Annotated in this window: 108 protein-coding genes and 4 tRNA genes (2 of these 112 running past the window's edge); 66 read left to right on the forward strand and 46 right to left on the reverse strand. The window is 71.3% G+C overall.

Features of this window, described 5'->3' with window-relative positions:
• Window positions 1-203: the end of a glycoside hydrolase family 3 N-terminal domain-containing protein gene (locus tag OG379_RS14140; protein WP_405662646.1), read on the forward strand. Its footprint begins 2,131 nt before the window's first position; 203 of the gene's 2,334 nt are visible here — the last part of the coding sequence; its start codon lies off the left edge, out of view; it ends in the stop codon at window positions 201-203.
• 41 nt (window positions 204-244) lie between these two features.
• Here OG379_RS14140 and OG379_RS14145 read toward each other — a convergent pair whose 3' ends face one another.
• The 3 genes from OG379_RS14145 to OG379_RS14155 form a co-directional block, all read right to left on the reverse strand.
• Window positions 245-1,579, reverse strand: coding sequence for an MFS transporter (locus OG379_RS14145; RefSeq protein ID WP_405668499.1), 1,335 nt, complete (start codon window positions 1,577-1,579; stop codon window positions 245-247).
• 171 nt (window positions 1,580-1,750) lie between these two features.
• Window positions 1,751-3,058: a glucarate dehydratase family protein gene (locus OG379_RS14150; protein WP_405662649.1), complete on the reverse strand. Its 1,308-nt coding sequence runs from the start codon at window positions 3,056-3,058 to the stop codon at window positions 1,751-1,753.
• Complete coding sequence (locus tag OG379_RS14155) at window positions 3,055-4,035, reverse strand: 5-dehydro-4-deoxyglucarate dehydratase (protein ID WP_405662651.1); 981 nt, start codon at window positions 4,033-4,035, stop codon at window positions 3,055-3,057. The genes OG379_RS14150 and OG379_RS14155 overlap by 4 nt, the downstream gene beginning before the upstream one ends.
• 89 nt (window positions 4,036-4,124) lie before the next feature.
• On the opposite strand from OG379_RS14155, the gene OG379_RS14160 reads away from it, so the two are divergent.
• Window positions 4,125-4,919, forward strand: a complete 795-nt coding sequence (locus tag OG379_RS14160; RefSeq protein ID WP_405662653.1) for an IclR family transcriptional regulator — start codon at window positions 4,125-4,127, stop codon at window positions 4,917-4,919.
• Between the two features lie 25 nt (window positions 4,920-4,944).
• On the opposite strand, the gene OG379_RS14165 is transcribed toward OG379_RS14160, so the two are convergent.
• Window positions 4,945-5,508: a TetR/AcrR family transcriptional regulator gene (locus OG379_RS14165; RefSeq protein ID WP_405662655.1), complete on the reverse strand. Its 564-nt coding sequence runs from the start codon at window positions 5,506-5,508 to the stop codon at window positions 4,945-4,947.
• A 125-nt stretch (window positions 5,509-5,633) separates the two neighbouring features.
• Between OG379_RS14165 and OG379_RS14170 the strand changes: the two genes are divergently transcribed.
• Window positions 5,634-6,371, forward strand: a complete 738-nt coding sequence (locus OG379_RS14170; protein ID WP_405662657.1) for an SDR family oxidoreductase — start codon at window positions 5,634-5,636, stop codon at window positions 6,369-6,371.
• Between the two features lie 10 nt (window positions 6,372-6,381).
• On the opposite strand, the gene OG379_RS14175 is transcribed toward OG379_RS14170, so the two are convergent.
• From OG379_RS14175 to OG379_RS14185, 3 genes are all read right to left on the reverse strand, one after another.
• Window positions 6,382-7,386 (reverse strand): MerR family transcriptional regulator, encoded by a 1,005-nt coding sequence (locus OG379_RS14175; RefSeq protein ID WP_405662659.1) that lies wholly within the window; start codon window positions 7,384-7,386, stop codon window positions 6,382-6,384.
• Window positions 7,380-8,099 (reverse strand): HEAT repeat domain-containing protein, encoded by a 720-nt coding sequence (locus tag OG379_RS14180; protein WP_405662661.1) that lies wholly within the window; start codon window positions 8,097-8,099, stop codon window positions 7,380-7,382. The genes OG379_RS14175 and OG379_RS14180 overlap by 7 nt, the downstream gene beginning before the upstream one ends.
• Window positions 8,100-8,405: 306 nt before the next feature.
• Window positions 8,406-8,864 (reverse strand): Asp23/Gls24 family envelope stress response protein, encoded by a 459-nt coding sequence (locus OG379_RS14185; RefSeq protein ID WP_405662664.1) that lies wholly within the window; start codon window positions 8,862-8,864, stop codon window positions 8,406-8,408.
• Window positions 8,865-9,130: 266 nt separating this feature from the next.
• On the opposite strand from OG379_RS14185, the gene OG379_RS14190 reads away from it, so the two are divergent.
• From OG379_RS14190 to OG379_RS14230, 9 genes are all read left to right on the forward strand, one after another.
• Window positions 9,131-10,288 (forward strand): acyl-CoA dehydrogenase family protein, encoded by a 1,158-nt coding sequence (locus tag OG379_RS14190; protein WP_361571669.1) that lies wholly within the window; start codon window positions 9,131-9,133, stop codon window positions 10,286-10,288.
• Window positions 10,289-10,309: 21 nt separating this feature from the next.
• A complete protein-coding gene (locus tag OG379_RS14195) occupies window positions 10,310-11,185 on the forward strand; it encodes an acyl-CoA thioesterase (protein ID WP_405662667.1) in 876 nt (291 codons plus the stop codon).
• 29 nt (window positions 11,186-11,214) lie between these two features.
• Complete coding sequence (locus OG379_RS14200; RefSeq protein ID WP_405662669.1) at window positions 11,215-12,174, forward strand: cation diffusion facilitator family transporter; 960 nt, start codon at window positions 11,215-11,217, stop codon at window positions 12,172-12,174.
• 503 nt (window positions 12,175-12,677) lie between these two features.
• Window positions 12,678-14,144 carry an ATP-binding protein gene (locus OG379_RS14205; protein WP_405662671.1) on the forward strand — a complete coding sequence of 489 codons (1,467 nt, stop codon included), beginning with the start codon at window positions 12,678-12,680 and terminating at the stop codon, window positions 14,142-14,144.
• Window positions 14,141-14,563, forward strand: a complete 423-nt coding sequence (locus OG379_RS14210) for a roadblock/LC7 domain-containing protein (protein ID WP_103514904.1) — start codon at window positions 14,141-14,143, stop codon at window positions 14,561-14,563. The genes OG379_RS14205 and OG379_RS14210 overlap by 4 nt, the downstream gene beginning before the upstream one ends.
• The gene (locus OG379_RS14215; protein ID WP_356708304.1) at window positions 14,560-14,910 is read left to right on the forward strand and encodes a DUF742 domain-containing protein; all 351 of its coding nucleotides are present in this window, start codon (window positions 14,560-14,562) and stop codon (window positions 14,908-14,910) included. The genes OG379_RS14210 and OG379_RS14215 overlap by 4 nt, the downstream gene beginning before the upstream one ends.
• A complete protein-coding gene (locus OG379_RS14220) occupies window positions 14,888-15,487 on the forward strand; it encodes an ATP/GTP-binding protein (RefSeq protein WP_393759079.1) in 600 nt (199 codons plus the stop codon). The genes OG379_RS14215 and OG379_RS14220 overlap by 23 nt, the downstream gene beginning before the upstream one ends.
• On the forward strand, window positions 15,484-16,803 hold the full coding sequence (locus tag OG379_RS14225; RefSeq protein WP_405662676.1) for a cytochrome P450: 1,320 nt from the start codon (window positions 15,484-15,486) through the stop codon (window positions 16,801-16,803). Before OG379_RS14220 ends, OG379_RS14225 begins: the two co-directional genes overlap by 4 nt.
• A complete protein-coding gene (locus tag OG379_RS14230) occupies window positions 16,695-17,915 on the forward strand; it encodes a cytochrome P450 (RefSeq protein WP_405662678.1) in 1,221 nt (406 codons plus the stop codon). The genes OG379_RS14225 and OG379_RS14230 overlap by 109 nt, the downstream gene beginning before the upstream one ends.
• Before the next feature lie 76 nt (window positions 17,916-17,991).
• On the opposite strand, the gene OG379_RS14235 is transcribed toward OG379_RS14230, so the two are convergent.
• Window positions 17,992-18,789: a phosphatase gene (locus OG379_RS14235; RefSeq protein WP_405662681.1), complete on the reverse strand. Its 798-nt coding sequence runs from the start codon at window positions 18,787-18,789 to the stop codon at window positions 17,992-17,994.
• A gap of 37 nt (window positions 18,790-18,826) precedes the next feature.
• Here OG379_RS14235 and OG379_RS14240 point away from each other — a divergent pair, with 37 nt between their 5' ends.
• Entirely contained in the window at window positions 18,827-19,201 is a 375-nt protein-coding gene (locus tag OG379_RS14240; protein ID WP_405662683.1) for a hypothetical protein, read from the forward strand.
• Window positions 19,202-19,214: 13 nt separating this feature from the next.
• Here OG379_RS14240 and OG379_RS14245 read toward each other — a convergent pair whose 3' ends face one another.
• The gene (locus tag OG379_RS14245; RefSeq protein ID WP_393759070.1) at window positions 19,215-19,829 is read right to left on the reverse strand and encodes a TetR/AcrR family transcriptional regulator; all 615 of its coding nucleotides are present in this window, start codon (window positions 19,827-19,829) and stop codon (window positions 19,215-19,217) included.
• A gap of 109 nt (window positions 19,830-19,938) precedes the next feature.
• On the opposite strand from OG379_RS14245, the gene OG379_RS14250 reads away from it, so the two are divergent.
• The 12 genes from OG379_RS14250 (at window position 19,939) to glmS (ending at window position 35,416) form a co-directional block, all read left to right on the forward strand.
• A complete protein-coding gene (locus tag OG379_RS14250; protein WP_393759068.1) occupies window positions 19,939-21,555 on the forward strand; it encodes a carboxyl transferase domain-containing protein in 1,617 nt (538 codons plus the stop codon).
• Between the two features lie 13 nt (window positions 21,556-21,568).
• Window positions 21,569-23,617 carry an acetyl-CoA carboxylase biotin carboxylase subunit gene (locus OG379_RS14255; RefSeq protein WP_405662686.1) on the forward strand — a complete coding sequence of 683 codons (2,049 nt, stop codon included), beginning with the start codon at window positions 21,569-21,571 and terminating at the stop codon, window positions 23,615-23,617.
• Window positions 23,618-23,634: 17 nt separating this feature from the next.
• Window positions 23,635-24,564 carry a hydroxymethylglutaryl-CoA lyase gene (locus OG379_RS14260; RefSeq protein WP_405668501.1) on the forward strand — a complete coding sequence of 310 codons (930 nt, stop codon included), beginning with the start codon at window positions 23,635-23,637 and terminating at the stop codon, window positions 24,562-24,564.
• A 7-nt stretch (window positions 24,565-24,571) separates the two neighbouring features.
• Complete coding sequence (locus OG379_RS14265) at window positions 24,572-25,738, forward strand: acyl-CoA dehydrogenase family protein (protein WP_362926742.1); 1,167 nt, start codon at window positions 24,572-24,574, stop codon at window positions 25,736-25,738.
• Between the two features lie 218 nt (window positions 25,739-25,956).
• The gene (locus tag OG379_RS14270; RefSeq protein WP_405662689.1) at window positions 25,957-26,985 is read left to right on the forward strand and encodes an ABC transporter substrate-binding protein; all 1,029 of its coding nucleotides are present in this window, start codon (window positions 25,957-25,959) and stop codon (window positions 26,983-26,985) included.
• A 70-nt stretch (window positions 26,986-27,055) separates the two neighbouring features.
• A complete protein-coding gene (locus tag OG379_RS14275) occupies window positions 27,056-27,907 on the forward strand; it encodes a siderophore-interacting protein (protein ID WP_405662692.1) in 852 nt (283 codons plus the stop codon).
• 160 nt (window positions 27,908-28,067) lie between these two features.
• On the forward strand, window positions 28,068-29,516 hold the full coding sequence (locus OG379_RS14280; protein WP_405662694.1) for a pyridoxal phosphate-dependent decarboxylase family protein: 1,449 nt from the start codon (window positions 28,068-28,070) through the stop codon (window positions 29,514-29,516).
• Window positions 29,500-30,786 carry a lysine N(6)-hydroxylase/L-ornithine N(5)-oxygenase family protein gene (locus OG379_RS14285; RefSeq protein ID WP_393759057.1) on the forward strand — a complete coding sequence of 429 codons (1,287 nt, stop codon included), beginning with the start codon at window positions 29,500-29,502 and terminating at the stop codon, window positions 30,784-30,786. The genes OG379_RS14280 and OG379_RS14285 overlap by 17 nt, the downstream gene beginning before the upstream one ends.
• Window positions 30,783-31,358 carry a GNAT family N-acetyltransferase gene (locus OG379_RS14290; protein WP_405662696.1) on the forward strand — a complete coding sequence of 192 codons (576 nt, stop codon included), beginning with the start codon at window positions 30,783-30,785 and terminating at the stop codon, window positions 31,356-31,358. The genes OG379_RS14285 and OG379_RS14290 overlap by 4 nt, the downstream gene beginning before the upstream one ends.
• On the forward strand, window positions 31,355-33,139 hold the full coding sequence (locus tag OG379_RS14295) for an IucA/IucC family protein (protein ID WP_405662698.1): 1,785 nt from the start codon (window positions 31,355-31,357) through the stop codon (window positions 33,137-33,139). The genes OG379_RS14290 and OG379_RS14295 overlap by 4 nt, the downstream gene beginning before the upstream one ends.
• 118 nt (window positions 33,140-33,257) lie before the next feature.
• Window positions 33,258-33,533, forward strand: a complete 276-nt coding sequence (locus OG379_RS14300) for a hypothetical protein (protein WP_362926760.1) — start codon at window positions 33,258-33,260, stop codon at window positions 33,531-33,533.
• A gap of 53 nt (window positions 33,534-33,586) precedes the next feature.
• Window positions 33,587-35,416: a glutamine--fructose-6-phosphate transaminase (isomerizing) gene (gene glmS, locus OG379_RS14305; RefSeq protein ID WP_393759050.1), complete on the forward strand. Its 1,830-nt coding sequence runs from the start codon at window positions 33,587-33,589 to the stop codon at window positions 35,414-35,416.
• A gap of 72 nt (window positions 35,417-35,488) precedes the next feature.
• Here glmS and OG379_RS14310 read toward each other — a convergent pair whose 3' ends face one another.
• Entirely contained in the window at window positions 35,489-36,010 is a 522-nt protein-coding gene (locus OG379_RS14310; protein ID WP_393759048.1) for a universal stress protein, read from the reverse strand.
• An 825-nt stretch (window positions 36,011-36,835) separates the two neighbouring features.
• Between OG379_RS14310 and OG379_RS14315 the strand changes: the two genes are divergently transcribed.
• From OG379_RS14315 to OG379_RS14380, 14 genes are all read left to right on the forward strand, one after another.
• Window positions 36,836-38,068, forward strand: a complete 1,233-nt coding sequence (locus OG379_RS14315) for a helix-turn-helix domain-containing protein (RefSeq protein ID WP_405662701.1) — start codon at window positions 36,836-36,838, stop codon at window positions 38,066-38,068.
• Window positions 38,069-38,078: 10 nt separating this feature from the next.
• Entirely contained in the window at window positions 38,079-38,684 is a 606-nt protein-coding gene (gene orn, locus OG379_RS14320) for an oligoribonuclease (RefSeq protein ID WP_104786026.1), read from the forward strand.
• Between the two features lie 123 nt (window positions 38,685-38,807).
• A tRNA-His gene (locus tag OG379_RS14325) sits at window positions 38,808-38,880 on the forward strand.
• A 495-nt stretch (window positions 38,881-39,375) separates the two neighbouring features.
• Window positions 39,376-39,684, forward strand: coding sequence for a gas vesicle protein (locus OG379_RS14330; RefSeq protein WP_393759043.1), 309 nt, complete (start codon window positions 39,376-39,378; stop codon window positions 39,682-39,684).
• Between the two features lie 60 nt (window positions 39,685-39,744).
• Window positions 39,745-40,194 (forward strand): gas vesicle structural protein GvpA, encoded by a 450-nt coding sequence (locus OG379_RS14335; RefSeq protein ID WP_405662703.1) that lies wholly within the window; start codon window positions 39,745-39,747, stop codon window positions 40,192-40,194.
• A gap of 3 nt (window positions 40,195-40,197) precedes the next feature.
• Window positions 40,198-40,911, forward strand: a complete 714-nt coding sequence (locus tag OG379_RS14340; RefSeq protein ID WP_393759039.1) for a GvpL/GvpF family gas vesicle protein — start codon at window positions 40,198-40,200, stop codon at window positions 40,909-40,911.
• A 33-nt stretch (window positions 40,912-40,944) separates the two neighbouring features.
• Window positions 40,945-41,202: a gas vesicle protein GvpG gene (locus OG379_RS14345; RefSeq protein WP_104786030.1), complete on the forward strand. Its 258-nt coding sequence runs from the start codon at window positions 40,945-40,947 to the stop codon at window positions 41,200-41,202.
• 26 nt (window positions 41,203-41,228) lie between these two features.
• On the forward strand, window positions 41,229-41,816 hold the full coding sequence (locus tag OG379_RS14350) for a hypothetical protein (RefSeq protein WP_393759037.1): 588 nt from the start codon (window positions 41,229-41,231) through the stop codon (window positions 41,814-41,816).
• The gene (locus OG379_RS14355) at window positions 41,809-42,978 is read left to right on the forward strand and encodes an SRPBCC family protein (RefSeq protein ID WP_405662707.1); all 1,170 of its coding nucleotides are present in this window, start codon (window positions 41,809-41,811) and stop codon (window positions 42,976-42,978) included. The genes OG379_RS14350 and OG379_RS14355 overlap by 8 nt, the downstream gene beginning before the upstream one ends.
• A 37-nt stretch (window positions 42,979-43,015) precedes the next feature.
• Window positions 43,016-43,477 (forward strand): gas vesicle protein, encoded by a 462-nt coding sequence (locus OG379_RS14360; RefSeq protein ID WP_393759033.1) that lies wholly within the window; start codon window positions 43,016-43,018, stop codon window positions 43,475-43,477.
• Window positions 43,474-44,292 (forward strand): GvpL/GvpF family gas vesicle protein, encoded by an 819-nt coding sequence (locus OG379_RS14365; RefSeq protein ID WP_405662709.1) that lies wholly within the window; start codon window positions 43,474-43,476, stop codon window positions 44,290-44,292. The genes OG379_RS14360 and OG379_RS14365 overlap by 4 nt, the downstream gene beginning before the upstream one ends.
• A complete protein-coding gene (locus tag OG379_RS14370) occupies window positions 44,289-44,549 on the forward strand; it encodes a gas vesicle protein (RefSeq protein WP_393759029.1) in 261 nt (86 codons plus the stop codon). The genes OG379_RS14365 and OG379_RS14370 overlap by 4 nt, the downstream gene beginning before the upstream one ends.
• Window positions 44,550-44,581: 32 nt before the next feature.
• Window positions 44,582-44,986, forward strand: a complete 405-nt coding sequence (locus OG379_RS14375; RefSeq protein WP_405668503.1) for a gas vesicle protein K — start codon at window positions 44,582-44,584, stop codon at window positions 44,984-44,986.
• A 48-nt stretch (window positions 44,987-45,034) separates the two neighbouring features.
• Complete coding sequence (locus OG379_RS14380; RefSeq protein WP_405662711.1) at window positions 45,035-45,508, forward strand: hypothetical protein; 474 nt, start codon at window positions 45,035-45,037, stop codon at window positions 45,506-45,508.
• A 77-nt stretch (window positions 45,509-45,585) separates the two neighbouring features.
• Here OG379_RS14380 and OG379_RS14385 read toward each other — a convergent pair whose 3' ends face one another.
• The 8 genes from OG379_RS14385 to OG379_RS14420 all read right to left on the reverse strand — a co-directional run bounded on the left by OG379_RS14385 (window position 45,586) and on the right by OG379_RS14420 (window position 56,352).
• Window positions 45,586-46,632, reverse strand: coding sequence for a LacI family DNA-binding transcriptional regulator (locus tag OG379_RS14385; RefSeq protein ID WP_393759023.1), 1,047 nt, complete (start codon window positions 46,630-46,632; stop codon window positions 45,586-45,588).
• A gap of 229 nt (window positions 46,633-46,861) precedes the next feature.
• The gene (locus OG379_RS14390; protein WP_405662714.1) at window positions 46,862-48,319 is read right to left on the reverse strand and encodes a GH1 family beta-glucosidase; all 1,458 of its coding nucleotides are present in this window, start codon (window positions 48,317-48,319) and stop codon (window positions 46,862-46,864) included.
• Between the two features lie 124 nt (window positions 48,320-48,443).
• Window positions 48,444-49,367 carry a carbohydrate ABC transporter permease gene (locus OG379_RS14395; protein ID WP_405662716.1) on the reverse strand — a complete coding sequence of 308 codons (924 nt, stop codon included), beginning with the start codon at window positions 49,365-49,367 and terminating at the stop codon, window positions 48,444-48,446.
• Between the two features lie 14 nt (window positions 49,368-49,381).
• Window positions 49,382-50,380, reverse strand: a complete 999-nt coding sequence (locus tag OG379_RS14400) for a carbohydrate ABC transporter permease (RefSeq protein ID WP_405662718.1) — start codon at window positions 50,378-50,380, stop codon at window positions 49,382-49,384.
• A 170-nt stretch (window positions 50,381-50,550) separates the two neighbouring features.
• On the reverse strand, window positions 50,551-51,873 hold the full coding sequence (locus OG379_RS14405) for an ABC transporter substrate-binding protein (RefSeq protein ID WP_405662721.1): 1,323 nt from the start codon (window positions 51,871-51,873) through the stop codon (window positions 50,551-50,553).
• 690 nt (window positions 51,874-52,563) lie between these two features.
• Window positions 52,564-54,045 (reverse strand): cellulose binding domain-containing protein, encoded by a 1,482-nt coding sequence (locus OG379_RS14410; RefSeq protein WP_405662723.1) that lies wholly within the window; start codon window positions 54,043-54,045, stop codon window positions 52,564-52,566.
• A gap of 127 nt (window positions 54,046-54,172) precedes the next feature.
• Entirely contained in the window at window positions 54,173-55,651 is a 1,479-nt protein-coding gene (locus OG379_RS14415; RefSeq protein WP_405662726.1) for a sensor histidine kinase, read from the reverse strand.
• Window positions 55,648-56,352 carry a response regulator transcription factor gene (locus OG379_RS14420; protein WP_393765813.1) on the reverse strand — a complete coding sequence of 235 codons (705 nt, stop codon included), beginning with the start codon at window positions 56,350-56,352 and terminating at the stop codon, window positions 55,648-55,650. Before OG379_RS14420 ends, OG379_RS14415 begins: the two co-directional genes overlap by 4 nt.
• 78 nt (window positions 56,353-56,430) lie before the next feature.
• On the opposite strand from OG379_RS14420, the gene OG379_RS14425 reads away from it, so the two are divergent.
• A complete protein-coding gene (locus tag OG379_RS14425) occupies window positions 56,431-56,985 on the forward strand; it encodes a hypothetical protein (protein WP_405662729.1) in 555 nt (184 codons plus the stop codon).
• Window positions 56,986-56,990: 5 nt separating this feature from the next.
• Here the strand turns inward: OG379_RS14425 and OG379_RS14430 are convergent, their stop codons facing one another.
• Window positions 56,991-57,884, reverse strand: a complete 894-nt coding sequence (locus tag OG379_RS14430; protein ID WP_405662732.1) for a spermidine synthase — start codon at window positions 57,882-57,884, stop codon at window positions 56,991-56,993.
• Window positions 57,885-57,973: 89 nt separating this feature from the next.
• Complete coding sequence (locus OG379_RS14435; protein WP_405668505.1) at window positions 57,974-58,342, reverse strand: hypothetical protein; 369 nt, start codon at window positions 58,340-58,342, stop codon at window positions 57,974-57,976.
• Window positions 58,343-58,595: 253 nt separating this feature from the next.
• On the opposite strand from OG379_RS14435, the gene OG379_RS14440 reads away from it, so the two are divergent.
• Window positions 58,596-59,951: a tetratricopeptide repeat protein gene (locus tag OG379_RS14440; RefSeq protein ID WP_405662734.1), complete on the forward strand. Its 1,356-nt coding sequence runs from the start codon at window positions 58,596-58,598 to the stop codon at window positions 59,949-59,951.
• A gap of 261 nt (window positions 59,952-60,212) precedes the next feature.
• Here the strand turns inward: OG379_RS14440 and OG379_RS14445 are convergent, their stop codons facing one another.
• The gene (locus tag OG379_RS14445; protein ID WP_405662736.1) at window positions 60,213-60,809 is read right to left on the reverse strand and encodes a histidine phosphatase family protein; all 597 of its coding nucleotides are present in this window, start codon (window positions 60,807-60,809) and stop codon (window positions 60,213-60,215) included.
• A gap of 316 nt (window positions 60,810-61,125) precedes the next feature.
• On the opposite strand from OG379_RS14445, the gene OG379_RS14450 reads away from it, so the two are divergent.
• The 7 genes from OG379_RS14450 (at window position 61,126) to OG379_RS14480 (ending at window position 67,463) form a co-directional block, all read left to right on the forward strand.
• The gene (locus OG379_RS14450; protein ID WP_405668507.1) at window positions 61,126-62,073 is read left to right on the forward strand and encodes a phosphatase PAP2 family protein; all 948 of its coding nucleotides are present in this window, start codon (window positions 61,126-61,128) and stop codon (window positions 62,071-62,073) included.
• Complete coding sequence (locus tag OG379_RS14455) at window positions 61,970-63,154, forward strand: hypothetical protein (RefSeq protein ID WP_405662738.1); 1,185 nt, start codon at window positions 61,970-61,972, stop codon at window positions 63,152-63,154. The genes OG379_RS14450 and OG379_RS14455 overlap by 104 nt, the downstream gene beginning before the upstream one ends.
• Entirely contained in the window at window positions 63,145-64,764 is a 1,620-nt protein-coding gene (locus OG379_RS14460) for a hypothetical protein (protein ID WP_405662740.1), read from the forward strand. The genes OG379_RS14455 and OG379_RS14460 overlap by 10 nt, the downstream gene beginning before the upstream one ends.
• Complete coding sequence (locus OG379_RS14465; RefSeq protein ID WP_399229507.1) at window positions 64,761-66,095, forward strand: AAA domain-containing protein; 1,335 nt, start codon at window positions 64,761-64,763, stop codon at window positions 66,093-66,095. The genes OG379_RS14460 and OG379_RS14465 overlap by 4 nt, the downstream gene beginning before the upstream one ends.
• 72 nt (window positions 66,096-66,167) lie before the next feature.
• Window positions 66,168-66,509, forward strand: coding sequence for a hypothetical protein (locus OG379_RS14470; protein ID WP_393765821.1), 342 nt, complete (start codon window positions 66,168-66,170; stop codon window positions 66,507-66,509).
• 194 nt (window positions 66,510-66,703) lie between these two features.
• On the forward strand, window positions 66,704-67,399 hold the full coding sequence (locus OG379_RS14475; RefSeq protein ID WP_405662743.1) for a hypothetical protein: 696 nt from the start codon (window positions 66,704-66,706) through the stop codon (window positions 67,397-67,399).
• Window positions 67,390-67,463, forward strand: a tRNA-Lys gene (locus tag OG379_RS14480). The genes OG379_RS14475 and OG379_RS14480 overlap by 10 nt, the downstream gene beginning before the upstream one ends.
• Window positions 67,464-67,520: 57 nt before the next feature.
• On the opposite strand, the gene OG379_RS14485 is transcribed toward OG379_RS14480, so the two are convergent.
• Window positions 67,521-68,762 (reverse strand): M6 family metalloprotease domain-containing protein, encoded by a 1,242-nt coding sequence (locus OG379_RS14485; RefSeq protein WP_405662745.1) that lies wholly within the window; start codon window positions 68,760-68,762, stop codon window positions 67,521-67,523.
• Between the two features lie 423 nt (window positions 68,763-69,185).
• Here OG379_RS14485 and OG379_RS14490 point away from each other — a divergent pair, with 423 nt between their 5' ends.
• A complete protein-coding gene (locus tag OG379_RS14490; protein WP_405662748.1) occupies window positions 69,186-71,027 on the forward strand; it encodes a putative bifunctional diguanylate cyclase/phosphodiesterase in 1,842 nt (613 codons plus the stop codon).
• Window positions 71,028-71,058: 31 nt separating this feature from the next.
• On the opposite strand, the gene OG379_RS14495 is transcribed toward OG379_RS14490, so the two are convergent.
• Window positions 71,059-72,615, reverse strand: a complete 1,557-nt coding sequence (locus tag OG379_RS14495) for a glycoside hydrolase family 32 protein (protein WP_405662750.1) — start codon at window positions 72,613-72,615, stop codon at window positions 71,059-71,061.
• Between the two features lie 240 nt (window positions 72,616-72,855).
• Entirely contained in the window at window positions 72,856-73,920 is a 1,065-nt protein-coding gene (locus OG379_RS14500) for a LacI family DNA-binding transcriptional regulator (RefSeq protein ID WP_405662752.1), read from the reverse strand.
• A gap of 133 nt (window positions 73,921-74,053) precedes the next feature.
• Between OG379_RS14500 and OG379_RS14505 the strand changes: the two genes are divergently transcribed.
• Entirely contained in the window at window positions 74,054-75,085 is a 1,032-nt protein-coding gene (locus tag OG379_RS14505) for a LacI family DNA-binding transcriptional regulator (RefSeq protein WP_405662754.1), read from the forward strand.
• On the opposite strand, the gene OG379_RS14510 is transcribed toward OG379_RS14505, so the two are convergent.
• Window positions 75,048-76,427, reverse strand: coding sequence for a glycoside hydrolase family 32 protein (locus OG379_RS14510; RefSeq protein WP_405662756.1), 1,380 nt, complete (start codon window positions 76,425-76,427; stop codon window positions 75,048-75,050). The genes OG379_RS14505 and OG379_RS14510 overlap by 38 nt on opposite strands.
• Window positions 76,428-76,591: 164 nt before the next feature.
• Between OG379_RS14510 and OG379_RS14515 the strand changes: the two genes are divergently transcribed.
• Together OG379_RS14515 and OG379_RS14520 are read left to right on the forward strand one after the other, a co-directional pair.
• A complete protein-coding gene (locus OG379_RS14515; protein WP_405662758.1) occupies window positions 76,592-77,908 on the forward strand; it encodes an oligosaccharide MFS transporter in 1,317 nt (438 codons plus the stop codon).
• Window positions 77,909-77,965: 57 nt separating this feature from the next.
• Entirely contained in the window at window positions 77,966-78,871 is a 906-nt protein-coding gene (locus OG379_RS14520) for a carbohydrate kinase (protein WP_405662760.1), read from the forward strand.
• A gap of 50 nt (window positions 78,872-78,921) precedes the next feature.
• Here the strand turns inward: OG379_RS14520 and OG379_RS14525 are convergent, their stop codons facing one another.
• Together OG379_RS14525 and OG379_RS14530 are read right to left on the reverse strand one after the other, a co-directional pair.
• Window positions 78,922-80,037 carry an LLM class flavin-dependent oxidoreductase gene (locus tag OG379_RS14525; RefSeq protein ID WP_405662763.1) on the reverse strand — a complete coding sequence of 372 codons (1,116 nt, stop codon included), beginning with the start codon at window positions 80,035-80,037 and terminating at the stop codon, window positions 78,922-78,924.
• Window positions 80,038-80,136: 99 nt separating this feature from the next.
• Window positions 80,137-80,901, reverse strand: a complete 765-nt coding sequence (locus tag OG379_RS14530; RefSeq protein ID WP_405662766.1) for a decarboxylase — start codon at window positions 80,899-80,901, stop codon at window positions 80,137-80,139.
• A gap of 184 nt (window positions 80,902-81,085) precedes the next feature.
• Between OG379_RS14530 and OG379_RS14535 the strand changes: the two genes are divergently transcribed.
• The 7 genes from OG379_RS14535 to OG379_RS14565 all read left to right on the forward strand — a co-directional run bounded on the left by OG379_RS14535 (window position 81,086) and on the right by OG379_RS14565 (window position 86,598).
• Window positions 81,086-82,045 carry a D-2-hydroxyacid dehydrogenase gene (locus tag OG379_RS14535; protein WP_405662768.1) on the forward strand — a complete coding sequence of 320 codons (960 nt, stop codon included), beginning with the start codon at window positions 81,086-81,088 and terminating at the stop codon, window positions 82,043-82,045.
• 218 nt (window positions 82,046-82,263) lie between these two features.
• Window positions 82,264-83,166 (forward strand): ectoine/hydroxyectoine ABC transporter substrate-binding protein EhuB, encoded by a 903-nt coding sequence (ehuB, locus tag OG379_RS14540; RefSeq protein WP_405662771.1) that lies wholly within the window; start codon window positions 82,264-82,266, stop codon window positions 83,164-83,166.
• 19 nt (window positions 83,167-83,185) lie between these two features.
• Window positions 83,186-83,920: an ectoine/hydroxyectoine ABC transporter permease subunit EhuC gene (gene ehuC / locus OG379_RS14545; RefSeq protein ID WP_393765834.1), complete on the forward strand. Its 735-nt coding sequence runs from the start codon at window positions 83,186-83,188 to the stop codon at window positions 83,918-83,920.
• Window positions 83,917-84,561 (forward strand): ectoine/hydroxyectoine ABC transporter permease subunit EhuD, encoded by a 645-nt coding sequence (gene ehuD / locus OG379_RS14550; protein ID WP_405662774.1) that lies wholly within the window; start codon window positions 83,917-83,919, stop codon window positions 84,559-84,561. Before ehuC ends, ehuD begins: the two co-directional genes overlap by 4 nt.
• A complete protein-coding gene (ehuA, locus tag OG379_RS14555; RefSeq protein WP_405662778.1) occupies window positions 84,551-85,393 on the forward strand; it encodes an ectoine/hydroxyectoine ABC transporter ATP-binding protein EhuA in 843 nt (280 codons plus the stop codon). Before ehuD ends, ehuA begins: the two co-directional genes overlap by 11 nt.
• 176 nt (window positions 85,394-85,569) lie before the next feature.
• The gene (locus tag OG379_RS14560) at window positions 85,570-86,328 is read left to right on the forward strand and encodes an IclR family transcriptional regulator (protein WP_405662781.1); all 759 of its coding nucleotides are present in this window, start codon (window positions 85,570-85,572) and stop codon (window positions 86,326-86,328) included.
• 196 nt (window positions 86,329-86,524) lie between these two features.
• Window positions 86,525-86,598, forward strand: a tRNA-Lys gene (locus OG379_RS14565).
• Between the two features lie 64 nt (window positions 86,599-86,662).
• Here OG379_RS14565 and OG379_RS14570 read toward each other — a convergent pair.
• The 3 genes from OG379_RS14570 to OG379_RS14580 all read right to left on the reverse strand — a co-directional run bounded on the left by OG379_RS14570 (window position 86,663) and on the right by OG379_RS14580 (window position 90,524).
• Window positions 86,663-87,253: a lytic polysaccharide monooxygenase gene (locus tag OG379_RS14570; RefSeq protein WP_405662783.1), complete on the reverse strand. Its 591-nt coding sequence runs from the start codon at window positions 87,251-87,253 to the stop codon at window positions 86,663-86,665.
• 167 nt (window positions 87,254-87,420) lie between these two features.
• Window positions 87,421-89,202: an SPFH domain-containing protein gene (locus OG379_RS14575; protein ID WP_405662785.1), complete on the reverse strand. Its 1,782-nt coding sequence runs from the start codon at window positions 89,200-89,202 to the stop codon at window positions 87,421-87,423.
• A gap of 35 nt (window positions 89,203-89,237) precedes the next feature.
• Window positions 89,238-90,524, reverse strand: coding sequence for a peptidoglycan-binding protein (locus OG379_RS14580; protein WP_405662787.1), 1,287 nt, complete (start codon window positions 90,522-90,524; stop codon window positions 89,238-89,240).
• A gap of 169 nt (window positions 90,525-90,693) precedes the next feature.
• On the opposite strand from OG379_RS14580, the gene OG379_RS14585 reads away from it, so the two are divergent.
• Window positions 90,694-90,767 (forward strand) — tRNA-Lys (locus OG379_RS14585).
• Window positions 90,768-90,918: 151 nt separating this feature from the next.
• On the opposite strand, the gene OG379_RS14590 is transcribed toward OG379_RS14585, so the two are convergent.
• The 3 genes from OG379_RS14590 to OG379_RS14600 all read right to left on the reverse strand — a co-directional run bounded on the left by OG379_RS14590 (window position 90,919) and on the right by OG379_RS14600 (window position 93,170).
• Window positions 90,919-91,701 carry an ABC transporter permease gene (locus OG379_RS14590; protein WP_405662789.1) on the reverse strand — a complete coding sequence of 261 codons (783 nt, stop codon included), beginning with the start codon at window positions 91,699-91,701 and terminating at the stop codon, window positions 90,919-90,921.
• Window positions 91,698-92,702 (reverse strand): ATP-binding cassette domain-containing protein, encoded by a 1,005-nt coding sequence (locus tag OG379_RS14595; protein WP_405662792.1) that lies wholly within the window; start codon window positions 92,700-92,702, stop codon window positions 91,698-91,700. The genes OG379_RS14590 and OG379_RS14595 overlap by 4 nt, the downstream gene beginning before the upstream one ends.
• Before the next feature lie 78 nt (window positions 92,703-92,780).
• The gene (locus OG379_RS14600; protein ID WP_405662795.1) at window positions 92,781-93,170 is read right to left on the reverse strand and encodes a VOC family protein; all 390 of its coding nucleotides are present in this window, start codon (window positions 93,168-93,170) and stop codon (window positions 92,781-92,783) included.
• Window positions 93,171-93,295: 125 nt separating this feature from the next.
• Here OG379_RS14600 and OG379_RS14605 point away from each other — a divergent pair, with 125 nt between their 5' ends.
• Window positions 93,296-94,180 carry a LysR family transcriptional regulator gene (locus OG379_RS14605; protein ID WP_405662797.1) on the forward strand — a complete coding sequence of 295 codons (885 nt, stop codon included), beginning with the start codon at window positions 93,296-93,298 and terminating at the stop codon, window positions 94,178-94,180.
• 415 nt (window positions 94,181-94,595) lie between these two features.
• On the opposite strand, the gene OG379_RS14610 is transcribed toward OG379_RS14605, so the two are convergent.
• The 5 genes from OG379_RS14610 to OG379_RS14630 form a co-directional block, all read right to left on the reverse strand.
• Entirely contained in the window at window positions 94,596-95,282 is a 687-nt protein-coding gene (locus OG379_RS14610; RefSeq protein ID WP_405662799.1) for a class F sortase, read from the reverse strand.
• Window position 95,283: 1 nt separating this feature from the next.
• Window positions 95,284-95,844 (reverse strand): hypothetical protein, encoded by a 561-nt coding sequence (locus OG379_RS14615; RefSeq protein ID WP_405662802.1) that lies wholly within the window; start codon window positions 95,842-95,844, stop codon window positions 95,284-95,286.
• A gap of 66 nt (window positions 95,845-95,910) precedes the next feature.
• Complete coding sequence (locus OG379_RS14620; RefSeq protein ID WP_362926866.1) at window positions 95,911-96,705, reverse strand: HAD-IIA family hydrolase; 795 nt, start codon at window positions 96,703-96,705, stop codon at window positions 95,911-95,913.
• A 184-nt stretch (window positions 96,706-96,889) separates the two neighbouring features.
• Entirely contained in the window at window positions 96,890-97,759 is an 870-nt protein-coding gene (locus tag OG379_RS14625) for a hypothetical protein (protein ID WP_405662805.1), read from the reverse strand.
• A 136-nt stretch (window positions 97,760-97,895) separates the two neighbouring features.
• Window positions 97,896-99,032: an ROK family protein gene (locus tag OG379_RS14630; RefSeq protein WP_405662807.1), complete on the reverse strand. Its 1,137-nt coding sequence runs from the start codon at window positions 99,030-99,032 to the stop codon at window positions 97,896-97,898.
• A 56-nt stretch (window positions 99,033-99,088) separates the two neighbouring features.
• On the opposite strand from OG379_RS14630, the gene OG379_RS14635 reads away from it, so the two are divergent.
• Window positions 99,089-100,195, forward strand: coding sequence for a Gfo/Idh/MocA family oxidoreductase (locus OG379_RS14635; RefSeq protein ID WP_405662810.1), 1,107 nt, complete (start codon window positions 99,089-99,091; stop codon window positions 100,193-100,195).
• Window positions 100,192-100,671, forward strand: a complete 480-nt coding sequence (locus OG379_RS14640; RefSeq protein ID WP_393765846.1) for a heme-degrading domain-containing protein — start codon at window positions 100,192-100,194, stop codon at window positions 100,669-100,671. Before OG379_RS14635 ends, OG379_RS14640 begins: the two co-directional genes overlap by 4 nt.
• Window positions 100,672-100,741: 70 nt before the next feature.
• Here the strand turns inward: OG379_RS14640 and OG379_RS14645 are convergent, their stop codons facing one another.
• The 4 genes from OG379_RS14645 to OG379_RS14660 form a co-directional block, all read right to left on the reverse strand.
• A complete protein-coding gene (locus OG379_RS14645; protein ID WP_362926874.1) occupies window positions 100,742-101,602 on the reverse strand; it encodes a fumarylacetoacetate hydrolase family protein in 861 nt (286 codons plus the stop codon).
• 125 nt (window positions 101,603-101,727) lie between these two features.
• Window positions 101,728-102,498 carry a YidC/Oxa1 family membrane protein insertase gene (locus tag OG379_RS14650; RefSeq protein WP_405662813.1) on the reverse strand — a complete coding sequence of 257 codons (771 nt, stop codon included), beginning with the start codon at window positions 102,496-102,498 and terminating at the stop codon, window positions 101,728-101,730.
• Between the two features lie 85 nt (window positions 102,499-102,583).
• Window positions 102,584-102,916 carry a DUF6412 domain-containing protein gene (locus OG379_RS14655; protein ID WP_405662815.1) on the reverse strand — a complete coding sequence of 111 codons (333 nt, stop codon included), beginning with the start codon at window positions 102,914-102,916 and terminating at the stop codon, window positions 102,584-102,586.
• A 44-nt stretch (window positions 102,917-102,960) separates the two neighbouring features.
• Entirely contained in the window at window positions 102,961-103,494 is a 534-nt protein-coding gene (locus tag OG379_RS14660) for a winged helix-turn-helix transcriptional regulator (RefSeq protein ID WP_405662817.1), read from the reverse strand.
• Between the two features lie 128 nt (window positions 103,495-103,622).
• Here OG379_RS14660 and OG379_RS14665 point away from each other — a divergent pair, with 128 nt between their 5' ends.
• On the forward strand, window positions 103,623-105,029 hold the full coding sequence (locus OG379_RS14665; RefSeq protein ID WP_405662819.1) for an MFS transporter: 1,407 nt from the start codon (window positions 103,623-103,625) through the stop codon (window positions 105,027-105,029).
• Window positions 105,030-105,184: 155 nt separating this feature from the next.
• Window positions 105,185-106,192, forward strand: coding sequence for an SEC-C domain-containing protein (locus OG379_RS14670; RefSeq protein WP_393765850.1), 1,008 nt, complete (start codon window positions 105,185-105,187; stop codon window positions 106,190-106,192).
• A gap of 22 nt (window positions 106,193-106,214) precedes the next feature.
• On the opposite strand, the gene OG379_RS14675 is transcribed toward OG379_RS14670, so the two are convergent.
• Genes OG379_RS14675 through OG379_RS14685 form a run of 3 tightly spaced genes read right to left on the reverse strand, consistent with a single transcriptional unit; the run spans window position 106,215 to window position 110,880 of the window.
• Window positions 106,215-107,654, reverse strand: a complete 1,440-nt coding sequence (locus tag OG379_RS14675; RefSeq protein ID WP_405662821.1) for an extracellular solute-binding protein — start codon at window positions 107,652-107,654, stop codon at window positions 106,215-106,217.
• Window positions 107,651-110,368, reverse strand: coding sequence for a substrate-binding domain-containing protein (locus tag OG379_RS14680; protein WP_405662823.1), 2,718 nt, complete (start codon window positions 110,366-110,368; stop codon window positions 107,651-107,653). The genes OG379_RS14675 and OG379_RS14680 overlap by 4 nt, the downstream gene beginning before the upstream one ends.
• 5 nt (window positions 110,369-110,373) lie before the next feature.
• On the reverse strand, window positions 110,374-110,880 hold the full coding sequence (locus OG379_RS14685) for a hypothetical protein (protein ID WP_405662825.1): 507 nt from the start codon (window positions 110,878-110,880) through the stop codon (window positions 110,374-110,376).
• 218 nt (window positions 110,881-111,098) lie between these two features.
• Between OG379_RS14685 and OG379_RS14690 the strand changes: the two genes are divergently transcribed.
• On the forward strand, window positions 111,099-111,305 hold the full coding sequence (locus tag OG379_RS14690) for a DUF4287 domain-containing protein (protein ID WP_405662828.1): 207 nt from the start codon (window positions 111,099-111,101) through the stop codon (window positions 111,303-111,305).
• Between the two features lie 18 nt (window positions 111,306-111,323).
• Here OG379_RS14690 and OG379_RS14695 read toward each other — a convergent pair whose 3' ends face one another.
• Window positions 111,324-111,814: the 3' end of a SpoIIE family protein phosphatase gene (locus OG379_RS14695; RefSeq protein WP_405662831.1), read on the reverse strand. Its footprint extends 1,879 nt past the window's final position; only the last 491 of its 2,370 coding nucleotides appear in the window; its start codon lies beyond the right edge, outside the window — the gene reads right to left on this strand; it ends in the stop codon at window positions 111,324-111,326.

The following is a 111,814-nucleotide window of genomic DNA, read 5'->3' on the forward strand; positions in this document are numbered from 1 at the left end:
GGGTGGAGCTGGCGCCGGGCGAGAGCACCGAGGCCGGCTTCCCGGTGGACGCGGCGGTCCTCGCCTCGTTCACGTACGCGGGGGAATGGGCCGTGGAGCCGGGCGAGTTCTTGATCGAGACGGGGCCGTCCTCACGGCTCACCCAGGGCGCCCGGCTCACGGTGACGGCGGCGCCCACCGGGCGGGGCACGGGGCCCCGGTGACGGCGCACGCGCCACAGGGACCGGCGGCCCTCCCCGTCCTGTCAGGCCGTCCCGGGCCCCGCCTGCACGGCCATCGCGGTGCCCGGCGCCGCCTCCGGTGAGGGGGCCGCGGCTCCCTTCGCCGTACGGACACGAGCGCGGTCGTTGCGCCCGCCGCCCCGCACCAGCAGCACGCTCACCGCGGCCAGGAAGCCGACGACGGTGAGGCCGACCAGGCCGCCCTTCGTCGAACCGGTCGTGTCCTCGATGATCCCGAAGGCGGTGGGGGCGACGAACCCTCCGAGGTTGCCGATGGAGTTGATCAGGGCGATGCCGGGGGCGGCGGCCCGGGCGTCGAGGTAGCTCTGCGGGATCGTCCAGAAGACCGGCGATGCGGGCTTGAAGCCCACTGCCGCCAGGCAGAGCGCACCCAGGCCCACCCAGGGTGAGACGAAGACCGCGAGCAGTGTGCCGCAGCCGCCGACGAGGAGAAGGACCACCAGGACCGGCCGCCGTTTGCCGATACGGTCCGAGATCCGCCCGCTGACGTACACGGCGAGGATCGCGCAGATCCAGGGCACGGACGTCAGAAGTCCGACCTGGAGGTCGTTCAGACCGCCGATGTCGTCGACGATCGACGGCAGCCAGAACGTCACCGCGTACAGGGCGACGTTGATCGCGAAGTAGATCCACAGGAAGAGCAGCATCTGGGGGTCGGCGAGCAGCTTCCAGCGGGAGACCCGGGCCCTGGAGCCGCGCTGTGCGTCCCGCGCGTCCTGTTCGGCGTCGATGGTGGCGACGAGGCCGGCCTTCTCCTCGTCCGTCAGCCAGGTCGCCTTCTCGATGCTGGAGTCGAGGTAGCGGTAGACGACGAAGCCGAGGACCACGGAGAAGACGCCCTCGACGAAGAACATCCACTGCCACCCGGAGTGGCCCCAGAGTCCGTGCATCTCCAGCAGCGCCCCGGAGACGGGACCGACGATGACGGTCGCCGTGCCGGAGCCCATCAGGAACACGGAGGTGGCCCGGCCGCGGTGGGAGTCGGGCAGCCAGCGGCTGAAGTAGTAGATGACGGCCGGGAAGAAGCCGGCCTCGGCGACGCCGAGCAGGAAGCGCAGGGCGTAGAACATGCCCGGGCTGTTGACGAAGGCCATCGCGGTGGCCACGACGCCCCAGCTGATCATGATGCGGGTGAGCCACACCTTGGCCCCGAACCGCTCCATCATCATGTTCGAGGGCACCTCGAAGATGGCGTACGCGATGAAGAAGATCCCCGCGCCGAGTCCGAACGCGGCGGCGGACAGCCCTACGTCGGCGCGGAGCTGGTCCTGGGCGAAGCCGAGGTTGACGCGGTCCATGTAGTTCGCGACGAACATCACGAAGAAGAGGGGGATCACGCGGCGGAAGATCTTGCGGATCGCGGACCGGACGACGGCCGGGTGCTGGACTTCGGGGGTGGGGGGAACTGCGGACACGAGCGGCACTCCTTCGTGCGGCCGGACCACCGCCGCACCCGCGGCGGTGGCTGCTCGCCGTCGGTGCGGTGGGGACGAGGAGGCGGGAGACGGTTACCAGCGCGGGACGGACGGGGCGACCCACTGCGGGTCGGTGACGCGCATCGCGGCCGCGTCGTCCCGGTCCTTGTATGTGCCGTCGTCGTCGAGCCACCGCTGGTGGAGGAACGCGAGCTTGTCTCGGTCGAGTTCTACGCCGAGGCCGGGTGCGTCGGAGACGGCGACCTTCCCGGCGTCGAAGGTGAGACGCTCGGTGAGGACGTCCTCGGACTGCCAGGGGTAGTGGGAGTCGCAGGCGTGGTGGAGGCCGGGGACGGTGGCGGCCACATGGGTCATGGCGGCGAGGCTGATGCCGAGGTGGGTGTTGGAGTGCATGGACACTCCGACGCCGAACGCGCTGCAGATGGCGGCCAGTTGCTGGGTGTTGCGCAGGCCGCCCCAGTAGTGGTGGTCGGAGAGGACGACCTGGACGGCGCCCTGGGTGAAGGCCTCCTTGATCTCGTCGAACGTCGTCACGCACATGTTGGTGGCGAGCGGCACGCCGGACTTCGCGGCGACCTCGGCCATGGCGGGGACGCCGGTCGCCGGGTCCTCCAGGTACTCCAGGACGTCCCGTAGCTCCTCGGCCACCTCCAGGGAGGTCTCCACGGACCAGGCCCCGTTGGGGTCCAGCCGCAGCGGGTGGCCGGGGAAGGCGGCGGCGAGGGCCTTGACCGCGGCGATCTCCTCGGCCGGGGGGAAGACGCCGCCCTTGAGCTTGAAGGAGGTGAAGCCGTACCGCTCGGTGAAGGTGCGGGCCTGCTGGACGATTCCGGCGGGATCGACGGCGGCGCCCCACCCGTCCTCCTCGCCGGACCGCTCGCCGGACGGGCCTGCCGGGTGAGCGGCGTACTTGTAGAAGAGGTACGCGCTGTACTCGACGGCGTCCCGCACCTTGCCGCCGAGCAGCGCGTGCACGGGCAGGGCGAGCGCCTTGCCGAGGGCGTCGAGGCAGGCGACCTCGAAGGCGGAGACCACGGAGAGGCGCAGTTTGTCGGCGGTCTGGACGCCGCGCAGTCCGCCGACGTCGACCTGGCCGGTGACCCGGGCGGCGTCGACGGCGACCTCGTCGGCCACGCCGAACAGGCCGTTGAGGTCGCTGACCTGGTGGCCGATCAGCTGCTCGGCGAGGGGCCGGGCCAGCTCCAGGTATTTGGTGTCGCCGTACGTCTCGCCGAGGCCCGTGGTCCCGTCGGCCGTGACCACCTCCACGATCAGGCGCGGGGTGTACGGCTGGTGGACGCCCGCGGTGTTCAGCAGCGGCGGGTCGGCGACCAGGATCGGGGTCAGCGTCACGTCCGTGATGGTGAGGTCTCGGGTCACAGGGAGGCTCCTACGAGGTCGAGTCCGGTGGAGAGCAGCGTCTTGAGCTCGGCCAGGTCGGCGGCCGAGGGGTCGGTGAGCGGGGCGCGCACGGGTCCGACCGCCCGGCCGCGCAGCCGGGCACCGGCCTTCACCAGCGACACGGCGTATCCGGGGACTCGGTCACGGAGCTCGACGAGCGGGACGTAGAAGTCGCGCAGCAGCTTGTCGACGGTGCCGGAGTCGCCGTCGCGCAGGGCGGCGAAGAAGGCGTTCGCGATCTCGGGCGCGAAGGCGTGGACGGCGGAGGAGTAGGCGGGGACGCCGACGGTGGCGTAGGCGCGGGCCTGGATCTCGGCGGTGGCGGCGCCGTTGAAGAACAGGAAGCCGTCAGGGGCGGCGAGGGTCAGGCGCTGGAGGCGGTCGAGGTCGCTGTGGCCGTCCTTGACACCGATGACGCCCGGGATGCGGGCGATGCGGCGGAGCGAGTCGGCGGTGTAGGTGACCTGGCCGCGCTGGTAGGCGATGAGCGGGAGCCGGGTGCGGGCGGCGATGTGCTGGAGCTGGGCGGCCAGCCCGTCCTGCGGGGCGGCGGTGAGGTAGTGCGGCAGGACGAGGAGCGCGTCGGCTCCGGCTTCCTCGGCGATGCGGGCGAACCGGGCGGCCTGCGCCCAGCCGTAGCCGGTGCCGGCGACGACCGGGAGGCGGCCGGCCGCCTCCTCGACGGTGATCGTGACGGCCTGCCGGTACTCGTTCTCGTCCAGTGAGAAGAACTCGCCGGTGCCGCAGGCGGGGAAGACGGCCCCCGGGGCGGTGGCGAGCTGCTCTGCCACGTAGTCGCGGTAGCCGTCCGGGTCGAAGGATCCGTCCTGGTGGAAGCTGGTCAGCGGGAAGGAGAGCACACCGCCCGCCATCCCCTTCCGCAGCCGTCGTGCCACGGCCTCCGCGGCCTCCGTGCCGGTGTCGAAACTCACGCCATCTCCCCATGTAGACGTCATCCACGTATGAGGATGGAGATTAGGGAGGTGAACCGCAGGGCGTCAATGGGTGTGCATCACCCTTCTCCGAGCCCGATTACGATCGGCGCATGCCTGACACAAGGGGAGAGGCGGGCGGCGTCCGCGAGGTGAAGTCCGCGGCACGCACGGTCGACTTGCTGGAGGTCCTGGCGGCACGCGGCGACCGTCCGGCGCGGCTCCAGGAGCTGGCGGACGAGCTGGGAGTGCCGCGCAGCTCGATGTACGCGCTCCTCCAGACGCTGATCTCACGCGGCTGGGTCCGCACGGACCTGACCGGCTCCCTGTACGGCATCGGCATCCACGCCCTGCTCACCGGCACCAGCTACCTGGATTCCGATCCCCGGCTGAGGGCGGTTCGGCCGTATCTCGACGAGGCCTCCGAGGCGCTGGGCGAGACGATCCACATGGGACGGCTGGACGGCCGGGACGTGGCTTATCTCGCGACCCGGGAGTCGCACGAGTACCTGCGGACGATCAGCCGCGTCGGACGGCGGCTGCCGGCGCACGTGGGCGCACTGGGCAAGGCGCTGCTGGCCGAGCGACCGGACGGGGAACTGCCCGAGGGGCCCTACGAGGCGCTGACGCCGAACACCCACACCGACCGGGGCACCCTGCTGGCCGACCTCGCGGAGATCCGGGCGCGTGGTTACGCGGTGGACCGGGAAGAGGGTGTGTCCGGGCTCGTCGGCTTCGGGTTCGCCCTGCGGTACGACAACCCGCCGCAGGACGCCGTCAGTTGCTCGGTACCCGTGGCCCGGCTGACACCGGAGCACGAGGAGCGGATCGTGGCGGTGATGCGGGAGATCCGGGCGAAGACGGAAGCGGCGGTTCCCACCGGGAGCGGAGCGGCGCACTGGCGCTGAAGCCCGCCACCCCGGCGACGTACCGCTACGACCGCCCGGCGCGCAGACCGTCGATGACGATGGCGAGCATGCGCTCGCCGCGTTCCTGCCAGTCGGGCCCGTCGGCCTTCCACAGGAACGACACCAGCAGCAGGACCTCGTCGGCGTCGGCGTCGGGGCGCAGCTCCCCCGCCTCCTTGCAGGCGGTCAGCAGCCGGTCCAGTGCGGCGATGACCGGCGCGTAGTACTCGCTGCCCAGGTCGGCGCGGGTGGCGGCCTCGACGGCCAGGGACGCGCCGTGCTTGATCCGGCCGTAGGCGGCGAGGCGGCCGAACCAGAGGCGGAGCGCGTCCAGCGGCTCGCGCTCCGCGAGCAGGGCCGGGGCGGCGTCGACGAGGGCCTCGACGTCCTCCCGGTAGACGGCGACGAGCAGGGCCTCACGGTTGGGGAAGTGCCGGTACATGGTGCCCTGGCCGATGCCGACCGCCTTGGCGATCGACTGGAGGGTCGCGTCCGGGGTTTCGGTGAACGCGGTGCGCGCGGTGTCGATGATGCGCGCTCTGTTGTCCTGCGCGTCCGACCGCGTGGCGCGGCGGCGTGGCTCCGTCATCGGCTCTCCCTGGTTCCGGGCGTACGGGCACCGATTGCCTATCCGGACACATGTCCGCTACCGTGGATTCCGTACTGGACACGTGTCCGCTTAACAGTCTAGAGCGTCTTGGACGGAGATTCGGCATGCCTGGAACCGAAGGCAAGGTCGTGGCGATCACGGGAGCGAGCAGCGGGATCGGCGCCGCCACAGCGCGCCTGCTGGCGGAGGGCGGGGCGAAGCTCGTACTCGGCGCCCGCCGGGAGGAACGGCTCGCGGCCCTGGCCGACGAGCTGCGGGGCAAAGGGGCCGAGGTGGCGTTCATCGCGGTCGACGTCACCCGCCGCGAGGACCCCGCACGCCTGGTGGAGCTGGCCCGTGAACGCTTCGACCGGCTGGACGTCCTCGTCGGCAACGCGGGGATCGGCCCGGTGTCACCCCTCGACGACCTGCGGGTGGACGACTGGGACGCGATGATCGACGTGAACGTCAAGGGACTGCTGTACGGCATCGCGGCCGCCCTCCCCGTCTTCCGGAGTCAGGGACACGGCCACTTCGTGCACACCCTGTCGACCGCGGCCTACCGGACGGTGCCCACCATGGCCGTCTACTCGGCCTCCAAGGTCGCCGCACGCACCCTCACCGAGGGCCTGCGGCAGGAGGCCGGGCCGTCGATCCGGGTCTCCGCGGTCTCGCCGGGATTCGTGGCCACCGACTTCATCGACTCGGTGCCGGACGCTGATCTGCGTGCGCGGATGAACGAGTCGAAGGAGGAGACGGCCATCCCGCCGGCCGCGGTCGCGCGTGCCATCCGGTTCGCGATCGAGCAGCCCGACGACGTCGACGTCACCGAGATCGTCGTGCGGCCGACCGCCCAGGCCTGAGCCGGCCGCCTCACCGCGTGTCGCGCAGCCGGAGGAGGTACGTCGCGGTCAGCGCGACGGGACGGTCCTCGTCGTGCGACAGCTCCACGAGGGCGTCCGACGCCTTCGCCCCGGGGACGGCGGCGAGCGCCTGGGTCAGCCGTCCGCGTCCGGGCACGTCGGTGGCCTCGTGGGCGAGACGGTCGACGAGCATGGTCGTGATCCGGTCGGCCGTGGCGGTGTCGCCCGCCAGTGTGCTCAGCGCGTCGGCCGCGTCGATGTCGTTCCTTCCGTCCACGATCATGTCGACGAGCGCCGGGACCGCGTCGGTCACCCCTCTCGCCCCGAGCGCCAGTGCCGCATACCCGCGGACCACGGCGTCGGGGGCGGCGAGGGCCTGCCGCAGCCGTTCCGTGGCCTCGGCGCCGGGCATCTCGGCGAGGGACCGGACGGCGCGTTCCCGCACGGCGGCCACCGGTGAGCCGAGGCCCTCCGCCAGCAGCGCCGGGGCGCCGTCCCCCGATCTCGCCAGGGCCCACCGAAGGGCTCCCGCGACGTTCGGCTCCGTCTCGCTCAGCGCCGCCTCGGCCAGGGCCTCCACCGGCACCGGGACCTCGTCATTCGAGGAGAGGGCCGCGCTCTGGCGCACGCCGGCGCTCTTCGATCCCAGCGCCTGGAGGAGCGCGACGACCTGGAGGACGTCCTCCCAGACCGCGGGATCCACGGCGTCGATCCGGCGCAGCCGTGTGAGCAGCTCGGTCTCGGCCGCGATGCGTTCGCGTGTCCGGGTGATGAGGTCGTCGACGAGTGCCGCGGGCGTGAAGCCGGGATCGTCGAGCGCGCGCCCGATCTCTCGGAGCGAAAGACCCAGCGACCGCAGGCTCTCGATCTGGAAGATCCGCCGGATGTCCTCCCCGGAGTACTCCCGATAGCCGGAGCCCGTCCGGCCGGCGGGCCGGACCAGGCCGAGCGACTCGTAATGCCGGAGCATGCGGGCGCTGACCCCGGACCGTCGCGCCACCTCACCGATCAGCACGCTCCGTCGTCCCCCTGGCCGGACCCGCCGAGGGCCACGGCGCGCTTCGCCTCCTCGATCGCGTACCCGAATCCGGCGTCCGGGTCGCGCAGCAGCCGTTGCGTGGCGAGCGCGTGCGCGCGCACGTGCGGCTCCGGGGCCGCTGTCGCCGCGCGCACGGGCGGCGCGATCACCTCACCCAGCGCGACCAGTGCCCGGCTGAGGCTCAGCTGCGTCTCCCGCCCACCGCGCCCGAGCTGCGTGGCCAGCGCCGCGGCCAGGGCGGGCTCCTCGCCATCCGGCACCAGCACCACCGCGGCCCGCCAGGCGCTCCGCGCCACCTCGTCGTCGGCGTCGGCCAGCAGCGCCCGTGTGATCACCGGCCACGCCTGCCGGTCCCCGATCTTCGACAGCGTGTGCAGTGCCTGGCTCCGCGCCTGCGAACGCTCCGAGCCGACCTCGCGGATCAGCCGGGGGAGCGTCGTCGCCACCGGGTGGCGGGTGAGCGCCCAGGTCAGCATGTCGCGGACGAAGAACTCGGGCTCGATCGCGCAGCGCTCGACGAGCGTGCCGACGAAGCGCGGGTCGGGCGCCGTGCCGACCGCCAGAGCGGCCCGCAGCCGCACGGACGAGCGGCCGTCCTCCAGCGCCCGGAGCGCTCGGATCGCATCCGTGTCCTGTCCCGTGATCGTCATCGTGACCACCTCCTCGCCCTGGATTGAAGTCCTTGTCATCGTGTCAAGGTCAACCCGGGCCGGCTGCCGCGCCGGGACGGCGAAAGGCCTCCGCGCGCACATGGCGGCGGAGGCCCGGGAGGCGGCGGCTGGGCATGGAGGGTCGTGACGGCACTGCGGGAGCGCCGCACGGGGTGTCCCGGCAGACGGCAGGAGGCCCGGGACCACCTCAGGGCGCCGGGCCGAAAGGCGGCGCCGGGGTCAGACCGGCCGGAGATCCACGCGCCTTCGGCCGGCCGAAGGCGCGGTGCGGCCGCAGCGCGCGCCAGTGGGGGTTCCCGGGCGGGCGCCGTCCTCGCGGTGCTCTCACTGCACGCGCGCGGAGGCCCGGCCCGAGCGGTCGCCCTCGTCCTCCTCGTCCTCGTCCGGCACGTGGACGTCGAAGACGTAGATGTTGATCTCGACGACCTCCAGACCGGTCATCGACTCCACCGCGTCCGTCACCTGGGTCCTGATCCGGTCGGCCAGCTTGTGTATCTGGACGCCGTACTCCACCTCCACGTCCACGTCGATCGCGGCCTGCTTCTCGCCCACTTCCACCTTGACGGCACGCCCCACCCCGGAGGACCCCGACCTCCGTCCGGTGACCGCGCCTATGGCCTTCGAAGCCCCGCGGCCTACCGAGTACACGCCGTCGGTCTCGCGGATGGCGATTCCGGCGATGGTGGCGACGACGCCGTCGGCGATGGTCGTCGTGCCACGCCCGGCCTGTCCCGTGCTCCTGTCCGCGGTTGAACTCCCGCCCTGGGTCCCGACATCAGCCATGACTGCCTCACAGAGAGTTGATGCGACGAGGCTGCTCGCGTCCCCGTCGGCTCCTCATTTCACTGTGCGCCTGCCCGCCGCCGCCCGCCATCGAGGCGTACACAGCGCTCGCCCCGGCCACGCTCCGCAACCGGGCGCTCAGGGGAGCCGGGCGTGCTCAGCATCACCCTGGACAGCCACCGTGACCGCCGGGTAACTTTTGACCAGGACTGAGCAAGCGCTTAGCCACCGCGACCGACGCTGAAGCTGACACCAGGAGGCATCCCGTGCGCCGTACGGTTTACAACGAGGACCACGAGGCGTTCCGGGAGACCATCCGCGCCTTCATCGAGTCCGAGGTCGTCCCCGTCTACGACGAGTGGTTCGCGGCGGGCCAAGCGCCCCGAGACTTCTACTACAAGCTCGCCGAGCTGGGCATCTTCGGCATCGAGGTGCCCGAGGAGTACGGCGGCGCGGGCGTGGAGTCCTTCAAGTTCGAGGCGATCCTGTACGAGGAGACCGCCCGCGCGGGCATCTCCTTCGGCGGCTCCGGGGTGCACGTCCTGCTCTGCCTGCCTTACCTCAAGGCGTACGCCACTGAGGAGCAGAAGAAGCGCTGGCTGCCGGACTTCGTCTCCGGCAAGTCCATGTACGCGATAGCCATGACGGAGCCGGGCACCGGTTCGGACCTGGCCGGCATGAAGACGACCGCCAAGCTCTCCGAGGACGGCACGCACTACGTCCTCAACGGCGCCAAGACCTTCATCACCGGTGGCGTGCACGCCGACAAGGTCATCGTCTGCGCCCGCACGGACGCCCCCAAGGCCGACGACCGCCGCCACGGCATCTCGCTCCTGGTGGTCGACACCAAGTCCGAGGGCTACTCGGTCGGCCGCAAGCTCGACAAGCTGGGCCTGAAGGTCTCCGACACCGCCGAGCTGGCCTTCGTGGACGTCAAGGTCCCCGTCGAGGACCTGCTGGGCGAGGAGAACAAGGGCTTCTCCTACCTCGGCCAGAACCTCCCGCAGGAGCGCCTGGGCATCGCCGTCGGCGCCTACGCGCAGGCGAAGGCCGCCGTGCGGTTCGCCCAGCAGTACACGCAGGACCGCACCGTCTTCGGCAAGACCGTCGCGTCCTTCCAGAACACCAAGTTCGAGCTGGCCGCCTGCAAGGCCGAGGTCGACGCGGCCGAGGCCGTCTGCGACCGCGCGATCGAGGCCCTGGACGCCGGTGAGCTCACCCCCGCCGAGGCCGCCTCGGCGAAGCTGTTCTGCACCGAGGTCGCGCACCGCGTGATCGACCGCTGCCTCCAGCTGCACGGCGGCTACGGCTTCATGAACGAGTACCCGATCGCCCGCCTCTACACCGACAACCGGGTCAACCGCATCTACGGCGGCACCAGCGAGGTCATGAAGTCGATCATCGCCAAGTCCATGGGCCTCTGAGAACGGCTACGTTTCTCCTTCATGAGCGCAGCACTTGAATCCCTGCTCGATCTGCTCGACCTGGAGCAGATCGAGCAGGACATCTTCCGGGGCATGAGCCGTTCCGCGGTCGTGCCCCGCGTCTTCGGCGGCCAGGTCGCGGCCCAGGCCCTGGTCGCCGCCGGGCGTACGGTCCCCGAGGACCGGGGAGCCCACTCCCTGCACGCGTACTTCCTGCGCCCCGGGGACCCCGGCGCCCCGATCGTCTACAGCGTGGACCGGATCCGCGACGGACGGTCCTTCACCACCCGCCGGGTCGTCGCCGTCCAGCACGGCAAGCCGATCTTCCACCTCTCGGCGTCGTTCCAGGTGCACGAGGAGGGCATGGACCACCAGGCGGTCATGCCCCCGGCCCCGGACCCGGGGACCCTGCCGACCGCGGCGGAGATGCTGCCCCGGTACGCGCACCGCTTCACGGACCCGAGCATGGCGGACCGGCTGCTGGAGGCCCGGGCCGCGGTCGACCTGCGGTATGTGGACGCCCCGCCGTTCGCCACCGCCGGTGAGCCGCGCGAGCCGCGCTCCCAGGTCTGGTTCCGGACGCACGGCAAGCTGGCGGACGACCCGCTGCTGCACGTCTGCATGGCGACGTACGTCTCCGACATGACGCTGCTCGACTCGGTGCTGCTCGCCCACGGGCGCGGCGGCTGGTCCGTCGGTGACGTGGTGGGCGCCAGCCTGGACCACGCGATGTGGTTCCACCGCCCCTTCCGGGCGGACGAGTGGCTGCTGTACGACCAGGAGTCGCCCTCCGCTTCCGGCGGGCGCGGTCTCGGCCAGGCCAGGATCTGGACGGCGGACGGGAAGCTGGCCATCACGGTCATCCAGGAGGGCCTGGTCCGCGTCCCGAGGGACTGAAGCCCGCACATTCGGACATACTGCCCCCCATGAGTGACGACCGGTCCGGCGGCAGCGAGTCCACGTTCACCGTCGTCGTCGCAGCGGTCGCCAATCTCGGCATCGCCGTGGCGAAGCTGGTGGCGGGGCTGATCAGCGGTTCGAGCGCGATGCTGTCGGAGGCCGCGCACTCGGTCGCCGACACCGTCACCGAGGTCATGCTCCTCACCGCGCTGAAGCGCAGCGAGAAGCCCGCGGACGAGGACCATCCGCTGGGCTACGGCCCCGAGCGGTACATCTGGGCGATGCTCGCAGCCGTCGCGACGTTCGTGGGCGGCGCGGTGTTCTCCCTCTACGACGGGATCCACACCCTGCTGCGGGGCGAGGAGCTCGGCGATCCGCTCGTGTCGTACCTCGTGCTCGCGGTCGCCTTCCTGCTGGAGGGCTTCTCACTGCGTACGGGCGTCCGGCAGGTGCGCGGTGAGGCCGCGCGGCTCCGGATGCCCGCGCCGCGCTATCTGCGCCGGACCCCCGACACGGCGGTCAAGGCCGTGGTGATGGAGGACTCGGCGGCCTTGGCCGGGCTGCTGCTGGCGGCCGGCGGCCTGCTCGGCGGGCAGCTCACGGGCTCCGGGGTGTGGGACGGCATCGCCTCCGTCCTCATCGGCGTACTGCTCGTGTACGTGGCATGGGTGCTCTGCCGGTCCAACGCCCAGTTGCTGATCGGCCGGCCGCTCCCGGCCGGGATGCGGGACGGGGTGCGCGAGGAGCTGCTGTCCGTGCCGCACATCGTCGAGGTGGTGGAGCTGACCACGCTCATCCAGGGGCCGTCGGAGATGCTGATCGCGGCGAAGATCGACTTCCGGGACGCGTCGACGGCCGCGCAGATCGAGTGGGCGTGCGAGGAGGCGGAGCAGCAGCTGCGGGAGCGCTACCCGTCGATCCAGCGGGTGTACCTGGATCCGACACCGGGGCGCGCGCAGCGCCTGGCGGCGCGCGCCGACGGCTGAGAGGGAAGCGGGCGGCGCCTCACCTCCCGGACCACTGTCTGCTACGGGCCAGATCCAGCCAGAGGCGTGTCCGACACAGCATTCGGCGGCGAGATCGACCAGGACACGACAAAATCCGGCCCGTCTGCCGCCACCACCGGTGATCGACGTTACTCACTGCCACGCAGGAGAGCGTCCGACGTGAGATCTGCACACCTCTCTGCCGTACTCGTGGCCACACACCGCAGCCGTCCCTGCAGGCCACAGCGGGTCAAATGGTGATGTTTCAGTTGAGTGCGAGCAACCGGCGCACCCACATTCTGCCCATTTACCTTTTTACCTTTCATGTCAATTTTTGAAATACCTCGGTGCTGATTGAAATTGTCCGAGGGCTCGAATTCGAGCCATGATCAGCGGATTTATTGCATCTGCGACCAGGAACCGATGTCCTTCTCAGGGTTGCCTCAACTAGCCCTGGCCGCGCGCGGGCAGGCGCATCCCCCCATCCACCGAGGACCTTTGTGATGACGCACATATCGGAGGCCGGCCCCTGGGTGCTGGCGCTGGCCATGACGGCCGTCGCCCTCGCCCTGGCGCTCCTCCACCTCCGCACGCGCCGTTCGAACGCGGCACTGCGTGCTGAGGCTCGCACCGAAGCACGGGCCGCGGCCGGCAGGTACCAGGCGCTGGAGACCGATGCGCGGTCCAGCGCACAGGCGGCGGCGCAGGCCTCGGAGGCCCGCTACCGGTCGATGGAAGCGACCCTCCTCGCCGAGGCGCAGGAAGCCGAGCGCGCCAGGCTCGCCGCCGAGCAGCAGAGCGGCCGGATCGGCGGGGAGCTGGCGTACTTCGTCGACACCCGGCTGCCGGCCCTCGTCACGCACCTGAGACACCGTCATGTGCCGGTCCCCGGAACGCAGGACCCGGCGCTCACCCACACCGACATCGGGGCCCTCCTGGAACGGGCCCTGAACCAGGTCGCCCAGGTCATCGTCGACACCGAGCAGCGGGTCGACGCCGGCGCCCAGGCCGTGCTGCGGGCCACCACCGCCGAGATCCAGGCCAAGTCCTACCGCCTCCAGGAGATGATCGAGGAAGCGCAGTTCACCTTCGACGATCCGGAGATCGCGAAACGGCTCGTGTCGATGGACCGCACGAACGAGGAGAATCTCCGGCAGATCCAGTCGACCGGAGTGCTCTGCGGGGCATGGCCGGGGCTGACGCGGAACGACTCCCACCTGGGTGACATCGTTGCCGGAGCTCAGTCCCGCATCGCGGGCTACCAGCGCGTCCAGATCACCAGCCAGCTCTCCGACCCGGTCGGGGTGGTGGCCCGGGCGGTGGAGCCGCTCGCCGTGATCGTCGCCGAGCTGCTCTCCAACGCGGTGCACCACACTCCTCAGGGCACGCGGCCCGTGGACGTCAGCCTGCATCAGGTGCAGGCAGGGGCGTGCGTCGTGATCGACGACCCCGGCGTGGGCATGACGGACGAGGAGCGCGAGTTCGCCGCGCGCATGCTGTCCGGTCAGGAGGGTGTCCTGCTGACCCATCTGGGAGATCCGCCGCGCGCGGGGTTCGCCACGATCGGCCGCCTCGTACAGCAGTTCGGTTTCACCGTCACGGTGGACAAGCCCTCGTCGTACGGCGGCGTGCGAGCCGTGGCGTTCATTCCCGATCACCTGCTGATGCTGATGGATGAGGTGGCCCAGCCCATGTCGGCCATGTCCCCCGCCCTGCGCAAGCCGGAGCCGCCCAGGCAGGAGAGCCCCGCGCCGTCACCGGCCGCCGCACCCGCCGGTGCGATCGACCTGCCGCGGCGGCGACGCCAGCGGGCCGCTCAGGACACGGACCGGCCCGCTCAGCAGGGCCCGGACCCGGCGCCTGTGATCAGCCCGGACGAAGCGGCCCGGACGTGGGGCGCCTGGCAGACCGGCACCATGCGCGGATTCGAGGACGCGCACACCGACCAGGAAGAAGGCACGCAGTCATGACCGTCGTTCCCAAGCGCCCCCTTCTCAGGGACATGTCCTGGGTGCTCACCCCGCTTCTGGAGGTGCCGGGGGTCGTGCACGCTTTGGTCCTCTCCGGAGACGGGATGATCCAGGGCGCCACCCAGGCCCTCACCCGGGAGGCCGGGGAGGGCGCCTCCGCCATGGCGTCGGCCGTACAGGGGGCCTGCAAGGAGCTGGTGAGGAAACTGGCGGGGCAGGAGGAGAGCCCCGTACTGCACCAGGTGGTGGTCAGCACGAACTACGGGTTCGCCTTTCTGATCCCCGCGGGCGACAACACGGTCATGGCGGTCTTCGCACAGCCGACCGTGGACATGGGCGTCATCGCCCACGCGATGCAGGTGCAGGTCTCGAAGCTGGGCGACAAGGTGATGAACTCGCCTGCCCGGGCCCGGGGATGACGCCGGCGCCCCGCCGGCGGCTCGTGCCGTCGTTCCTGGCCACCGACAGCGTCCAGCCGACGCGCAACACGCTGGACCGCCTGACCCTGCTGTCGTCCACCGGCGTCACCGCCGTGGACGACCTGACGCACGCCCAGCGCCGGCTGGTCGAACTCCTCCGGGGCGGCCCGCTGGCGCTGGTCGAGGTCGCCGCACGCCTCGTGCTGCCGGTGAGCCTGGTGCGCGTCCTCGTCGCGGATCTCGTCGACAGTTCGCACCTGCACGCCCGCGCCCCCATCCCCGAAGCGAAGGCACACGATCCCCAGCTGCTAGAGAAGGTGCTCGATGGACTCCGCAGTATCCGATAACACCTTCCTCGACAGCGACGAGCAGACGCTGGTGAAGATCGTGGTGACCGGACCCTTCGGCGTCGGGAAGACGACGCTGATCAACACGCTCTCCGAGACCGCGCCGCTGCACACCGAGGAGGTCATGACCCAGGCCGGTGCGGCGGCCGACGATCTCGCCGGTGTGCGGGACAAGGCCACCACCACGGTCGCCATCGACTTCGGCCGCAGGACGCTCCCGGGTGACCTCGTCCTCTATCTGTTCGGCACTCCGGGCCAGAAGAGGTTCAAGCCCCTCTGGGAGGACATCGCGCGCGGCGCCCTGGGCGCGGTGGTCCTGGTCGACACCCGACGTCTCGACGACTCCTTCGACGTCATCGACATGATCGAACAGCAGGGGCTGTCCTACGCCGTGGCCGTCAACCACTTCCCCGACTCGCCCGACTACCCGCCCGAGGTGCTCCGCGACCACCTGGACCTGGAGCCGCACACCCCGCTGGTCGTCTGCGACGCCCGCGAGACGTCGTCGGCCGTGGACGTGCTGATCGCGCTGGTGACCCACCTGCTCGCCGCCCACCCCGTCCTGGAAGCCTCATGAGCACCTACCTGCCCCTGGCCGTCCCCCTGCACAGCCCGGACTTCGCCGCGGATCCCGGGCGCGTCTACGCCCGCCTGCGCGCGTTCGGGCCGGTGGCCCCTGTCGAGGTGTCCCCGGGCGTCAGCGGCTATCTCGTCACCGACCGCGACGCCGCTCTCGCCATACTCAACGACCCCGACGTCTGGTCGAAGGACCCGCGGGCCTGGGAGAGCGGGCTCCCGGCCGACTCGCCGGTGAAGCCGATGATGGGGTGGCGGCCCAACGCCCTGTTCAACGACGGCGCCGAGCACCGCCGCTACCGCTCCGTCATCACCGACAGCTTCAGCCGGATCGAGCCGCACGACCTGCGCCGGCAGGTCGCCGAGATCGCGGACGGTCTGATCCAGGACTTCGCCGGCACCGGTGAGGTCGACCTGGTCGGCCAGTACGCACGCCCGTTGCCGCTGGTGCTGTTCAACGCGATGTTCGGCATGCCGCCCGAGGACGGGCCCCGCCTGGTGGCCGCCATGGGCGGCCTGTTCGAATCCGAACCCGAGCACGCGATCAAGGCGAACGAGGACTTCGGCCGGTACATGGAGGAACTCATCGCGCTCAAGGTGCAGCAGCGCGGCGAGGACCTGACGAGCTGGTTCATGGACCACCCCGCCGGTCTGGCACCGGAGGAACTCGCCCACCAGGTGATCCTCACGATGGCTGCCGGGCAGGAGCCGACCACGAACCTGATCTCGAACGCGCTGTCGCGCATGCTGTCCAATCCGGACTACTACAGCAGCCTCTCCAACGGCGCCCGCACCGCCCGCGACGCCATCAACGACGTGCTGCGCCACGAGCCGCCGATGGCGAACTACAGCGCGCACTACCCGCGGCGCAACATGCAGATCGGCAGCACCTGGATCCCCGCCGACAGCCTCGTACTCATCTCGTACCACGCGGCGAACACCACCCCGGACGGCCACGACGGCGGCGAGCGTACCGACGGCGGCGCGCACCTCGCCTGGTCCTCCGGTCCGCACGCCTGCCCCGTCAAGCAGCCCGCCCTGCTCATCGCGATCACCGCGATCGAGAGGCTCACCAGCCACCTCGGGGACCTCGAACTCGCCGTGCCCCGCGAGAACCTGAAATGGCGCCCCGGTCCCTTCCACCGCGCACTGGCACACCTCCCGGCCCGCTTCGGTCCCATCACGCCGCAGAAAACTGGAGTCACCCCATGGAGCAGCCCCTCGTCCTCGACCCCGCCGGTCGCGACGTCCACGGAGAGTCCGCTCTCCTCCGCGAGCGCGGGCCCGCGACCCGGGTCGTACTCCCCGGCGCCATAGACGCCTGGGCCGTCACCAGCCACTCGCTCCTCAAGGAGCTCCTGACCGACGACCGCGTGACCAAGGACCCCCGCGCCTGGGACGTGTGGCAGCGCGGCGAGATCACCCCGGACATGTGGGTCTACACCTGGGTGGCGGTCTCCAACATGTTCACCGCCGCGGGCCAGGACCACCGCCGCCTGCGCAAACTCGTCACCCCCGCGTTCACCGGGCGCCGCATCGAGGCGCTGAGGCCCGTCATCCAGGAGATCGCCGACCGGCTGCTGGACGACGTGGCGCCCGCCCCCGACGGCACGGTGGACCTGCGCAGCGCGTACGCCCACCCGTTGCCCATGCAGGTCATCTGTCATCTCTTCGGGCTGCCGGAGGAACTCCGGCCGCGCATGGCCCACTTGGTCGAGAAGGTCTTCGACACGACCATCGAGGACGCCGCGTCGAACTTCGCGGAGCTCCAGCAGATGCTGACCGACCTCATCGCGAGCAAGCGGCAGAACCCCGGGGACGACATGACCAGCGTCCTGATCGCCACCCGTGACGAGGACGGTGCCCGCCTGAGCGAAGCCGAGCTGACCGACACGCTGCTGCTCATCATCAGCGCCGGCTTCGAGACCACCGTCAACCTCATCGGCAACGCCGTCCGCGCCCTGCTGGAACACCCCGAGCAGCGCCGGCAGGTCACCGGCGCCGGGGCGAAGCGCTGGAACGACGTCGTCGAGGAGACCCTGCGCTGGGAGCCGAGCGTGGCCCATCTGCCCCTGCGCTACGCCGTCGAGGACATCGACCTCCCTGACGGTCAGCGCATCGCCCGGGGTGAAGCGATCCTCGCGTCCTACGCCGCGGCGGGCCGGGAGCCGGCCCAGCACGGCCCGGACGCCGACCGGTTCGACATCGACCGGTTCGGCCGGGAGCACCTTGCGTTCGGCTACGGCGTCCACTTCTGCCTCGGGGCCCCGCTCGCGCGCCTGGAAGCCGACGTGGCCCTGACCACCCTGTTCGCCCGGTATCCGGAGCTCTCCCTGGCGTCCCCCGCCGCGGAGCTGCCCTCCGTCGAGTCGTTCATCGTCAACGGCGCTCAGCGCATCGACGTCACGCTGGGCAGTCCCACGGCCTGAGAACCCGGAGAGTCGAGCAGTCCGAGTCCGGCCGGCCCGGTCGTCCACCGGCCGGCCGGACTCACTCCCGCTGTCGTTACTCCCGGCCCTCGGCAGGGAGCAGCCCGGCCGCGTCCAGCAGGTAGTCGGTCATCGGGTCGTAGTAGCGCGGGTCGGTGACGTGGTCGTCGAGCGGCACGGTGACCTGGAGGGTGCCCTCCGCCTCCCCCAGGAAGAGCGCGGGGTCGTTGCAGTCCGCGTAACCGATCGAGTCGATCCCGCGCTGCCCCGCGCACCCGGCCCACCCGTGGTCGGCGACGACCAGGTCCGGCTGCGGCCGGCCCTCGCGCTCCAGGCCGTCCAGGATGGCGGCCATCGGCACCGGTGAGTGCGTGTGCCACAGCGTCGCGCCGCGCTCCAGGACGGCGACGTCGGCGAACTGGAAGACCATGCCCTCGTCCGCCATCAGGCCACCGGGGATCCGTACGATCTCGCATCCGGCGGCCCGCAGTGCGTCCGCGGTCTGCCGGTGCACGTCGAGCAGCCCGCCCGGGTGGCCGGTGGCGAGCAGCACCCGTTCCCCGTCGGCCGCCGCCTTCCGCAGCCGTGCGGCCATTCGGTCGAGGGCGTCGACCGTCAGCTCGGGGTCGATGGTGTCCTGGCCCTGGCGGTGCTCCGGGTCGTCGTTGACCCCGCATCTCTCGGCCATCACGGCGAGGACGTCCTGCTCGTCGATCCACCGGTCGCCGAGCTCCAGCCCCAGCCAGAAATGGCGGTTGCCGTTGGCGAGCTGGCGGTAGTGGGAGAGGTTGTTGTCGCGGGGAGTGGCGACGTCGCCCGCGATACGTGTGCGGACGAGGTGCTCGACGAGTTCGGCGCGGCTGGGTATCGGCATGCACCCATTGTGCCGTCGGCGACGCACTGTGTGCCTGGTGTCTCGTACGGCGGAATTCTCCGCGGCACTGCGCGCCGGGCGCCTACGCGGATCCCGCCCGCATCCGCGCCCCGGGCAGGGACCTGCCGCCGCGCGGCGGAACGGGTCCTGGGCGGACCCGGCGGCGGGGAGCCCGCCCCTCACGCCTGCCGTCGCCGTCGACGTACGCCGGGTGCAGGTGGTGATGGGGGAATCGGCGCAGGCGCGCGTCCTCGAGGTCTACGGGCCGTTCCACGCCCGCCCGGGCAGCCTCTTCGCCGACTACGGTCCGGACGAGATCGCCGTACTGACGGACCGGTTCACCCGCGCGCGGTCGGCCATGCGGGAGTCGTTCGACGAGATCAGGGGCGGGACGGACGGGAGCGGCACCTGACCGCTCCCCCGGGTCACGAGGCCGCCGCCTCGAAGGCCCCGCGCGCCAGCCGGTGCAGCAGGGCGGCCGTGGCGGCCCGGCCGGGGAGCGCTTCGGGGCGGGTCAGGTGGGGGGTGGAGTTCAACAGGCCGAACACCGCGTGGACGGTGACCCGGGCCTCGTTCTCCGCAAGGTCCGGGTAGAGGGCGCGTACGGCCTCGACCCAGACCTCGACGTACTGCCGCTGGAGCTGGCGCACGCGCTTGCGGTCGGTGTCCCGCAGGCGGTCCAGCTCGCGGTCGTGGAGGGTGATCAGGGGCCGGTCGTCCAGGGCGAAGTCGATGTGGCCCTCGATGAGGGCGTCCAGCAGCGCGTCCGGGGAGCCGCCCCGGGAGGCGCCGCCCTCGGTGACGCGCAGCTTTCCGCCGGCCAGCAGGCGCTCACTGATACCGACGAGCAGCTCGGCGAGCATCGCGTCCTTGCCGGGGAAGTGACGGTAGAGACCGGGGCCGCTGATGCCGACCGCCGCCCCTATCTCGTCGACCCCGACACCGTGGAAGCCGCGCTCGGCGAAGAGGCGGGCGGCCTCCCGGAGGATCTGCTCGCGGCGGGTGGGAGCCGCGACACGGGCGGCGGCATGAGTGCTCATGGGGATTCATTCTAGACAGGCGGGTTAGCGCTCGTTAACCTGAGCGCAACGCGTTAACGCTCATTAACTCTGATCGACTACTGCGGTACGGGCAAGGGGGCTCGACAGGATGCAGCAGGCACCGGTCCTGGTGAGCGCGGCCGATCCCGCCTCGGAGGCCTGGCAGGCCAACGAGGCGGCGCATCACGCGCTCGCCGAGGAGCTGCGCACGCGGCTCGCCACTGCGCGGCTCGGCGGGGGTGAGAAGGCCCGCGCCCGGCATGTGGCGCGCGGCAAGCTGCTGCCCCGGGAGCGGGTGGACACGCTGCTCGACCCGGGCTCCCCCTTCCTGGAGCTGGCACCGCTCGCGGCCGAGGGGCTGTACGGGGGCGCGGCGCCTGCCGCCGGGGTGATCGCCGGAATCGGGCGGGTCAGCGGCCGGGAGTGCGTGATCGTCGCCAACGACGCGACCGTCAAGGGCGGCACGTACTACCCGATGACGGTGAAGAAGCACCTCCGCGCCCAGGAGGTGGCCCTGGAGAACCGGCTGCCCTGCCTGTACCTGGTGGACTCGGGAGGCGCGTTCCTCCCGATGCAGGACGAGGTCTTCCCCGACCGGGACCACTTCGGGCGGATCTTCTACAACCAGGCCCGGATGTCGGGCGCCGGCATCCCGCAGATCGCGGCGGTGCTCGGCTCGTGCACGGCGGGCGGGGCATACGTCCCGGCCATGAGCGACGAGGCCGTCATCGTCCGGAACCAGGGCACGATCTTCCTGGGCGGCCCCCCGCTCGTGAAGGCGGCCACGGGTGAGGTCGTCACGGCGGAGGAGCTGGGCGGCGGCGAGGTCCACTCCCGGACGTCCGGGGTCACCGACCATCTCGCCGAGGACGACGCGCACGCGCTGCGGATCGTGCGGAACATCGTCGCGACCCTCCCCGGCCGCGGGCCGCTCCCCTGGTCCGTGGAGCCCGCCGAGGAGCCGAAGGCGGATCCGGCGGGCCTGTACGGGGCGGTGCCCGTCGATTCCCGTACGCCCTACGACGTGCGGGAGGTCATCGCCCGGGTGGTGGACGGCTCCCGCTTCCAGGAGTTCAAGGCGGAGTACGGCCAGACGCTGATCACCGGCTTCGCCCGGATCCACGGCCATCCCGTCGGCATCGTCGCCAACAACGGGATCCTGTTCTCGGAGTCCGCCCAGAAGGGCGCCCACTTCATCGAGCTGTGCGACCAGCGGGGCATCCCGCTGGTCTTCCTCCAGAACATCTCGGGCTTCATGGTCGGCCGGGACTACGAGGCCGGGGGCATCGCCAAGCACGGCGCCAAGATGGTCACGGCCGTGGCGTGCACGCGGGTGCCGAAGCTGACGGTCGTGGTCGGCGGGTCGTACGGAGCGGGGAACTACTCCATGTGCGGCCGGGCCTACGGGCCGCGCTTCCTGTGGATGTGGCCGAACGCCAAGATCTCGGTCATGGGCGGCGAGCAGGCCGCCTCGGTGCTGGCCACCGTCAAGCGCGACCAGATCGAGGGGCGCGGCGAGGAGTGGCCCGCCGAGGAGGAAGAGGCCTTCAAGGACCCGGTCCGCGCGCAGTACGAACAGCAGGGCAACGCCTACTACGCCACCGCCCGGCTGTGGGACGACGGTGTGATCGACCCTGTGGAGACCCGGCAGGTGCTGGGGCTCGCCCTGACCGCGTGTGCCAACGCCCCGCTGGGCGAGCCCAGTTTCGGCGTCTTCCGGATGTGATGTGAGGACTTCCATGTTCAGCACTGTTCTGGTCGCCAACCGTGGCGAGATCGCGGTCCGGGTCATCCGGACCCTGCGCGAGCTCGGCGTGCGGTCGGTCGCCGTCTTCAGCGACGCGGACGCGGACGCCCGGCACGTCCGGGAGGCGGATACGGCGGTACGGATCGGGCCGGCCCCGGCCGCCGAGAGCTATCTGTCGGTGGAGCGGCTGCTGGACGCCGCCCGCCGCACGGGCGCCGAGGCGGTCCACCCGGGTTACGGCTTCCTCGCGGAGAACGCGGGCTTCGCCCAGGCGTGCGCGGAGGCGGGACTGGTCTTCATCGGCCCGCCCGCCCCCGCGATCTCGCTGATGGGCGACAAGATCCGCGCCAAGGAGACCGTCGCCACGGCCGGGGTGCCGGTCGTGCCCGGCTCCTCCGGGAGCGGGCTCACCGACGCCCAATTGGGCGCGGCCGCCCGGGAGATCGGGATGCCCGTGCTGCTGAAGCCGTCGGCGGGCGGCGGCGGCAAGGGCATGCGGCTGGTGCGCGAGGAGGCGCTGCTGGCCGACGAGATCGCGGCTGCCCGGCGCGAGGCGCGCGCCTCGTTCGGTGACGACACGCTCCTCGTCGAGCGGTGGATCGACCGGCCGCGCCACATCGAGATCCAGGTCCTGGCCGACGGCCACGGCAACGTGGTGCACCTCGGCGAGCGCGAGTGCTCGCTCCAGCGCCGCCACCAGAAGATCATCGAGGAGGCTCCCTCGGTCCTGCTCGACGAGGCGACCCGGGCCGCGATGGGTGAGGCGGCCGTGCAGGCGGCCAGGTCCTGCGGATACGTGGGCGCGGGCACGGTCGAGTTCATCGTCCCGGGCAGCGACCCCTCCTCGTACTACTTCATGGAGATGAACACCCGTCTCCAGGTCGAGCACCCGGTCACCGAGCTGATCACCGGGCTCGACCTGGTGGAATGGCAGCTCCGGGTCGCCTCCGGCGAGCGGCTGCCGTACGCGCAGGCGGACATCACGCTCACGGGGCACGCCGTCGAGGCCCGGGTCTGCGCCGAGGACCCGGCGCGCGGCTTCCTGCCGTCCGGCGGCACGGTGCTCGCGCTGCACGAGCCGGCGGGCGGCGGGGTGCGGACGGACTCGGGGCTCAGCGAGGGCGTGCCGGTCGGCAGCACGTACGACCCGATGCTGTCGAAGGTCATCGCGTACGGCGCCGACCGGGCGACCGCCCTGCGCCGGCTGCGGGCGGCGCTCGCGGACACGGTGGTGCTGGGCGTCCCGACGAACGCCGGGTTCCTGCGGCGGCTGCTGGCCCATCCGGCGGTGGCGGCGGGCGATCTGGACACCGGCCTCGTGGAGCGGGAGGCGGACGGCCTGGTGCCGGACGGGGTGCCGGAGGAGGTGTACGCGGCGGCGGCGCTGCTGCGGCAGCCCTCCCCCGCTCCCGTCGGCGGCTGGGTCGATCCCTTCTCGGTGCCCGGCGGCTGGCGGCTGGGCGGCACCCCCGCGGAAACCTTCCACCACTTCCGCGTCCCTGGCCATGAGCCGGTGCGCGTGGGCCTGCGTGCGGGCGCGGAGTCCACGGCGGCGCTGACGTTCGGCCACGCCGGGGACCGGCGGGAGCCCGCGGACGCGTGCGGTCCGGTGCCCTCGCTGCCCGGCGCGGAGAGGTCCCGGCTGGTCGAGGCGACCGGGCGGCGTGTCGTCGTCGAACTCGACGGCCTGACCCACACGTTCAGCCTGGCGTCGTCCCCGGAGGGGGTCTGGCTCGGCCGGGACGGGGACGCCTGGCACGTCCAGGACCACGACCCGGTGGAGGCGTCCCTCAGCGGCGCCGCCCGTTCGGGCGCCGACACGCTCGCCGCGCCCATGCCCGGGACCGTCACGGTGGTGAAGGTGGCGGTCGGGGACGAGGTCGTGGCCGGGCAGAGCCTGCTGGTCGTCGAGGCGATGAAGATGGAGCACGTCATCTCCGCCCCGCACGCCGGGACCGTCACCGAGCTCGACGTCACCGCCGGTGCCACGGTCGCCATGGACCAGATCCTGGCCGTGGTGGCCCCGAGGGAGGAATCGTGACCGACACCGGACTGCCCATGACGGTGCCCGCGCCGGGGCTGCCCGTCCGGGTCCGCATCCACGAGGTCGGAGCCCGTGACGGACTGCAGAACGAGAAGTCCGTCGTACCGACCGGGGTGAAGGCGGAGTTCATCCGCCGTCTCGCGGAGGCCGGGCTCTCCACGATCGAGGCGACCAGCTTCGTCCACCCGAAGTGGGTGCCCCAACTGGCGGACGCGGAACAGCTGTTCCCGCTCATCGGCGACATCGCGGATGTAGGGGACGTGGCCCTGCCCGTCCTGGTGCCCAACGAGCGCGGTCTGGACCGGGCGCTCGCGCTCGGTGCACGCCGGATCGCCGTGTTCGGCTCGGCGACGGAGACGTTCGCGGCCCGCAACCTCAACCGCACGGTGGACGAGTCGCTCGCCATGTTCGAGCCGGTGGTCGCCCGGGCGAAGGCGGCCGGTGTGCATGTGCGCGGCTATCTGTCGATGTGCTTCGGGGACCCCTGGGAAGGGGCCGTGCCCGTCGCGCAGGTCGTGCGGGTCGCGAAGGCGCTGATGGACCTCGGCTGCGACGAGCTCTCCCTCGGCGACACGATCGGCGTGGCCACCCCGGGTCATGTGACGGCACTGCTGACCGCGCTGAACGAGGCGGGGGTCCCCACCGGCACGATCGGGGTGCACTTCCACGACACGTACGGCCAGGCGCTCTCCAACACCCTGGCCGCGCTCCAGCACGGTGTGACGACGGTGGACGCCTCGGCCGGCGGCCTCGGCGGCTGCCCGTACGCGAAGAGCGCGACCGGAAATCTCGCCACCGAGGATCTCGTGTGGATGCTCGACGGCCTCGGTGTCGAAACCGGGGTCGACCTCGGCGCACTCACCGCCACAAGCGTGTGGATGGCCGAACAGCTGGGCCGCCCGAGCCCTTCCCGTACCGTCCGCGCGCTGTCCCACAAGGAGTGAACGACCCATGTCCCTTGACCACCGGCTGACCGCCGAGCACGAGGAACTGCGCCGCACCGTCGAGGAGTTCGCACACGATGTGATCGCCCCGAAGATCGGCGACTTCTACGAGCGCCACGAGTTCCCGTACGAGATCGTGCGGGAGATGGGGCGCATGGGCCTGTTCGGCCTGCCCTTCCCCGAGGAGTACGGCGGCATGGGCGGCGACTACCTCGCCCTCGGGATCGCCTTGGAGGAGCTGGCCCGGGTCGACTCCTCCGTGGCGATCACGCTGGAGGCGGGTGTATCGCTCGGCGCCATGCCGGTCTACCGCTTCGGGACCGAGGAGCAGAAGCAGCGTTGGCTGCCGAAGCTGTGCGCGGGCGAGGCGCTCGGCGCGTTCGGTCTGACGGAGCCGGACGGCGGCTCGGACGCGGGCGGGACGCGGACGACGGCCGTTCTGGACGAGGCCGCCGGCGAATGGGTGATCAACGGCTCCAAGTGCTTCATCACCAACTCCGGTACGGACATCACGGAGCTGGTCACGGTGACTGCGGTCACCGGCCGCAAGGAGAACGGCGCCCCGCGCATCTCCGCGATCATCGTCCCGTCGGGCACCCCCGGCTTCACCGTGGCCGCCCCGTACTCCAAGGTCGGCTGGAACGCCTCGGACACCCGTGAGCTGTCCTTCTCCGACGTCCGCGTCCCGGCGGCGAACCTGCTGGGCGAGGAGGGCCGTGGTTACGCGCAGTTCCTGCGGATCCTGGACGAGGGCCGGATCGCGATCTCGGCGCTCTCGACGGGTCTGGCGCAGGGCTGTGTGGACGAGTCGCTGAAGTACGCGAAGGAGCGGCACGCCTTCGGGAAGCCGATCGGCGCCAACCAGGCCATCCAGTTCAAGATCGCGGACATGGAGACGCGGGCGCACATGGCCCGGGTCGGCTGGCGGGACGCGGCCTCGCGGCTGGTGGCGGGCGAGCCGTTCAAGAAGGAGGCGGCGATCGCGAAGCTGTACTCCTCGACGGTGGCGGTGGACAACGCCCGCGAGGCGACGCAGATCCACGGCGGCTACGGCTTCATGAACGAGTACCCGGTGGCCCGCATGTGGCGCGACTCCAAGATCCTTGAGATCGGCGAGGGCACGAGCGAGGTCCAGCGGATGCTGATCGCCCGGGAGCTGGGCATGGACGCCTGACACGCGGGCAGATGCCGGCCTCCAGCCGGTTCACCGGCTGTGCCCGGACGTCCACGACAGCCGCCTTCCCTGGTCACGGGGGAGGCGGCTTTCCCGTGGGCCGGTAACGGAACGGCCGCTCCCCCTTGCCCTCCCCGTCCACGATATGTGAGGTTAGGCTAGCCTTCCTTCGAATCGTCAGCGGGCGCCCTGGGGCGCGTACGAAAGCAGACCCACTCATGTCCAACCTCCGGACCAGCCCACTCTCCCGCCGCGGCCTGCTGGCCGCCGGTGGCGTCGTCGGTCTCGGTGCCGTCCTCGCAGCCTGTGGCGACGGCGACGAGAAGAGCTCCGCCTCGGGTTCGGGTGCGGAGAAATCCGGCCCCTGGTCCTTCAAGGACGACCGCGGGCAGACGGCCGAGGCCGAGTCCGCGCCGAAGAACATCGTCGCGTTCATCGGTGTCGCCGCCGCGCTCCACGACTACGGCGTCGAGGTCAAGGGTGTCTTCGGTCCGACGAAGACCTCCGACGGCAAGGCCGATGTGCAGGCCGGTGACCTGGACATCAGCAAGGTCGAGGTGCTCGGCAACGTCTGGGGCGAGTTCAACGTCGAGAAGTACGCCGGCCTCGCGCCGGACCTCCTCGTCACCGCCATGTGGGAGAAGGACGCCCTCTGGTACGTGCCGGACCAGTCCAAGGACAAGATCCTCAAGCTGGCCCCGAGCGTCGCCCTGTGGGCCGCGCAGACCACGGTGCCGAAGGCGATCCAGCGCCACGAGGACCTCGCCGCCTCCCTCGGCGCCGACGTCAAGGCCAAGAAGGTCACCGACGCCAAGGCCGCGTTCGAGAAGGCGGCGGCCCGGCTGCGCGCCGCCGCCAAGTCCCAGCCGAACATCAAGGTCATGGTCGGCTCGGCGAGCCAGGACCTGTTCTACGTCTCCCTCGCCAAGACGTCCGCCGACACCCTGTACTTCCAGGAGCTCGGCGTGCAGTTCGTCGAGCCGAAGGTCAACTCGGCCGGCTTCTTCGAGGAGCTGAGCTGGGAGAACGTCGACAAGTACGACGCCGACATCATCATGATGGACAACCGCTCCTCGGCCCTGCAGCCCGACGCGCTGACCTCCAAGCCGACCTGGGCCCAGCTGCCCGCCGTCAAGGCCGGCCAGGTCATCCCGCGTACGACGGAGCCCATCTACTCCTACGACAAGTGCGCGCCGATCCTCGACGCCCTCGCCGAGGCCATCGAGAAGGCCAAGAAGGTCAGCTGACCCTGCGGCCCTGCCGGGAGTGACTCCCGGCAGGGCCCTCGCCGTTCCGTTTCCCGGGAGGACCCCTCGCATGACGACCGCCACCGCACCCGCCGTCGCCCCCTTCCGGTTCTTCGGCCTGACGGTCCTCAGGACCAGCAGGCTGAGCCCCTCCATCCGGAGAATCACCTTCGGCGGGCCGGGGAGCGACGGCTTCGTCGCCGGAGGCCGGGACCAGAGCCTCTCGATCTTCCTGCCGCACCCGGGCCAGACCGAGGCGGTCGTCCCGGTCGACGAGAACGGTGAGTGGTTCGCGGCCTGGCGGGCCCTGCCCCCGGACGTCCGGGCCGTGATGCGGTCGTACACCGTGCGCGCCCAGCGGTACACCCCGGACGGCTCGACCGAGATCGACATCGACTTCGCCCTCCACGAGGACGGCGGGCCGGCCTGCCGCTGGGCCGAGGCCGCCGTGCCGGGACAGCGGCTCACCGTGCTGGGCCCCACCGGCGAGAACAACAACGGGATCCGCTTCCAGCCGCCGCAGGACACCGGCTGCGTGCTGATCTGCGCCGACGAGACGGCGCTTCCCGCCGCCTCGGCCGCCCTGGAGTGGCTGCCGGCCGGCACGAGGGCCAGGGTCTGGCTGGAGGTCCCGCACACCCAGGACCGGATGGACATCCGCACCGAGGCCGACGCGCACATCACCTGGCTCGTACGGGACGAGGGCGCCCCCTCCGCCGTGGACGCCGTGCGCGCCGCCGCGCTGCCCGAGGGCACCCCGTACGTCTGGATCGCCGGTGAGTCGTCCGGGGTCAGGGCGCTGCGCCGCCACTTCGTGCGGGAGCGGGAGTTCGACCGCAGGCGCGTCACCTTCGTCGGCTACTGGCGGCGCGGGCTGAGCGAGGAGCAGCTGCGGGAGGAAGCGGCACGGGCGGCCGCGTAACACGCCTGCAGTTCTTGTGGGGTTCCTGTGACGGACCCCCCGGGGGGCGGGGATCGCGAAAGTTGTTAGGTTAGGCTTGCCTAACTTAACCGTCGCGCCCTCGTCCCCCCTCTCTCTGCCCGGAGGGCCGCGACGACGTCCCTACCCGGGAGGCCCCCACATGCGTTCCCACCTGCTCAACCACACGACGGCGGAGGACTACCGTCGCTCCGTCACCGCGGGAGTCGAACAGGTCGCAGCCAGACTCGCCTCCACCGAGCAGCCGTTCAGCGGCATCGGCGTGGAGGCGCTCACCCCCGTCGTCGACGCCATCGATCTCGACCGGCCGCTCGGCGACACGGCTGCCGCCCTGGACGAGCTCGGTGAGGTCTACCTCCGCGACGCCGTGTACTTCCACCATCCCCGCTACCTCGCCCACCTCAACTGCCCGGTGGTCATCCCCGCCGTGGTCGGCGAGGCCGTGCTCTCCGCGGTCAACTCCTCCCTGGACACCTGGGACCAGAGCGCGGGCGGCACGCTGATCGAGCGCCGGCTGATCGACTGGACGGCCACCCGCACCGGCCTCGGCCCCGCGGCGGACGGCGTCTTCACCAGCGGTGGCACGCAGTCCAACCTGCAGGCGCTGCTGCTGGCCCGCGAGGAGGCCAAGCTCCGCCCCGAGGAGTTCACCCGGCTGCGGATCCTCACCTCCGAGTGCAGCCACTTCAGCGTCCAGAAGTCGGCCAAACTCCTCGGCCTGGGACCCGACTCCGTCGTCTCCGTCCCCGTCGACCGCGAGAAGCGCATGCAGACCCTGGCGCTGGCCTCGGCCCTCGAACGCTGCGAGGCCGAGGGCACCGTGCCGATGGCGGTCGTCGCCACCGCGGGCACCACGGACTTCGGCTCGATCGACCCGCTGCCCGAGATCGCCGCGCTCTGCGAGCGGTACGCGACCTGGATGCACGTCGACGCCGCCTACGGCTGCGGGCTGCTCGCCTCGCCCACCCGGCGCGCACTCCTCGACGGCATCGAGCGCGCCGACTCGGTCACCGTGGACTACCACAAGTCCTTCTTCCAGCCGGTGAGTTCGTCCGCCGTGCTGGTCCGCGACCGGGCCACGCTGCGCCATGCCACGTATCACGCGGAGTACCTCAACCCGGAGCGCACCGTCGAGGAACGCATCCCCAACCAGGTGGACAAGTCCCTGCAGACCACGCGCAGGTTCGACGCGCTCAAGCTGTGGATGACGCTCCGCACCATGGGCGCGGACGGTGTCGGTGAGCTGTTCGACGAGGTGTGCGACCGGGCCGCGGAGGGCTGGCGGCTCCTGGCCGCCGACCCGCGCTTCGACGTCGTGGTGGAGCCCCGGCTGTCCACCCTGGTGTTCCGCTACGTCCCCGCCCACGTCAGGACGCCCGCCGACATCGACCGGGCCAACCTCTACGCCCGCAAGGCCCTCTTCGCCTCGGGTGAGGCCGTGGTCGCGGGCACGAAGGTCGGGGACAGCCAGTACCTGAAATTCACCCTGCTCAACCCCGAGACGACCACGGCCGACATCTCCGCCGTCCTCGACCTGATCGCCGGCCACGCCGAGCAGTACCTGGGAGAGTCCCTTGACCGCGCTTCCTGAGCCCCTCGCCGCCCCGTACGACTTCATCGGGATCGGGCTCGGCCCGTTCAACCTCGGACTCGCCTGCCTGACCGAGCCCGTCGAGGAGCTGAACGGGCTGTTCCTGGAGTCCAAGCCGGACTTCGAGTGGCACTCCGGGATGTTCCTCGAAGGGGCCCATCTCCAGACGCCGTTCATGTCGGACCTGGTGACGATGGCCGACCCGACCAGCCCGTACTCCTTCCTGAACTACCTCAAGGAGCGGGGCAGGCTCTACTCGTTCTACATCCGGGAGAACTTCTACCCGCTGCGCACCGAGTACAACGACTACTGCCGGTGGGCCGCGGCCAAGCTGAGCAGCGTCCGATTCAAGCAGACCGTGCAGTCGGTTACGTACGACGAGGGTGACGGCCTGTACACCGTCCGCACCGCCGACAGCGCCTTCCGCGCCCGTCACCTCGTCCTGGGCACCGGCACCCCGCCGCACATCCCGGAGGCCTGCCGTGGCCTGGGCGGCGACTTCCTGCACAACTCCCGCTATCTGCGGGAGAAGGCGGCGCTGCAGGCCAAGAAGTCCATCACGCTGGTGGGCAGCGGGCAGAGCGCGGCGGAGATCTACTACGACCTGCTCTCCGAGATCGACGTGCACGGCTACCGGCTGAACTGGGTGACGCGCTCCCCCCGCTTCTTCCCGCTGGAGTACACGAAGCTCACCCTGGAGATGACCTCACCGGAGTACGTCGACTACTTCCACGCCCTGCCCGAGGAGACGCGCTACCGGCTGGAGTCCGGGCAGAAGGGCCTCTTCAAGGGCATCGACGGCGAGCTGATCGACTCGATCTTCGACCTGCTCTACCAGAAGAACCTGCCGGGCCCCGTGCCCACCCGCCTGCTCACGAACTCCTCTCTGAACAGTGCGCGTTACGAGGAGTCCACGGGCACGTACACGCTGGGCCTCCGCCAGGAGGAGCAGGGCAGGGACTACGAGCTCGACAGTGAGGGTCTGATCCTCGCGACCGGCTACCGGTACGTCCCGCCGGCCTTCCTGGAGCCCGTCGCCCACCGGATCCGGCACGACTCCCGGGGCCGGTTCGACGTGGCCCGCAACTACAGCATCGACACCACCGGGCGCGGGATCTTCCTGCAGAACGCCGGGGTGCACACCCACTCGATCACCTCGCCCGACCTGGGCATGGGTGCCTACCGCAACGCGTACATCATCGGCGAACTGCTCGGCCGTGAGTACTACCCGGTCGAGAAGTCCGTCGCTTTCCAGGAGTTCGCAGCATGACCAGCACGAAACCCCAGGGGACGTTCACCGTCCGCCCCATGGACCCCTCCCCCGGCCGGCCGGGCCGGAGGTCCGACACCGAGCTGGTGCACGAGTGGGTCACCCACCCCAGGGCGGCCTTCTGGATGATGGGCGACGCCCGGCTGGAGGACGTCGAGCGGGAGTACACGGCGATAGCCGCCCACCCGCACCACGACGCCTTCATCGGGCTGCACGACGGCCGGCCCGCCTTCCTGATGGAGCGCTACGACCCCACCGAGGTCGAGCTCAAGGGGCTGTACGACGCGGAGCCCGGTGACGTCGGGATGCACTTCCTGGTCGCCCCGCCCGAGACGCCGGTGCACGGCTTCACCCGGGCCGTGATCACCACCGTCATGGAGACCCTGTTCGCCGATCCGCGGGTCCGCAGGGTCGTCGTCGAACCCGACGTCACCAACACCGCGGTGCACGCGCTGAACAAGGCGGTCGGCTTCGAGGTGGTCCGCGAGATCACCAAGCCGGAGAAACAGGCCCTGCTCAGCACCTGCACCCGCGAGCAGTTCGAGGCCGCTACCACTGGAGCCCCCCGATGAACGACCGCACCACCACTACCGCAGCCGTCGAGCACCTGACCCCCGAGCGCTGGGCCGTCGCCAACCGGCTGCTGATCCGCAAGGCGCTGGCCGAGTTCTCCCACGAACGGCTGCTGGTCCCGGTCCCGCTCGACGACGGCGGCTACAGCGTGCGCGGCGACGACGGGACCGTCGAGTACCGCTTCACCGCCCGCCGCTTCGCGCTGGACCACTGGCAGGTCGACGCCGGGTCGATCACACGTCACCGGCACGGCTCGGACCTCCCGCTGGACGCGCTGGAGTTCTTCGTCGAGCTGCGCTCCACGCTGGGCCTGTCGGCGGAGATCCTGCCCGTGTACCTGGAGGAGATCTCCTCCACGCTGGCCGGAACCGCGTACAAACTGACCAAGGAACCGACCACCGCCGCACAGCTCGCCGGGTCCGGTTTCCAGGCGGTGGAGACCGGCATGACCGAGGGGCACCCCTGCTTTGTCGCCAACAACGGGCGACTCGGCTTCGGGGTCGACGCCTATCGCGCGTACGCCCCGGAGGCGGCGACCGGGATCCGCCTGGTCTGGCTGGCCGCCCGTCGCGATCGCGCCACCTTCACTGCGGGCACCGGGCTGGACTACCCGGCCCTCATCGCGGGTGAGCTCGGCGAGGAGACGCTCGGCAGGTTCGCCGCGCGGATGACGGACCTCGGGCTCGACCTCGACGACTACCTGCTGATCCCGGTCCACCCCTGGCAGTGGTGGAACAAGCTCGCGATCACCTTCGCCGGAGAGGTGGCTCAGCAGCATCTGGTCTGCCTGGGCGAGGGCGAGGACGCCTATCTCGCCCAGCAGTCGATCCGGACCTTCTTCAACACCGACCACCCCGAGAAGCACTATGTGAAGACGGCGCTGTCCGTGCTGAACATGGGCTTCATGCGGGGGCTCTCCGCCTCGTACATGGAGGCGACCCCCGCGATCAACGACTGGCTGGCCGGTCTGATCGAGCGCGACGAGCTGCTGCGCGGGGCCGGGTTCTCGATCATCCGGGAGCGGGCCGCCATCGGCTACCACCACCGGACCTACGAGGCGGCGACCGCCAAGGGGTCCCCGTACCGGAAGATGCTCGCCGCGCTCTGGCGTGAGAGCCCCGTCCCGTCCCTGGCCGGGCGTGAGCGGCTCGCGACGATGGCCTCGCTGCTGCACACCGACGCGGAGGGCCGCTCGGTGGCGGGCGCGCTGATCGCCGAGTCGGGGCTCGACCCGGCCGACTGGCTGCGGCGGTACCTGGACGCGTACCTCGTGCCGGTGCTGCACAGCTTCTACGCGTACGACCTGGTGTTCATGCCGCACGGCGAGAACGTGATCCTGGTGATCGAGGACGGTGTGGTGCGCCGGACGGTCTTCAAGGACATCGCCGAGGAGATCGCGGTCATGGACCCGGACGCGGTCCTGCCGCCCCAGGTCGAGCGGATCCGCGCGGACGTCCCCGAGGACATGAAGCTGCTGTCGGTCCTCACCGACGTCTTCGACTGCTTCTTCCGCTTCCTGGGGGCGGACCTGGCCACGGAGGGGGTCCTCGACGAGGAGACCTTCTGGCGGACGGTCGCGGCGTGCGTCAGGGGCTACCAGGACTCCGTGCCGTACCTCGCCGACAAATTCAAGCAGTACGACATGTTCACGGAGGAGTTCGCGCTGTCCTGCCTGAACCGGCTGCAGCTGCGTGACAACCAGCAGATGGTCGACCTGGAGGACCCGGCGGGCGCGCTCCAGCTGACCGGCAGGCTGCGGAACCCGATCGCGGGGTACTGAGGCCGAAGGATGAGAACGTAACGGACATTCCCGCCAGATTAACCCCGCAGAATGAGATTTCTGCCCGATATCGGGCAGATTTCTTGCGTAGCGCCCTCGATCCACGCAATATCGACGAGTGCTCGAACACCGCCCCGCGCATGACGACCTCATCGACCACCTCGTACGCTCCACCGCGCTCCAGCGCGGTGAGGCCGCCAGGGTGATCCTCGACGTGCTGGCGTACTTCGACGAGACGACCGAGGCCTTCGTCCGGCGCCGCCACCGCGAACTGCAGTCCGGCGGCCTGGTGAACACGGAGATCTTCGAGCGGATCGCGGCCGAGCTGCCGCACCGCGCGGTGGCGCCGCAGGAGCTCTCGCTCCGCCAGCTGCGCCGCATCGTCTACGGCTGAGCGGGACGGGCCGGGCACCGGACTTTTGTACGTCGATGGAGGGGCAGGGACCCATGTGCGGGATCGTCGGTTACATCGGGAAGCGTGACGTGGCTCCGCTGCTGCTGGAAGGCCTGCAGCGGCTGGAGTACCGGGGCTACGACTCCGCGGGCATCGTCATCACGGGCAAGGCCCCGGCGGGCAGGTCCGGCACCCTGAAGATGGTCAAGGCCAAGGGCCGGGTCCGCGAGCTGGAGGCCCGCGTGCCCAAGCGGTTCGCCGGCACCACCGGCATCGCCCACACCCGCTGGGCCACGCACGGCGCCCCGAGCGACGAGAACGCGCACCCGCACCTGGACGCGGAGAGCAAGGTCGCCGTCGTCCACAACGGCATCATCGACAACGCCTCCGAGCTCCGCGCGAAGCTCGTCGCCGACGGTGTCGTCTTCCTCTCGGAGACCGACACCGAGGTGCTGGTGCACCTGATCTCCCGCTCCCAGGCGCTGACGCTGGAGGAGAAGGTCCGCGAGGCACTGAAGTCCGTCGAGGGCACGTACGGCGTCGCCGTCCTGCACGCCGACTTCAACGACCGCATCGTCGTCGCCCGCAACGGCTCCCCGGTCGTGCTCGGCATCGGCGAGAAGGAGATGTTCGTCGCCTCCGACGTGGCGGCCCTGGTCGCGCACACCCGGCAGATCGTCACCCTGGACGACGGCGAGATGGCCACCCTCAAGGCCGACGACTTCCGTACGTACACCACGGAGGGCTCGACCACGACGGCCACGCCGACCACCGTGGAGTGGGAGGCCGAGTCGTACGACATGGGCGGCCACGACACGTACATGCACAAGGAGATCTCCGAGCAGGCCGACGCCGTGGACCGCGTGCTGCGCGGCCGCATCGACGACCGCTTCTCCACCGTGCACCTGGGCGGCCTGAATCTGGACGCCCGCGAGGCGCGCGGGGTCCGCCGGATCAAGATCCTGGGCTGCGGCACCTCGTACCACGCGGGCATGATCGGCGCCGGCCTCATCGAGGAGCTGGCCCGCATCCCCGCGGACGCGGAGCCCGCGTCCGAGTTCCGCTACCGCAACCCGGTCGTGGACCCCGACACCCTGTACGTCGCCGTCTCGCAGTCCGGCGAGACCTACGACGTGCTGGCCGCCGTGCAGGAGCTCAAGCGCAAGGGCGCGCGTGTCCTGGGCGTCGTGAACGTCGTCGGTTCGGCGATCGCCCGTGAGGCCGACGGCGGCATGTACGTCCACGCGGGCCCCGAGGTCTGCGTCGTCTCCACCAAGTGCTTCACGAACACCGTCGTGGCCTTCGCGCTGCTCGCCCTGCACCTGGGCCGCATCCGCGACCTGTCGGTGGCCGACGGCAAGCGGATCATCGAGGGGCTGCGCAAGCTGCCGGAGCAGATCGGTCAGATCCTGGAGTCGGAGGACGAGATCAAGAAGCTGGCCGAGGAGTACGCCGGCGCGCAGTCGATGATGTTCATCGGCCGCGTCCGGGGCTACCCGGTCGCGCTGGAGGCCTCCCTGAAGCTCAAGGAGATCTCGTACATCCATGCCGAGGCCTACCCCGCCTCGGAGCTCAAGCACGGCCCTCTCGCGCTCATCGAGCCGGCGCTCCCCACCGTCGCGATCGTCCCGGACGACGACCTGCTGGAGAAGAACCGCGCCGCGCTGGAGGAGATCAAGGCCCGCAGCGGACGCATCCTCGCCGTCGCCCACCGCGAGCAGGAGAAGGCCGACCACACGATCGTCGTCCCGAAGAACGAGAACGAGCTGGACCCGATCCTGATGGGCATCCCGCTGCAGCTGCTCGCCTACCACACGGCGCTGGCCATGGGCCGTGACATCGACAAGCCGCGCAACCTGGCGAAGTCGGTCACCGTCGAGTAGCGGACACCGTCCCGCTGCCTGCGAAAGGCCCCTGACGTCGCGTCAGGGGCCTTTCCGTGCGCTCAGGGGCGCTCAGGGGATGACGATGACCGGACGCTGGGCCCGGCGCGCGAGACGGCCGGCCACGGACCCGAAGATGCGGCCCACGATGCCGTGCGTCGAGCCGACGACGATCGCGTCGGCCGAATACTCCCGGCCGACCTCCTCCAGCTCGTGGCAGATGTCCCCGCCGCGCTCCACGAGGACCCAGGGGACCTCGGCGAGATAGTCCGCGCAGGCCAGCTCCAGGCCGAGGACCTCGGTGCGGTGATCGGGAACGTCGACGAAGACGGGCGGCTCGCAGCCGGCCCAGACGGTGGTCGGCAGCCGGTTGGCCACATGGACGATGATCAGTCCGGAGCTGTGCCGGTTCGCCATTCCGATGGCGTACGCGAGGGCTCGTTCGCTGGACATGGAGCCGTCGAAACCGACCACGACTCCATGCCGGAAGGCAGGATCGCAGGAAGGGCGCGACTCTCCGACCGGCCGCGGTTCCGACCCGGGGTCGGCTACCTGCTTGCGGTCTGCGGGTTCAGGGATTTCGTGACCGGCCATCGGTGTCTCGGCGAAGAGAGTCCTCGTGAGGAGGGAGCGGTTTGGAGGTGTACCTGCGAGCGGTGGAGCTGTGTCCGGGAAACATCTTCCCAACCCCCTACCCCCAAGGGTACGGCGCCACTCCTCCACTGCCCAGCGCTCACACATCGCGGGCGGCGATGGAGGGAGCATGCCGGAGAGTGCCCCGGTATGGCAATGCCGGTTGCGTCGTACATCCAGCTCGTGGACGCTTCGACGGGTTCCGGTCACGGTGTCCGGCCGACGCTCAGCGCGATCCGGGCGCGGCGGCCGAATGTGCCACCCGCCCCTCCGGCCGGGGTCGTCACGCCCCGCCATCATGCAATTGCACATCGTTCACCCGGAGAGTCCGAATGGCCTCCAGAGGCCCCAGAGGCGCATGGATGCTCCCGTGACCAGGGGGCGTACGCCGGTCGCATGACTGGATTACGCACGCACAACCATCGGTTTTCAGCCAACTTCACCCCTACCCCGTTCCCTTGGGGTCGGAGCCGCCCAACCCGCGTGCCACCAGGCAGGAATAGACCGCGCGGTACGCTTTGACCCTATGGGGACGGGCCATGATCGTCATGCGCACTTCCCTGTGGGGCTCACGGGTGAAACGCTTCGTGATCGAACGCTTCGCGCCAAGTTGCCTTGTCGACATAGTGCCGGTGGGGGAACGTGTCACGTCGGGACCACGGGACGCAGTAGATTCGATCTTGAGTGTCGAGGACTGGGGACGCGTGCGAGACCGAGGGGAAACGTGCAGGAGCGACAGGCCCGTAAGGACCAGGAAGACGCGAACACCGAGGGGGGCTTAGCGTCATGAGCCAGGACTCCGCCACCGCAACGGAGGCGTCACGGAAGCTGACCGGGCGGCGACGCCGGGAAGTCGTAGCCGTACTGCTGTTCAGTGGCGGCCCTATCTTCGAGAGCTCCATTCCGCTCTCAGTTTTCGGAATCGACCGGCAGGACGCGGGCGTTCCCCGCTACCGCCTGCTGGTCTGCGGGGGTGAGGAAGGACCGCTGCGCACCACCGGCGGGCTCGAACTCAGCGCACCGTACGGCCTGGAGGCGATCAGCAGGGCAGGCACCGTCGTGGTACCCGCCTGGCGGTCCATCACCTCCCCGCCGCCCGCAGAGGCCCTGGACGCGCTGCGCCGCGCCCATGAGGAGGGTGCCCGCATCGTCGGACTCTGCACGGGGGCCTTCGTCCTCGCCGCGGCCGGCCTGCTGGACGGCCGCCCGGCCACCACGCACTGGATGTACGCACCGACGCTGGCCAAGCGCTACCCGTCGGTGCACGTCGATCCGCGTGAGCTGTTCGTCGACGACGGCGACGTGCTCACCTCGGCCGGGACGGCGGCCGGAATCGATCTGTGCCTCCACATAGTCCGTACCGACCACGGCACCGAGGCGGCAGGGGCCCTGGCCCGCAGGCTCGTCGTACCGCCGCGGCGCAGTGGCGGTCAGGAGCGCTACCTCGACAGGTCTTTACCCGAAGAGATCGGCTCCGACCCGCTCGCCGAGGTCGTGGCCTGGGCGCTGGAGCATCTCCACGAGCAGTTCGACGTGGAGACGCTGGCCGCGCGTGCCTACATGAGCCGGCGGACCTTCGACCGCAGGTTCCGTTCGCTCACGGGCAGCGCACCGCTGCAGTGGCTCATCACCCAGCGCGTGCTGCAGGCGCAGCGGCTGCTCGAGACCTCCGACTACTCCGTCGACGAGGTCGCGGGCCGCTGCGGCTTCCGCTCGCCGGTCGCGCTGCGCGGGCACTTCCGCCGCCAGCTGGGCTCCTCCCCCGCCGCGTACCGGGCCGCCTACCGGGCCCGACGTCCGCAGGGCGGGGCGCTGGAGAGCGTCGCCACGGTGCTCGAGACGTCCGTACCCGTCCAGGGCACGGGACCGAGCCGGCGGGCCGCCGCGGCGTCCTCACACGGCCCGTCGCCGGTCACCGCGACGGCCGCTCCCGGCGGCGCCGTGGACCGCCTCGGACCGGGTCCCGAGGCGTACGCTACGGGCCGCCCGGCCCTGCCGGGGCAGCGCAGCGCCCCGTAGGGTGGAGCCCATGAACGACCGTATGGTGTGGATCGACTGCGAGATGACCGGGCTCTCGCTGACGGACGACGCACTCGTCGAGGTGGCCGCACTGGTCACCGACTCGGAACTGAACGTGCTCGGCGAAGGGGTGGACATCGTGATCCGCCCGCCGGACGCGGCCCTGGAGACCATGCCCGAGGTGGTGCGGCAGATGCACACCGCCTCGGGCCTCCTCGACGAGCTGGCCGGGGGCACGACCCTGGCCGACGCGGAGGAGCGGGTCATGGCCTACATCCGCGAGCACGTGAAGGAGCCGGGCAAGGCGCCGCTGTGCGGAAACTCGGTCGGCACCGACCGGGGCTTCCTGGCGCGTGACATGCCGTCGCTGGAGGGTTACCTCCACTACCGGATCGTCGATGTGTCCTCGGTCAAGGAGCTGGCGCGCCGCTGGTACCCGAGGGCGTACTTCAACAGTCCGGAGAAGAACGGCAACCACCGGGCGCTCGCCGACATCCGCGACTCCATCACGGAGCTGCGTTACTACCGGGACGCGGTCTTCGTACCGCAGCCCGGACCGGACTCGGCCCGCGCCAAGGAGATCGCGGCGCGCCACACGCCGGCCGCCGGGCAGTAGGGACACCGCTGGTCACGGGCCCTCCGGGGCCCGTGCACCCGCCCCGGAGAACCGGGGCGCGAGCACCCGCTCGGACCCTGTACACTTTTTCTCGGCCGGTCAGGAAAGCGACCGGGCGACATGGTGGGTATAGCTCAGCTGGCAGAGCACCTGGTTGTGGTCCAGGATGTCGCGGGTTCAAGTCCCGTTACTCACCCTGAACGATCAGCCCCTGACCTGGGAAAACGGGTCAGGGGCTGAGTCTTTTCCCCGGCGCCGGACAGGTGGCGCCCCTCACTTCCGCGGCTCCGTACGCCGCGGGTCGCCCGCGGCGACCGGACACGCGGCGCCGACGGGCGGGCGGCCCTCCCGCCCCCTTCCGCCCCCTCATGCGCCGGCCCGGCCGGGTGACACCCGCCACACCCCGCTCCGCCCCGCATGGCGAGCCTGCGGACCGGGCATCCGGCTTCACGGGCCCTGCCGCGCTATCCCCCGACGCGGCAGGGCCCTCTCGCGCCCGCGCGAAGGTCACGGCCCCCGGACGGCACCGCCCGGGGGCCGTTGCGTGCCAAAAATCCGCAGCTGTGTGGAAGGCGTGATGAGGCTTCATGCATACGTTCGGGTCTCATGGGCACGCGCACTGCATCCCGAACGAATGGCTGACCGAACGAAGCCGACAGGAAGCCACAATGACGCACGGCAGGTGAAGCACATGGCCACGACCGAGAACACCAAGAGCGATCAAGGCAGCAGTGGCGGCAACAGCCGGATCGGTGTCTCCACAGCAATGCGGAAAGCGGCCGAACAGCTTGCCGAACTCCTCCAGCGCCAGCCCGATTCGGTGTCCTCGCTGAATGCGACGGACGACGGCTGGGCGGCTGATGTGGAAGTCGTCGAGATCGAGAAGATCCCCGACACCATGAGCGTGATGGCCTCCTATCGCGTCAGGCTCGACGGTCAGGGTCAACTCGTGGGCTACGAACGAATTCGACGGTACTCGCGAGGACAGGTCGACCGCTGAGCCGACCACTCGCCGAGCAGCCGTACCGCGCAACACAACTCATTGGAAGGAAGACCGACCATGAGTCTCGTACAGCAGAGCAACGCCTCCAGCAACAGCGGAGGCGGATCCGGAAATCTCTACGACGTTCTTGAGCTCATCCTCGACAGGGGGCTCGTCATCGATGCCTTCATTCGTGTCTCGCTCGTCGGTATCGAGATCCTCAAGATCGACGTGCGTGTCGTCGTCGCCAGCGTGGATACGTATCTGCGTTTCGCCGAGGCGTGCAACCGGCTGGACCTGGAGTCGGGCCGGAAGGCTCCCGCGCAGCTCACCGACATAGTCGGGGACACGATGGAGAGCGGCGCCAAGGGCAAGTCGAAAGGGGCACTGACCGGTGCGGTCGAAGCCTTCACGGACTCCCTCCAGAGTGGCCGTGACGACTCCGACGAGAAGGAGAAGGAGAAGCGGCCGGCGCGCAAGACCGCTTCGAGCAGCAGCCGCCGGACGTCCCAGCGAGGGGAGGAGTAACGCATGCCGACCTACATCTACGCCATCACCGCGGCCGACCACCCGCTGCGGCTGGACGGCCTGTCCGGTGTCGGGGAACCGGCGTCGGAGCTGCGCACCGTCAAGACGGGGGAGCTCGGCGCGGTGGTCAGCGACGCACCGGCCGACCTGCGGGCGAAGCGACGTGATCTCGTCGCCCACCAGAGCGTGCTGGAGAGGCTGATGGCCGACGGCGCCGCGCTCCCGATGCGCTTCGGGCTCGTAGGGCCGGACGACGATCAGGTACGCGCCGCGCTCGAGCAGGGCAAGGACAGCTACACGGCCCGCCTTTCCGAGCTGGACGGCCGCCTCGAGTACAACGTGAAGGTCTCGCGCGACGAGGAGAGCCTGCTGCGGGAGATTCTCACGGAATCGCCCGAGGCCCGGCGGCTGAGTGAACACACCCGGCAGAACCCGGGGGCGCAGGACCAGAAGATGGCTCTCGGCGAACTCGTGTCGCACGAGGTCCAGGCCCGGCAGGAAGCAATGGGACGGGAATTGGCGAGCGCACTGGCGACCGCCGCGGAACGGGTCTCCGAAGGAGAACCCACGAAGGCCCATTTCCTGAACGTGTCCTACCTCGTGAAGCGCGACGAGGCGTCCGCCTTCTCGCAGGCGGTCCACGAGGAGGCCGAGCGCAGGGGTGACGACTACACGTTCGCCCTGAACGGCCCTCTTCCGCCCTACAGCTTCGTCTGACGTACATCCCTCGCAGAGGGGAGGCACCTGTTCATGGGCCTCATTACGCAACTGCTCACCCTTCCGCTGGCTCCGGTACGCGGCACGGCATGGGTTCTCGATCAAGTGGTGCAAGCCGCTGAGCGCGAGCACTACGACCCGGCAGCCGTACGCACGCAATTGGCCGAGCTGGAACGTGAACTGCTGAGCGGCGAAATCGACGAGGAAGAATTCGACCGACGCGAGGACGAACTGCTGGACTGGCTCGCCGAGTGCGAGGCCTACAGGAATCGTCCGGACGGCAACTCCTGATGATGGGAGATTGAGGTGTTCGAAAGATGACCGGCAATGCAAAGATAGGTGCGGCCCTGGTGGGCGGCTATCTGCTGGGACGTACCAAGAAAGCCAAGCTGGCGATCGGCTTCGGCATGTTCCTGGCAGGCAAGAAGCTGAGCCTGGACCCGAGGCAGCTCGGCAAGTTGCTGGCCGACTCGCCGCTCGTGGGCGGCCTCAACGACCAGGTCCGCAAGGAGCTGGTGGGCGCCACGAAGACGGCCGCCACCAAGGCCCTTACACAGCGGGCCACGGGCCTCGCCGACTCCCTGCACAAGCGCACGCTCGAACTCGAGGACCCGTCCGGCGCCAAGGCGCGGGACGAGGAGGACGAGACCGACGAGGAGTCCGAGGAGGACGACCTCGACGCGCGGGACGCGCAGGACGACGAGGACCAGGACAGCGAGGACACGGAGAAGAAGCCGGCCCCGCGTCGCACGGCGGCAGCCAAGAAGACAGCCAAGCCGGCGGCCAGGTCCGCAGGCGGTGCTGCCCGGCGGACCGCCTCGGGCGGCGCGCGGAAGAAGGCCGCTCCGGCTGCCCGCAAGGCCGCCTCCGGCGCCCGCGGGAAGCGGGGTGGCAGCAATGGCTGACTCGGCTTTCAGCAAGCTCAAGGACGACGTGGCGAACAATCCCGCCACCGACCGCCTCAAGGAAGAGCTGCAGAACTACCTCAAGGCGCGGGCGCAGCACGCGGTCACCAACCTCGGCCACAAGCTGGGCGAGGGGGTCGGCAGACTCGCGGACGGTGACGCCCCCGGCGGCGCGGCGAAGACCCTCGCCAAGGGCGGCAAGGCGCTCAGCGAGGGCAAGTCCCCCGCACAGGCCGCCGTCAGCGCCGGCGCGTCCCACGTGAAGGACGCCATCAAGGACAAGGTCAAGGGGCTGTTCGGCAAGGGCCGCAAGGGCGGTGGAGGCAAGTCGAAGAGCGTCACCATCTCCGAGGACATCGACGTCGGTGTGCCGGTGCGCGAGGCCTACGACCAGTGGACCCAGTTCCAGGAGTTCAGCACCTTCGCCAAGGGTGTCGTGAGCGTCGAGAAGGCCGACGACACGAGCAGCAACTGGAAGGTGAAGGTCGCCAAGTCCACGCGCAGCTGGAAGGCGAACGTCACCGAGCAGGTTCCGGACGAGCGGATCACCTGGACCACCGAGGGTGCGAAGGGAACCGTCAAGGGGGTGGTGACGTTCCACGCCATCACCGACAACCTGACGCGGGTCCTGCTCGTTCTCGAGTACTTCCCCAAGGGGCTGTTCGAGAAGACCGGGAACATCTGGCGCGCCCAGGGCCGCAGGGCCCGCCTCGATCTGAAGCTCTACCGCAAGTTCATCATGATGCGCGGCGAGGCGACCGACGGCTGGCGCGGTGAGATCCGCGACGGCGAGGTCGTCATGGAGCACGACGAGGCCATCGAGGAGGAAGAGGCCCGCGCCGAGGAGGAGAACGGCTCCGAGGCGGAGGAGCCCGAGTCCGAGAACGGCGAGGAGGACGAACTCGCGGACGACGAGGACGACGAACTCCCCCCGGAGGACGAGGCCTACGAGGACGACGAGGACGACGATCCCGTCGACGAGGACGAAGAGGCTCCCGCCGACGAGCCCCGTGCGGACGACTCCTACGAGGACGAGGACGAGGACGAGCACGAGGACGTCGAGGAGGACGCGGAGGCCGAGGAGGAGGAGCCTCTCGAGGACGAGGAAGAAGAGGAGCCGGCCCCGCGCGCCCGGCGCCGTACCGCCTCCGCACGGAGCTGACATGCTCCGCCTACAGCACGGATGGGACTGAACCGACGTGTCCGACTCACTGGCCGGCCGCATGGGGGCCTCTTCGGGAGCGTCCCCGTACGGTCAGCAGCAGTCCTCCGCGAATCTGGCCGACATCCTCGAACGCGTCCTGGACAAGGGCGTCGTCATCGCGGGTGACATCCAGATCAACCTGCTCGACATCGAACTCCTGACGATCAAGCTGCGCTTGCTGGTCGCCTCCGTGGACAAGGCCAAGGAGATGGGCATCGACTGGTGGGAGCACGATCCCTCGCTCTCCTCCCGGGCCCGCCCTCCGCAGAGGCCCCAGGCGGTGGACGCGTCGCGGGACGGGGAAGCGGTGGAGGCGGAGAACGCACGGCTGCGGGCCGAGATCGCCGAGCTGAGGGCCGCCGTGGGGCTGCCGGCCTCATCGGCGGCCGGGGCCGGCCAGGACGCGCTTCCCGGGCGTGCCGACGTGGAGAGCACGGAAGGTGAGGATTCGAAGTGACTGCGGAAGTGGCCCCGGCGACGGGCCCGGAGATGTCCTACGTCTACGCCGTCAGCCGCGCGGGAGCCCCTCTCGAGGCGGCTCTCGCGGGGCGGCCCGGCCTGGAGGGGTCTCCTCTGCGGACGGTCCGCGCGGGGGACCTCGTCGCGCTGGTCTCTTCGGTCCCCTCCGCGTCGTACGGAACCGAGGGCGTGAAGGCGCAGATGGAGGACCTCGGACGGCTGGAGGTGCTGGCCCGCACCCACCACGCCGTCGTCGAGGCGGCCTACGAGCACGCTGCCGTACTGCCGATGCGGCTGGTGACGGTCTACCTCGACGACGGGCGTGTCCAGGACATGCTCGGCGCACGCGAGGCCGAGTTCTCCGCTCTGCTCGCCCGCCTCGAAGGCCACGTCGAACTCGGCGTCAAGATCTACGCCGACCCGCGCGAGGCGGTCGCGGTGGGCGGCGGCGGAGCGGAGGCCCCGGCCTCACCTGGGCGGGCCTACCTGCAGCGACGCCGTGCACAGCAGCAGAACCACCGCGCGACCTACCGGGCGGCGGGCTCGGTGGCCGCCGAGGTGCCGGCCCGGGTGGCCGGCATCGCCCGGGCGCACGTCACGCACCGTCCGCAGCAGGGGGACCTCGCCCAGGCCGCGGGCGAGAACATCGTCAACGACGCCTACCTGGTCCAGGACACCGAGGCCGACGCGTTCCGCGCGGCCCTCACGGGGCTCGCCGACGACGTACCGGGCGTGCGCGTGGAGATCACCGGCCCCTGGGCCCCGTACTCCTTCGCGACGCCGCCCGCGGCGGACAGCGGTGATCCGCGATGAATGACGAACTGGGCGCCGCCATGCCCGGTGCGGGGTTCGCCGAACCCCGCACCGGGCATTCCGGGCCGCCCGACGAGTCCATCGAGTCCCTGGCCGGCCGCCAGGTGGCACTGATCGACCTGCTGGACCGCTTGCTGAACGGAGGAGCGGTGCTCACGGGCGACCTGGTCCTCTCCATCGCCGACGTCGACCTGGTGCACATCAATCTGAGGGCCGTGATCCGGTCGATCACGTCCGACGAACCGGCGCCGTGGTGAGGACCGTACGGCGAATGAACGAGGAGCAGTCCATGGCCGAGGAATCCGGGGAACCACAGCCGCGTACGCAGAACCTCCAGGAGGTCGCCCAGGCGGCGGCCCGCGCTTTCGATCTGGTGCCCGCGGGGCCCGACGAGGCGGGCACGGGCAGCGGACTGGCCCAGCGTCTGGAGACCGACCCGGAGACGGTGGAACGCGACCTCATCAAACTGGTGCTGACGATCGTCGAACTGCTGCGCCAGCTCATGGAGCGCACCGCTCTGCACCGGGTCGACGTGGGCGATCTCCGTGAGGACCAGGAGGAACGCATCGGCATGACGCTGATGATCCTCCAGGACCGGATGTCGGAACTCTGCGAGCGCTACGACCTCACCATGGAGGACCTCAACCTGGATCTGGGGCCGCTGGGTTCACTTCTTCCACGGGATTCCGGCTGAATTTTCACCGGACCGTTTCGAGCCGCAGCGAGGGGTAACACGAACACCATGACTGCAGAGAGCGAAGAATCCAAGAAGGTAAACGGTTCTGCGGCGAAGGCCGGTACGGGTGCCAGGACGGCCGCCGCCAAGGGGCGACAGACCACAGCGGCAGCCAACAACCACGCCAAGTCCGGCTCGGCGGTCGCAGCCTCGAAGGCCAAGTCATCGGCGCAGGACGCCAAGTCCTCCGCCGGGGAAGCCGTCCACTCGGCGGAGACCGGAGTGCGGTCGGCCGGACAGGCGACGAAGCGCGCAGCGGTCGCCGGCTGGGACACGGGCCGGCAGACCGTCCTGGACACAGCGGGGAAGGTGACCTCGACGGCCACCACCGCGTGGACGGTCGTCAAGCACCGCAAGGCCATAGCGGTGGGAGCCGCCGCGGGCATCGGCGGTCTCCTGGGCGGCGCGTTCGCCCTCGGACGCCAGACGGCCAAGACCCATGCCGGACCGATCACCCGCCTCACCGGCGGCCGGATCTGACCGCACCGCGGCCATGCCGCGCACGCTCCCCGAGAGGGCCGACAGACCACTGTCGGCCCTCTTCCGTGCCTGCGGGGTCAGGACGACTCGCGCACCACCAGCTCCGTGGGCAGCACGATCCTCGGGCGCTCCTCCGCCCCGTCGCCCGACGAGCGGTTCGCGATCTCCTGGAGCAGGACGCGGGTCATCGTGCGGCCCATCTCCTCGATCGGCTGGCGCACGCTCGTCAGGGGCGGGTCCATGTGGCGGGCCACCGCGGAGTCGTCGAAGCCGATCAGGGCCACGTCGTCCGGGATGCGGCGGCCGGACTCGCGCAGGACCTGGCGGGCGCCCGCGGCCATCACGTCGGAGGCGGCGAAGACCGCGTCCACGTCGGGACGGCGCTCCAGCAGCTCCCGCATCGCGCGGGCGCCGCCCTCCTCGCTGAAGTCGGCAGGGGCGATCAGCCGTTCGTCGGGGTCGAGGCCGGCCGCGGCGATGGCCTTGCGGTAGCCGTCGAGGCGGCGCTGGGCGCCGTAGACGTCCAGGCGGCCGGTGATCGTGGCGATGGAGCGGCGGCCTCGCGATATGAAGTGGTCGACGGCCGCGCGGGCGCCCTCGAAGTTGTCGGAGTCCACGGAGGGCAGCGTCTCCGCCGCGTGCCTGCGGCCGCTGATCACGGCGGGCATGCCGAGCTGTTCGAGGAGGTCCGGCAGCGGATCGTCGGCGTGGACGGAGACCAGGAGCACCCCGTCGACCCGGTGCGCGGTCAGGTACTGGGCCAGCCGGCGGCGCTCGCGGTCGTTGCCCGCGAGGGTCAGCAGCAGCTGCATCTCCGTGTCGGCGAGGGCCGCGCCGACGCCCCGCACGATGTCGGAGAAGTAGGGCTCGGCGAAGAACCGTGTCTCGGACTCGGGCACGACGAGCGCGATGGCGTCCGTGCGGTTGCCCGCGAGGGCACGGGCCGCGCGGTTGGGTACATAACCCAGTTCGGCGACCGCCGCCTCGACCGCCTCCCGGGTCTGTGCGCTGACCCGCGGCGAGCCGTTGATGACGCGTGAGGCCGTGCCCCTCCCCACTCCGGCCCGGGCCGCTACCTCTTCGAGCGTGGGCCGCCCGCCACTCCGTACTCGCGCTGCCGCCATGGCTGCCTCCCGTTCGCGGTCAATTTCTCACAGCGGGTTGGCCAAACCAAGTCCCACCGTCCGATCCCTTGACACTTGTCAGGACCCAGCGGTCCCTGCAGCGCCACAACTCTTGGGAGCGCTCCCAAGCGTACGGGGTCCGGATGACGAACACGTAAGGCGGGCGGGCGAACACGGAGAAGCGGGACCCGGCGGTGTGCCGGGTCCCGCTTCTCCGTGCCGGTCGGGGTCAGACGGTGCCGACCGGGGGCAGTGCGTGGCGGCGGATCACGTCGGAGTACCAGTGGGCGCTCGTCTTGGGGATCCGGCGCTGGGAGGCGTAGTCGACGTACACCGCGCCGAAGCGCTTCGAATAGCCGTACGCCCACTCGAAGTTGTCCATGAGCGACCAGAGGAAGTAGCCGCGGACGTCCGCGCCGTCGGCGACCGCCCGCTGTACGGCGTCGAGGTGACCGTGCAGGTACGCCACCCGCTCCGGGTCCGCGACCTTGCCCTCGGGTGAGACGTAGTCGTCGAACGCGGCGCCGTTCTCGGTGACCATCAGCGGCAGGCCCGGGTGGTCCCTGGTGACGTCCATGAGCAGGCTGTAGAGCCCGTCGGGGTCGATCGACCAGTCCATGGCGGTGCGCTCCTTCCCCTCGGCGAGGTGGAAGGCGACGTGCTCGGAACCGGGCCAGGGGGAATGGTCGCTGGCGCCGTGGGCGTCGCTGCGCGCGTAGTCGGCGCCGTCCACCGGGGTGGAGACCAGCGTCGGCGTGTAGTAGTTGATGCCGAGGGCGTCGACCGGGCGGGAGATGGTGGCGAGGTCGCCGTCCCTGACCAGCTTCGACCAGTCCACCAGGTGCGAGGTGTCGGTGATCAGGTCCTCGGGGTACTCCCCGCGCAGCATCGGGCCGGTGAAGACGCGGTTGCCGACCGCGTCGATGCGGCGGGCGGCGTCCGCGTCGGCCTCGCTGCCGGTGAGCGGGCGGACCTGGTGGAGGTTGAGGGTGACCGAGGTCTGCGCGGAAGCGGGGAGTTGGGCGCGCAGAACCTCGATCGCCCGGCCATGGGCGAGGTTGAGGTGATGGGCCGCCTGCAGCGCCGCTGCGGGCTCGGTACGGCCGGGGGCGTGCACACCGGAGGCGTAACCGAGGTAGGCCGAGCACCAGGGCTCGTTGAGGGTGGTCCACATGCCGACGCGGTCACCGAGGGCGCCCGACACGATGGCGGCGTAGTCGGCGAAACGGTCGGCGGTCACGCGCTCGGGCCAGCCGCCGGCGTCCTCCAGCTCCTGGGGCAGGTCCCAGTGGTAGAGGGTGGCGACGGGCATGATGCCGGCGTCCAGCAGCTCGTCGACGAGCTTGCGGTAGAAGTCCAGGCCGCGCTCGACGGCGGGGCCGCGGCCGGTGGGCTGGACCCGGGACCAGGAGACGGAGAAGCGGTACGCCTTCAGCCCGAGCTGCTTCATGAGCGCGACGTCGTCGCGGTAGCGGTGGTAGTGGTCGGCGGCGATGTCACCGGTGTCGCCGTTGCGGACCTTGCCGGGCGTACGGCTGAAGGTGTCCCAGATGGACGGCGTGCGGCCGTCCTCGGCGGCGGCGCCCTCGACCTGGTAGGAGGCGGTCGCCGCGCCCCAGATGAAGCCCGTGGGGAACTGTGCCTCGGGCGCCTGCTTCGGGGTGGTGTCGGGTCGTACGGCTGTCATGCGGGAGCGCTCCCATGGGGTGGAGGGACGGGGACGGGGAAGTGCGGGACCCGGCAACCGTACGGCCTGTGGTCAGGTACAGGCCGTACGGGCGGCCGGGTGCGGACCGCGGCGGACGGGCAGGTCAGCCCTTGACGGCGCCGGACATGATGCCCCCGACGATCTGCTTGCCGAAGATCACGAAGACGACGAGCAGGGGCAGGGTGCTGATCAGCGCGCCCGCCATGACGATGCTCTGGTCGGGTACGTAGGACGCGCTCAGCTGGCCGAGGGCCACCTGGATCGTGGGGTTCTCCGCATTCAGTGCGAGGTAGGGCCAGAAGAAGTCGTTCCAGGCCTGGACGAAGGTGAGCATGCCGAGCACCATCATGGCCGGTCGGGCGACCGGGAGCACGATGCTCCACACGATGCGGAGGTTGTTCGCCCCATCCACCCGGCCCGCCTCGATGAGCTCGTACGGCAGCGCCTCCAGGAGGTACTGGCGCATGAAGAACACACCGAACGCGCTCACCAGGGTCGGGAAGATCACCGACTCCAGCTGACCGCCCCAGCCGATGTCCGACATCATCATGAACAGCGGTACGACGCTGAGCTGCGGGGGGATCGTCAGCGTGGCGATGACCGCGGTCATCAGCGCGCCACGACCCTTGAAGCGCATCTTGGCGAAGGCGTAACCGGCCAGCGTGCAGAAGAACAGAGTCGCCAGTGTGATGCTGGCGGACACGATCACCGTGTTGACGATGGCCTTGCCGAGGCTGGCCTGTTCCCAGGCCGCCTGGAGGTTGTGGAACAGGTTGCCGCCCGGGATGAGCGGGGGCGTGGTGTCCAGGATCTCGTCCTGGGTACGGGACGCGGCCACGAGCGTCCAGTACAGCGGGAACAGCGAGCCGATGCCGACGACGGCGAGGGCGAAGTAGGCGAAGGGGCCCGCGTGGTGCTGACGGCCGGCGCCGGGCTTGAAGCCGCGGCGACGCGGGGGTTCGTCGTGGACGGGGGCCTTGGAGACGCGCCGGTGGTCCGAAGCGGTGATGGGGCTTGTGGTGGTCATGGATATCGCTCCCGTCAGGCCGCGGTCTTGCGCCCGAGGCGCCCGATGAGCCAGTTGATCGCGGCAATGAGCAGCAGCAGGACGAGCATGGCCCAGGCGACTGCGGCGGCCGTACCGAGGTGCCCGAGGTTCCAGCCGTAGTTGAACAGGTAGATGCTGAGCGTCTCGTACTGGTGCTCGGTGCCGCCCTGCGCACCGTTGGTGCCTCCTTCGAGAAGGAGGGGCTCACCGAACAGCTGCATGGAACCGATGGTCGAGATGACGATCGTGAAGAGGATCGTCGGTCGCAGCGCCGGGATCGTCACGTTACGGAACTGCTGCCAGCGCGAGGCACCGTCGAGCGAGGCCGCCTCGTACAGATCGGACGGCACGGCCTGCATCGCGGCGAGGTAGATCAGGGTGTTGTAACCCGTCCAGCGCCAGATCACGATGACGGCGATGGCGATGTTGGACGTCCAGTGGCCGTTGACCCAGTTCGTCTCACCGAAACCGAAGAACCCGAGCACCCAGTTCAACAGGCCGCCGTCGGCCCGGAACACCAGGGCGAAGACGAGAGCCGCGGAGGCCACCGAGGTGGCGTACGGGGTGAGAATCACCGTGCGCCAGAAGGTACTGGCCCGCAGTTTGTAGTTCAGCAGGTGGGCGAGGCCCAGCGCGACCATCAGCTGCGGGACGGTCGAGATGACGCCGATGACGAACGTGTTGGTGACCGCGGTCCAGAACTCGGAGTCCTGCAGGATGGTGCTGAAGTTCTCCCAGCCGACCCATTCCATCTGGTCGAGGCCGGTCATCTCCACCTTGTGCAGGGCGATCCAGCCGGTGTAGACGAGGGGGTAGAGCCCAAAGGCTCCGAAGACGAGGAAGAACGGCGCGATGTAGGCGTACGGCGACGCCTTGTCGTCGAATCGCCACAGCCAGCTGCGCCATGCCTGGCGACCGGGAGTCATGGGCTTCGGGGCACGGCGGCCGGGCCGGGAGCCTTGTGCGCCCCGCGTGGGGGTCGTGGTTGCCACAGGTGGGAGTCCTTCCCTGGGGTGTGCCGACACCGCAGGGGCAGGCCGGGCCTCTGGTCAGGTCCGGCAGAGGTGTCGGAGAAGGTGCGCGGCGCCGGTGGAGAAACCGGCACCGGTGCGGGCCGGCCGGGACGCGTGGAAGTCGTCCCGGCCGCCCGCACCGGCGAAGATCAGCCGACCACCTTGTCGATGTCGTTGATGGCGGCGTCCCAGGCGGCATCCGGCTTGGTGCCCCGCTGCTCCATGTTGTTGATCTGCTTGGAGAAGGTGTCCTTGATCACGCCGTCCTTCGGGCCGAGCACCGCGGCCGGGATGATCTGCGCTTCTTCGGCGTAGATCTCACCGATGGGGGCGTTGTTGAAGTACTCGAGCTTGGCGGTCTTCACGTCGGGGAGGTCGTAGGCGCCCTTGTTCGACGGGAAGAGACCGGCGGCCTTGAACACGGCGGCCTGCTGCTCGGGCGCGGTCAGCCACTTGACGAGCTCACCGGCCTCCTTGACGTGCTTGCCCTTCGCGGGCACGGAGAGGAAGGAACCGCCCCAGTTGGCCGCGGTCTCACCCGGGGTGCGGGCGATGTCCCACTTGCCCTTGTACTTGTCGCCGGAGTACGTGGCTATCTGCGCGGCCATCCACGCGGGACACGCCACGGTGGCCATGGTGCCCTGGCGCAGAGCGGCCTTCCACGGGTCCTGGAACTGGGCCAGGCCCTGGGTCAGCTTCTTGTCGACCGCCTCGGAGGCGAGCTTCCAGCCCGCCTTGACGCCGGCGCTCTCCTTGTAGATCGGGTCGCCGTTCTTCGCGTAGTACTGCTCCGAGCCGGAGCTCACCACGCCGTTGTACATGGCGCTGGCGGAGTCCATGAAGAAGGTGCCCTTGGGGGCCTTCTTCTTGTACTCCTCGCCGAGCTTGAGGTAGTCCTCCCAGCCGCCGGCGAGCTTCGCGGCGACTTCCTCGCGGTCGGTGGGCAGTCCGGCCTGCTCGAACAGGTCACGGCGGTAGCAGATGGACATCGGGCCGATGTCGGTACCGGCGCCGATCACCTTGCCGTCGTCGGTGGTCGCCTGCAGCGCCTTCCAGTTCACCCACTGGCTGGTGTCGATGACCTTGGACAGGTCGGCGAAGGCGTCCGCCTTGGTGTCGACGAGTTCCTTCGCGCGGCCGACTTCGATGCCCTGCACGTCGGCCAGGCCGCTGCCCGTGTTGAGCTGCTGGAGGAACTTGGTGTAGTAGACCGGCTCTTCGGCGGCGGTGTTCGCCTTGACCGTGATGTTCGGGTGGAGCTCGTGGTACTTCTCGAAGAGCTTCGCCTCCTTGTACCCGAACTGTCCGAAGTCGGCGAGGGTCAGGGTGATGTTCCCGTCCGCGTCGGCCTCGTCGGAATCCGAGCCGGAATCGCCGCAGCCGGTCAGCAGCAGGGCGGCGGCCGTGAGGCCCGTTGTGGCCATGATGGCGGTTCTGCGGCTTCGACCTGCGACGGTGCGGGTGATGCGCATTCCACTACTCCTTGTTCCAGGGTGGGACTTGCGTTCGAACTGCGGCATACGCGCTGGTGGGTGCGGGTGCCGGTGGTACGGAGAGGGCATGGGCGGTGCCGTCCCCGTACGAGCGAAAAACCTCGTCCGAGATGGGAGCGCTCCCATGCGCTGATGCCGGAAGATTGCTACCTCGCGGGGTGGGTGTCAAGAGTTGAAGACGCTTCCGTTGCCCGAGCGTGTCCTGCAAGTCACGGGAACGTGTCCGACCGAGGGCTTGCGTTTACCTCCGCACCCTGCATGCGCAGCGCACAGGAATCCCAATTGCCGCAGGTCACAAGGGTGTTGGCCGCCCATATGCCTCTCCGGACGCGAGAAGGGACGGTCCGTCGCACAGATTCCCGCGCCATGCCCGAAAGGGCCGCGCCGCCCCCCGCCCCCGCGAGATGCCCGCCGGAAAATGAACGGGACGGGGGGTTCCGGGGGTGCACAGGGGGGTCATGGGGCGTTTCCGTGTTCTTTCCCCGAACTCCACTGCGGCGCGGGGAGGTTCCGGTTCCTCCCGTAGGGCCGGGCAAAGCAGGGCCCCTCCGCGCACCGGGGACCGGGCGTGGAGGGGTACGAAGGGGACGCGCGTCCCGGCCGGGTGTGGGGGGCGTGGGGGCGGCCGGGACGCGCGCGTCGGGGTGGTGGCCGAAGGGGCGGTGCGGACTATCCGAAGGCGCCGAACGCCTTGGTGAAGGCCAGCGGCTCCTGGAGGATCGAGCTGCAGGTGGCGTCCGCGGTCGGCTTAGCACCGCCCTCGCACTGCGCGTCCCGCGTGCCCGACCACATCGCCAGCCGGCCGATGCCCTTCTGCTGGGCGAACTCCACCAGCTGCGTGGCGTCCTCGACGGTGAAGATCTCGGTGGCGACGTCGTTCACGCCGATCATCGGGGTGACCGCGACGGCCTTCCAGGCCTCCGCGTCCGTGAGCCCGAGCACTCCCTTGATCTGGGCCTGCGTGGCGGTGGCCGCCTGGGTGGCGTAGTCGCCCATGTCCTCGCTGTACGAAGCCCCGTAGTCCATCGCCATGATGTTGACCGCGTCGATGGATACGCCGTTCTTCTTCGCGTCCGCGATCAGGTCCACGCCCGGCTGGGTCAGCCCCTCGGGCATGACGGGCAGCGTGAAGGACACGTCGAGACCGGGGTGCGACTTCTGGAGCTGGGCGATGGCGGCCGAGCGGCGGGAGTTGGCGGCGGTGTCGGGCAGCGCGCCGCCTTCGATGTCGAAGTCGACCTTGGTCAGCTCGTACGTGTCGATGACTTCGGCGTACGCCGCGGCGAGCTCCTCCGCCGAGGAACAGTGCAGCGCCAGTTCGGCGCCGGCCGCCCCGCCGAAGGAGACCCGCACGTCGCCGCCCTCGGCCCGCAGCGCGCCGATCTGGGCGGCCACCTTGTCGTCGGTGAGTCCCGTGACCCCGCCCCAGAGCGGGGCGCAGCTGCCGCCCGACGTGATGAACGCCAGGTTGAACTCCTTGACACCGGTCCTGGACGCGGTGTCCAGGAGGTCGTAGGCGGGGTGGAGCGACGTGTCGACGTACGGGGCGAATCCGGCTCCGCCGGCCGTGCCGCCCGGTGTCCCGGACGGCTCGGCCGTCGCGGTCTTCGTGGGCGTGGCTTCCTCCGTCGGCGTCGACGTGGGCGCCGGGGTGGAGGTGGGCGCCGGGGTCTCGGTCGGGCGTCCGCTGGGTTCCGGGGTCGTGCCGCCGTCCGCGGAGCAGGCGGCGTCGTTGATGCGGCAGCCTTCCGGATCGGCGGCGGCCGTCGCGGAGGCGGACTTGGTGACGAAGCCGACCGTCACGGACGCGCCCGGAGCGATGTCCTTGTTCCAGCTCTCGGGCTTCACGGTGACGTGGTTGCCGCTGACGGTGTGCTCGCCGTTCCAGAGCGAGTCGATCTCCGTACCGGCGGGCAGGTCGAATTCGAGCGTCCAGCCCGACTGGACCGTCCCTGTGTCGTTCGAGACGACGTACTGCCCGGTGTAGCCACCGGTCCAGCCGCTGGCCCTCGTGTACGTGGCGCCCACGGCCGCCGCCTGCGCGGTGCCGGTGAGCGCGAAGACCGTGCCGCCCACGACGGCCGCGGCGACGAGGGCACCGACGGCCTTCGTGCGGGTGCTCGTCGTGCGGCGGTGCGTACTGGTGGCCATCGCGTGCCTCTGTCCTGCCGGGGGGGTGATTGCGTCTGCACGCTAGCCGCCGCCAACCAGGCAAAAGGTACTCATGGGACCCGAGTTGATGTTCTTAGGGTTTGCTTAAGGGAGACATCGGTGCCGGTTAAGACCGGCTGTCCCTGGGGTTCGGGCCGGACCCCTGAACGCCTCGGAACTCCGCGTTCCGGCCTCGCGCTCCCCGGGGTCCCCGCCTTCCGGTACGCCGCCCCACCCGGTGGCCCCGGCGTGCGCGCTCGGCCGGCCCGCCGTCGAGCCCTATCCAGATGCGCACCTCGGTGCCGCCGAGCACCGACCGCCCGATCCGCAGGTCACCGCCGGTGGATTCGGCGACCCTGCGGACGATGTCGAGACCGAGGCCGGTGGAACCCACCTCGCCCCGAGCTCCGTTCCGCCCGCTGGCACCCCTGGCCAGGGCGGATTCCGGATCGGGTATCCCGGGACCGGCGTCCGAGACCAGCACGATCACCGCGTGGCCCGTGTGGTGCACGTCGACGGCGAAGGCGGTGCCTTCCGGGGTGTGCCGGAAGACGTTGCCGAGCAGCGCGTCCAGAGCGGCGGCCAGCTCGGGCCGGGCCACCGGGATCCGTACGGTGCGGTCCACGCCCGCCAGCCGCACCGTGCGCCCCTCGTCCTCGGCCAGCGCCGACCAGAACCCCATGCGTTCCCGGATGACCTCCGACGCGTCGCACCCGGCTCCCGCCCCCGTCTGCCCGCCCTGGGTCTGCGGGCGCTGTTCCCGGGCCGTACGGATGATCGTGTCGACCTCGTGCTCCAGCTGTTCGACGGCCGCCCTGGTCTGCTCGGCGGCCGGGCCCTCGCCCAGCGAGGCGGCGTTGAGGCGGAGCACGGTCAGCGGGGTGCGGAGCCGGTGCGAGAGGTCGGCGGCCAGTTCGCGTTCGTTGGCCAGGAGCTGGACCACCTGGTCGGCCATCGAGTTGAAGGCGACCGCCGCGGAGCGGAGCTCGGTGGGACCCTCCTCGGGGACCCGGGTGCCCAGCCGGCCCTCCCCCAGGTCCTGGGCGGCGCCCGCGAGCCGCTGGGCGGGCTCCACCATCCGTACGCCGAGCCGGTCGGCCACGGCCACCGAGCCGACGATCAGCGCGATCCCGACCGCGGCGAGCACCAGCCAGGCCGTGCCGACGCCGTTGGAGACCTCGTCCTCGGGCACGAACACCTCGACGACCGCGATGCCTCCGGAGCCGAGCGCGGTGGGCTGGAGCAGCGCGGAGCCGCCGGGCACCTCGGCGATGGAGGCGCGGCCCGACTTCCGTACGGTCTCCAGGTCCTCGCGGGTGGCGCGCCGGGTGCCGATCTCCAGGCGGTCGCCGCCCTGTCCGGCTGCGGGGACGTGGACCGCCAGGCGTCCCCGGCCGCCGGGCTCGGTGGACAGGACGGCCCGGGTCAGCTCCTCACGGTCGGTGGTGATGGTGAGGGTGGGGCCGATCGTGGCGGCCTGCCGCTCGGCGTCGGAGAAGGCACGGTCACGGGCCATCTCCTTGATGACGAGCCCGAGCGGGACGGCGAACGCGATCACGACCATGGCGGTGACCGCCAGGCAGACCTTGACCAGGGCCCATCTCATGCGGACGGCCCGGTGGCAGGAGGTTCGAGCTTGACGCCGACTCCGCGCAGGGTGTGCAGATAGCGCGGCCGGGCGGCCGTCTCGCCCAGTTTGCGGCGCAGCCAGGAGAGATGGACGTCGATGGTCTGGTCGTCCCCGTAGGACTGCTTCCAGACCTCGGCCAGCAGCTCGCGGCGCGCGACGACGACGCCGGGGCGGCCGGCGAGGAAGGCCAGCAGGTCGAATTCACGGCGGGTCAGGTCCAGCGCGGCGCCGTCCAGTTCGGCCTGGCGGCGCAGCGGGTCGATGGAGAGCCCGCCGACCTGGAGGACCCGCGGGGGCGGCGCCTGGGCGCCGGGGCCGCGGGTGCGGCGCAGGACGGCCGCCATGCGGGCGGAGAGGTGCTCCACCGAGAACGGTTTGGTCAGGTAGTCGTCGGCGCCGTCGTTGAGCAGCCTGACTATCTCGGCCTCGTTGTCCCGCGCGGTCGCGATGATCACGGGTACGTCGGTGATGGAGCGCAGCATCTTCAGAGCCTCGGAGCCGTCGAGGTCGGGCAGCCCGAGGTCGAGGACGACGACGTCGAAGCGGAAGTGCGCGACTTCGCGCAGTGCTTCGAGCGCGGTCCCGACGCTCCGTACGGTGTGCGAGGCCTCGGTCAGGTGCCGGATGAGGGCGGAACGTACGAACTGGTCGTCCTCGACCACGAGCACACTAGGCATGCGCCGCACCGTAGCCCATCCGGAGTAACAGAGTCCCCTCCAGGACAGCACGTGTGCGGGTGGTGCAGGATGTGCCCGATGCAACGAGGACTCGTACACGCGATCGCGTGGTCGCTCGCCACGGGAGCGGCGGTGACCCTGTCGTGGTGGGGCGTGCACACGGTCATGTCGGGGACCGCCTACGACCCTCCGCGCGCGGTTCCGATCTCGGTGGGGGCGCGTGGCGCGCAGGCGACGGACGAGCCGGTGTCGTCCTCGACGCACCGCGCGCTGCCTCCCCCCTCGCCGAGTGCCACCGCCTCCCGCTCCACGGCCCCGGCGTCCCCACGGCCCTCCCGGAAACCGTCCTCCCGGCCGCCGGCCGCGAGCAGCGGGGCGGCGGAGCCCCCCGCGTCCCCGGCCGCCTCGGGCGAGGTGAAGAGCTACCCGACGCGCGGGGGCAGGGTCGTCCTGGAGCTGGCGGAGGCCTCGGCGAAGCTGGTCTCTGCGACGCCGGAGCCGGGCTGGTCGATGCAGGTGTGGACGAACCCGGAGTGGATCCGGGTGGACTTCAGCGACGGGGCGGGTGCGACGGTGTCGGTGTTCTGCACCTGGAACGGACACCCACCGGTCGTGGAGACAGTGGACCAGTAGTCCGGTTACGAGAACGCGTCGGGCGGCGGGGCCGGCGACGGCTTGGCGCCCGCGTCGGTGACGGCTGCGGCGCCTCCCGTGAAGTCGGCGAGCGCGCGGCCCTGTTCGACACGGCCGGGGTGCGGGTCGCTCGCGACCCGCCGGGTCAGATCGGCGACGGCGATCGGCAGGTCGGAGGCGACCAGGACCGCGTTCCCGAAGCGTCGGCCGCGCCAGACGGTCGGATCGGCGGCCAGGGCCAGCTCGGGGAAGAGCGAGGCGGCCGTGGCGATCTGGCCGCGCAGATGGGCGAGCGGCGGGCCGTCCGCGAGGTTGGCGGCGTACTGCCCGCCGGGCTTCAACACCCGGCGCACCTCGGCGAGGAATTCGACGGAGGTGAGGTGCGCGGGGGTGCGGGCCCCGCCGAAGACATCGGCGATGACGAGGTCGGCCCAGCCGTCCTGGATCCTGCCGAGCCCGGCCCGGGCGTCCGCCGAACGGACCCGTATCCGCGCCTGTGGGTCCAGGGGCAGTTCCCGCCGCACCAGTTGGACGAGGGGCGCGTCGATCTCCACGATCTGCTGCGTGGAACGCGGGCGGCTCGCGGCGATGTACCGGGCGAGCGTGAAGGCTCCGCCGCCGAGGTGCACCACTTGGAGGGGCCGGCCGGCCGGCGCGGCGAGATCGATGACATGGCCGAGCCTGCGCTGGTATTCGAACGAGAGGTACGCGGGATCGTCCAGGTCCACATGGGACTGCGGGGCCCCGTCCAGCAGCAGCGTCCACGCGCGCGGGCGCTCACGGTCGGGCACGAGCTCGGCGAGGCCGCCGTCCACCGTCGCGGAGACGGACTCCTGCCGGCGCTCGGACCGCTTCCGGTCGCTCGCGCCCCGGGCCGCTGCCGCTCCTCGACGTGCCACGCGCGCTCGTCCCCACTGCTCACCGGTTCGGCCGGTCCCCGGTAGGGCCGGCGACGGCGGGAAACCCCGCCCACCTGGCCATTATGGCCTCAGCGGCAGTTGTCGGCCGCCTCGATGAGCCTGGCCGCCTGGTCGAGGGCGGCCCGGAGGACGGCCGGATCGGTGACCGGGGTCTCCTCGGCGGGCGGCAGGAGCCACCCCCCTCCGATCACGGGCGGCTCGGCGGGCACGCGCAGCCCGCGGCCGTCCGTCCTCGTACAGGCGCTGCCGGGTACGTCCCACGCCTCCGCCGTGCCGGGCGGCACCAGGAAACCGAGGACGGCGCAGGCTCCGTCGTGCAGGACCGGGCCGACCGGCTCGTTCTCCGCTCCCCTGCGCAGGATGTCCACGGCCTCCAGGCCCTGACGCGCCGGGACGGTCACCAGGTCGCACGGTGTGATCTCCGGGGCCCTGTCCATGTGAGGCAAGGGAACCCCTCCTCTCGTCTCGACGAGACGGTGCCGCGCCCCGTCTCCTCATGGACCAACGCGCCGACGGCGTCAAGGGCTACGGCGGCACGCCGCCGCAAAGGATGGCAGTTCATGGCGGATCACGGGCGAGATGTCCGCTTTATTGCTAAACGCTGCGTGTGCGCTCTGTCACAGCAGGTACGTTCTTGCTCCGCCGGGACACCGGAAGCAGGAGCCCGGCTGCACCAGAGAGGGCCCCGCCATGGTGTCGACACGGGCAGTTCCCAACCTCGCCTTCCGGCGGCTGCGCGGACAGCGCTCCGCCGGGGAGTTCGCGGCCGCGGTCCGACGGGCCGCACGCGAGATCGGTGAACACGTCGCGTGTGACGCCCGGTACATCGGACGCGTGGAGTCCGGCGAGATCCGCTGCCCCAACTACGCGTACGAACGGGTGTTCCTGCACATGTTCCCCGGGGCGAGCCTCGGGGACCTGGGCTTCTCGGCGCGCGAGAGCGTGCGCGGCCGGGGGGCCCGCACGACACCTCTGCCCCCGCCCACCACACCCCCCGCGCTCGACAGCGAGATCCACGAGGAGAGCGACGTGCTGCGTCGCGTGTTCATGACCAGCGGTACCGCCACGGTGGCGGCCGCGTCCCTGGGCCTGGGCGGCCATGCGTCCGCCGCGGGCCCCCTCACCGTCCCCGCGCAGCGCCGGATCGGCGAAGCCGAGGTGAGCGCCGTGGAGAAAGCCGTGCGCCAGATCCGGCTGCTGGACGACCGGCACGGCGCGGACGGCCTCTACCGGCGTGCCTCCCAGCCGCTCCGGGCCGCGTACGCCCTGCTCGACTCCGGGACCACGGCGCGGCGCAGCACGGCGGACCGGCTGCACGCCGGTGCCGGAGAGCTGGCGATCTCCGTGGGCTGGCTGGCCCACGACTCGGGGCGCTTCGACGACGCGCGCTCCCATTACGCGGAGGCGCTCGCGACTGCCCGGCTGGCCGGGGACGCGGCGCTCGAGGCGCACGCGTTCTGCAACGCCTCGTTCCTGGCCCGCGACACGGGGAGGGCCCGGGAGGCCGTCCGCGCGGCGGAGGCCGGGCAGCGGGCGGCCGGGCCGCTCGGCTCACCGCGGCTGCTGGCCCTGCTGGCGCTGCGGGAGGCGGGGGCCAGGGCGTGGCTCGGGGACCGAACGGGGTGCGAGCAGGCGATCGGGCGGGCGCAGACGGCGTTCGGGCGCGGGCCGAGCGACGCGGACCCGGAGTGGATGACCTTCTTCCGGGAGGCGGAGCTGGAGCTGCTGGAGGCGCAGTGCTGGTCGGCACTGGGTGACTGGCCCCGGGCGGCGCGGCATGCCCGGCGGGCGACCCGGCTGCAGGACCCGCACTTCACCCGGAACCTCGCGCTGTACCGCGCGCAGCTCGCCGGTGACCTGGCGCGGGCGGGCGCGGCCGACGAGGCCGCGGCGGCGGGCCACCAGGTGCTGGACCTGCTGGACCGGGTCCAGTCCTCCCGCATCCGCGGGATGCTGGCGAGCGCCGTACGGGTGCTCCGTCCTCGGGGCGGCCCGGAGGTGACGGCCCTCCTGGCGCGCTACGAGGAGCTGCCCCCGGACACGTGAGGCGGGCCCGCAGACCCGGTCCAGGCGGGCGGAACCAACCCGTCCGGCGTTTGAGGACGGAACCCTGGTGTCGCACGGGGCCGGCTGCCCGTATGAGCCTGTGGAGGAAAACGCCTCCCGGACCACGCGCACCGGTTCCGTCCTCAATCGCCGGACGGGCGTGAACTGGCCGGCCCGAGCCGAAGAGCGAGCGGGCTTGAACTGGCCGGCCCGAGTTGCATGTGGCTCGGCCCGAGCATGAGGCCGAGCCGGGCCCCCCGGTCAGCGGTCCAGGTGGCCCGTGTCGTTCCAGCGCTCCAGCGCGGGGCGGCCGTACGCCCACCCCAGCACCGACAGCGACGTGGGCTCCAGCCGGATCCGCGCGGCGAACGAAACGTCCTCGCCCAGCCACCGCGATCCCAGCGCCCGCAGGATGTGGCCGTGCGCGAAGACCAGCACATCGCGGTCGGCGGACCGCGCCCACTCGACGACCTCGTCCGCCCGGGCCGCCAGTGAGGCGAGGCTCTCGCCCCCCGGGACCCCGTCGCGCCAGATGAGCCAGTCCGGCCGGTCCGCCTTGATCTGCGCCGGGGTCAGCCCCTCGTAATCCCCGTAGTCCCACTCCATCAGCGCGTCCCACGGCTGGGCCCGCTCGCCGAATCCGGCGAGCGCGCAGGTCTCGGCCGCCCGGACGAGCGGGCTGGTCCGCACCTCGACGCCGGGCAGGCCGCCCCAGGGCTCCCGGTGCAGCCGTTCGCCGAGCAGCTTGGCGCCCTCGCGGCCGGTGTCGAGGAGGGGAATGTCGGTCCTGCCGGTGTGATTGCCCTGGACCGACCACTGTGTCTGGCCGTGCCGGGCGAGCAGGATTCGCGGTGCCATGACGGCTCTCCCTGAAAAATACGGAGATCCGAAGATCCGGGGACCCTAGGATCTGGTGGGTCCGGGACGGCGGTGTCCGGGACGGCGACGGGGCGGCGGACGCGAGCGGCCGGCTGGGAGACCGGTGCGGGATCGGGCCCCGCTCCATCATCTCCCACATGCTTCACGGGCAACCTGCGGGGCGTCGCCCGCGTCCCTCCCCACGCATGACCAGGGCCGCCCGCGTGGGACGGGCCCCGGGGGGAATCAGGGCATACGACCGCCGTACGGTTGAACGCCCGCCGTCGACCGCATGAACACTGGGGAGAGCTACCGGATGCCGCACGCCACCGCCGCGACACCGTCCTCCGGTCACCGGCCCCGCTGGTGGACGGAGCTTCCGCTGATAGCGGTGGTGTACGGGCTGTATTCGACGGGCCGGCTGCTGGTCCACGAGAACATACCGGCGGCCGTGGAGAACGGACTCGCGATACTCCGCCTGGAGAAGGCGCTGCATCTCAACGCCGAGCACCCTCTCAACCGGCTCCTGACCGGCAACCCCGCCCTCGGGATACCCGCCGACTTCGCGTACGCCTCCCTGCACTACCTGGTCACCCCGGCCGTCCTGGTCTGGATCTTCCGGCGCCGTACCGCCGCCTACCGGGCGGCCCGTACCTGGCTGATGACCTCCACCCTCCTCGGGCTGGTCGGCTTCACGCTGATGCCGACCTGTCCGCCCCGGCTGCTCGACGCCCACCACGGTTTCGTGGACACGATGGCGCAGTACAGCGCGTACGGGTGGTGGGGCGCGGGCGCGAGCGCCCCGCGCGGGCTCAGCGGGATGACCAATCAGTACGCGGCGATGCCGAGCCTGCACGTCGGCTGGGCGGTGTGGTGCGGCGTTCTGCTGTGGCGCCACGGGCGCCACCCGCTCGTCCGGGCGGCGGGGATCGCCTATCCGCTGATCACCGTGTTCGTGGTGATGGGCACGGCGAACCACTATTTCCTCGACGCCGTGGCCGGCGCCGCCGTGATGGCCGTCGGCGCGCTGCTGACCAGGCCGTTCATGCGGCTCGCGGACCGCGTCAAGGACCGGGTGAGGGCGGTGTTCGCACGGGTGCCCGCATCCGTCACCCCCACGGTATCCACGATTGTCAGTGACGGATGCAAGACTTCCGCGGGTGAGCGAATACCCGGCCGGCGGACCGCCTCCGCAGATTCCAGCGACGCGCGCACCCGCTCCGCAGTCGAAGCCAGCGACGACGCTCCGGCAGCGGCTCGCTGAGCTGCGCGGTCCGGCCGTCGCGCCGCATCCGCTCGACGCACGCGCGCTGGCCGCGCTCGCCGCCAACCCGGGGTGCAAGCGGCGCGCCCTGCTCGACGGAGCGGGCGTCGACAAGGCCGTGCTGGCCACCGCGCTCGGCTCCCCCGCGGCGTTCGGCCAGTCGCAGTTCGCGTTCGTGCGGGGCAACGCCTTCGAGGCGAAGGTCAAGGCCGACGGCGGCACGGAGCTGCTGCGCCTCCTCGTCGAGCGGCTCGGCGGCGGCGCCGAAGCGCCGGCCTCGGCCGTGGTGCCCGATCTGACGGCAGCCGGCCCCGAGGGCCGCGCCGCGCGTACGGCGCTGGCGCTGCGCGAGGCCACGGCGGCGGGTGGCTGGGCGCTGCTCGACCATCCGATGCTGGCCCTGGAGGTCGCGGGCTCCCCCGCCTACCTGGAGCCGGACGCCGTGGTGGTGCACCCCGACGGCACCTGGACGGTCGTCGAGATCAAGTCCTTCCCCATGATCGACAGCTCGGCGGACGCCGCGAAGGTCGGTGCGGCGGCCCGTCAGTCCGCCGTCTACGTCCTGGCGCTGGAGCGGATCGCCGCGAAGACGGAGGGCGCCGAGGTCGCGCACCGGGTCCTGCTCGTCTGCCCGAAGGACTTCTCCAACCTGCCGACCGCTTCGGTCGTGGACGTGCGCAAGCAGCGTGCCGTCACCAGCCGCCAGCTGACGAGGCTGACCCGTGTCGAGGACATCGCGGCCGCCCTGCCCGAGGGCACGACCTTCGACCCGGGCTGCTCCCCCGAGGAGCTGGGCACCGCGGTCGAGGCGGTCCCCGCGGCGTACGCCCCCGAGTGCCTGGCCGCGTGCGAGCTGGCCTTCCACTGCCGGGCCAAGGCCCGTGCCGAGGGCGCGGTCGAGTCGCTGGGCCGGAGCGTGCGGGGCGAGCTCGGAGGCCTGACGACGGTCACCGGGGTGCTGGCCGCGGCGGCCGGCAAGGAGGGCGACCCGGCCGACCCGACGGTGGCGGCCCTGCGCCGGGCCGCCGCGCTGCGGGCCGAAGCACTGGCCGGTGTGGACGGCGGCGTCCCATGTCGCTGATCAGCACTCTCGCCCGGCTGGAGGCCGTCGACAGCGGCCGTGCCCAGCCGCTGGCCACCGTCCGCCACCGCCATCTGACCGACCGGCCGCTCGTGCTGGTGCCGCTGACGACCGCCGGTGAGGCCGGCGCCCCGCTCGGCGCGCTCGTGGGCACGGACCGCGCGGCGCCCCGGCTGCTGGTGGTGGCCCAGCCGCGCGACCGCGATCTGCGGTTCGCGTTCCTCGCCGAGCTGGCCGAGGCGGTGCTGCCGCACATCGAGTCGTACGCCGATGCCGTCGAGCCGGCCGAGCGCAACGAGGTGGACCCCGAGACCGGCAAGAAGGTCAAGGTCGAGGTCGAGCTGTGCGCGGACGCGGCCCAGCTGATCGTGCCCAGCCGGGCCGGCCTCGACTTCGTACGGCTGCTCGGGCGGTCCATGCGGTTCCGGCGTACGGCCGAGGACGATCCGGACACCCCCTATCCGGCTCCCGCCCGTGTGCCGCTGCTCGGCCGCTGGCTGACTCACTACGGGGAGCGGGCCCGGGTGCCGGGCTCCTCGCTGCTGCTGGCCACGACGGATCTGCTGAACCGGCACTGGGCGACGGGGCAGAGCAGCCTGGAGGACCAGCATCTCGGCGCCCTGCTCGCCTGGGTCGATCCGCCGGACGGCGAGTCCGGCGCGGAGGCCGCGCTCCGGGCCGAGCTGGAGCGGGACCGTGCCGGTCAGCTGGTCTGCCCGCCGGCCGGGCCGGCGACGGACCCGGAGTTCGACAACAGGCTGCTGGCGCCCGCGATCGAGCGGTACGACCGGGCGCGCCAGGCGCTGGCCGCCGCGGAGGACGGCCTCGACGCCGACACCCGGCTCGGGGAGCTGAGCGGTGCGGAGCGGGAGATCAGGTCGCTGCTCGCGGGGGTGCTGCTGCCCACCTGGGACGCCGTGTGGCGGGGGCTCGACCTGCTGCGGGAGCTGCCGGAGGGAGCCAGGGCGGAGGACCGGTGGACCAGGGACCGCTGGTCGTTCACCGCGCACCGGGACCGGGTGCGGGCGGGCGAGCCCCCGCAGCCGCGCCGCGACGACGCGGTCACGGCCGCGCAGAAGCTGGCCTCGCGGGAGACCGCCCAGGCGCAGCTGGACGCCCAGGAGGCGCTCGACGACCCGCTGGTGCTGGCGGGCCGCAGGCTGGCCGGTGAGGCGTTCATCGGGGAGGTGACGGAGGTCGAGATGGCGTACAGCGAGTCCAAGCGGCCCTCGCCGCGCCCCCTGGTCACGGTGCGGACCGAGGAGCGCCCGCATCTGGGCGAGCGGACCAAGGTGTACCGCTCGCTGGAGGGGAAGCCTCAGACGGCGGAGTTCGTGGGATACGCCGCCGATGACCCACACGCCGGCACGGTCGGCCTCGTCCTGCGGATCACGGACCGGATGGGCCGGAGCAAGGAGCCCGCACCCGGCTCGGTGCCGGAGCCCGGCGACCGGATCGCCTGGACCCTGTTCGAACACGACCAGCGGGGCGGTCCGAAGCTGCCCGATCCGGAGGACACCCCGTGGACCCATGGCGGCCCGCCGGGCGCCGCCGGTACCACCGGCCATGCCGAGCAGCCCGACCCCGTCACCGCGGAGGACCTCCTGTGACAGCCGTTACCGACCCCGGGGCCGCGGCGGCGCGGGCCACCGACGCGATCCTCGGCGACACCCTGCGCGGCACGGCGCGCGGCATCGTCGTGGACTCCCCGCCGGGCGCGGGGAAGTCGACACTGGTGGTGCGTGCGGCGCTGGAGCTGGCCGCCGCGGGCCGCCCGCTGATGGTGGTCGCGCAGACCAACGCCCAGGTGGACGATCTGGTGGTGCGGCTGGCGGAGAAGGCGCCCGAGCTGCCGGTGGGCCGGCTGCACAGCAGCGACTCCGACCCGTACGACAAGGTCCTGGACGGCCTGGACAACGTACGGAAATCGGCGAAGGCGGCGGATCTGGCGGGCCTGGACATCGTCATCTCCACGGCCGCGAAGTGGGCGCACGTGAAGAACGTGGAGCCGTGGGGTCACGCGATCGTCGACGAGGCGTACCAGATGCGGTCGGACGCCCTCCTCGCAGTGGCCGGACTGTTCGAGCGGGCGCTGTTCGTCGGGGATCCGGGCCAGCTCGACCCGTTCTCGATCGTGGGGGCCGACCAGTGGGCGGGCCTGTCGTACGACCCGTCGGCGAGCGCCGTCTCGACTCTGCTCGCGCACAATCCTGAGCTGCCGCAGCACCGGCTGCCGGTGTCGTGGCGGCTGCCCGCGTCGGCCGCGCCGCTGGTGTCGGACGCGTTCTACCCGTACACACCGTTCCGCAGCGGTACGGACCACGGTGACCGGCGGCTGTCGTTCGGTGTGCCCTCGGACGGGTCGGGCCCCGACCGGGTGCTGGACGAGGCGGCGGAGTCCGGCTGGGGGCTGCTGGAGCTCCCGGCCCGGCACACCCCGCGCACGGACCCGGAGGCGGTCCGGGCGGTGGCCCTGGTGGTGCGCAGGCTGCTGGACCGGGGCGGCGCCGCGACGAGCGAGCGTGGCCCGGATCCGGTCCCGGTGACGGCGGAGAGGGTCGCGGTCGGCACGGCCCACCGCGACCAGGCCGCCGCGGTGCGGGCGGCGCTCGCGGAGCTGGGTGTGACGGGAGTGGCGGTGGACACGGCGAACCGGCTCCAGGGCCGCGAGTTCGATGTGACCGTGGTCCTGCACCCGCTGTCGGGCCGCCCGGACGCCACGGCCTTCCACCTGGAGACGGGCCGCCTGTGCGTCCTGGCCTCGCGGCACCGGCACGCGTGCGTGGTGGTGTGCCGTGCCGGGGTGGCGGACCTGCTGGACGAGCACCCTTCGACGGAGCCGGTCCAGCTGGGCGTGACGGTGAAGTTCCCTGACGGCTGGGAGGCGAACCACGCGGTGCTGGCGCATCTCGCCGAGCACCGCGTGCATTGGTCGCCCTGATCCTGGGCAGCGCTCTTGCGCCGGGCTGGACAATGGAAGGTGGCCGTCCGGCCGTACGAGGAAGGAATCCACATGGCACAACCCGAGCGGAAAGAGCGGCAGAGGCTGCGTCCGGCGCCGCTGCTCTTCGAGCCGTCGGAGGCGGCGGCGGATCCTGAGCACTTCTTCGACCTGGAGTCGATGGAGGACCCGAAGGAGCTGCTGGCCCGCGCGACGGAGCTGACGCTCGCCTTCCGGGCGGCGACCGACCGGGCCGTGGAGTTCCAGGCCGTGGCCGCCGCCCAGCTCGCGGATCCGCGACGGTTCGACCGGCTCACGGCCGCGGACATAGCCGAGCGCGCGGAGTGGACCGAGGACTACGCCAAGAAGATGATCGAGTTCGGCCGGTCCCTGCTCGACGCCCCCGCGCCCTGACCCCGGCCCCCACCGGATCCCCCTGAGACCGCACGACCGTCCGTCACTACGGGTACTGACACCGCACGACCGTCCGTCACTACGGGTACACCTGTGGCATATGCCGTCGGGCAAGATACTCCGCCGGGGTCCGTCCTGTCCGGCTTTCGGCAACTCTGGGGAACAGGAGCGTCACGGCCGGTAGACATGTCGTCATGAGCGCATGGCTGAATGACGAAACGACCCTGCGGACCGCTGCCGCCCCGCACCACGGTGTCGACATCTTCGCCCTGCTGCGGGACCGCATGGACCGCCGGGCCGACGACAGGGCGGCCCGGGTCACGGCATCCGGTGCCGCGTGGCTGGCGGCCGCTTCCGCCTACCCCCGCAGCACGCTCTCGCAGTGGGAGGCCCGTCCGTGCTCCCCCGGCGTGCTGCCGTGCGGCTCCTCGTTCGACGTCGTGAGCGTCCCTGCACTGTTCGGCAGGCGCATGCTGGAGCAGCTCTGGGCGGAGGGGCCGGGATCGGGCCCGGTCGCCACGCACCGGGGCCGGATGCTGCTGTTCGCCTCCCCCGGCACCGCCCAGCGGCTGCCGTCCCTGCTGGCCTGGGAGGAGTGGGGCACGGGTTCCGCCGACGGCCCCCGGCGGCAGGGCGCCCTGCCGCCGGTGCTCTGTCACGGCACGGGGGACGCGGTCACCGTTCCGCCCCTGACCGGCGGCGCGGGCGCCGGCGGGCCCCGCTGGGTGGTCGCCCCGGACACCCGTAACCCCTGGCTCCCCGGGCCGGACGTACTGCTGTGGGCCTGCGTGAGGGTGGGCAGGTCGGCGGCCCCGTCGACCACCGGGAATTCGATTTTTCCTCCCGCCGATCCGGGTGCTAATGTCTACGACGTCAGCAGGCGCCGTTAGCTCAGTTGGTTAGAGCAGCTGACTCTTAATCAGCGGGTCCGGGGTTCGAGTCCCTGACGGCGCACCGACGGTGGAAGCCCCCTCGTGGAAGCGAGGGGGCTTCTTCGTGTGCCGGCGCGGGTCAGGTCCCGGTGGCGATCCGGACGGTCCAGGCTCCCGACCGGGTGCGGTCGGCGACGTCGATGCGGATGCGTTCGCCGGGCACGGTGTAGCGCTCGCCCTCCCGGAGCGGGGCGTCCGCGAGCGGCGGGTAGACCGACCGGTCCCAGCAGGCGTCGGAGTCGGGGTGGGTGTCCAGCACCTCGACCGGGCCGCCACCGGACGGCGTGGCGTTGCGGATGCGGTAGACGAGCACCCCTTCGGTGCACGTCGTACGGTCGTTGCCCGTGGCGCTGCGGGCCTCGATGGCCAGCGCGCTGTCCGGGCCGGTCCTGACGACCGCGAGCCGGGTCCCGATGGACGCTCCGCGCACGGGCACCTCGGCCATCGGTTCCAGGGTGAGGTCGGCGGCGCCCTGCACACACACGACCTCCTCGCCGTCCAACCAGCCGAGCTTCCACTTGTGCCAGCCGAACAGGTCCGGGGAGAGTCCGAACTGGCTGCCCATCACGTCCCAGTCGCCGACGTAGGTGTCCCAGTCGCCCTTCCCGTCCTCAGGGCGGTGGTAGAGGTCCGCCAGGTCGAAGACGTGCCCCGTCTCGTGCGCGAGGACGTTCCGGTCCGGCGGGTGCTCCTCGAAGACGGTGACCACACGCCTGATGTCCGTGCCGTCGGCGCGCACCGGACGGTCGAAGTTGACGACCTTGGTGGCGTCGGAGTCGACTCCGGGGGCGTCCGGGTCGGCGACGAGGTAGACGATGTCGTAGGCGGAGAAGTCGGTCTCCTCGTCGGCGGCCTCGATGGCGTCACGCAGATAGGCGCTGCGGCGCTCGGAGCCCCAGTCGCGCTGTATGCCGTACCAGGTGGAGGGGTGGGGCATGGAGGTCCACCGCCGCTGCGGATGGGCGCGCAGGGTGAATTTCCCGTACGACGCGCGCTGGAAGAAGCGGGTGGTGGAGGGGAAGTGGTCGGCGGCGAGCACCTCGGGGGGCACCACCGGGTCGGAGTCGGGGAACGAGAGGAAGACCATGACCGCGTCGAGGCCGCGGTCGGGGCGAGGGTAGGCGCCGTTCCAGGTGTCGAGGCCGAGGGAGTGGTGCGCCCCGGTCCTGGGCAGGGCGCACGGCCCCGCGTCGCGCGTGGCCGCCACCGCGGGCCCGGCCACGAGTCCGGTGGCGGCGAGCGCCAGGAGGGACGTGAGAGCAGCCGCCGCACTGCGCAGCCTCGGCCTCTCGGATACCCCGGGTCTGCGCTGACGCGGCACATCTACCTCCGGGTGGCGAATGCGGGACTTCCCCTTCACCCTCTGCCGACTCAGCGGCCCACGCCCTGTTGTGCTGCCCCACACGGGTCAGCGGAGGCCCCGGTGATCATCTGGATCTACATGATCACCCTTACGGACAGTCACATTTGCTCACTCCGAAATCTGAATCGTCCAGATCGGCACAAAAATGATCATCTACGGCCATCGCGCATGCGGGTGTCACGTGCGGGACAGGCGTGGGGCAGGAGTGGGCCATGCGCGTGCCCCCCGTCCGAAACGGCGGGCGCGTTGGAACGGCCGGTGCGCCACCCTCTATGCTTCACCTCGTTTTCCTGCGTGGTTCCCGCCTCCGGCGCGACGCTCCACTCCACGCAGCTGCCCGGCCACACCTGTTCACGACGATCTGCACAGCGGGAGCGAGCGGTGAGCGGAACCTCCGAAGGGCCGATGCCCCGGGCGGGCACGGCCCCCGGCGCCGGGCCGTCAGAGGTCACACAGGGTGATCGTCCGAGGCCCAACCTCTCCGAGCTGCGCGACTACCGCGCCGCGTTCGCGGCGTCCGCCCTCCCGATGGCCGTCGTCGACCACCACGGCCTGATCATCAGGCCCAACGACGCCCTGGGTGCGCTGCTCGGCGCCGACGCCTCGTCCCTGACCGGGCAGACCGCGGCCGACCTCCTCGGTCTCGCCTCGGACAGCCCCACCTTGGGGGCGTACACCGAGGTCCTGCGCGGCACCCGCCCCCGGCTCCGGTGCACCCGGCGGCTCAAGCACGCCGACGGCCGGCCCCTGTGGGCCGAGGTCACCGTCGTGCCGATGGGCGACCGGGCCACCGGCGCGGGCCGTGTGCTGCTGTCGGTCGCCGACGTCAGCGACCGGCGCGAGATGCGGGAGCGGCTGCGCCATCTGCGGATACACGACCCCGTGACCCGGCTGCCCAACCGCACCCTGTTCTTCGAGCGGCTCGCGAGCGCCCTGGAGACCCCGCCGCACCAGGACGGGTCGTCTCCCCCGCACGGCCGGATCGGCCTCTGCTACCTGGACATCGACGGTTTCAAGGCCGTCAACGACACCCTGGGGCACCGCACCGGTGACCGTCTCCTGGCCGCCGTCGCCGGGCGGCTCACCGACTGCGCCGAGGCCGACGGCCACCGCACCGGCGGTCATCTGGTGGCGCGCCTGGGCGGGGACGAGTTCGCGATCCTGGTCGAGGACTCATCGGGTACCCCGCAGCTCATCGAACTCGCCCGCTCGGTGCTCTCCGCCCTCCAGCGGCCGTTCGAGGTCTCCGGGCACCGGCTGTCGGTCTCCGCGTCGATCGGGGTGGTGGAGCGGTCGTCGGCCGGCACCTCGGCCACCGCCCTGATGCAGGCCGCGGACACCACGCTCTACTGGGCGAAGGCCGACGGCCGCGCCCGCTGGACCCTCTTCGACCCCGAGCGCAACGCCCACCGGATGACCCGGCAGGCGCTCTCCTCCACGCTCCGCCCGGCGGTCGAGCGCGGGGAGTTCACCCTGGAGTACCAGCCGCTGGTCGGCATGGCGGACGAGGTCGTACGGGGTGTGGAGGCCCTGGTCCGGTGGAATCACCCGCGTTTCGGTCTGCTCGCGCCGAGCCGGTTCGTCCCGATCGCCGAGGAGGACGGCACGATCGTCCAGCTCGGCCGGTGGGTGCTGCGCACGGCCTGCCGCCAGGCCCGCCGCTGGCAGCTGGAACACCCGGACGAGCCGCCGCTGTTCATCAGCGTCAACGTCGCCGTGCGCCAGGTCCGGGACTCCGACCTGGTGACCGATGTCGCGGAGATCCTCGCCGAGACCGGCCTCGAACCCGGGCTGCTGCAGCTGGAGCTGACCGAGTCCGCGGTGGTGGGCTCGTCGGGCAGGCCGCTGCGGGTGCTCCAGGCGCTCAGCGACATGGGTGTCCGTATCGCGATCGACGACTTCGGCACCGGCTACTCCAACCTCGCCTACCTCAGCAGGCTGCCCGTGTCCGTGCTGAAGCTGGACGGCTCCTTCGTACGCGGCTTCCGTTACGAGGACGGCGCGCACCCCAGCCCGGCCGACGAGACGATCGTCGAGGCAATGGTGCAGCTGGCGCACCGCCTCGGCCTGACGGTCACCGCGGAGTGCGTGGAGACCTCGGGCCAGGCGGAGCGGCTGCGCCGGATCGGCTGTGACACCGGGCAGGGGTGGCTGTACTCCCGTGCGGTGGCCCCGGAGCGGATCGCCGAGCTGATCGGCACGAGGCCGCCGGAGCACCCGTAGCGGCACTCGCGGCGGCCCGTTCCGCGTCCCCTCAGAGGGAGAACTCGCGGATGACGGTGTTCTCGAAGACCGCGGCGCCACCGACGGTGAAAAGGGCCAGCCCCGTGTCTACGAGATAGGGGAAGGCTTCCATCGAGTGGGTGTGGCGGCCGTCGTCGAAGAACACCTCGACGGTCGTGCGATCGACCAGGACCCGGAGCCGGACCTTCCTGGCGGCGGCGTCGAAGGGTGTTCTGCTCTCCTGCCACCTCCCGGTGGTGTCCGGATTGGCCGCCCCGCGCCGGTTGACGTACGCGTAGTCGCCGTGGACACCGGCGTCGATGTGGCGGCCGCCGTCGTTGGACCTGCGCAGCTGCACGCCGGCACCGGTGAGCGCCTCCCAGGTGATCGTGGTCGTCAACTCGTACGCGGTGCCGGTGTGGTCGAGCAGGAGGGTGCCGTCGACGCTCACGTCGCCGAGGTCCACGGTGCGCGAGACGCTGTCGTCCAGGGCGGCCACGGGGCGCGACGCCAGGTAGTGCGTGCCCGCCGCGGTGCGGCGCAGGCTGATCTCGCGCACGATCGAATCCGTGCCGTTGAAGCCGTCGGAGTCGATGGTGGGGGTCGTGTTCGCGTAGTCCCAGTTGTTCATCCAGCCCATCGCGTAGCGGACCGCGGGGTCCACGGCGCCGTCCGCGGAGTGCTTCTCCCAGGTGACGGCGCCGTACCAGTCGAAGCCGTGGTCGAGCCACTGCGGTTCGGCCGCGTCGGGTGCGAAGGCGGTGCCGTCGAACTCGCCCGTCCAGTACGCGTAGGTGTTGGGGAGCCCCGCGGCCTTGCCGTTGGCGCTCACGCCGAGGACCCACTTGGTGACGGAGTCCGCGCCGGTGATGCGGAAGAGGTCGGGGCATTCCAGGACGCCGATGCCCTCCTTGACGAAGCCGGAGGCGTAGGTCCACTCCTTGAGGTCGTGCGAGAGGTAGAAACCGACCTTGGTGTTCTCCGCGAGCACCATCACCCAGCGGCCGTTCTCCTGGTCGCGCACCACCTTGGGGTCGCGGAAGTCCTTGACCCCTGGGTTGGGCAGCACCGGCGCGGTGCCGTGGGGGGCGAAGCTCCGGCCGCCGTCGGTGGAGTACCAGAGGTACTGCGCCTGGGAGTCGGCGCCTTCGACGGGTTCCTGGGTGGCGAGCACGACCACCGCCCCGGCCCCGAAGCCCGCGGTGTCCTCGGTGTCCACGACCGCACAGCCCGACCAGACGTCGCCGTTCGGCGTGGTGTCCTTCGGCACCGCGACGCCCTGGTCCCGGAACGACACCAGGTCGGTGCTGGTGGCCAGGCGCCAGGCGGTGCCGGTCGTGGTGCCGCCCGCGAGGTAATCGGCGTTGTACAGGTAGTAGTAGTGGTATTCGCCGTCGATCCACACCGGCCGCTGCGGGTCGTTCTTCCACTGGTCGGGGACGGTGAAGTGGTACGCGGCACGGTAGCTCGCCGCCCCCTTCACCTGCTCCCGGCCGCGAGCGACGGCAGCCGCGCCGGCGGGTGCGACCGCCGCTGCCGCGCCGACCGCGCCGGCCCGGAAGAGTGTCCTCCTGGTCATTCCACGCATGGTGATTCGCCTTCCTGACGACGGCGTCCCGGCGGCCCTGTCCGGCTCGCCACGGCTCTGTACGGGCATGCGGAGGCTCGCTGCGGCTCCCTGCGGCTCCCCCGCTGCATCAGGACTGTAGACCTAACTCGTTAAAGGTCAAGGGGCGCAGCAGCTTGGAGCCATGAACAGGTACCTAGAACAGCTCGTACGACGCCTGAGGTCCGCCGCCCGGCCGCCCCCGCGCCGGGGCGCGTGCCGTCACGGACCGGGCGGTGGCCCCACCGAGGCGCGGCCGACCACCGGGCACTCCAGGCGCAGCACCTCTGCGGCGGGCGGGCCGCCCGTCGCGATGGCGTCCAGCAGCAGCCGCGCGGCCGTCTCGCCCATCGCCCGGTGCGGGAGGGCCACGGTCGTGAGCGGCGGGCTGAGAAACGCGGCCATGTGCTCCTGGTCGTCGTATCCGACCACGGACAGCTCGCCGGGGACGTCGATGCCGAGCCGGGCGGCCGCGTGCAGGACGCCCGCCGCGACCCGGTCGTTGTAGCAGACGATCCCGGTGGGACGCTCCTGGCGTGGAGCCCCGTCGAGAACCCGCAGAGCACCGTCGTATCCGGAGGAGATCTCTCCCCCGGTCCGGACGATCCAGTCCTTGCGGAGCTGCAGTCCCGCGCCCCGCGCGGCGTCCCGCAGTCCCCGCAGCCGCTCGGACGACGCGATGTCGTCCATGCCCCCGACCAGGGCGATCCTGCGGTGTCCCGCGTCGATGAGCAGCCGGGCAGCCGCCCGCCCTCCCGCTCGCTCGGCGGGGATGACGGCCGCCCGTGCGCCGTCCTCGGGCAGGCAGTTGGCGAGCACCGTGAACGTCCGGTCCAGGCCCTGCGGGAGGCGGGCACGGTGCAGCGACATGGCGGCGTAGATGATGCCGTCCACCCGTCGGTCGAGGAGCTCCGCGACGGCCGCCTCCTCCTTGGCCGGGTCCCCGGTGGAGTCGACGGTGAGGACCAGGTGTTCCTCGTTCCACGCGGTCTCCATGGCACCGCGCAGCAGGGGCCCGGCGAAGGGGGAGGACGCGATGTGGTCGGTGACGAGTCCGATCACGGCGGTGCGGCGTCGCCGCAGACCCCGGGCGACGGCGTTGGGACGGTAGTCCAGCTGCTCGGCGGCCTTGCGGATCCGGTCCTGGGTCGCCGCCGAGAGGTTGCCCTCGGCGCGTCCGTTGAAGACGAACGAGACCGCCGTGTGCGAGACACCGGCGAGACGCGCCACGTCCTTCGACGTGGGCCGGTCACGGGCGCTCGCGCCCCCGCTGTCGGGCTTGTCCATGGAGCGCCGCCCCTCCCCCGTTACCGGTCCGGATCGTGCCACCCTATCGGCGCCGGCGGGCGCCGCACGGAGGGCTGCGCCCCTTGGGGATACTTGCCCCACCAGGTGTGAGGCCCTCAGGAGGAGAAGCGACGTGAACCGCCCGACCGCCCGTGACGTGGCCGAGCTGGCCGGGGTCTCCCGCGCCGCCGTGTCCTTCGTCTTCAGCGGGCGGGCTGCGGGGAATCTGTCCGCGGACACCCAGCGGAGGATCAGGAGCGCGGCGGAGCAGCTGGGTTACCGGCCCGACGAGGTGGCGCGCTCGCTGCGCAGGCAGCGCAGTGCGGTCATCGGACTGCTGAGTGACGAGATCGCGACCAGCCCGTTCGCGGGCCGGATGGTGCTCGGCGCCATGGAGGCGGCCCGGGAGCGGGGGCATCAGGTGCTGCTCCTGGAGTCCCGCCTCGATCCGGCGGCCGAGGCCGAGGCGGTGGCCGAGCTCCGGGCCCGGGGCGTGGACGGCATCGTGTACGCGGCGATGTCGATGCGCCGTACGGCCGTGCCGGAGGGCATCGACCCCGCACGTGCCGTGCTCGCCAACTGCCTCCCGGTCGAGGCGGGTGCGTACGCGGCGGTGGTGGCCGACGAGCGGGCGGGCGGCCGGGCGGCTGTGGACGTGCTGATCGAGGCGGGTCACCGGGAGATCGCGATGCTCGGCGGCGAGCAGGAGAACATCGCCGCCCTCGACCGGGCAGCCGGTTTCCGCGACGGGATGCGGGCCGCGGGAATCCCCGTCCGCGAGGACCGGCTGATCGGCGCGGGCTGGCAGATCGACGAGGGGTACGCCGCCGCCCTGCGGGTGCTGGACGGTCCGGACCGGCCCACCGGGCTGGTGTGCGCCAACGACAGGGTCGCGGCCGGCGCGCTGCTCGCGGCGGCCCGGCTGGGCATCGATGTGCCCGGAGACCTGTCGGTGGTCGGCTACGACGACCAGGACCAGATGGCCGGCCATCTGGTGCCGGCACTCACGACGGTCGCCCTGCCGCACCACGGGATGGGCGCGGTGGCGGTGCGGACCCTCCTCGACGCGGCCGACGCCGGGGAGGGCGTCGACCGCACGAGAACACGCCTGCTGGAGTGCCCGGTCGTCAGACGGGATTCGGTCCGGAGGCCTCCCAGCCGCTGACGCGCGTGGTGGCGGAGCCGCGTACGAGTACGTCGTACGTGCCCTCCGGGGCCGGGTACACCTTCTCCGTGATCACCGCCCGCTCGTCCAGGAACGCCTCGATGAGCGGGCCGTCCACGAGAACCCGCAGGCGGGCGCTGACTCCGCCGGGCACTGTCGCGGTGGCCAGGTCGGCGCGCGGGCGGGGGTGCGAAGAGGTCGCCGGGGCGTCCGTGCGGTCCAGGACGAGCGTGCCGCGCGTGGGGTTCACATGCAGGCGGACCGAGGGACCGAGGGTGAGGGTCACCTCGCTGTCGGGCTGCGCGACGGTGACGTCGAGTTCGAGCTCGTACGCCGCGGGCAGTTCCGCACCGGGCGGCAGCTCCGCGCCGCGCAGGGCGGCGAGTTCGGGTGCCGGGGCGAGGCGCAGCGTTCCGTCCGGGTGCACGCCGACCTCGCGCGGGTACGTGAGGCAGCCGGCCCAGCCGGCCGCGACGGACTCCTGCTCGGTGCGGGACTCCCAGCTCCAGCCCCACACCAGGGTGCGGTCCTGCTCGACGAGTGCGGTGGGCGCATAGAAGTCACGGCCGTGGTCGAGCATTCCGCCTGACCCCGGCACGAACCTCAGCCCCTCCCCGGCTTCCCGCAGCTCGCCGATCAGATAGGCGGTCGAGTACGTGATGTCGTCGATCCAGAGGGAGAGGAGGAGGATCCAGCGGCCGTCACCGGCCGGGAGGAGCGCCGGGCACTCCCACGCGGTGGCGGGCGCGGCGACACGTCCGGCGACCGGGTCGGTGGCGTCGACGAGCGAGCCGGCGTAGGTCCACTCCGTGAGGGAGTCGACCCGGTAGAGGAGGACGTCACCGAGGCCGGTCCCGCGATGCCCGGCGCCGACGATCCCCCAGCGCCGGCCGTCGTGGGTGAAGAGGTACGGATCGCGGAACGCGTGCAGGTCGAGGCCCGCCGGCGGTCCCGGTACGACCGGTTCGGGGTCGGCCTTGAGCTCGCCGACGGTGTCGTCCGTGGCCCGGGCGATCATGACGGAGCCGACCCCGTCGCGCCGGTCCATGCCGGTGTAGACGGCGGTCGGCACCCCCTCCTCGACCACCGCGCAACCGGACCACACGCCCAGCTCGTCCGGGCTTCCCGGCGTCGGCGCCAGGGCGACCCCGTGGTCCGTCCAGGTGACCAGATCGGGGCTGGAGGCGTGCCCCCAGTGGATGTCCCCCCACACCGCGGCACCCGGGTTGTGCTGGAAGAACAGGTGGTAGCGGCCGTCGTGGAACAGCGGGCCGTTCGGGTCGTTGCACCACTGCCCCACAGCAGGCCGTACATGGCGGCTGGGGATGTCGCGGTCTGCCATATCGCTTCACTTCCTTGTCATCGAACCTCTTGCCTTTTGGAACCTAACACGTGATAGTGGTGCTGCCCTAGCACGTGTTAGGCGCTACTGCGGAACGGCTGGTTCCGCCATCATGAGCAGGCGCTGTGCGGGGACGCCGCAGCGCCCAGCACGAGGGAGTGCCCATGACCACCCACAGCCCAGCGGCTCCGAGCCCCGAGGCGGCGGCCCCGATGAGGAGCAGGCGGCGCCTGAACTTCACGCTGATCAGCGCGGCCCTCTTCATGTTCTTCGTGACCTGGTCGCTGTCCTGGTCGCTGTTCTCCATCTGGCTCACCCAGGACATCGGGCTGAGCGCGGGCCGCAGCTCCCTCGTCATCAGCGCCAACGCCATCGGCTGTCTGGTGACCATGCCGGTGTACGGCTTCGTCCAGGACAGGCTGGGCCTGCGCAAGAATCTTCTGTACTGGATCGGCGGACTGATGCTGCTGGTCGGCCCGATGTACATCTACGTCTACGGCCCGCTGCTGAAGTCCCACTTCGTCATCGGCCTGGTCGTCGGCTCGGCCTACCTGGCCATGGCCTTCGCGGTGGCCGTCGCCACCCTGGAGAGCTACACGGAACGGCTCAGCCGTTTCCACGGCTTCGAGTTCGGCCGCGCCCGGATGTTCGGCTCGCTCGGCTGGGCCGCCGCGACCTTCTTCGCCGGCCGCCTCTTCAACATCGACCCCGCGCTCAACTTCTGGGCGGCGTCCGGGGCCGCCGCCGTCTTCGTCCTGCTGCTCGTCGCGATCCGGGTCACCGACGGCCGGCGGGCGGCGGCCGTCGATCACGCCGCCTCGTCCGTCTCGATCGCCGACGTGAAGTCGCTGCTCACCTACCCGGCGTTCTGGGGCCTGCTGCTGTTCGTGGTGGCCGTGACCGCGACGTACAACACGTACGACGCGATGTTCCCCTCGTACTTCTCCTCGCTCTTCTCCACCTCGGCCGCCGGCAACCGGATGTACAGCGATCTGAACTCCGTCCAGGTCTTCCTGGAAGCCGGCGGTATGGCGCTCGCGCCCTTCCTGGTCAACAGGCTCGGCCCGAAGAAGTCGCTGCTCGTCTCCGGCTGTGTCATGGCGACCCGGATCTTCCTGTCCGGTGTCGTCACCGACTCGCTCGCGATCTCGGCGGTGAAGCTGCTGCACGCCGTGGAGCTGCCGATCATGCTGATCGCCATCTTCAAGTACATCAACCGGCATTTCGAGCCACGGTTGTCGTCGTCGATCTATCTGGTCGGCTTCCAGCTGGCGACGCAGCTCGGGGCCGCGGTCATCTCCCCACTGGCGGGCATCGGCTACGACAGCATCGGCTACGCCCACACCTACCTCGTCATGTCCGGGTTCGTGGCCGCCTTCACCGCCCTCTCGGTCCTCACGCTGCGGGCCGACTCCAAAGGCATTCCCGGGACGCTGCCGTCCCCGGACGGCGAACTCTCCCCCGAACCGGCCAAGATCTGACCGGCACCGTTCCACCCGTCCGACGGACAGTTCCATCAACCACGTGAGGAAAACACAGTGATCGTCGTCGCCGGTGAGGCCCTGATCGATCTGGTGCCGCTGACCCCGGGCGACGCGCTGGCGCCGATGGCGCCCGTGCGCGGCGGCGGGCCGTACAACACGGCTGTCGCCCTCGGCCGGCTCGGTGCCGATGTCTCCTTCTGCTCACGGATCTCCACCGACGCCTTCGGTGAGGCCCTGTTGCGAGGCCTGCGGGACGAACGGGTCGACGTGTCACGGGTGCAGCGCGGGCCGGAGCCCACGACGCTGGCCGTCGCTTCGGTCGGCGCCGACGGCTCGGCCGCGTACACGTTCCATGCCGGAGGCAGCGCCGACCGGCTCTTCACCGTGCCGGCGGCCTTCCCGCCCACCGTTCGGGCACTCTCCTTCGGCACGTGTTCCCTGGTACTCGAACCGGGGGCGAGCGCCTACGAGGAGGTGATGCGCCGGGAGGCCGGACGTGGGGTGTTCATCGCGCTCGACCCGAACATCCGGGCAGGGCTGATCGCCGACGCGGACGCCTATCGCGCCCGCTTCCGGAGCTGGCTGCCGCACGTCACGCTGCTGAAGCTGAGCGAGGAGGACGCGCAGTGGCTCGGCTCCGATGTCAGGTCCTGGCCGGCGTCCGGTCCCGCGGCCGTGGTGCTCACACGCGGCGAGCGGGGGCTGACGGTGTTCACGCGCGACGGACGGGAGATATCGGTCCCCGGCGTGGACGTGGAGGTGGCGGACACGATCGGCGCAGGTGACACGGTGAACGCGGCGCTGCTCCACGCGCTGGCGGAACGTGACCTGCTGTCCGCCGGGGATCTGGCAGCGCTCCCGGAGGGGACCTGGGCGCAGGTGCTGGCGTTCGCCGCCCGGGCCGCGGCCGTCACCTGCTCGCGCCCCGGGTCGGAACCGCCGTACAGCACCGAGCTCTGACCCGTTGCGCCGGCGGGCCCGTACACCCGGAGGCGTACGGGCCGTTCCGGTCAGCCGAGGCGGGGCAGCCCGTAGGCGTCGGCGATGAGTTCGTACGAGCGCAGCCGGGCCTCGCCGCCGTGTGCGTTGGCCGTGATCATCAGCTCGTCGGCGCCGGTGCGCTTGGCCAGGTCGTCCAGGCCGCCGCGGACCTCGTCCGCCGTGCCGTGGACGATGTCCTTCAGCCAGCCGTCGACGAACTCGCGCTCCATGGGGCTGAAGTCGTACGCCTCCGCCTCTTCGGGGCTCGGCACGAGGCCCGGGCGCCCGGTGCGCAGCCGGACCATGGACAGGGCGCCGGTGAGCACCTGACGCCTGGCCTCGCGCTCGTCGTCGGCGGCCAGGGCCGCGACCCCGATGAGGGCGTAGGGGGCGTCGAGCACCGCGGAGGGCGTGAAGGACTCCCGGTACAGGTCCAGGGCCGGCACGGTGTTCCGGGACGAGAAGTGGTGGGCGAAGGCGAAGGGCAGGCCGAGCACGCCGGCCAGCCGGGCGCTGAAGCCGGAGGAGCCCAGCAGCCAGACGGGCGGCCGGCCGGGCGACTGCACGCCACCGGGCGAGGTGGCCTGCACGGGCCCGGGCACGGCGTGGATGCGGGCGTAGGGGTGCCCGTCCGGGAAGTCGTCGTCCAGGAAGCGGGTCAGCTCGGCGAGCTGCTGCGGGAAGTCGTCGGCGCCCTCGTTCAGCCGGTCCGTGCGGCGCAGGGCCGCGGCGGTGGCGCCGTCCGTGCCGGGGGCGCGGCCGAGGCCGAGGTCGACACGGCCGGGGGCCATCGCCTCCAGGGTGCCGAACTGCTCGGCGATCACCAGGGGGGCGTGGTTGGGCAGCATCACTCCGCCGGAGCCGAGCCTGATGCGCTCGGTGTGGGCGGCCAGGTGCGCGAGGATCACGGCGGGGGACGAGGAGGCCACCCCGGGCATGGAGTGGTGCTCGGCGACCCAGTAGCGGTGGAAACCGCGGCTCTCGGCGAGCTTGGCGATGTCCACGCTGGTGCGCAGCGCCTGGGTCGCTGTGCGGCCCTGGCCCACGGTCACCAGGTCCAGCACGGAGAGCGGTACGGAGGCCGTACCGCCCGCTGTGCCGCGAATCCCGTCGCCTCGGTTCTCGTCGCCTCGGTTCTCGTCCACGTGTTCGGCCTCTCCGGTGCTACGTCTGTGTACCGGAGGATGCCAACAGGAGGATGGCTCCGCTTATTCCCGCCCGCTCCCCGGGCCTGGCCCTGGCGCCTACTCCCGGACCTCGATGCCCCGGGGCTCCGAGGCGCCCAGCGGGGGCTCCCGGGTGGCGAACAGGGTGCCGAGTGTGGGGGCCCAGATCCGGCGTTCGGCCAGCCGGAGCCCTTCCCAGACCGCCACCTGGTTGGCGGTGAGGACCGGCTTGCCGAGGAGTTCCTCCAGTTCGGGGACGTACGCGGCGGTGTGCAGGGCGTTGTCGGGGAGCAGCACCACCTCGGCGTCCGGGTGGTCGCCGGCCACGGCCAGCTCCTTCACGAGCTCCATGTCCGCGTCGGCCGCCGCGGACGCCGTGACGATGCCACCGCCCCGGGTCGACGTCACCTCGACGCCCCCGGACCCCAGGAAGCCCGCGAAGAGCGCGGCGATGTCGTCGGAGTAGGTCGCGGCGACCGCCACCCGGGTGGCACCCAGCTCGCGTACCGCCTGGACGAAGGCGATGGACGTGCTGGACGCGGGAAGCCCGGCGGCCCTGGCCAGGCCCGCGGCCTGCTCGTGGGCACCGGCCCAGCCGTAGGCGAAACTGCCGCCCGAGCAGGCCCAGACCAGCGACTCCGCGCCGGCCATCCGCAGTTCCTCGACGCCCGCGCCCAGGCGCTCGGCCGAGCCGGCCTCCCGGAGGTTGTCGGCTCTGCGGACGTCCTCGTCGATGTCGGTGTGGAAGAGCGGCACTCTGATGTCGCTGTCGAGCATGACCTCGATCCGCGGGAAGTCGTCCTCCGCGGCGTGGCCCGGGTAGAGAAGTCCTACGGTCGTCATGTCCACCCTTCCCGTGCGTCCGGATGTCCTGTCGGCACTCGTAACCACCGCTGCCCCTGCCTGGGACAAGTATTCCCCTTTTCACCCCATACCGCGTCCCGCGACGGGGGTGACCAGCGGTTTCTCCTCGGATGCGGAGGCCCTGTTGACGGGCGTGTTCCCCGGTGCGAGCGTGGTCATTCCGATGACCGCTCCCGTGATCCTCGTCCTGGACACCGACCCGTCACCGCGCCTGGGCCGGCTGACCGGCCGGGCCGTCGTCCGGTACGCCGACGAGCGGACGCTGGCCGCCCGGCTGCCCGACGCGGATGTGCTGCTCGTCTGGGACTTCACCTCCGACGCCGTCCGCGAGGCCTGGCCGGGCGACGGGCCACGCCCCCGCTGGGTGCACACGGCGAGCGCCGGGGTGGACCGGCTGCTCTGCCCGGAGCTGGCCGCCTCCCCCACCGTCGTCACCAACGCCCGTGGGGTCTTCGAGCTGCCCATCGCCGAGTACGTCGCGGGGCTGGTGCTCGCCTTCGCGAAGGACCTGCCCCGCACGCTGGAGCTCCAGCGGCAGCGCCGCTGGAGCCACCGGGAGACCAGGGGAATCGCCGGCAGCCGCGCCGTGGTCGTCGGCGCGGGCCCCGTCGGCCGGGAGATCATGCGGCTGCTGCACGGTCTCGGCGTCCAGGTGGCGCTCGTCGGCCGTACGGCCCGGCGCACGATCCACGGCGTCGAGGACCTGGGCCGGCTGGCGGCCGGCGCGGACTGGGTGGTCTGCGCGGCCCCGCTGACGGACGCGACGCGCGGGATGTTCGACGCGCGCTTCTTCGGACTGCTCCAGCCCTCCGCCCACTTCATCAACGTGGGGCGCGGCCCGCTGACCGTCGAGGAGGATCTGGCCGACGCGCTGCGGAAGCAGTGGATCGCGGGTGCTGCGCTCGACGTGTTCCACGAGGAGCCGCTGGGTCCGTCCAGCCCGCTGTGGGACGCGCCCGGCCTGCTGGTCTCCCCGCACATGAGCGGCGACACGGTCGGCTGGCGGGACCGGCTGGGCGAACAGTTCGTCTCGATGTACGAGGGCTGGGTGGCCGGTGAGCCGCTCCCCAACGTGGTGGACATGGAGCGTGGTTACGTACCTTCTCCGGACATTCCCTCCTGACCGTCCGGAGTGACGGGCAGTCATGAATCCGCTGGCGGCGGGGAATACGCCGCGCACAGCCGTCGTCGCACTCCGCCCATGACGAGACACGGGAAGGTCACCCTCCGGCCACCGTTCGGTTACATGGCAGCGCTTACTGCATAGACGTCCGGGAGCGGGAAGGTGCTCACCCTGTCCGGACTGTTCGACACCCCGATTTCTCCAGGAGATTGCGAACCATGGCTGACTTCCCTCACCTGTCCCGTCGGAGCTTCCTCAATCGATCGGCGGCCGTGGGAGGTCTGATCGTCGTTCCCGGCCTGCTCTCCGCGTGCAGCAAGACCGACGCCGGCGCCACGGACGGTGAGGGTGCGCTCGACAAGCTCCGCAAGCAGGGCTTCGTCAGGGTCGCGTACGCCAACGAGGCCCCGTACGGCTACATGGAGGGCAAGGAGCTCAAGGGCGAGGCCCCCACGCTGCACCGGGAGATATTCAAGGCGCTCGGGGTGGACGAGCTGAAGCCCACCCTCTCGGAGTGGGACGGCCTCATCCCCGGTCTCCAGGCGGGCAAGTACGACGTCGTCAGCGCCGGCATGGCCATCACCCCCGAGCGCTGCGCCAACGCCCTCTTCTCCGAGCCGGAGTTCATCTCCCCCACCGCCCTGATGGTGAAGAAGGGCAACCCGAAGAAGCTCACCGACCTGGCCTCCGCGAAGGCGGCCGGGGTCACCGTCGGCGTGATGTCCGGTGCGGTCGAGGCCTCGTACGCCGAGGGCGCGGGCATCGCCGAGGGGAAGATCAAGACCCTGCAGAAGCCGCAGGACGGCGCGGACGCCGTCAAGGGCGGCCGGATCGACGCCTTCCTGCTCACCGGCATCTCGCTGCGCTGGCTCGCCAAGACCAACCCGGACACCGAGGTCACGGAGGCCTTCGTCCCCGAGCTGGACGGCGCGAAGCAGTTCTCGCCGGGCGGCGCGGTGTTCCGCAAGGGCAACGAGGACCTTCGGGACTCCTTCAACCGCGAGCTCAAGAAGATCGTCTCGGACAAGTCCCGCTACGTGGAGCTCCTCCAGGAGTACGGCTTCGGCGCCACGGAGATTCCGCCGGCCACGCTCAAGACGGCCGACCTGTGCAAGGGCTGACGAGGACGGACCCCAGCGTATGAGTGACTTCCTCTCCATACTCGGCGAAGAGTTCCCCCAGGTCAGATCGGGTCTGTGGGTGACGCTCGAGGCGACGGTCCTGGGCTCCCTGCTCGCCCTGCTGCTGTCGTTCGTCCTCGGCCTCGCCGCGGGCAGCAAGCTGCTGCTGGTGCGCGGGGTCTCCCGGACCGTCGTGGAGTTCTTCCGCGGCACCTCGCTCTACATCCAGCTGTTCTGGCTCTACTACGCGATGCCGCCCCTCACGGGGTACGAACTCACCCCGCTGGTCTGCGGGGTCGTCGCCTTCGGCCTCAACTACGGGGCGTACGGCTCCGAGATCGTGCGCGGCGCGATCAACTCCGTGCCACGCGCGCAGTACGAGGCGGCTGTGGCGCTGAACATGACGCCCTTCCACCGCATGCGGAAGGTGATCATGCCGCAGGCCTGGGTGCAGATGATCCCGTCCTTCACCAACCTGCTGATCCAGCTGCTGAAGTGCACGCCCCTGCTGTGGCTGCTCTCCGCGGCCGATCTGATGACCGCGATCGAACACGTCCGCAGCCGGAGCGGTGAAAGCCTCCTCACCTATCTGCTGCTGCTGGCCGTCTACTTCGTCCTCGCCTACGCGCTGACGCTGCTGATGAACATGCTGGAGCGCACCGCCAAGCGGCGGCTGGGACTGCACACCGGTGCGGGCAGCCTGCTCAAGACACGCACGGCGGAAGCCGCCGCCACAGCGGGAGGTGCCCGGTGAACCAGTCGTTCCGGTGGGATGCCGTCGGGGACGCCTTTCCCCTGCTGCTCGAAGGATTCAGGGTCACGCTGCTCGCGACCGTGCTCGGCACGCTCGTGGCGGCGGTGCTGGGACTGGCCGTCGCCGTTGCCGGGCGGGCACCGTCCCGCTTCGTGACCGTACCGGTGAAGGCGCTGACGGAGTTCGTCCGCTCCACCCCGCTGCTGGTGCAGCTGGTGGGCGCGGCAGCCGTCTTCAGCTCCGTGGAGCCGCTGACCATCGGCATCATCGTGCTGGGCGTCCACTACGCCGCGTACACCTCGGAGGTCTACCGGGCCGGGATCGACGGTGTGCCCAAGGGGCAGTGGGAGGCCTGCCGGGCGCTCTCCATGTCGCCGCGGCGGACCTGGCAGGCCGTGATCCTGCCGCAGGCGGTGCGCAACGTGCTGCCCGCGCTCGGCAACTACGCGATCTCGATGTTCAAGGAGACCCCCTTCCTCGCCGTGATCACGGTGCAGGAAATGGTCTTCGAAGCCCGGAAGTACGGAGCCGACCACTTCGTGTACACCGAGGTGTTCACCCTCGCCGGACTTGTCTTCCTGGTCGCGAGCTACCCCACCTCACTGCTCATGAGAAAGCTGGAGAAGCGCCTTGGCCACTGAATCCGCACCTCTCGAAAAGGAACCCGGGCCCGCGGACGCGGCTCAGGACGCCCGGCCGACCGGCGTCGAGCCGCTGGTCCGCTTCGACAAGGTCGTCAAGCGGTACGGCGACCATGTGGTCCTGGACGAGCTGGACTTCACCGTGCGGCGCGGCGAGCACGTCACGCTGATCGGACCGAGCGGCTCGGGAAAGACGACCATCCTGCGGCTCCTGATGACGCTGGAGAAGGTCAGCGACGGCGTGATCTGGGTGGACGGCTCACCCCTCTCGCACGTGCGGACGCCGTCCGGCTCGCTGAAGCCCGCCGGTGAGAAGCAGCTGCGGGAGTCCCGGAAGAAGATCGGGATGGTCTTCCAGCAGTTCAATCTCTTCCCGAACATGAAGGTGCTCCAGAACATCACCGAGGCGCCCGTCAACGTCCTCGGCATGGACAAGGACGAGGCGGAGACCCGGGCCCGGGAGCTGCTCGACCTGGTCGGGCTCTCCGGCAAGATCGACGCCCATCCCTCCCAGCTCTCCGGCGGCCAGCAGCAGCGCGTCGCCATCGCCCGCGCGCTGGCGATGCGGCCGGAGATCCTGCTGCTCGACGAGGTGACGTCGGCCCTGGACCCGGAGCTGGTGGCGGGCGTACTGGAACTCCTCAGTGACATCGCGAGGAACACCAACATCACGATGCTCTGTGTGACCCACGAGATGAACTTCGCCCGGGACGTGTCCGAAAAGGTCCTGATGTTCGACGCGGGGCGGGTCGTGGAGTCCGGTACGCCGGAAAAAATATTCACCGACCCCGAACACGAACGCACGCGCGAATTCCTCAACGCGGTGCTGTGACCTTGCCTTTGGCATACCGACCGTGACCTTGGCATATGCCAATCGGGTGCGCCCCAGCTGACACGGCCGGGGCGCACCATCAACTCCCCGACAGCCCCTCCCCAACGGCCTGTTGACGACTATCGTGGGTCGTGAGCTTGCGGTCACAACCTGGCAGATGCCCTGGAGGGGGAACCGTGGCGTTGAAGCCCGAGCCGAAGGCGCCGTTCCATTCGGTGCAGTACGCCCTTCGGGTCCTCGAGTCCGTGTCCGCCCACGGCGGCGGGGTGACCGAGACGCGGCTCTCCCGCGAGACGGGACTTCCGACGGGCCATCTCACGCCGCTCCTGCTGACGCTGCGCCGCGAGGGATACGTCGAGCAGGTCGCCGACGGCGCGTACGTCCTCGGGTCCTCGCTCCTGGAGCTCGGTTCCGGCGCCGCCCGCAGGCGGGCCCTGGAGGCGAAGCTCCAGCAGACCCTCGCGCAGCTGCGCGACTCGGTCGGTGCGGCCGTCTATGTCAGCCGCTACGTCGACGGGGAGATCCGCGTCACGCAGATGGCCGACGGGCCCCGCACGCCGGCCGTCAACGAATGGGTCGACTTCCGCTCGGCGGCGCACGCCAGCGCGATCGGCAAGTGCCTGCTGACGCAGCTCGACCAGAACGGCCGACGCGACCATCTGTCCCGGCACCGGATCGCGCGACTGACGTCGCGGACGATCACGAACGAGAAGGTGCTCTTCTCCAAGCTGGACAGCCAGCCGGCGACGGTCCCGGTGCTCGACCTCCAGGAGTACGCCGTGGGCACGGTGTGCGCGGCCGTCCCGCTGACGGCGGGCTCGTCGGCCGGGTGCCTGGCACTGTCCCTGCCGATCGAGCACGCGCACCGGCTGCGGGCCGCGGCCGCCACGCTGAACCGGCGCGCGGCACCGATCCTGCTGTCACTGACCCTCTGAGGCGGGATCCGCAGACCGCTCCCTGTGGGATACGCCACGCCCGGACGGTGGCGCCCAGGCCCGGCTCGGTATACATGTACGGGTGCGGGCCCGCAGGTCAGGGGCGGGTCCGCACGATCCGACGGCCTGCGTCGGGGTGCGGTGGGCACGTGTCATCAGCACCCCCGAGGACCAGGTATTATTTTCGAGTCAGCAGGCGCCGTTAGCTCAGTTGGTTAGAGCAGCTGACTCTTAATCAGCGGGTCCGGGGTTCGAGTCCCTGACGGCGCACAGACACCACAGTGGGCGGTCTCCTTCCGGGGAGACCGCCCACTGTGCTTTGCGCTGCGCCGGATCAGAACTTCACGTCGGAGCACGCGTAGAACGCGTTGCTGGTGTCGGCGACGTTCCAGACGGCCAGGATGATGTGCTTCCCGGACTTCTGGGTGGGCATCGTGCCCTGGTGCGTCAGCGTCGCCGGCGGCTGCTGGTTGCCGTACGGCACCGTCATGAAGGGCTGCGATTCCAGGGCCGCCCTGGTCAGCGGCTTGGTGGAGTCCCAGCCGTTCTTGGTGATGTAGTAGCGGAAGTCGCTGGTGGAGTGCCGGGCGGTGAACTGCCAGCGGAAGCTGTAGCCCTGCCCTCCGGTGACCTGGGTGGCGGGCCAGTTGCCGCCTCTCGGGTCGTCGAGCTGAGCGAAACTGCTGTTCCCGCCGGCGCAGATCTTGCCGTCCGCCGGTCCTGCCGCCGGGAAGCCCTTGGGGCCCTCGACGCTCTGCGGTTCCCACTGGATGTTGCCGCAGCCGGTGACGGTGCCGTTCGCACAGAGTTTCTGCCGGCTGATGGGGGAATCCGTGTATCCGTGACTGCTGGCGCTGCTGGTCGCGAACATGGAGACGCCCGCTATCGCCAGGCCGATGACGGCCGCGCTTGCCCTTTTCCGCATGCTGTGTCGCTCCTCGAGAACGTGGGGGATGTTCTGGGGATGATCCGAACTGTGCTGCGCGCCTCGCTGTGCGGTCTAGACCAAGTCCAGATTATTGACGCGGCATGAACATGTCCAGACCAATGTGGATCGGGTTTCGGCGCACCCTCCGGTGCAAACGGAGGCGCTCAGGCCCCTTCCCCGCCGCTGCGGCCGGTGTAGAAGGCCACCGTCAGATCCCTGACCAGGGCCTTGTGTTCGTAGGCGTCGAGCTCGACGATGCCGCGCGCGGTCAGCCTGCCGACCGTGTCGTCCACCGCGTCGACGACGGAGGTCAGCACCTCGTCCCGGTGCTTCGCGTCGATGGCCGCCACCCGGCACCGTTGCATGGCGGCCGCGACCTCGGGGGCGTACTCGATCCCGGTCGGCTGCGCGGAGTAGACCTCGATGCCCACGGGCACGCAGTCCGCCTTCACCATGCGGGTCAGCGCGTCACCCACCGCCTCCGCGTCGCGCAGGGTGCGGGTGTCCTCGTGGAAGGCGTCGGCAGGCAGCTGCGAGAGGACCCGGGCCAGGGCCGCCTCCACCTGGTCGCGCAGGTACCGCTCGTGGTCCGCCACGCCGAGCGTGGCCCGCGCGGTGTCCCTCACCCGCCATACGACGAGGACCACGGCCCGCAGTGCGGTACCGCTCGCGTCCACGGCGGACAGCGGTTCACTGCGCCAGTGCCGCAGGCGTACGTCGATCCGGCGGCGCCGCAGGATCGGGGAGATCCAGAGGAGGCCGGCGCGCCGGACGCTGCCCCGGTAGTCGCCGAAGAGCGTCAGCACCGAGGCGTGCCCGGACCGGCCCCGCCCGAGACCGCAGAGCGCGAACAGCGCCACCGCCACCACGAGGGCGAGCAGCGCCCAGGTCCCGGCGCCGATGCCGTCGTACGGCCGTGCCCCGAGCCCGAGCCGGCCGGTCACGGCGGTGGGCAGCGCGCCGTGCCACCACAGCATGGCGAGTCCGGCGGCCACCCCCGCCGACGCGGTGAACAGCGCGGCCCAGCCCGGCAGTACGGGCCCGGGCCGCTCGGTGAGCCGGGGGTCCGCAAGGGGCGCGGGCCGGGTGGGCGCCTGCGTCCGGCGGGACCGCGGCAGGGGCGCACGGCGCTCGTCCGACCGCCGCTCGGTGCCGGTCCCCGCACCGGCGGGCCTTGCGCCCCGGTCGTCGTCGCGGAAGAGCAGGTGTACGGGGATGGGCGCGGTGGTCTCGGTGGTGATGACGGGCTGCCGGCGCCCGGCCCCCCACCAGGCGACCGGGTCCGCGGCACCGACGCCGAGCGTGACCGGGGCGCGCTCCTCTCCGTCGGCCGGCCGGAACCGGCCGGGCTCCGGCTTCCGGAGATCCGGCGGCCGTTCCCCCCGTGCGGCTGGAGCGGGCACCTGGCCGGCGTCCTGGGCCGCCGGGGCGGGCGCCGTCCCGGTGTCCGCACCGATGACCGCTTCCGGGACGGACGGCAGAAGGCGCGTCTCCGGCTCCTCCTCCAAGGACTCGGAGTCACGCACCGGCTCGGAGCCGAGCCACGGCTCCAGGTCCAGGTCGAGGTCCGGGTCCCTCGGACCGGACACCGACCCCGACTCCGGCACCATGCCCAGCCCCAGGTCCAGGTCCAGGTCCAGGTCCGCCGGAAAGCCCACGCCGTCCACCGGTGCCGCCCGGCCCACCACGGCGACGGCGTCCAGGGCCGGCCCCAGATCCGCCGGGATCTCGTCCTCCACCGCCGCCGGCACGTCCGCCGAAGGAGCCGGGGCCGCGCCCGGACCGTCCCCGGCCGGCTCCGCCGACGGCTCCGGAACCGCCACCGGCAGCACCTCGACAGGCACCTCTCCCTGCGCGTCCCCCACGCCGGGACCGGGGACGATCACTCGCGTGTCCCGCTCGCCCAGCTCGTCCCACTCGCCCCGTACGTTCTCCGTTGACCGCATTCCCGCCTCCGTCATCCGTTCCGTCGCTTCACCCGTCACGCGAAGAGCCGTCGCCATGTCTCCGGCCCCGGATATCCGTCGGCCGCGCTCCCGCTCCAGCCCTGGGCGCGCTGGAACGCCTGGACGTTGCGGCGGTCCGCCTCCGTCCAGCGCGGGCCGGGGCCCGTCACGTAGTGGGTGCCGTATCCCTTCTTCACCAGCCGGACGCCGAGCTGTTCGACGTGGCTGTTGGACTGCCCCGGCCTGAAGAAGCCCTTCCCGGGGTAAGCCACGGCCCCGCCCGTGGTCCCGCCGGACCCGGCGGCGGGGATCCTGTGGCCGGTGCCCTTGACGAGCAGGCTCCAGGTGCCCGGGCCGGGGATGCCGTCCGCTTCCTTGCCCTTCCACCCCTGCGCCAGCTGGAACGCCTGGGTCGCCCGCTTGTCCGCGACGCTCCAGCGCGGTCCCGCGCCCTCCTTGTAGAAGCGCTTGCCGCCCTGCGCGATGAGCAGCTGCCCGAGCCGGGTCACATGCGCGTTGTCGGCGCCGGGACCGAACTTTCCGGCCCCGGGGAACGCGGTGGCCGAGCCGCTGCCGCTCGCGCCGGTGACGATGCCCTTGTAGCGGTAGGCCACGTACTTCGAGGAGTTGCTCCAGTACGCCATCGGCGTCGTCGCCACCCGCGTGTTCGGGCGGGTCTGCTCGTACGCGAGGTAGTGACTGTGCGTGTGGTCGGTCCAGCCGCCGAAGACCGTGACGTGCGACCCCACCGCGGGGTCGGCCAGGTTGTGGAAGAGGAGGATGTCGCCGGGCTCCAGGTCGGCCCGGGCGATCTTCGTCCCGAAGGTGGCGAGGCTGCCGGTCCACTCGTTGCTGCCGAGGTTCCATGCCATCGACACGAAGCCGGAGCAGTCCTGCCGGTAGCCGTCCGACCAGTACGCCGCCATGTCGTACGGCACCTTCGCCGTCACCCATTTCTTGGCGCGGTTGATGATCTCGGTCCGCGTCGTCGTGCGCGGCGCCGTGTCCGGGGCGGAGGGCGACCCTGAGGATCCGCCGTTGTTCAGGGGCCCCACCGTGCCCTGGGGGGTGACCGGCTGGGGGTCGGTCACCGTGCCGCCGCGGGCGTCCCGTCCGGCGGCGGTGGCGGCGGCCTGCCCTGCCCCGCAGGACAGGACCACCCCCGCCGCGGTGACCAGCACCAGCGCCCGCCGAGCGCCGTGCGCGGCCGGGTGGCCGCCGTGGCTCACGGGCAGTGCGGCGGCCGTACGTCGACGTTGCGCGCAGCCCGGACAGCCACAGTCGGCGGCGGGTTCGTACTCCTCGAAGACCGGCACAGTCATGCGACTCCTCTTCCCCTCGGCAGTCGTCCAGATCTTCCGTATCTCAACTTTCCCGGCATATCTCATGGTGACGGATTAAAGGGACAAAACGACCATCCGACAGGCCGTACCGGAGAGGAATTGGTCAGGAGCACTCCAGGACATCGGGTAAAGTTCTTCAGGTCAGCAGGCGCCGTTAGCTCAGTTGGTTAGAGCAGCTGACTCTTAATCAGCGGGTCCGGGGTTCGAGTCCCTGACGGCGCACGCAACAGCGAGGCCCCCTCACCGAGTGTGAGGGGGCCTCGCTCATGTTTTCTCCGGATCGGAGCGCCCCCGGGGGCCTCGCGACCCGGACGTCGGCTTCGTCACCGACGCCGACGTCACACCTCCGCGCGGGGGCCGGTCGCCTCGGCCGTTACTTCGGGTCTTCGTTGAACCTGGAGGCCGACCAGACGTAGCCGAGCACCGCGAGACCCAGGCACCAGGCGATCGCCAGCCATCCGTTGTGGCCGATCTCGGTGCCGAGGAGGAGTCCTCGCAGGGTTTCGATGGCCGGGGTGAAGGGCTGGTACTCGGCGATCGGCTGGAACCAGCCCGGCATCGACTCGACCGGGGTGAAGGCGCTGGACAGGAGCGGCAGGAGGATCAGCGGCATGGCGTTGTTACCGGCGGCCTCGGCATTCGGGCTGACCAGTCCCATGCCGACCGCGATCCAGGTGAGCGCCAGCGCGAAGAGCACGAGCAGTCCGAACGCCGCCAGCCACTCCATGGCCGTGGCATCCGTGGACCGGAACCCGATGGCCACTCCGACGGCCCCGACGAGGACCACGCTCATGACGGCCTGGAGGACGCTGCCGGCGACGTGCCCGATCAGGACGGAGCCGCGGTGGATGGCCATGGTGCGGAAGCGGGCGATGATGCCCTCGGTCATGTCGGTGGAGACGGACACCGCAGTGCCGATCGTGGTCGATCCGATCGTCATCAAGAGGATGCCCGGGAGCAGGTAGGCGATGTAGTCGGAGCGGTCGCCGCCGATGCCCGCGCTCATGGCGTCGCCGAAGATGTAGACGAAGAGCAGCAGGAGCATCACCGGGGTGAGCAGCAGGTTCAGGGTGAGGGACGGGTAGCGCCGGGCGTGCAGCAGGTTCCGCCGCAGCATGGTGGACGAGTCGCGTACGGCGAGGGAGAGGGAGCTCATCGGGCAGTCTCCTTTGACTGGCTGGGGACGCTGGCCGGGGCTGTCAGGGCGAAGAAGACGTCGTCGAGGTCGGGTGTGTGCACGGTGAGTTCGTCCGCCTCGATGCCTGCCGAATCCAGCCGGTCGAGGATGGAGCGCAGTTCGCGCTGGCTTCCGTCGCTCGGGATCTGCAGGGCAAGTGCCTCGTCGTCCCGGCTGACCTCGCCCAGGCTGGAGGCGGCGGCCCGGTATGCGGCCGGGTCGGTGAAGCGGAGCCTGATGTGTCCGCCGGGGACGATCCGCTTGAGTTCGTCGGCGGTGCCCTCGGCGGCGAGCTTCCCGTCGTGGAGCACGGCGATGCGGTCGGCGAGTTCGTCGGCCTCCTCCAGGTACTGGGTGGTGAGGAAGACGGTCACCCCGCCGGACACCAGCCCGCGGATGATGCCCCACATGGTGTGGCGGGAGCGCGGGTCGAGGCCGGTGGTCGGCTCGTCGAGAAAGATGACCCTCGGGCCGCCGACCAGCGTCATGGCGATGTCCAGGCGGCGCTTCATGCCGCCGGAGTAGGTGGAGGCGGGCTTCTTCGCGGCCTCGACCAGGTCGAAACGCTCCAGGAGTTCGGCGGCGACCCGCCGCCCCTCGCTGCGGGAGAGGTGGTGCAGGTCGGCCATGAGGAGCATGTTCTCCTCGCCGGTGATCAGGCCGTCGACCGCCGAGAACTGCCCGGTGACACCGATCGCGCCCCGCACCGCCTGCGGGTCCGTCGCCAGGTTGTGACCCGCGACCTGCGCCTGCCCGCCGTCTGCGGTGATGAGCGTGGAGAGGATCTTCACGGCGGTGGTCTTGCCCGCGCCGTTCGGACCGAGCAGGGCGAAGACCGAGCCGGCAGGGATGTGCAGATCGATGCCGTCGAGGACGGTCTTGTCCCCGTAGGACTTACGCAGACCGACGGCGGAAATGGCGGCGGTCGGTCGCTGACCGGCGGCCTTTCGAATAGACGTGGGCATGACAGATGAAGACATGGGGCCCTCCCGTTCGGGGGTGAGGTGTCAGGAAAATCAGTTGAGTCGCGGGGTTCGCGGAATGGGGCAGGAGAAGCCTCAGGCGCCGGCGGGCGGTACCCACTCCACGATCTGGATCACCACACCGTTGGGGTCGGCGAGCTGCAGCACCCATTCGCCCCACGGCTCCTGGCGCAGGGGTTCCAGGATCCGTGCGCCCTCCCGCCGCAGCCGCTCGTGTTCTGCGGCGAGGTCGGTGACCGTGAAGCAGACCCGCACCTCGGCCTGTGCGGCGGACTGCCGTCGGCTGGAACGCGGTTCGGGATCACATTCCAGTACGACGAGATCGCTGGCCGCGTCGTCGCGCGAGAGGTGGATGACGCCCTCGGCCACCAGGACCTCCCGGAACCCCAGATGGTCGGTGAAGAACCGGCTCGATGCCGCCGGATCGCCGACGGCCAGCACCACCGCCGACGCGATGATATTCATGCGCAGGGTTCCTTCCTCGTGGCCGACTGCCCTGTCGTCAAGCATCGGCAGTACGAGAAGATGAATCAACGACGTATCCTGCAACGCCGGTTAACCCAGCACTTCATGAATCGGGGGGCAAGAGCGTGGAGTTGCGGGAGATCGAGATCTTCCTGGCCTTGGCGGAGGAGCTCCATTTCGGCCGTACGGCGGACCGGCTGCACGTCACTCCGGCCAGGGTCAGCCAGGTCATCAAGAAGCAGGAACGCGCCATCGGTGCCGAACTGTTCAAGCGGACCAGTCGCAACGTACAGCTGACCGACATCGGCCGGCAGCTGAGGGACGGCCTCGCCGTCGGCTATCAGCAGATCCACGATGCCCTGGCCGCCGCGGCTGCCGCCGGCAAGGGCATCTCCGGAGAACTCCGCGTGGCCTACTCGGCCGCCTGGGCCGGCAACCTCGTCGTGGCGGCCGCCGACACGTTCCGCACCCGCCATCCCGACTGCGTGGTCCATATCCAGGACTCCCAGCTGAACGATCCCCTCGGGCCGATGCGCGACGGCAGCCGCGACATCCAGCTGAGCGAACTGCCGATCGACGAGCCCGACATCGTCAGCGGCCCGGTGCTCTTCTCCGAGCCCCGCGCACTCGTCGTCCCCGCCGGCCACCCGTTCGCCGAGCGGGAGACGGTCTCCGTGGAGGACCTCGCGGAGGCACCGCTGGTCACCATCACCGGCCAGCCCCAGTACTTCCTCGACCTCCACTACCCCCGCCACACCCCGAAGGGCCGGCCCATCCCGCGTGGCCCGTCGACCACCGCCTGGCAGGAGGTGCTGGCCCTGGTCGGCGCGGGCAAGGGTGTCTCCCCCACCTCCCTGCGCGCGGCGCAGTACTACTCCCGCCCGGACATCGTCTACGTCCCCTTTCGCGACGCCCCGCCGGTGGAGTACGGACTCCTCTGGCCGGCCACCGGGAACACCCCGAAGGTGCGCGCGTTCGTCCAGGCCGTCCTGGAGACCGCCGCACCCTGACGGAGCACAGCGGAGCCCGCCGGGCCATGTCGTGGCGCGAGTCAGGCCCGGCGCGCAATCCAGCCACCAGTGCGGCGTGCACCCCTCCACCAGGTGCAGGAGGGCGTCCGGCTCCAGGATCACCGTGGCCCGGCGGTCGCCGATGCCCCAAGGCGCCGACCGCGGTCGGCGTGCCCTTCGCCCCGTCGTCCGACGAGCCGGGTCCGGGCCGCGGACGCTCCCACCCGGATCCGGACATCCTGCCGAAAACACTCCGGGTGCGAGGCGTCGTCGGCCTACAGTGTCGTGTCGGTACGAACGGCCCGACCTCCCGCGGCGCGCCCGGGTCACTCCCGCGATCCGGGCGCCGTGGTGGAGGACCGGCCCGGCCGGCGGCTCCGAGGGGGAGCGGGCGCCGACCGGGCCAGGTTGCCTCTCAGGCGCGGCTCTCCGAGCCCTTCTTCTCCACGCTCTTCTCCGCGGTCAGATAGGCGGAGACCACGACGTTGGCCGTGTACGCGCGGGACTCGTGGTCGTACGTACCGCCGCAGGTGATCAGACGGAGCTCCGCCCGCCCGTCCTCACGCGGCCCGTACGCCTTCTGCGCGTCGAAGCGTTCGCGGGTGAAGACCTGGACGTCGTCGATGGTGAATTCGGCGATCTTCCCGTCGGACCGGCTCACCCGGACCTTCTCGCCCGGTCTCGCGGCGCTGAGCCCGTAGAAGACGGCCGGCTTCGTCGCGGTGTCGACATGGCCGACGAAGAGCGCGGCGCCCTCCGTGCCGGGCTCGGTGCCCGCGGCGTACCAGCCGACGGCACCCGGCGTCTCGAACGGCGGGGGCTCGATCGCCCCTTCGCCGTCCAGCCCTCGGCTCACGAGGTCCGCGTCGATCCCGATGGAGGGGATCTCGACCCGCTGCGGCGTGGCACCGTCGAGCGGGTCGTGGGCCGGGGGCAGCGGTACGCCCAGGGGGCGGCCGACCGCCGCCACGTCACCGGTCGTCGGGGCGGAGTTCCCCGCGGTGGCCGCGCGGCCCCACAGCCAGAGCCCCAGCAGGAGGACGGCCCACGCGACACCGGTCAGCAGCCGTCCGGTCCCGGCGGGACGGTCAGGGGCTGTCATGTCAGTGCTGCGCCGGGCGGCGGCGTCGCGCGCTGCGGAACGCGACGGCGACGGCCGCTACGGCGCCCAGTCCGAGACCGATCACCGCGTGCCGGGTGCCGGGTCCCTCGTCGGCGGCCTCCTCGGCGAGCACCGCGGTGCCTCCGCCGCCGGCCCTCACGGGGGCGACGGGCGAGGGGCGGCTGTGATGGACGACGGTGACCGTGCCGGTGGCCTTGCCGTGGCCGTCCTTGCAGGTCACCCAGACCTCGTAGTCGTCGGGTGCGGCGTCGGAGCGGATCCGGGCCGCGGCGACGAGCTCCTTGCCGTCACCCCGCTCGAAGCGCGCTTCGGAGGCGAAGGCCTCGGAGTTACCCCGGGCCGAGCTGCCCTTGCCGCAGGCATCGGTCCGGAGTTCCACCTCCCCGCCGGGTGAGACACGGGACGGGCTGACCGAGACCGTCCCGGAACGCTTCTCGTCCCTGGAGTCGTCGGACTTGGAATCGGCCAGCGCGGCGGACGCGGGAAGGGCTATCGTCCCGGCCACGATCGCGGCACAGAACGTGATGGGCAGTGAACGCATCGTAAACCTCCTGAGTGAAGGTTCACGCTCCGGGCGGCACCCCGCATCCGCTGTAGCCCGGTCGGGTTACGGCACGGGCAGGTCGACCAGGTCGACCAGGTCCGCGATCGAGTCGACGACCGTGGAGGGCCGGAAGGGGTACCGGTCCATGTCGTCCTCCGTGGTCAGGCCGGTGAGGACCAGGAAGGTCTGCATCCCCGCCTCCAGACCGGCCAGCACGTCCGTGTCCATCCGGTCGCCGATCATGGCGGAGGTCTCGGAGTGGGCGCCGATGGCGTTGAGCCCGGTCCGCATCATCAGCGGGTTGGGCTTGCCCGCGAAGTACGGCGCCTTCCCGGTGGCCTTGGTGATCAGCGCGGCCACCGAGCCGGTCGCGGGCAGCGGGCCCTCGGCCGACGGGCCGGTCTCGTCCGGGTTGGTGCAGATGAAGCGGGCGCCGCCGTTGATCAGCCGGATCGCCTTGGTGAGGGCTTCGAAGCTGTAGGTCCGGGTCTCTCCCAGTACGACGTAATCGGGCTCGTGGTCGGTGAGGACGTAGCCGATGTCGTGCAGCGCGGTGGTGAGTCCGGCCTCGCCGATGACGTACGCCGTGCCGCGCGGCCGCTGGTCGTCCAGGAACTGGGCGGTGGCCAGGGCGGAGGTCCAGATGTTCTCCACGGGCACGTCCAGACCCATGCGCTTGAGGCGCGCGTGCAGGTCACGGGCGGTGTAGATGGAGTTGTTGGTGAGGACCAGGAACGGCAGCCCTGAATCCCGCAGCCGCTTGATGAAGGCGTCGGCCCCGGGGATCGGTGTGCCCTCGTGGATGAGGACACCGTCCATGTCGGTCAGCCAGGATTCGATCGGCTTGCGCTCTGCCATGTGACGGGCTCCTGCCGTACGCACTGTGCACTCGGGGTGCTGGACGCCGGCGGCACCGCGTTGTGCAGCGCCGACGCCCCGATCCTAGGCCGCACGCTGCGCCGGGCGGAACCGACCGGACGCCAGCAGCCGATCTTGGCCGGCATCCGGTCCTCGGCGCACTCGCCCGCGGGGAGCCCCTAGGTCAGTCCCGTGCGCGGCGGATCCTGCGCGCGCCCGCCAGGGCGGCCACACCACCGGCGAGCAGCACACCGGCAGCGATTCCGGCCGCGGCTGCCTGGTCCTCCTGCCCGGTGCGGGCCAGTTCGGAGGTCTCCGTGTCGCTCTCCTCGTCGGCGTCCTTCCCCGGACCGGTGGGTTCCAGGTCGGTACCGCCGTCGAGGTCTCCCTCGACGATGTCGAAGGTGTAGTCCTCCGACTCCCCCACCCAGTCCCCGTCGTCGCCGCGCTGCTCCACCGCCGCCAGCCGCTGCACGACGGCCGCGTTGGCCGTGACCCGTCCGGGTTCGGTGTCCGAGGTGAAGGCCATCCGGACCTGGACGGTGACGGTGCCCCCCGCGGGCACGGTGAAGCCGGGGAAGTCGTCGTCCTCGCCGCCGCCGAAGACCCCGATCTGCTCGTGCCGTTCCGTGGTCTCCCAGGAGACGCGGTGCCGCGTGTCCGGGTCGGACTCCGCCGAGAACTCCAGCTGGATCCGGGCGGGGGTGAGCGTGCGGTCCTCGTCGGTGAGCACCAGCACGGGGTGGATGGCCCGGCACGGGTCGGCCGTGGTGTTGGTGAGGTCGAGGTACCAGAGGCCGTAGCCGCCGCCGGAGGCGTAGGTGTCCGGGCCGCCGTGGATCCGGGTCTCGATCGGGAAGCGCTCGGCGTCGGGCTCACCGCAGACGGGCTGCCGGTCGTCGGCGACGACCGAGGTGGGGGCCGCCGGTGCCGCGTCCGCCTGGGTGCCGCCGAGGAGGACCGCGGGTACGGCGAATCCGGCCGCCAGCCCGAACGTCCCGAGGGTGGAGAAGACACGGCCGTCGCGCGGCCGTGCGGGGGGTTTGGGGGGCATGGGAGAACACCCTTCGCTGCTCGCGAACGACCGGCGCGGGAAGGCCGGCTGCCGGGGACGACGCTGCCACGCGCGCGCGAGGGCGGCCACCGTCGACGGGGCGACACCGCCCGTACGGGCGTCGGAAACCGCCCGATCAGCCCTGGCCGGACCGCTCCTCGGCCTCACCCGCCCGGCCGAAGAGCGGGGCGAGCACCAGCTGGGCCGCCCCCTCGGCGACGGGCCGGTCCCCGCCGCCGGCCACGGTGACGGGCACGGCGGCGGTGACACCCTCGCGCCGGGCACGCTCCTCGACGACGGCGCGCACCCCGCTCAGGTAGGCCTGCTCGTCGGCGGCGACGGTACGGCCGCCGAGGACGACCCGGTCGATGTCGAGCAGCCCGACCAGGTTGGCGGCGCCCGCCCCGAGGACCCTGGCAGCCTCCGCGATGTCGCCGCGGGCGGCGGCGGCCAGGCAGAGCGCCTCGATGCAGCCGCGCCCGCCGCAGCCGCACGGGGGGCCGTCCAGCTGGAGGGTCTGGTGGCCGAACTCTCCGGCGCCGGTACGGACCCCGCGGTGCAGGGCGCCGCCGAGGACGAGGCCGGCGCCGAGCCCGGTGCCCAGGTGGAGGTAGGCGAAGTCGGCGTCGGCGCGCTCGCGCAGGGCGAGGCCGAGGGCGGCGGCGTTGGTGTCCTTGTCGACGACGACGGGCAGTCCGATGTGTCCGGCGAGGGCGTCGCGCAGCGGGTAGCCGTCCCACTGGGGGAAGCCGGTGACCCGGTGCAGCACTCCGCCCCGGTGGTCCAGGGGGCCCGGCAGGGCGGCGCCCACGCCGAAGACCTGCCGGTCCTCAGTCCCGGGGCCCTCTGCCCGTACCGTCTGCACCGCGTGGGCGGCCGTCGCGAGCACCTCGGCGGCCGGGGCTCCGAGGTCGAGCGGGAAGGTGCGGGTGGCGACCGTGGTGCCGGCGAGGTCGGCCAGGACGGCGGTGAGTTCGTCGCGGTCCAGGTGGAGCCCGACTGCGTATCCGGCGTCCGGGACCAGGCGCAGGACGGTGCGGGGTTTGCCGCCCGTGGAGGCGAGCCTGCCGGCTTCGGCGGCGAGGCCCTCCGCGCGGAGCCTGGCGGTGATCTTGCTGACGGCCTGCGGGGTGAGCCCGGTGCGCTCGGCGAGCTCCAGCCGGCTGATGCCCTGCTCACCGGCGACGCGCAGCAGGTCGAGGACGAGCGACGCGTTGTGGTGGCGCAGCGCCGGGAGATTCGCCCCGCCGCTCCTGCTGTTGCTCCTGTTCACCGCACCATTGTCTCCATCGCTTGCACTTTGGCAACAGCGTTGCTTAAGTGGATCGCATGACTGCCAACGCTCCTCTCCGCGTCGGGCTCGTCGGCTACGGCCTGGCGGGTTCCGTCTTCCACGCCCCGCTGATCGCCGCGACCGAGGGCCTCGTCCTCGACACGGTCGTCACGTCGAACGAGGAGCGGCAGGCGCAGGCCCGCGCCGAGTTCCCCGACGTGCGGTTCGCGGCCTCGCCCGACGAGCTGTGGCCGCGCGCGGACGAGCTGGACCTGATCGTGATCGCCTCGCCGAACAAGACGCACGTCCCGCTCGCGCGGGCGGCGCTGGAGGCGGGACTGCCGGTGGTCGTGGACAAGCCGCTCGCCGGCACGGCCGCCGAGGCCCGTGAGCTGGCCGCGCTGGCCGAGGAGCGGGGGCTGCTGCTCTCGGTCTTCCAGAACCGCCGCTGGGACAACGACTTCCTCACGCTGACCGGCCTGATCGAGGAGGGCGAGCTCGGTGAGGTGCAGCGCTTCGAGTCCCGGTTCGAGCGGTGGCGTCCGCAGCTGAAGGGCGGCTGGCGCGAGTCGGGCGACCCGGAGGAGATCGGCGGGCTGCTGTACGACCTGGGAAGCCATGTCGTCGACCAGGCGCTCACACTGTTCGGGCCCGCGGTGCAGGTGTACGCGGAGTCCGACGTACGCCGCCCGGGCGCGGCCGCCGACGACGACACCTTCATCGCGATCACGCACCGCAACGGGGTGCGCTCGCACCTCTACATGAGCGCCACCACGGCCCAGCTCGGCCCGCGCTTCCGGGTGCTCGGCTCGAAGGCGGGCTATGTGAAGTACGGCCTGGACCCGCAGGAGGCCGCGCTGCGTGAGGGCGCGCGTCCGGCGGCCGGCGCGCCGTGGGGCGAGGAGCCGGAGGAGCTGTGGGGGCGGATCGGTTCCGGTGAGTCCCCGCTGACCGGCGGCGGCGACCCGGTCCGCACGCTGCCGGGCGACTATCCCGCGTACTACGCCGCCGTGGCCTCGGCCCTGCGCGGCAAGGGTGAGAACCCGGTGACGGCTCTGCAGGCGGCCGCCGCACTGGATGTCCTGGAGGCGGCACGGCGCTCGGCGCGTGAGGGCGTGTCCGTGACGCTTCTGCCCCACCACGACGAGGAGCAGCACGCATGAGCCCCAGCGCTCCGACCATCTCCGAGCTGATCGCGCAGGAGCGGCGTCTGACGCTGCCGCGTTTCGGCTACGACGACGCGTACGCGCTGGGCGGCCTGCTGGTCGCGCTGGCCCGTGAGCGGCACGCCCCGGTCGCGATCGACATCCGGCGGGGCGGCCAGCAGCTGTTCCACGCCGCGCTGCCGGGTTCGAGTGCGGACAACGACGCCTGGATCGACCGTAAGCGGAAGGTGGTGGAGCGGTACGGGGAGAGCTCCTACCTGGTCGGTACGCGGTTCCGGGCGAAGGGCACCACGTTCGAGGAGTCCTCGCGGCTGGACCCGGACACGTACGCCGCGCACGGCGGCTCGTTCCCGATCGCGGTGGAGGGTGCCGGCGTGATCGGCTCGGTCACGGTGTCGGGACTGCCGCAGGCCGAGGACCACGCCCTGGTCGTGGAGGCCCTGGAGCAGTTCACGACGCGCCCCCAGGCCTGACAGCGGTGCGGGGCGGGCCGCCGGGTGATCCCGGCGGCCCGCCCCGCAGCCGTTTCCCGAACGAGAGGCCCTACGCGTCCTTGAGCTCCTGGCGCTGGCGGCCCAGTCCCTCGATCTCGAGCTCCACCACGTCGCCCGCCCGGAGGTACGGCTTGGGCTCGGGCCGGCCCATGGCGACGCCCGCCGGGGTGCCGGTGTTGATGACGTCACCCGGGTAGAGCGTCATGAAGTGGCTCAGATAGCGCACGACCTCGCCGACCGGGAAGATCTGCTCGGCCGTGGTGCCGTCCTGCTTCAGCTCGCCGTTGACCCACAGCTTGAGCGGCAGTGCCTGCGGGTCGGGCACCTCGTCCGCCGTGACGAGCCAGGGGCCCAGCGGGTTGAAGGTCTCGCAGTTCTTGCCCTTGTCCCAGGTGCCGCCGCGCTCGATCTGGAACTCACGCTCGGAGACGTCGTGCGAGGTCGCGTATCCGGCGACGTGTCCGAGCGCCTCCTCGGCGGAGTCGAGGTAGCGGGCGGTGCGGCCGATCACGACGGCGAGTTCGACCTCCCAGTCCGTCTTCCGGCTGCCGCGCGGCACCAGCACCGTGTCCTCGGGGCCGACGACGGTGTCGGGGGCCTTGAAGAACAGGATCGGCTCCTCGGGGATCGCCGCCCCGGTCTCGGCCGCGTGGTCGTGGTAGTTCAGCCCGATGCACACGATCTTGCCGATCCGCCCGAGAGGCGGCCCGACCCGCAGGCCTTCCGCGTCGAGCGGGGGCAGGACGTCGGGCGTCTGTGCCGCTTCCCGTACGCGTGCCAGTGCCGAGGCGTCGGCGAGGAGCTCGCCGTCGATGTCGGTGACGAGGCCCGAAAGGTCACGCAAAGTCCCGTTCCGGTCAAGCAGCGCGGGGCGTTCGGAGCCCGCCGTACCCACTCGAAGAAGCTTCAACGGTCCATCTCCCCTTGGTCGCGATCGAGCCCGTCGGTGGGTTGCGGCCAGCGAAAGGCTCGGTCGATCCTCCAAGACATCGGATCACTCCGCAAGACCCTGTTCACACACTGGACCCGACGCTCCTACACGGCGGGCGCGACCGCGGCCTCGGCGGCCGGGGTCTCCCGGTAGAGGTAGGCGCGCTCGATCGCGGTCCAGGTGGTGCTCGTGACGATGTACAGAGCCGCCGCGAGCGGCACGTAGGCGACGGAGACGAGGGTCAGGAAGGACATCAGCGGCATGACCTTCGTCATCGCGCCCATGCCGGGCATGGGCTGTCCGTCCGGGCCGGTGGCCGGGGTCATCGGGTTGGCGGCCATCTGCCGCTTGGTGCGTCCGTAGTTGAAGGTGGCGACGGCGGCGACGATCACGAAGAGCGCGAGGTAGACCATCCCCTGCTGGCCGAAGGGGCCCCCGTCGGCCAGCGCGTTGTGCCAGCGCTCTCCGAGCGGGGCTCCGAAGAGTTCGTGACCGAGCAGCGAGTTGGGGTCGCCGCCGATCCTCTGGCTGGAGAAGAGGTGGTAGAGCAGGAAGAAGGCGGGCATCTGGAGCAGGCTCGGGAGGCAGCCGGAGAGCGGTGAGACCTTCTCCTTCGCGTGGAGCTCCATGAGCGCCTTCTGCATCCGGTCGGGGTTCTTGGCGTGCTTCTTGCGCAATTCGGCGATCTGCGGCTGGAGCTTGGTGCGGGCCTTCTGCCCGCGCGCCGCCGCCCGCGAGAGGGGGTGGACGGCGAGCCGTACGAGCGCGGTGAAGAGGACGATCGCGGCGGCCGTGGAGGCGCCCTGGAAGAGGGGCTGGAGCAGATCGGCGAATGCGCCGACCAGGCTCGCGAAAGCGGACATGAACGCGGACATGGGTGAGCCCTCCGGGGGTCTCGTCGTGCCGGGGAGTGAATGACTCGGCAGGACGACCCGCGCAGGGGTGGTGGAAGTGTGCCCTCTACGCGGCCGTCAGGAGGGCGGCCCCGGGCGCTCGGGGCCTGGTGCGTCCCCGGGCGTCGGGGTCACGCTGCGGGAGGAACGCGGTGCGCTTCTCGCGGTCGCGCATGGCGGTGCGCACTCTCGTACGGGGTACGGGGGCGGCGCAGCGCGCGCTGATGACGGAGCAGACGAGGAGCGCCGAGCCGGCGGCCGCGGTGGCGGCGAGCGCGACGGCGGCGGAAAGGCTGCCGCCCTCGGCGAGGAGGACCTCGGTGAGGAACAGGACGAGGAAGGCGGCGGGGCGGAAGAGGCGGGCGACCGCGCGGCGTACACGGTTCATGTCGTCCTTCATCGGCCCTCCCCTGTCGCTTCGCGCTCGTACGTGTCCTTCAGCCGTTATACACGATCGGGCTCCAGCGGCTGAAGGAGCCGGCGGGGGGTGAGCAGGGCGCGGCTGACGGGGTCGGCCGGGTCGGGGTCCAGCCCCGGACCGGGTCGCATCTCGACGTCCTCGAGCGGCACGGGGATGTTGCCGCAGGCCGCGCACTGCCCGTAGGCCCCGAGTTCGCTGCCGCAGGTGGCGTGGAAGAAGAGGCGCAGGGGCTTCGAGCCCTCGATGTGCTCGCGGCCCCAGAGGCCGAGGGAGCGCACGGTGGGCCAGAGGGCCTCGCCTCTGTCGGTGAGGACGTATTCGTCGCGCGGGGGTGACTCCTGGTAGCGCCGCCTGGCCAGGACGCCGGCCTCGGTGAGCGCCTGGAGGCGGGAGGCGAGGACGGCGCGCGGGATGCCGAGGTGGGTGAGGAAGTCGTTGTAGCGGCGGACCCCGTAGAGGGCGTCGCGGACGACGAGCAGGGTCCAGCGCTCGCCGATCACTTCGAGCGCGCGGGCGATCGAGCACTGCTGGGCCGCGTAGTCCTTGCCGAGAGCCATGGCCCCACTTTACCCCTTCGGTTCGGTGAATGAACCTACTCGTGGTAGCGTGGCGGCCCAGTAGGTTCATTCACCGAACCTTAGGCGTGGACCTGGCCCCCAGGTGGGCCGATCCCCGGAGGGACGTCATGACCCAGCAGCCCGTACAGACCGCCCCGGCCGACCTGAGACGGCCGGCGCGTCTCCGCCCGCCGCACCGGCCCGGCGCGACCCTCGCCGTCACGAGCGCGGCCACCGCCGTCGCGCTGATGAACTACACGGCGCCGATGACGACGCTCCCCGCCCTCTCCGGCGCCTTCGCGACCCCGCCCGCCGCCCAGGCCTGGCTGCTCAACGGGGCCCCGCTCGGCCTCGCCGTACTGCTGCTCGTCGCGGGCAGCCTCGCCGACGACTTCGGCCGCCGCAGGCTCTTCCTGATCGGCACCCTCGGCCTCGGTGTCACCACCGCGCTCGGCGCCCTCACCACGGGCACCCTCGGCTTCACCCTCGCCCGGGCAGCCCAGGGCGCCGCGAGTGCGGCGATCCTCGCCACCGGCCTCGGACTGCTGGTCGGGGCCTACCCGGTCGGGCACGCGCGGATCAGGGCGATGGGGGTGTGGGGAGCGTTCGTGAGCGCCGGGATCGCGCTCGGCCCGCTGCTCGCGAGTTCCCTCTCCGTCGTGGACTGGCGGCTGACGTATCTCGCCCTGGGGCTCGGCGCCCTCGTCACCGGGGCCTTCGCCTTCCGGGTGCTCACGGAGTCCCGCGCACCCCGCGCCGGCCGCCCCGACCTGGCGGGCGCCGCCGTGCTCGGGCTGGCGATGACCACGCTGCTGACGGCCCTGACGCTCGGCCGGGAGGGCTGGCTGCGCGCACCGGTCGGCCTGCTGCTGCTCGCGGCGCTGACGCTGACCGCCGTGTTCGCCGCGGTGGAGCGCCGGGCGGCGGCCCCGCTGATCGACCTGGCCCTCTTCCGCAGCCGCGCCTTCCTCGCGTCGGCGGTGGGCGGCCTGTTCACCGGGCTCTCGGTGATCGGACTGTTCAGCTATCTCCCGACCCTGCTCCAGCACGCGCTCTCGCTGTCGGCCCTGGACTCGGCCTGGCTGTTCCTGCTCTGGTCCGGCACGTCGTTCGTGGTGGCCCTCCAGGCGCGACGGCTGACCGGCCGGATCACGGCCGGGCACCAGCTGGCGGCCGGCTTCGTGCTCCACGCGGTGGCGGTGCTGCCGATGCTGGGGCTCCTGACCGGCGCACCGGGTGGCACGGAACCATCGGTGTGGGCGCGTCTCGTCCCTGCCCTGATCGTGGCCGGCGCGGGCAGCGGACTGATCAACGCGGCGCTGCCCAGGCTCGCCGTCGAGTCGGTGCCGCCGGAGCGCGCGGCCATGGGGTCCTGCGCCAACAACACCGCCCGCTATCTCGGCTCCTCGGCCGGTGTGGCCGTGACGATCGCGGTGGCGACGACTCCGGCCGGCGCGGACGGGGCGGTGCTGCTGTCCGCCGCCATGGCGCTCGCGGCCACGGTGGGTGTCCTCCTCCTGCGGGAGCGCCGCTGAGGCCCTCCCGGCGACCGGACACGCCCGGGAGCGCCCTTGAGGCCCTCCCCGGCCGGAGCAGGCACCGGGCGTTCTCCCCGGCGCCCTCCGGCCTTCATCAGCACTCCGGCCCGCGCCCTCTCACCTCGCACCCGACCCGCAGTACCGTGTGGTCCATGCGCCCCGACACGCCTGCCGACCACATCGCCGAAGCCGAGCGCCTGCTGCGCACCGCGGCGCAGTATCCCGAGGACCACGAACCGCTGTTCCTCCAGGCCGCGGCCCATCTGGAGCTCGCCGGTGAGCGCGCCCGCGCGAGCACCCTCTACGACGAACTGCTCGGCTCCGCCGAGACCACCATCGATCACCCGCATCTGGTCAAAGCACTCAAAGCGTCCAACCTCTGGGAGTACGGCCACGAGGCGGAGGCCCGCGCGATCATCGACGGCATCCGCGCCGCCGGCCCGCTCGACGCGGCACCGTGGGAGATCGCCGCTGAGACGCTCGAAGCGCACGACGAGCTGGAGGCGGCCCACGACTTCTTCTCGACCGCGCTGACGCTGCTCCTCGCGCCGGGCGAGGAAGTCCCGTACGCCACCCAGTCGCTGGTGACCGGGCGGCACCGGGTACGCAGGCTGATGGGCGTCGCCCACGACGCGTGGGACGAGCTGGCCGACACGCTGCACACGGCCGCCGTCCCCCTCGACGAGCTGCACGACCCGAAGCGTCTGTGGTCCCTGGGCTCCTCGGACCCGGGCGAGCTGCAGGCGGAGATCAACCGGCTCCGTGCCGAGCTCGGCACCTACCGAAGCGCGCTGTCCCGCCCGTTCCCCGTCGCGGTGCTGCACTGGCCCGAGGGCGAGCTGCGTGAACTCCTCACGGCCTACCCGGAGCTGGCCCAGGAGTACCTCTCGCACCAGGACCATCTGGCGCGCCTGGAGGCGGCGTTGCGGGATCTGCATGCCACGGGCACGCCGAATCTCGGCATCGTGACCGGCACGGTCCCTTCCTACGAGGCGTTCGCCGCGTCGGAGGCCGCGTCCCCGTCCGACCCCGACCTGCTCCCCCAGTACGCCACGACGCTGGCGGCCCGTGGCCGCGCCGTCCCGTGGCCCCCGGCGCGGAGCGCGGCGTGCTGGTGCGGCTCGGGGCGTCCGTACCGCGAGTGCCACGGGGCGGACTGAGGGGCTGGGCCCCGGGGTTCCCCTACTTCCCCGCGAACACGTCCCGCAGCTCCTTGTCGAGCTTCTCGGCGGCCTCGTCGGTGTCGGGCCGCTCCGCGGCCAGCAGCGCGTGCACATGGGACTGCAGGACCTGGGTGAACGCGCCGTAGTAGGGGGTGCGCGGCCGCTGCACCGCCTCGGCCAGCGCCGTGCCGAGGATCCGGATGTAGGCGGCCCGCGCCTGGGCGCCCTGCCCCTTCGGCCTCCCCTCCCCCGTGGCCGCGGCCTTCGGCGCGTCGCCCGCCGGCCGGAGCGCGGCGGCGACCCGGGGCCAGCAAGGCTTCGCGGTGCTGCCGTAGACGGAGGCCCGGGTCGCCGCGAAGCCCGCGTCGAGCAGGCAGCGTTCGCTCTCCCGCGAGGTCAGGAAGGTGATGAGCTCGCGGGCGTTCTCGGCGCGGGGCGAGTCGGCGGTGACGGCGAGGTTCTGTCCGCCGAGCACGGCCTTCCCCGGCAGCCGGTTCACGGCATACTTCTGCGCGCTCATCAGGCTCCCCAGGGCCCCGTACGCGTACGGCCAGTGGCGCAGGAAGACGGCGCGTCCCTCGGCGAAGTCGGTGAGGGACGCCGTCTCGTCGGAGGTGAGCGCGGCGGGCTGGACACGGCCCCGGGCGACGCGGTCGAGGAGCCTGTCGAGCCCTTTCTTGAGCTCTCCGGCGTTCGAGCTGTACTTCCCTTCGCTGTCGGTGAGTTCCACGTCGGCGTCGGCGAACGCCTCGACGGTGTTGACGGTCAGCCCCTCGTACTGCTTCAACTGCGTCGTCCAGCCCGCCCGTTCGTCGCGCCGTACCGGGTTCAGCCCGAGGGTCTTGACGGAGGAGTAGAGCTGGTCCCACGTCCAGTGGGCGTTGGGCTGCTTGTCCGCCTTGATGTCGGCCTCCGTCAGGAGGTCGGGGCGGTAGTAGAGGAGCCCCACATCGGTGTTGAACGGCCGCGCGTAGGAGCGGTCCTTCCAGACGGTAGTGGCGTGGACCCGGCGGATGAAGTCGAGGGCGTCGTCGGCGGCGGCGCCGGACTCCTCGGGCGGCATCGGGCGGATGAGTCCGGCCTCGGCGAATTCCGGGATCCAGGTGATGTCGAGGTTCACCACGTCGTAGCGGGCGCTGCCGGACTGGAGGGCGCCGAGGAGCTGACTGCGCTGCTGGTCGGCGCCGCCGGGCAGCTCGACGAGCTTGGCCTGCTCGGCCTTCGACCCGGCGTGGAGGCGGTTCCACTCCTCCACGAGTTGCTGCCGCACGCTGCCGGAGCCGGTGACGTCCAGCCCGCTGGCGACGACGATGGGGCCTTCCGCCGGCTCCTCCTGGCCGTCCTGCGGCATGTCCCCGGGCCCTCCCGTGCAGGCGGCGGAGACGAGCGCGAGCAGGCAGGCCAGGGCGACGGCGGCCCTGGTCCTCCGGCGGCTGGTGCGACGGTCGCCGTAGGTCATTCCGCGTCCCCCGTGCCGGTCTTGGCGACCTCCGCCGCAAGTTCCGCCGCTATGTCGTCGGCGGGGTCCAGGCAGCGGCCACCGCTCGCCTCCGCGAGCCGCTCGCCGAACCGGCCGGGTGTGCAGGCGCCGTCCTGGAGCGAGACCGTCACGATCCTGACCGGCGGAGCCTTCCCCGCCTCCTCGACCAGCCGCTGCTGTTCCTCCTCCTTCACGTCCTCGAAGTCCTCGCCGTCGGTGACCAGGACGAGGAGCCGGGGTCGCTCCGCCTCGGGGGAGCCGCGCAGGGTACTGAGGGCCTCGCGCACGCCCGCCGCGATGCGGGCGTCGAAGGCGGCGGTCCCCGCGCCGGCGACGGTCTTCTGCGCACCGGCCCTGGTGTTCGCCCCGAACGGGACGAGGTCCGTGGCCGGTTCCTCCTCGTCGACGGCCGTCGTCCACACCCCGTACGAGTCCCCGGCACCCAGGGAGCTCATCGAACGGGCCACCAGTTCCTTGGCCCCGCCGGTGCCGTCCCAGACCCGTTTGTCGGCCATCGAGGTCGAGTTGTCGAGGAGATAGAGCACCCGGCCCGGCCCGAGCGCCCCCCGGTAGCGGTCCAGGGTGCCGTTCAGCGACGTGGACACGTCGGCTCCCTGGCCGGTCTGCGGGATCTGTTCGCGTACGGCCGAGGTGTTGTCCTCCTTGCCCAGCACAGAATCGCCGTCGGGCGGGGCCGGGTCACCCTTCTCGACGCCCCGGAAACCGTCGTCGGTGAAGCACTTCTGCGCGTCCGCGTCCGTGGTCAGCCAGTCGTAGAAGTCCTCGACGGCGTCCTTGCGGGCGGCGGCGTCCCGGTCGGCCCCGGACCAGGTGACCCGGACGAAGGGAAGATCCAGCATCGGCACGTCGGAGGGGTAGTGGGCCACCCGGTGCGCCAGCGCCTCGGTCGCGCAGCCGGGCCGGCCCGGCTCGCCCGCCGACAGGTTGAACTGCGCCAGGGTCTGCTCCGGCACGAGGACGGCCGCCCGGTCCTCCAGGTCGTTGTGGGCTCCGTCGGCCAGTACGCACATCAGTTCCCGTGCGGTGGAGGGCATGGGCCGCAGCACCTGGGACATCCTCCGTTCGAGCGTGCCGACGCTCCCGGAGCCGGAGGAGGCGTAGAGCGCGTCGGTCGCCAGCAGGGCTCCCTCGGTGTCCTCGGGGTCGGGACGCAGGATCTCGACCGTCTGGTCCTCCTTCAGCCCGGAGACGATCGCGTCGAGCGGGTCGTCGGTCTGCAGGGACTGCGCCAGACGCATGGTGTCCGGCACGCCGAGGACCATCGGCGTGAAGGCGATGGGGCCCAGCCGGTCGAGGTCCACCACGCTCTTCCCGGCGTCAGCGGCGGGCTCTTCGCCGTCGGCCCCGGTCGCTGTCGCGGTGGAGGCCGTGCCTCCGCTCGCCCCGTCGGCCGTGGCCCGCTGCCATGCGCTGTCGGCGGCCGGGATCCAGATGTCCGGCTGTGCGCCGACGTCCCGCTGGGGCCGCGGGCAGTCGCCGGAGGCCGGGCAGGTGGCGGGCGGTTCCTGCCAGAGCGAGGAGGACCGGAGGGCCGCCACGGCGTCCGTGGCCTTGGCGTCGTACACGTTGATGCCGACGGTCCGGCAGCCGTCGCCGTCCCGCTTGGGATAGGCGTCGGCGGCCTTCTGCACGCTGGCCTTCAGGTCGGGGTCGGCGAGCACGCGCAGTTCCAGAGGTGACGCGCAGGGGCCGTCGAAGGTCCCGCTCAGGAGGTACCACGCACCGGCCCCGGCGAGGGCGACGACGCCCGCCAGGACCACGGCTGCCGTACGCGTCATACGGCTGACCAAGCCGGTAAGCAGGCGGCCCGGGAGGCGCGACGGTCCCTTGACGGAGGCCGGCTTCACGTCGTCGTCCGGGGGCGCCGGAACCGGCCCAGGAGGGACGGGGGGCGTCGGGCGTTCCGCGTCCGTGGCGAGCGCGAGCACGACGTCGTCGCCGTGCCGGAGCTCGTCGGGGATCCACGGGTGCCCGTCGACGGCCTTGAAGGGCGCCATCGCCTCACGGATCCCCTCGACGAGCCGGGTGAAGGTGACCGGCTCCCCCTTGGCGGTGGTCAGCAGCCGGTGGAGGGCCGCCGTGAACTCCGTACCGGTACGGGGATCGCCGGGCGGGACCTCCACACCGGGCTCGGCGGCGGTGAGCAGCGCGAAATTCTGTCCCACGGCCGGCTGGAAGGCCCGGAGCGCGTTACCGGCGAAGCAGCAGTCGAGGATGACGACGACCCAGTCGGCGCGGGAGTTCCGCAGGACGCCCATGACCTCGTTGTCCCAGGACAGGGCGCCGACGAAGGGATGGTGCAGGTCCCTGGTCACCTCCGAGTCGGTGAACATCAGGTTGAGGTCGCTGCCGTCGGGGCGCACGATGCCGTGCCCGGCGAAGTAGACCACCAGCAGCCCGGTGACCTCCTTGCGGGCGGCGAAGAGCGCGGTGCGCGCGTCGTTCGGATCGACGGTGGTGTCCGGTCCGCCGCCGTCCGCGGGGACCACGACGAGGTCCTCCGGGGCGAGCACGCCGGTGCGTTCGTCGGTCAGGGCCTCGCGCATGAGGCGGAGGTTCGTGGTGACGGACGGCAGGTCGTTCCGCGCACCCCTGTAGTGCTCCACCCCGATGAGTACGGCCCTGTGACGCTTGGCTCCGTTCTCCTCGCCGCGCGCGTTGTACGGCGGCACGGCCGCTAGACCTCTCCGGGCTCGTCGCCACCGCGCGTTCGGTTCGGGCCACCGGACCCGGGCCCCGCGTCCGGGCCCCCGTCACGGGAGTCGCCCCGGGCTGCGTCGTCGTCGGTGTCGCGTCTCAGGTCGGATCCCGCGCCCTCGGGCGGCCCGTCCAGCGTGACGCGCGGCCTCTCCTCGGGCTCGGCGAACCGGCGCCGGTTGCGCAGCCAGGTCTCCACGGACCGCCAGGCGTTCTCGGCCACCGAGCGCGCCACCTCGACGGAGACGACCAGGATGATGTCCTGGATCAGCTCTCCGCCCATCGCCTCGGCCTGCGTGAGCGAGTCCTTGCGCGCCAGGGTGACCTCGTCCCGCTCCAGCGCGTCCTCCAGGACCGGCGCGTTCCTCAGCCAGGTGCTCAGGGCTTCGAGGTCGTCGCGCCGGGTGTGCGTCCCGCTGAGGCTGATCCGTAACTCGATGCTCTCCTGCCCCTGTTCCCGCACGCCCGTGTCCGCCCCGTCCGCCATGCCTGCCCCCATCGAACCCGCCGCCCTCGCCCCGCGAGGGACCGGTCACTGAACACAGAAGTATTTCACGGGTGTTGACAGTGGGCACCCCTTTGTTCCCTCTCATCTGGAGACTCGCACGGGGGCCGTCGCGCGTCCACCGATGACTTCTGCGCCCGCCGGCAGTCACAAGCATCACTACGGACCCCATGACGGATTCACGGACAGGAAGCGGGAACATGACCGAAGCAGTGAAGGGCCCGGCGAGCTACTTCCCCTCGATCGAGAAGAGGTACGGCCGCCCGGTCGCGGAGTGGAAGGAGCTCGTCCGCTCCTCGCCCCTGACCAGGCACATGGAGCTCGTCTCCTGGCTCAAGACCGAGCACTCGATGGGTCACGGCCACGCCAACGCCCTGGTCGCGCACACGCTCGCGGAGGACGAGTAGGGCATCGACGAGGCCCGTTCACGCCTCGTCGTCAGGGATCTCGTCGGCGGAGGGCCCGTCGTCGGGGGTCTCGCCCTCGGTGCTGTCCTGGCCGGAGATCGCCTGTTCGGACCAGACGGTCTTGCCCTCGGCTGCGTAACGGGTGCCCCACAGCGAGGCGAGCTGGGAAATGATGAAGAGGCCCCGCCCGCCCTCGTCGACCGCCCCGGCGTACTTCATGTACGGGGCCGTGGTGCTGCCGTCCCGGATCTCGCAGGTCAGCCCCCGGTCCAGGATGAGGCGCAGCTCCACCGGCGGGCGGCCGTAGCGCACGGCGTTGGTCACCAGCTCGCTGACGATCAGCTCTGTCGCGTCACCGGTGTCTCCGTCGACGTGCCAGCCGGCCAGCGCCTTCGACGCGAGGCGGCGTGCGGTGGCCGGGGCCGTCTTGTCGTACGGGAGCTCCCATGCCGCGTAGCGGTCCTCGGGCATCGCATGGGTGCGGGCGAGGAGCAGGGCCGAGCCGCGGA

Source organism: Streptomyces sp. NBC_01166, from assembly GCF_045039765.1.
In the GTDB taxonomy this organism is placed as follows: domain Bacteria; phylum Actinomycetota; class Actinomycetes; order Streptomycetales; family Streptomycetaceae; genus Streptomyces.

Coding starts and splice junctions, on each gene's coding strand:
- OG379_RS14155 (WP_405662651.1), bottom strand. CDS start 4,035: ATGACGTCTACATGGGGAGATGGCGTGAGTTTCGACACCGGCACGGAG.
- OG379_RS14160 (WP_405662653.1), top strand. CDS start 4,125: ATGCCTGACACAAGGGGAGAGGCGGGCGGCGTCCGCGAGGTGAAGTCC.
- OG379_RS14165 (WP_405662655.1), bottom strand. CDS start 5,508: ATGACGGAGCCACGCCGCCGCGCCACGCGGTCGGACGCGCAGGACAAC.
- OG379_RS14170 (WP_405662657.1), top strand. CDS start 5,634: ATGCCTGGAACCGAAGGCAAGGTCGTGGCGATCACGGGAGCGAGCAGC.
- OG379_RS14180 (WP_405662661.1), bottom strand. CDS start 8,099: ATGACAAGGACTTCAATCCAGGGCGAGGAGGTGGTCACGATGACGATC.
- OG379_RS14185 (WP_405662664.1), bottom strand. CDS start 8,864: ATGGCTGATGTCGGGACCCAGGGCGGGAGTTCAACCGCGGACAGGAGC.
- OG379_RS14195 (WP_405662667.1), top strand. CDS start 10,310: ATGAGCGCAGCACTTGAATCCCTGCTCGATCTGCTCGACCTGGAGCAG.
- OG379_RS14200 (WP_405662669.1), top strand. CDS start 11,215: ATGAGTGACGACCGGTCCGGCGGCAGCGAGTCCACGTTCACCGTCGTC.
- OG379_RS14205 (WP_405662671.1), top strand. CDS start 12,678: ATGACGCACATATCGGAGGCCGGCCCCTGGGTGCTGGCGCTGGCCATG.
- OG379_RS14210 (WP_103514904.1), top strand. CDS start 14,141: ATGACCGTCGTTCCCAAGCGCCCCCTTCTCAGGGACATGTCCTGGGTG.
- OG379_RS14215 (WP_356708304.1), top strand. CDS start 14,560: ATGACGCCGGCGCCCCGCCGGCGGCTCGTGCCGTCGTTCCTGGCCACC.
- OG379_RS14220 (WP_393759079.1), top strand. CDS start 14,888: ATGGACTCCGCAGTATCCGATAACACCTTCCTCGACAGCGACGAGCAG.
- OG379_RS14225 (WP_405662676.1), top strand. CDS start 15,484: ATGAGCACCTACCTGCCCCTGGCCGTCCCCCTGCACAGCCCGGACTTC.
- OG379_RS14230 (WP_405662678.1), top strand. CDS start 16,695: ATGGAGCAGCCCCTCGTCCTCGACCCCGCCGGTCGCGACGTCCACGGA.
- OG379_RS14235 (WP_405662681.1), bottom strand. CDS start 18,789: ATGCCGATACCCAGCCGCGCCGAACTCGTCGAGCACCTCGTCCGCACA.
- OG379_RS14245 (WP_393759070.1), bottom strand. CDS start 19,829: ATGAGCACTCATGCCGCCGCCCGTGTCGCGGCTCCCACCCGCCGCGAG.
- OG379_RS14250 (WP_393759068.1), top strand. CDS start 19,939: ATGCAGCAGGCACCGGTCCTGGTGAGCGCGGCCGATCCCGCCTCGGAG.
- OG379_RS14255 (WP_405662686.1), top strand. CDS start 21,569: ATGTTCAGCACTGTTCTGGTCGCCAACCGTGGCGAGATCGCGGTCCGG.
- OG379_RS14260 (WP_405668501.1), top strand. CDS start 23,635: ATGACGGTGCCCGCGCCGGGGCTGCCCGTCCGGGTCCGCATCCACGAG.
- OG379_RS14265 (WP_362926742.1), top strand. CDS start 24,572: ATGTCCCTTGACCACCGGCTGACCGCCGAGCACGAGGAACTGCGCCGC.
- OG379_RS14270 (WP_405662689.1), top strand. CDS start 25,957: ATGTCCAACCTCCGGACCAGCCCACTCTCCCGCCGCGGCCTGCTGGCC.
- OG379_RS14275 (WP_405662692.1), top strand. CDS start 27,056: ATGACGACCGCCACCGCACCCGCCGTCGCCCCCTTCCGGTTCTTCGGC.
- OG379_RS14280 (WP_405662694.1), top strand. CDS start 28,068: ATGCGTTCCCACCTGCTCAACCACACGACGGCGGAGGACTACCGTCGC.
- OG379_RS14290 (WP_405662696.1), top strand. CDS start 30,783: ATGACCAGCACGAAACCCCAGGGGACGTTCACCGTCCGCCCCATGGAC.
- OG379_RS14295 (WP_405662698.1), top strand. CDS start 31,355: ATGAACGACCGCACCACCACTACCGCAGCCGTCGAGCACCTGACCCCC.
- glmS (WP_393759050.1), top strand. CDS start 33,587: ATGTGCGGGATCGTCGGTTACATCGGGAAGCGTGACGTGGCTCCGCTG.
- OG379_RS14310 (WP_393759048.1), bottom strand. CDS start 36,010: ATGGCCGGTCACGAAATCCCTGAACCCGCAGACCGCAAGCAGGTAGCC.
- OG379_RS14315 (WP_405662701.1), top strand. CDS start 36,836: ATGAGCCAGGACTCCGCCACCGCAACGGAGGCGTCACGGAAGCTGACC.
- orn (WP_104786026.1), top strand. CDS start 38,079: ATGAACGACCGTATGGTGTGGATCGACTGCGAGATGACCGGGCTCTCG.
- OG379_RS14330 (WP_393759043.1), top strand. CDS start 39,376: ATGGCCACGACCGAGAACACCAAGAGCGATCAAGGCAGCAGTGGCGGC.
- OG379_RS14335 (WP_405662703.1), top strand. CDS start 39,745: ATGAGTCTCGTACAGCAGAGCAACGCCTCCAGCAACAGCGGAGGCGGA.
- OG379_RS14340 (WP_393759039.1), top strand. CDS start 40,198: ATGCCGACCTACATCTACGCCATCACCGCGGCCGACCACCCGCTGCGG.
- OG379_RS14345 (WP_104786030.1), top strand. CDS start 40,945: ATGGGCCTCATTACGCAACTGCTCACCCTTCCGCTGGCTCCGGTACGC.
- OG379_RS14350 (WP_393759037.1), top strand. CDS start 41,229: ATGACCGGCAATGCAAAGATAGGTGCGGCCCTGGTGGGCGGCTATCTG.
- OG379_RS14355 (WP_405662707.1), top strand. CDS start 41,809: ATGGCTGACTCGGCTTTCAGCAAGCTCAAGGACGACGTGGCGAACAAT.
- OG379_RS14370 (WP_393759029.1), top strand. CDS start 44,289: ATGAATGACGAACTGGGCGCCGCCATGCCCGGTGCGGGGTTCGCCGAA.
- OG379_RS14375 (WP_405668503.1), top strand. CDS start 44,582: ATGGCCGAGGAATCCGGGGAACCACAGCCGCGTACGCAGAACCTCCAG.
- OG379_RS14380 (WP_405662711.1), top strand. CDS start 45,035: ATGACTGCAGAGAGCGAAGAATCCAAGAAGGTAAACGGTTCTGCGGCG.
- OG379_RS14385 (WP_393759023.1), bottom strand. CDS start 46,632: ATGGCGGCAGCGCGAGTACGGAGTGGCGGGCGGCCCACGCTCGAAGAG.
- OG379_RS14390 (WP_405662714.1), bottom strand. CDS start 48,319: ATGACAGCCGTACGACCCGACACCACCCCGAAGCAGGCGCCCGAGGCA.
- OG379_RS14395 (WP_405662716.1), bottom strand. CDS start 49,367: ATGACCACCACAAGCCCCATCACCGCTTCGGACCACCGGCGCGTCTCC.
- OG379_RS14405 (WP_405662721.1), bottom strand. CDS start 51,873: ATGCGCATCACCCGCACCGTCGCAGGTCGAAGCCGCAGAACCGCCATC.
- OG379_RS14410 (WP_405662723.1), bottom strand. CDS start 54,045: ATGGCCACCAGTACGCACCGCCGCACGACGAGCACCCGCACGAAGGCC.
- OG379_RS14415 (WP_405662726.1), bottom strand. CDS start 55,651: ATGAGATGGGCCCTGGTCAAGGTCTGCCTGGCGGTCACCGCCATGGTC.
- OG379_RS14420 (WP_393765813.1), bottom strand. CDS start 56,352: ATGCCTAGTGTGCTCGTGGTCGAGGACGACCAGTTCGTACGTTCCGCC.
- OG379_RS14425 (WP_405662729.1), top strand. CDS start 56,431: ATGCAACGAGGACTCGTACACGCGATCGCGTGGTCGCTCGCCACGGGA.
- OG379_RS14435 (WP_405668505.1), bottom strand. CDS start 58,342: ATGGACAGGGCCCCGGAGATCACACCGTGCGACCTGGTGACCGTCCCG.
- OG379_RS14440 (WP_405662734.1), top strand. CDS start 58,596: ATGGTGTCGACACGGGCAGTTCCCAACCTCGCCTTCCGGCGGCTGCGC.
- OG379_RS14445 (WP_405662736.1), bottom strand. CDS start 60,809: ATGGCACCGCGAATCCTGCTCGCCCGGCACGGCCAGACACAGTGGTCG.
- OG379_RS14450 (WP_405668507.1), top strand. CDS start 61,126: ATGCCGCACGCCACCGCCGCGACACCGTCCTCCGGTCACCGGCCCCGC.
- OG379_RS14460 (WP_405662740.1), top strand. CDS start 63,145: ATGTCGCTGATCAGCACTCTCGCCCGGCTGGAGGCCGTCGACAGCGGC.
- OG379_RS14470 (WP_393765821.1), top strand. CDS start 66,168: ATGGCACAACCCGAGCGGAAAGAGCGGCAGAGGCTGCGTCCGGCGCCG.
- OG379_RS14475 (WP_405662743.1), top strand. CDS start 66,704: ATGAGCGCATGGCTGAATGACGAAACGACCCTGCGGACCGCTGCCGCC.
- OG379_RS14495 (WP_405662750.1), bottom strand. CDS start 72,615: ATGCGTGGAATGACCAGGAGGACACTCTTCCGGGCCGGCGCGGTCGGC.
- OG379_RS14500 (WP_405662752.1), bottom strand. CDS start 73,920: ATGGACAAGCCCGACAGCGGGGGCGCGAGCGCCCGTGACCGGCCCACG.
- OG379_RS14510 (WP_405662756.1), bottom strand. CDS start 76,427: ATGGCAGACCGCGACATCCCCAGCCGCCATGTACGGCCTGCTGTGGGG.
- OG379_RS14515 (WP_405662758.1), top strand. CDS start 76,592: ATGACCACCCACAGCCCAGCGGCTCCGAGCCCCGAGGCGGCGGCCCCG.
- OG379_RS14530 (WP_405662766.1), bottom strand. CDS start 80,901: ATGACGACCGTAGGACTTCTCTACCCGGGCCACGCCGCGGAGGACGAC.
- OG379_RS14535 (WP_405662768.1), top strand. CDS start 81,086: ATGACCGCTCCCGTGATCCTCGTCCTGGACACCGACCCGTCACCGCGC.
- ehuB (WP_405662771.1), top strand. CDS start 82,264: ATGGCTGACTTCCCTCACCTGTCCCGTCGGAGCTTCCTCAATCGATCG.
- ehuC (WP_393765834.1), top strand. CDS start 83,186: ATGAGTGACTTCCTCTCCATACTCGGCGAAGAGTTCCCCCAGGTCAGA.
- OG379_RS14570 (WP_405662783.1), bottom strand. CDS start 87,253: ATGCGGAAAAGGGCAAGCGCGGCCGTCATCGGCCTGGCGATAGCGGGC.
- OG379_RS14575 (WP_405662785.1), bottom strand. CDS start 89,202: ATGCGGTCAACGGAGAACGTACGGGGCGAGTGGGACGAGCTGGGCGAG.
- OG379_RS14580 (WP_405662787.1), bottom strand. CDS start 90,524: ATGACTGTGCCGGTCTTCGAGGAGTACGAACCCGCCGCCGACTGTGGC.
- OG379_RS14590 (WP_405662789.1), bottom strand. CDS start 91,701: ATGAGCTCCCTCTCCCTCGCCGTACGCGACTCGTCCACCATGCTGCGG.
- OG379_RS14595 (WP_405662792.1), bottom strand. CDS start 92,702: ATGTCTTCATCTGTCATGCCCACGTCTATTCGAAAGGCCGCCGGTCAG.
- OG379_RS14600 (WP_405662795.1), bottom strand. CDS start 93,170: ATGAATATCATCGCGTCGGCGGTGGTGCTGGCCGTCGGCGATCCGGCG.
- OG379_RS14610 (WP_405662799.1), bottom strand. CDS start 95,282: ATGACAGCCCCTGACCGTCCCGCCGGGACCGGACGGCTGCTGACCGGT.
- OG379_RS14615 (WP_405662802.1), bottom strand. CDS start 95,844: ATGCGTTCACTGCCCATCACGTTCTGTGCCGCGATCGTGGCCGGGACG.
- OG379_RS14620 (WP_362926866.1), bottom strand. CDS start 96,705: ATGGCAGAGCGCAAGCCGATCGAATCCTGGCTGACCGACATGGACGGT.
- OG379_RS14625 (WP_405662805.1), bottom strand. CDS start 97,759: ATGCCCCCCAAACCCCCCGCACGGCCGCGCGACGGCCGTGTCTTCTCC.
- OG379_RS14635 (WP_405662810.1), top strand. CDS start 99,089: ATGACTGCCAACGCTCCTCTCCGCGTCGGGCTCGTCGGCTACGGCCTG.
- OG379_RS14640 (WP_393765846.1), top strand. CDS start 100,192: ATGAGCCCCAGCGCTCCGACCATCTCCGAGCTGATCGCGCAGGAGCGG.
- OG379_RS14650 (WP_405662813.1), bottom strand. CDS start 102,498: ATGTCCGCGTTCATGTCCGCTTTCGCGAGCCTGGTCGGCGCATTCGCC.
- OG379_RS14655 (WP_405662815.1), bottom strand. CDS start 102,916: ATGAAGGACGACATGAACCGTGTACGCCGCGCGGTCGCCCGCCTCTTC.
- OG379_RS14660 (WP_405662817.1), bottom strand. CDS start 103,494: ATGGCTCTCGGCAAGGACTACGCGGCCCAGCAGTGCTCGATCGCCCGC.
- OG379_RS14665 (WP_405662819.1), top strand. CDS start 103,623: ATGACCCAGCAGCCCGTACAGACCGCCCCGGCCGACCTGAGACGGCCG.
- OG379_RS14670 (WP_393765850.1), top strand. CDS start 105,185: ATGCGCCCCGACACGCCTGCCGACCACATCGCCGAAGCCGAGCGCCTG.
- OG379_RS14675 (WP_405662821.1), bottom strand. CDS start 107,654: ATGACCTACGGCGACCGTCGCACCAGCCGCCGGAGGACCAGGGCCGCC.
- OG379_RS14685 (WP_405662825.1), bottom strand. CDS start 110,880: ATGGCGGACGGGGCGGACACGGGCGTGCGGGAACAGGGGCAGGAGAGC.
- OG379_RS14690 (WP_405662828.1), top strand. CDS start 111,099: ATGACCGAAGCAGTGAAGGGCCCGGCGAGCTACTTCCCCTCGATCGAG.